126 protein-coding genes and 1 tRNA gene are annotated in these 108902 nt (G+C 53.6%); 51 read left to right on the forward strand and 76 right to left on the reverse strand.

Annotated features, from left to right (window positions below; all coding sequences use genetic code 11):
- The 34 genes from ACTIDN_RS00005 to ACTIDN_RS00170 all read right to left on the reverse strand — a co-directional run.
- A partial coding sequence (locus ACTIDN_RS00005; RefSeq protein WP_441375526.1) for a hypothetical protein occupies window positions 1-352 on the reverse strand: 352 nt, incomplete at its 3' end.
- Window positions 349-600: a hypothetical protein gene (locus ACTIDN_RS00010; RefSeq protein WP_441375527.1), complete on the reverse strand. Its 252-nt coding sequence runs from the start codon at window positions 598-600 to the stop codon at window positions 349-351. The genes ACTIDN_RS00010 and ACTIDN_RS00005, both read right to left, overlap by 4 nt.
- A 136-nt stretch (window positions 601-736) precedes the next feature.
- Entirely contained in the window at window positions 737-2683 is a 1947-nt protein-coding gene (locus ACTIDN_RS00015; RefSeq protein ID WP_441375528.1) for a glycoside hydrolase family 66 protein, read from the reverse strand.
- The gene (locus ACTIDN_RS00020) at window positions 2674-3387 is read right to left on the reverse strand and encodes a hypothetical protein (RefSeq protein ID WP_441375529.1); all 714 of its coding nucleotides are present in this window, start codon (window positions 3385-3387) and stop codon (window positions 2674-2676) included. Before ACTIDN_RS00020 ends, ACTIDN_RS00015 begins: the two co-directional genes overlap by 10 nt.
- Window positions 3384-4541 (reverse strand): tail fiber domain-containing protein, encoded by a 1158-nt coding sequence (locus tag ACTIDN_RS00025; protein WP_441375530.1) that lies wholly within the window; start codon window positions 4539-4541, stop codon window positions 3384-3386. Before ACTIDN_RS00025 ends, ACTIDN_RS00020 begins: the two co-directional genes overlap by 4 nt.
- 44 nt (window positions 4542-4585) lie before the next feature.
- Entirely contained in the window at window positions 4586-5239 is a 654-nt protein-coding gene (locus ACTIDN_RS00030; protein WP_441375531.1) for a YmfQ family protein, read from the reverse strand.
- Window positions 5236-6348: a baseplate J/gp47 family protein gene (locus ACTIDN_RS00035; RefSeq protein WP_441375532.1), complete on the reverse strand. Its 1113-nt coding sequence runs from the start codon at window positions 6346-6348 to the stop codon at window positions 5236-5238. Before ACTIDN_RS00035 ends, ACTIDN_RS00030 begins: the two co-directional genes overlap by 4 nt.
- Entirely contained in the window at window positions 6320-6796 is a 477-nt protein-coding gene (locus ACTIDN_RS00040; protein WP_441375533.1) for a phage GP46 family protein, read from the reverse strand. The genes ACTIDN_RS00035 and ACTIDN_RS00040 overlap by 29 nt, the downstream gene beginning before the upstream one ends.
- 3 nt (window positions 6797-6799) lie before the next feature.
- Window positions 6800-7276: a phage baseplate assembly protein domain-containing protein gene (locus ACTIDN_RS00045; protein WP_441375534.1), complete on the reverse strand. Its 477-nt coding sequence runs from the start codon at window positions 7274-7276 to the stop codon at window positions 6800-6802.
- Complete coding sequence (locus ACTIDN_RS00050) at window positions 7273-8418, reverse strand: phage baseplate assembly protein (protein ID WP_441375535.1); 1146 nt, start codon at window positions 8416-8418, stop codon at window positions 7273-7275. Before ACTIDN_RS00050 ends, ACTIDN_RS00045 begins: the two co-directional genes overlap by 4 nt.
- Window positions 8415-9719, reverse strand: a complete 1305-nt coding sequence (locus ACTIDN_RS00055) for a DNA circularization protein (RefSeq protein WP_441375536.1) — start codon at window positions 9717-9719, stop codon at window positions 8415-8417. Before ACTIDN_RS00055 ends, ACTIDN_RS00050 begins: the two co-directional genes overlap by 4 nt.
- Before the next feature lie 8 nt (window positions 9720-9727).
- Window positions 9728-11614: a transglycosylase SLT domain-containing protein gene (locus ACTIDN_RS00060; protein WP_441375537.1), complete on the reverse strand. Its 1887-nt coding sequence runs from the start codon at window positions 11612-11614 to the stop codon at window positions 9728-9730.
- Between the two features lie 117 nt (window positions 11615-11731).
- Window positions 11732-12058, reverse strand: a complete 327-nt coding sequence (locus tag ACTIDN_RS00065) for a phage tail assembly protein (protein ID WP_441375538.1) — start codon at window positions 12056-12058, stop codon at window positions 11732-11734.
- Window positions 12055-12420 carry a phage tail tube protein gene (locus tag ACTIDN_RS00070; RefSeq protein WP_441375539.1) on the reverse strand — a complete coding sequence of 122 codons (366 nt, stop codon included), beginning with the start codon at window positions 12418-12420 and terminating at the stop codon, window positions 12055-12057. The genes ACTIDN_RS00065 and ACTIDN_RS00070 overlap by 4 nt, the downstream gene beginning before the upstream one ends.
- Before the next feature lie 10 nt (window positions 12421-12430).
- Entirely contained in the window at window positions 12431-13906 is a 1476-nt protein-coding gene (locus ACTIDN_RS00075; protein WP_441375540.1) for a phage tail sheath subtilisin-like domain-containing protein, read from the reverse strand.
- Window positions 13903-14133 carry a DUF2635 domain-containing protein gene (locus ACTIDN_RS00080; RefSeq protein ID WP_441375541.1) on the reverse strand — a complete coding sequence of 77 codons (231 nt, stop codon included), beginning with the start codon at window positions 14131-14133 and terminating at the stop codon, window positions 13903-13905. Before ACTIDN_RS00080 ends, ACTIDN_RS00075 begins: the two co-directional genes overlap by 4 nt.
- The gene (locus tag ACTIDN_RS00085) at window positions 14096-14695 is read right to left on the reverse strand and encodes a phage tail terminator protein (protein ID WP_441375542.1); all 600 of its coding nucleotides are present in this window, start codon (window positions 14693-14695) and stop codon (window positions 14096-14098) included. The genes ACTIDN_RS00080 and ACTIDN_RS00085 overlap by 38 nt, the downstream gene beginning before the upstream one ends.
- Window positions 14692-15231 carry an HK97 gp10 family phage protein gene (locus ACTIDN_RS00090; protein ID WP_441375543.1) on the reverse strand — a complete coding sequence of 180 codons (540 nt, stop codon included), beginning with the start codon at window positions 15229-15231 and terminating at the stop codon, window positions 14692-14694. Before ACTIDN_RS00090 ends, ACTIDN_RS00085 begins: the two co-directional genes overlap by 4 nt.
- A complete protein-coding gene (locus ACTIDN_RS00095) occupies window positions 15221-15619 on the reverse strand; it encodes a phage head completion protein (protein ID WP_441375544.1) in 399 nt (132 codons plus the stop codon). The genes ACTIDN_RS00090 and ACTIDN_RS00095 overlap by 11 nt, the downstream gene beginning before the upstream one ends.
- Window positions 15612-16256 (reverse strand): head-tail connector protein, encoded by a 645-nt coding sequence (locus tag ACTIDN_RS00100; RefSeq protein WP_441375545.1) that lies wholly within the window; start codon window positions 16254-16256, stop codon window positions 15612-15614. Before ACTIDN_RS00100 ends, ACTIDN_RS00095 begins: the two co-directional genes overlap by 8 nt.
- A complete protein-coding gene (locus tag ACTIDN_RS00105; protein WP_441375546.1) occupies window positions 16256-16564 on the reverse strand; it encodes a hypothetical protein in 309 nt (102 codons plus the stop codon). The genes ACTIDN_RS00100 and ACTIDN_RS00105 overlap by 1 nt, the downstream gene beginning before the upstream one ends.
- A 49-nt stretch (window positions 16565-16613) precedes the next feature.
- Window positions 16614-18164: a phage major capsid protein gene (locus tag ACTIDN_RS00110; RefSeq protein ID WP_441375547.1), complete on the reverse strand. Its 1551-nt coding sequence runs from the start codon at window positions 18162-18164 to the stop codon at window positions 16614-16616.
- 41 nt (window positions 18165-18205) lie between these two features.
- On the reverse strand, window positions 18206-18904 hold the full coding sequence (locus ACTIDN_RS00115) for an HK97 family phage prohead protease (RefSeq protein ID WP_441375548.1): 699 nt from the start codon (window positions 18902-18904) through the stop codon (window positions 18206-18208).
- A gap of 3 nt (window positions 18905-18907) precedes the next feature.
- Window positions 18908-20233 carry a phage portal protein gene (locus ACTIDN_RS00120; protein ID WP_441375549.1) on the reverse strand — a complete coding sequence of 442 codons (1326 nt, stop codon included), beginning with the start codon at window positions 20231-20233 and terminating at the stop codon, window positions 18908-18910.
- Between the two features lie 5 nt (window positions 20234-20238).
- Window positions 20239-21876 carry a terminase large subunit gene (locus ACTIDN_RS00125; RefSeq protein ID WP_441375550.1) on the reverse strand — a complete coding sequence of 546 codons (1638 nt, stop codon included), beginning with the start codon at window positions 21874-21876 and terminating at the stop codon, window positions 20239-20241.
- Window positions 21876-22451, reverse strand: a complete 576-nt coding sequence (locus ACTIDN_RS00130) for a phage terminase small subunit P27 family (protein ID WP_441375551.1) — start codon at window positions 22449-22451, stop codon at window positions 21876-21878. Before ACTIDN_RS00130 ends, ACTIDN_RS00125 begins: the two co-directional genes overlap by 1 nt.
- Window positions 22452-22474: 23 nt before the next feature.
- Entirely contained in the window at window positions 22475-23113 is a 639-nt protein-coding gene (locus ACTIDN_RS00135) for a hypothetical protein (protein WP_441375552.1), read from the reverse strand.
- Window positions 23113-23415, reverse strand: a complete 303-nt coding sequence (locus tag ACTIDN_RS00140) for an HNH endonuclease (RefSeq protein WP_441375553.1) — start codon at window positions 23413-23415, stop codon at window positions 23113-23115. Before ACTIDN_RS00140 ends, ACTIDN_RS00135 begins: the two co-directional genes overlap by 1 nt.
- Window positions 23416-23692: 277 nt before the next feature.
- The gene (locus ACTIDN_RS00145) at window positions 23693-25567 is read right to left on the reverse strand and encodes an ATP-binding protein (RefSeq protein WP_441375554.1); all 1875 of its coding nucleotides are present in this window, start codon (window positions 25565-25567) and stop codon (window positions 23693-23695) included.
- Window positions 25551-26573, reverse strand: coding sequence for a DUF7146 domain-containing protein (locus ACTIDN_RS00150; RefSeq protein WP_441375555.1), 1023 nt, complete (start codon window positions 26571-26573; stop codon window positions 25551-25553). Before ACTIDN_RS00150 ends, ACTIDN_RS00145 begins: the two co-directional genes overlap by 17 nt.
- Window positions 26574-26575: 2 nt before the next feature.
- Window positions 26576-26794, reverse strand: coding sequence for a hypothetical protein (locus ACTIDN_RS00155; protein WP_441375556.1), 219 nt, complete (start codon window positions 26792-26794; stop codon window positions 26576-26578).
- On the reverse strand, window positions 26791-27081 hold the full coding sequence (locus tag ACTIDN_RS00160; protein WP_441375557.1) for a hypothetical protein: 291 nt from the start codon (window positions 27079-27081) through the stop codon (window positions 26791-26793). Before ACTIDN_RS00160 ends, ACTIDN_RS00155 begins: the two co-directional genes overlap by 4 nt.
- 542 nt (window positions 27082-27623) lie before the next feature.
- A complete protein-coding gene (locus ACTIDN_RS00165) occupies window positions 27624-28043 on the reverse strand; it encodes a hypothetical protein (RefSeq protein ID WP_441375558.1) in 420 nt (139 codons plus the stop codon).
- Window positions 28040-28462: a hypothetical protein gene (locus ACTIDN_RS00170; RefSeq protein ID WP_441375559.1), complete on the reverse strand. Its 423-nt coding sequence runs from the start codon at window positions 28460-28462 to the stop codon at window positions 28040-28042. Before ACTIDN_RS00170 ends, ACTIDN_RS00165 begins: the two co-directional genes overlap by 4 nt.
- A 44-nt stretch (window positions 28463-28506) precedes the next feature.
- On the opposite strand from ACTIDN_RS00170, the gene ACTIDN_RS00175 reads away from it, so the two are divergent.
- Window positions 28507-28647 (forward strand): hypothetical protein, encoded by a 141-nt coding sequence (locus ACTIDN_RS00175; protein ID WP_441375560.1) that lies wholly within the window; start codon window positions 28507-28509, stop codon window positions 28645-28647.
- Window positions 28648-28655: 8 nt separating this feature from the next.
- On the opposite strand, the gene ACTIDN_RS00180 is transcribed toward ACTIDN_RS00175, so the two are convergent.
- A complete protein-coding gene (locus tag ACTIDN_RS00180; protein WP_441375561.1) occupies window positions 28656-28835 on the reverse strand; it encodes a hypothetical protein in 180 nt (59 codons plus the stop codon).
- 48 nt (window positions 28836-28883) lie between these two features.
- Between ACTIDN_RS00180 and ACTIDN_RS00185 the strand changes: the two genes are divergently transcribed.
- The 5 genes from ACTIDN_RS00185 to ACTIDN_RS00205 all read left to right on the forward strand — a co-directional run bounded on the left by ACTIDN_RS00185 (window position 28884) and on the right by ACTIDN_RS00205 (window position 31437).
- Window positions 28884-29255, forward strand: coding sequence for a hypothetical protein (locus ACTIDN_RS00185; protein ID WP_441375562.1), 372 nt, complete (start codon window positions 28884-28886; stop codon window positions 29253-29255).
- A 261-nt stretch (window positions 29256-29516) separates the two neighbouring features.
- Window positions 29517-30023 (forward strand): helix-turn-helix domain-containing protein, encoded by a 507-nt coding sequence (locus ACTIDN_RS00190; protein ID WP_441375563.1) that lies wholly within the window; start codon window positions 29517-29519, stop codon window positions 30021-30023.
- Entirely contained in the window at window positions 30020-30466 is a 447-nt protein-coding gene (locus tag ACTIDN_RS00195) for a hypothetical protein (RefSeq protein WP_441375564.1), read from the forward strand. Before ACTIDN_RS00190 ends, ACTIDN_RS00195 begins: the two co-directional genes overlap by 4 nt.
- 114 nt (window positions 30467-30580) lie before the next feature.
- On the forward strand, window positions 30581-30847 hold the full coding sequence (locus ACTIDN_RS00200; RefSeq protein ID WP_441375565.1) for a hypothetical protein: 267 nt from the start codon (window positions 30581-30583) through the stop codon (window positions 30845-30847).
- Window positions 30844-31437: a hypothetical protein gene (locus ACTIDN_RS00205; protein ID WP_441375566.1), complete on the forward strand. Its 594-nt coding sequence runs from the start codon at window positions 30844-30846 to the stop codon at window positions 31435-31437. Before ACTIDN_RS00200 ends, ACTIDN_RS00205 begins: the two co-directional genes overlap by 4 nt.
- On the opposite strand, the gene ACTIDN_RS00210 is transcribed toward ACTIDN_RS00205, so the two are convergent.
- Window positions 31385-31672, reverse strand: a complete 288-nt coding sequence (locus ACTIDN_RS00210; protein ID WP_441375567.1) for a hypothetical protein — start codon at window positions 31670-31672, stop codon at window positions 31385-31387. The genes ACTIDN_RS00205 and ACTIDN_RS00210 overlap by 53 nt on opposite strands.
- A gap of 99 nt (window positions 31673-31771) precedes the next feature.
- Complete coding sequence (locus ACTIDN_RS00215; protein WP_441375568.1) at window positions 31772-31984, reverse strand: hypothetical protein; 213 nt, start codon at window positions 31982-31984, stop codon at window positions 31772-31774.
- Between the two features lie 89 nt (window positions 31985-32073).
- On the opposite strand from ACTIDN_RS00215, the gene ACTIDN_RS00220 reads away from it, so the two are divergent.
- The 5 genes from ACTIDN_RS00220 (at window position 32074) to ACTIDN_RS00240 (ending at window position 36047) form a co-directional block, all read left to right on the forward strand.
- Window positions 32074-32340 (forward strand): hypothetical protein, encoded by a 267-nt coding sequence (locus ACTIDN_RS00220; protein WP_441375569.1) that lies wholly within the window; start codon window positions 32074-32076, stop codon window positions 32338-32340.
- Window positions 32321-32575, forward strand: coding sequence for a hypothetical protein (locus ACTIDN_RS00225; protein ID WP_441375570.1), 255 nt, complete (start codon window positions 32321-32323; stop codon window positions 32573-32575). Before ACTIDN_RS00220 ends, ACTIDN_RS00225 begins: the two co-directional genes overlap by 20 nt.
- The gene (locus tag ACTIDN_RS00230; protein ID WP_441375571.1) at window positions 32569-34230 is read left to right on the forward strand and encodes a ParB N-terminal domain-containing protein; all 1662 of its coding nucleotides are present in this window, start codon (window positions 32569-32571) and stop codon (window positions 34228-34230) included. Before ACTIDN_RS00225 ends, ACTIDN_RS00230 begins: the two co-directional genes overlap by 7 nt.
- A gap of 469 nt (window positions 34231-34699) precedes the next feature.
- On the forward strand, window positions 34700-34951 hold the full coding sequence (locus ACTIDN_RS00235; protein ID WP_441375572.1) for a helix-turn-helix transcriptional regulator: 252 nt from the start codon (window positions 34700-34702) through the stop codon (window positions 34949-34951).
- Window positions 34908-36047, forward strand: coding sequence for a tyrosine-type recombinase/integrase (locus tag ACTIDN_RS00240; protein WP_441375573.1), 1140 nt, complete (start codon window positions 34908-34910; stop codon window positions 36045-36047). Before ACTIDN_RS00235 ends, ACTIDN_RS00240 begins: the two co-directional genes overlap by 44 nt.
- A 69-nt stretch (window positions 36048-36116) precedes the next feature.
- Here ACTIDN_RS00240 and ACTIDN_RS00245 read toward each other — a convergent pair.
- Window positions 36117-36191 (reverse strand) — tRNA-Met (locus ACTIDN_RS00245).
- A 104-nt stretch (window positions 36192-36295) separates the two neighbouring features.
- Window positions 36296-36754, reverse strand: coding sequence for an MlaD family protein (locus ACTIDN_RS00250; RefSeq protein WP_441375574.1), 459 nt, complete (start codon window positions 36752-36754; stop codon window positions 36296-36298).
- Between the two features lie 121 nt (window positions 36755-36875).
- Here ACTIDN_RS00250 and ACTIDN_RS00255 point away from each other — a divergent pair, with 121 nt between their 5' ends.
- Complete coding sequence (locus tag ACTIDN_RS00255) at window positions 36876-37724, forward strand: undecaprenyl-diphosphate phosphatase (protein ID WP_415507432.1); 849 nt, start codon at window positions 36876-36878, stop codon at window positions 37722-37724.
- Between the two features lie 115 nt (window positions 37725-37839).
- The gene (locus tag ACTIDN_RS00260; RefSeq protein ID WP_441375575.1) at window positions 37840-39381 is read left to right on the forward strand and encodes an amino acid permease; all 1542 of its coding nucleotides are present in this window, start codon (window positions 37840-37842) and stop codon (window positions 39379-39381) included.
- Window positions 39382-39394: 13 nt separating this feature from the next.
- Here the strand turns inward: ACTIDN_RS00260 and ACTIDN_RS00265 are convergent, their stop codons facing one another.
- Together ACTIDN_RS00265 and ACTIDN_RS00270 are read right to left on the reverse strand one after the other, a co-directional pair.
- On the reverse strand, window positions 39395-40483 hold the full coding sequence (locus ACTIDN_RS00265) for a D-alanine--D-alanine ligase (RefSeq protein ID WP_441375576.1): 1089 nt from the start codon (window positions 40481-40483) through the stop codon (window positions 39395-39397).
- Between the two features lie 2 nt (window positions 40484-40485).
- Window positions 40486-41055, reverse strand: coding sequence for a DedA family protein (locus ACTIDN_RS00270; RefSeq protein ID WP_441375577.1), 570 nt, complete (start codon window positions 41053-41055; stop codon window positions 40486-40488).
- A gap of 218 nt (window positions 41056-41273) precedes the next feature.
- Between ACTIDN_RS00270 and ACTIDN_RS00275 the strand changes: the two genes are divergently transcribed.
- The 8 genes from ACTIDN_RS00275 to ACTIDN_RS00310 are packed head-to-tail and all read left to right on the forward strand — an operon-like array spanning window position 41274 to window position 49138.
- Window positions 41274-42284, forward strand: coding sequence for a lytic murein transglycosylase (locus ACTIDN_RS00275; RefSeq protein WP_441375578.1), 1011 nt, complete (start codon window positions 41274-41276; stop codon window positions 42282-42284).
- Window positions 42281-43165, forward strand: a complete 885-nt coding sequence (locus ACTIDN_RS00280) for a septal ring lytic transglycosylase RlpA family protein (protein ID WP_441375579.1) — start codon at window positions 42281-42283, stop codon at window positions 43163-43165. The genes ACTIDN_RS00275 and ACTIDN_RS00280 overlap by 4 nt, the downstream gene beginning before the upstream one ends.
- Window positions 43166-43173: 8 nt before the next feature.
- Entirely contained in the window at window positions 43174-44394 is a 1221-nt protein-coding gene (locus ACTIDN_RS00285; RefSeq protein WP_441375580.1) for a D-alanyl-D-alanine carboxypeptidase family protein, read from the forward strand.
- A gap of 3 nt (window positions 44395-44397) precedes the next feature.
- Window positions 44398-45036, forward strand: a complete 639-nt coding sequence (gene tmk, locus ACTIDN_RS00290) for a dTMP kinase (protein WP_441375581.1) — start codon at window positions 44398-44400, stop codon at window positions 45034-45036.
- Window positions 45037-45039: 3 nt separating this feature from the next.
- Window positions 45040-45987, forward strand: coding sequence for a DNA polymerase III subunit delta' (locus tag ACTIDN_RS00295; RefSeq protein WP_441375582.1), 948 nt, complete (start codon window positions 45040-45042; stop codon window positions 45985-45987).
- Window positions 45984-47522, forward strand: a complete 1539-nt coding sequence (metG, locus tag ACTIDN_RS00300) for a methionine--tRNA ligase (RefSeq protein WP_441375583.1) — start codon at window positions 45984-45986, stop codon at window positions 47520-47522. Before ACTIDN_RS00295 ends, metG begins: the two co-directional genes overlap by 4 nt.
- Window positions 47523-47539: 17 nt before the next feature.
- Entirely contained in the window at window positions 47540-48331 is a 792-nt protein-coding gene (locus ACTIDN_RS00305; protein WP_441375683.1) for a TatD family hydrolase, read from the forward strand.
- Window positions 48332-48349: 18 nt separating this feature from the next.
- Window positions 48350-49138, forward strand: coding sequence for an MBL fold metallo-hydrolase (locus ACTIDN_RS00310; RefSeq protein WP_441375584.1), 789 nt, complete (start codon window positions 48350-48352; stop codon window positions 49136-49138).
- Window positions 49139-49191: 53 nt separating this feature from the next.
- On the opposite strand, the gene ACTIDN_RS00315 is transcribed toward ACTIDN_RS00310, so the two are convergent.
- Together ACTIDN_RS00315 and pdxH are read right to left on the reverse strand one after the other, a co-directional pair.
- Window positions 49192-50070, reverse strand: a complete 879-nt coding sequence (locus tag ACTIDN_RS00315; RefSeq protein ID WP_415507421.1) for a universal stress protein — start codon at window positions 50068-50070, stop codon at window positions 49192-49194.
- A 43-nt stretch (window positions 50071-50113) separates the two neighbouring features.
- Window positions 50114-50752: a pyridoxamine 5'-phosphate oxidase gene (pdxH, locus tag ACTIDN_RS00320; protein WP_441375585.1), complete on the reverse strand. Its 639-nt coding sequence runs from the start codon at window positions 50750-50752 to the stop codon at window positions 50114-50116.
- Window positions 50753-51035: 283 nt separating this feature from the next.
- Between pdxH and fabI the strand changes: the two genes are divergently transcribed.
- Both fabI and aroC read left to right on the forward strand, forming a co-directional pair.
- Window positions 51036-51875: an enoyl-ACP reductase FabI gene (fabI, locus tag ACTIDN_RS00325; RefSeq protein WP_441375586.1), complete on the forward strand. Its 840-nt coding sequence runs from the start codon at window positions 51036-51038 to the stop codon at window positions 51873-51875.
- A 10-nt stretch (window positions 51876-51885) separates the two neighbouring features.
- Complete coding sequence (gene aroC, locus ACTIDN_RS00330; RefSeq protein ID WP_441375587.1) at window positions 51886-52956, forward strand: chorismate synthase; 1071 nt, start codon at window positions 51886-51888, stop codon at window positions 52954-52956.
- Between the two features lies 1 nt (window position 52957).
- Here aroC and ACTIDN_RS00335 read toward each other — a convergent pair whose 3' ends face one another.
- Window positions 52958-53389 (reverse strand): OsmC family protein, encoded by a 432-nt coding sequence (locus ACTIDN_RS00335; RefSeq protein WP_415507417.1) that lies wholly within the window; start codon window positions 53387-53389, stop codon window positions 52958-52960.
- A gap of 261 nt (window positions 53390-53650) precedes the next feature.
- On the opposite strand from ACTIDN_RS00335, the gene ACTIDN_RS00340 reads away from it, so the two are divergent.
- Window positions 53651-55150 (forward strand): malate:quinone oxidoreductase, encoded by a 1500-nt coding sequence (locus ACTIDN_RS00340; protein ID WP_441375588.1) that lies wholly within the window; start codon window positions 53651-53653, stop codon window positions 55148-55150.
- Window positions 55151-55205: 55 nt separating this feature from the next.
- Here ACTIDN_RS00340 and ACTIDN_RS00345 read toward each other — a convergent pair whose 3' ends face one another.
- The 4 genes from ACTIDN_RS00345 to bioB are packed head-to-tail and all read right to left on the reverse strand — an operon-like array spanning window position 55206 to window position 58147.
- Complete coding sequence (locus tag ACTIDN_RS00345; protein WP_441375589.1) at window positions 55206-55739, reverse strand: 6-pyruvoyl trahydropterin synthase family protein; 534 nt, start codon at window positions 55737-55739, stop codon at window positions 55206-55208.
- The gene (queC, locus tag ACTIDN_RS00350) at window positions 55732-56469 is read right to left on the reverse strand and encodes a 7-cyano-7-deazaguanine synthase QueC (RefSeq protein ID WP_441375590.1); all 738 of its coding nucleotides are present in this window, start codon (window positions 56467-56469) and stop codon (window positions 55732-55734) included. Before queC ends, ACTIDN_RS00345 begins: the two co-directional genes overlap by 8 nt.
- A gap of 3 nt (window positions 56470-56472) precedes the next feature.
- Window positions 56473-57108: a 7-carboxy-7-deazaguanine synthase gene (queE, locus tag ACTIDN_RS00355; protein ID WP_441375591.1), complete on the reverse strand. Its 636-nt coding sequence runs from the start codon at window positions 57106-57108 to the stop codon at window positions 56473-56475.
- Between the two features lie 28 nt (window positions 57109-57136).
- Complete coding sequence (gene bioB / locus ACTIDN_RS00360) at window positions 57137-58147, reverse strand: biotin synthase BioB (RefSeq protein WP_441375684.1); 1011 nt, start codon at window positions 58145-58147, stop codon at window positions 57137-57139.
- A 294-nt stretch (window positions 58148-58441) separates the two neighbouring features.
- Here bioB and ACTIDN_RS00365 point away from each other — a divergent pair, with 294 nt between their 5' ends.
- The 15 genes from ACTIDN_RS00365 to ACTIDN_RS00435 all read left to right on the forward strand — a co-directional run bounded on the left by ACTIDN_RS00365 (window position 58442) and on the right by ACTIDN_RS00435 (window position 73859).
- Window positions 58442-58606: a putative hemolysin gene (locus ACTIDN_RS00365; RefSeq protein WP_441375685.1), complete on the forward strand. Its 165-nt coding sequence runs from the start codon at window positions 58442-58444 to the stop codon at window positions 58604-58606.
- A gap of 532 nt (window positions 58607-59138) precedes the next feature.
- Window positions 59139-59825 (forward strand): phosphoadenylyl-sulfate reductase, encoded by a 687-nt coding sequence (locus ACTIDN_RS00370; protein WP_441375592.1) that lies wholly within the window; start codon window positions 59139-59141, stop codon window positions 59823-59825.
- 49 nt (window positions 59826-59874) lie between these two features.
- Window positions 59875-60669, forward strand: coding sequence for a sulfate adenylyltransferase subunit CysD (cysD, locus tag ACTIDN_RS00375; RefSeq protein ID WP_415507410.1), 795 nt, complete (start codon window positions 59875-59877; stop codon window positions 60667-60669).
- Window positions 60670-60694: 25 nt separating this feature from the next.
- Window positions 60695-62575, forward strand: coding sequence for an adenylyl-sulfate kinase (cysC, locus tag ACTIDN_RS00380; RefSeq protein WP_441375593.1), 1881 nt, complete (start codon window positions 60695-60697; stop codon window positions 62573-62575).
- 101 nt (window positions 62576-62676) lie between these two features.
- Complete coding sequence (gene cysT / locus ACTIDN_RS00385; RefSeq protein WP_441375594.1) at window positions 62677-63528, forward strand: sulfate ABC transporter permease subunit CysT; 852 nt, start codon at window positions 62677-62679, stop codon at window positions 63526-63528.
- Window positions 63528-64328: a sulfate ABC transporter permease gene (locus ACTIDN_RS00390; RefSeq protein ID WP_441375686.1), complete on the forward strand. Its 801-nt coding sequence runs from the start codon at window positions 63528-63530 to the stop codon at window positions 64326-64328. The genes cysT and ACTIDN_RS00390 overlap by 1 nt, the downstream gene beginning before the upstream one ends.
- The gene (locus ACTIDN_RS00395) at window positions 64325-65377 is read left to right on the forward strand and encodes a sulfate/molybdate ABC transporter ATP-binding protein (RefSeq protein ID WP_441375595.1); all 1053 of its coding nucleotides are present in this window, start codon (window positions 64325-64327) and stop codon (window positions 65375-65377) included. Before ACTIDN_RS00390 ends, ACTIDN_RS00395 begins: the two co-directional genes overlap by 4 nt.
- A 128-nt stretch (window positions 65378-65505) precedes the next feature.
- The gene (locus ACTIDN_RS00400; RefSeq protein ID WP_441375596.1) at window positions 65506-65850 is read left to right on the forward strand and encodes a DUF2849 domain-containing protein; all 345 of its coding nucleotides are present in this window, start codon (window positions 65506-65508) and stop codon (window positions 65848-65850) included.
- A gap of 24 nt (window positions 65851-65874) precedes the next feature.
- Entirely contained in the window at window positions 65875-67569 is a 1695-nt protein-coding gene (locus ACTIDN_RS00405; protein WP_441375597.1) for a nitrite/sulfite reductase, read from the forward strand.
- Window positions 67556-68047 (forward strand): DUF934 domain-containing protein, encoded by a 492-nt coding sequence (locus ACTIDN_RS00410; RefSeq protein WP_441375598.1) that lies wholly within the window; start codon window positions 67556-67558, stop codon window positions 68045-68047. Before ACTIDN_RS00405 ends, ACTIDN_RS00410 begins: the two co-directional genes overlap by 14 nt.
- A gap of 18 nt (window positions 68048-68065) precedes the next feature.
- On the forward strand, window positions 68066-70078 hold the full coding sequence (locus ACTIDN_RS00415) for a glycosyltransferase N-terminal domain-containing protein (RefSeq protein WP_441375599.1): 2013 nt from the start codon (window positions 68066-68068) through the stop codon (window positions 70076-70078).
- A gap of 2 nt (window positions 70079-70080) precedes the next feature.
- The gene (gene lpxK / locus ACTIDN_RS00420; protein ID WP_441375687.1) at window positions 70081-71070 is read left to right on the forward strand and encodes a tetraacyldisaccharide 4'-kinase; all 990 of its coding nucleotides are present in this window, start codon (window positions 70081-70083) and stop codon (window positions 71068-71070) included.
- Complete coding sequence (locus ACTIDN_RS00425) at window positions 71067-71987, forward strand: lysophospholipid acyltransferase family protein (RefSeq protein ID WP_441375600.1); 921 nt, start codon at window positions 71067-71069, stop codon at window positions 71985-71987. Before lpxK ends, ACTIDN_RS00425 begins: the two co-directional genes overlap by 4 nt.
- A gap of 127 nt (window positions 71988-72114) precedes the next feature.
- On the forward strand, window positions 72115-72912 hold the full coding sequence (locus ACTIDN_RS00430) for an inositol monophosphatase family protein (protein ID WP_441375601.1): 798 nt from the start codon (window positions 72115-72117) through the stop codon (window positions 72910-72912).
- A 95-nt stretch (window positions 72913-73007) separates the two neighbouring features.
- Window positions 73008-73859, forward strand: coding sequence for a lipid-binding SYLF domain-containing protein (locus ACTIDN_RS00435; protein WP_415507399.1), 852 nt, complete (start codon window positions 73008-73010; stop codon window positions 73857-73859).
- 40 nt (window positions 73860-73899) lie between these two features.
- On the opposite strand, the gene mltG is transcribed toward ACTIDN_RS00435, so the two are convergent.
- From mltG to ACTIDN_RS00485, 10 genes are all read right to left on the reverse strand, one after another.
- Window positions 73900-74883 (reverse strand): endolytic transglycosylase MltG, encoded by a 984-nt coding sequence (gene mltG, locus ACTIDN_RS00440; RefSeq protein WP_441375602.1) that lies wholly within the window; start codon window positions 74881-74883, stop codon window positions 73900-73902.
- Between the two features lie 42 nt (window positions 74884-74925).
- Window positions 74926-76212, reverse strand: coding sequence for a beta-ketoacyl-ACP synthase II (gene fabF, locus ACTIDN_RS00445; protein WP_415507397.1), 1287 nt, complete (start codon window positions 76210-76212; stop codon window positions 74926-74928).
- A gap of 86 nt (window positions 76213-76298) precedes the next feature.
- Window positions 76299-76538, reverse strand: coding sequence for an acyl carrier protein (locus ACTIDN_RS00450; protein ID WP_006557907.1), 240 nt, complete (start codon window positions 76536-76538; stop codon window positions 76299-76301).
- 271 nt (window positions 76539-76809) lie between these two features.
- Entirely contained in the window at window positions 76810-77553 is a 744-nt protein-coding gene (gene fabG / locus ACTIDN_RS00455; RefSeq protein WP_441375603.1) for a 3-oxoacyl-[acyl-carrier-protein] reductase, read from the reverse strand.
- 20 nt (window positions 77554-77573) lie between these two features.
- A complete protein-coding gene (fabD, locus tag ACTIDN_RS00460; protein ID WP_048839271.1) occupies window positions 77574-78518 on the reverse strand; it encodes an ACP S-malonyltransferase in 945 nt (314 codons plus the stop codon).
- 205 nt (window positions 78519-78723) lie between these two features.
- Window positions 78724-79251: a YdcF family protein gene (locus ACTIDN_RS00465; protein ID WP_441375688.1), complete on the reverse strand. Its 528-nt coding sequence runs from the start codon at window positions 79249-79251 to the stop codon at window positions 78724-78726.
- Window positions 79252-79266: 15 nt separating this feature from the next.
- Window positions 79267-80526 (reverse strand): class I SAM-dependent methyltransferase, encoded by a 1260-nt coding sequence (locus tag ACTIDN_RS00470; protein WP_441375604.1) that lies wholly within the window; start codon window positions 80524-80526, stop codon window positions 79267-79269.
- Window positions 80527-80551: 25 nt separating this feature from the next.
- On the reverse strand, window positions 80552-81301 hold the full coding sequence (locus tag ACTIDN_RS00475; protein WP_441375605.1) for a glycine betaine ABC transporter substrate-binding protein: 750 nt from the start codon (window positions 81299-81301) through the stop codon (window positions 80552-80554).
- 207 nt (window positions 81302-81508) lie between these two features.
- Window positions 81509-81865, reverse strand: a complete 357-nt coding sequence (locus ACTIDN_RS00480) for a hypothetical protein (protein ID WP_441375606.1) — start codon at window positions 81863-81865, stop codon at window positions 81509-81511.
- Window positions 81866-82076: 211 nt separating this feature from the next.
- A complete protein-coding gene (locus ACTIDN_RS00485) occupies window positions 82077-83138 on the reverse strand; it encodes a lipid A deacylase LpxR family protein (protein ID WP_441375607.1) in 1062 nt (353 codons plus the stop codon).
- Between the two features lie 375 nt (window positions 83139-83513).
- On the opposite strand from ACTIDN_RS00485, the gene ACTIDN_RS00490 reads away from it, so the two are divergent.
- Window positions 83514-84230, forward strand: coding sequence for a cold-shock protein (locus ACTIDN_RS00490; protein WP_052944825.1), 717 nt, complete (start codon window positions 83514-83516; stop codon window positions 84228-84230).
- Window positions 84231-84342: 112 nt separating this feature from the next.
- On the opposite strand, the gene smpB is transcribed toward ACTIDN_RS00490, so the two are convergent.
- From smpB to ACTIDN_RS00510, 4 genes are read right to left on the reverse strand one after another with little or no spacing between them, the layout of a single operon-like run.
- Entirely contained in the window at window positions 84343-84840 is a 498-nt protein-coding gene (gene smpB / locus ACTIDN_RS00495) for an SsrA-binding protein SmpB (RefSeq protein WP_441375608.1), read from the reverse strand.
- The gene (gene dapA, locus ACTIDN_RS00500; RefSeq protein ID WP_441375609.1) at window positions 84840-85730 is read right to left on the reverse strand and encodes a 4-hydroxy-tetrahydrodipicolinate synthase; all 891 of its coding nucleotides are present in this window, start codon (window positions 85728-85730) and stop codon (window positions 84840-84842) included. The genes smpB and dapA overlap by 1 nt, the downstream gene beginning before the upstream one ends.
- 10 nt (window positions 85731-85740) lie before the next feature.
- Window positions 85741-86637: a prephenate dehydratase gene (locus ACTIDN_RS00505; protein ID WP_441375610.1), complete on the reverse strand. Its 897-nt coding sequence runs from the start codon at window positions 86635-86637 to the stop codon at window positions 85741-85743.
- Window positions 86634-87377 (reverse strand): 3-deoxy-manno-octulosonate cytidylyltransferase, encoded by a 744-nt coding sequence (locus tag ACTIDN_RS00510; RefSeq protein WP_441375611.1) that lies wholly within the window; start codon window positions 87375-87377, stop codon window positions 86634-86636. The genes ACTIDN_RS00505 and ACTIDN_RS00510 overlap by 4 nt, the downstream gene beginning before the upstream one ends.
- 149 nt (window positions 87378-87526) lie before the next feature.
- Here ACTIDN_RS00510 and ACTIDN_RS00515 point away from each other — a divergent pair, with 149 nt between their 5' ends.
- The 4 genes from ACTIDN_RS00515 to ACTIDN_RS00530 all read left to right on the forward strand — a co-directional run bounded on the left by ACTIDN_RS00515 (window position 87527) and on the right by ACTIDN_RS00530 (window position 91713).
- The gene (locus tag ACTIDN_RS00515; protein WP_441375612.1) at window positions 87527-88039 is read left to right on the forward strand and encodes a c-type cytochrome; all 513 of its coding nucleotides are present in this window, start codon (window positions 87527-87529) and stop codon (window positions 88037-88039) included.
- On the forward strand, window positions 88036-88842 hold the full coding sequence (locus tag ACTIDN_RS00520; protein WP_441375613.1) for an inositol monophosphatase family protein: 807 nt from the start codon (window positions 88036-88038) through the stop codon (window positions 88840-88842). Before ACTIDN_RS00515 ends, ACTIDN_RS00520 begins: the two co-directional genes overlap by 4 nt.
- Before the next feature lie 87 nt (window positions 88843-88929).
- Window positions 88930-90183 carry a phosphoglycerate dehydrogenase gene (gene serA, locus ACTIDN_RS00525; RefSeq protein WP_441375614.1) on the forward strand — a complete coding sequence of 418 codons (1254 nt, stop codon included), beginning with the start codon at window positions 88930-88932 and terminating at the stop codon, window positions 90181-90183.
- 27 nt (window positions 90184-90210) lie between these two features.
- Window positions 90211-91713 carry a YifB family Mg chelatase-like AAA ATPase gene (locus ACTIDN_RS00530; protein ID WP_441375615.1) on the forward strand — a complete coding sequence of 501 codons (1503 nt, stop codon included), beginning with the start codon at window positions 90211-90213 and terminating at the stop codon, window positions 91711-91713.
- 16 nt (window positions 91714-91729) lie between these two features.
- Here the strand turns inward: ACTIDN_RS00530 and metC are convergent, their stop codons facing one another.
- From metC to ACTIDN_RS00545, 3 genes are read right to left on the reverse strand one after another with little or no spacing between them, the layout of a single operon-like run.
- Window positions 91730-92944, reverse strand: a complete 1215-nt coding sequence (gene metC / locus ACTIDN_RS00535) for a cystathionine beta-lyase (protein ID WP_441375616.1) — start codon at window positions 92942-92944, stop codon at window positions 91730-91732.
- 7 nt (window positions 92945-92951) lie between these two features.
- Entirely contained in the window at window positions 92952-93323 is a 372-nt protein-coding gene (locus ACTIDN_RS00540) for a sulfurtransferase (RefSeq protein ID WP_441375617.1), read from the reverse strand.
- A 37-nt stretch (window positions 93324-93360) separates the two neighbouring features.
- The gene (locus ACTIDN_RS00545) at window positions 93361-93798 is read right to left on the reverse strand and encodes a sulfurtransferase (protein ID WP_441375618.1); all 438 of its coding nucleotides are present in this window, start codon (window positions 93796-93798) and stop codon (window positions 93361-93363) included.
- Between the two features lie 227 nt (window positions 93799-94025).
- Here ACTIDN_RS00545 and ACTIDN_RS00550 point away from each other — a divergent pair, with 227 nt between their 5' ends.
- Together ACTIDN_RS00550 and ACTIDN_RS00555 are read left to right on the forward strand one after the other, a co-directional pair.
- Window positions 94026-95117, forward strand: a complete 1092-nt coding sequence (locus ACTIDN_RS00550; RefSeq protein WP_441375619.1) for an AI-2E family transporter — start codon at window positions 94026-94028, stop codon at window positions 95115-95117.
- Entirely contained in the window at window positions 95114-95818 is a 705-nt protein-coding gene (locus ACTIDN_RS00555) for an endonuclease/exonuclease/phosphatase family protein (RefSeq protein WP_441375620.1), read from the forward strand. The genes ACTIDN_RS00550 and ACTIDN_RS00555 overlap by 4 nt, the downstream gene beginning before the upstream one ends.
- On the opposite strand, the gene cls is transcribed toward ACTIDN_RS00555, so the two are convergent.
- A complete protein-coding gene (gene cls, locus ACTIDN_RS00560; protein WP_441375621.1) occupies window positions 95809-97233 on the reverse strand; it encodes a cardiolipin synthase in 1425 nt (474 codons plus the stop codon). The genes ACTIDN_RS00555 and cls overlap by 10 nt on opposite strands.
- A gap of 33 nt (window positions 97234-97266) precedes the next feature.
- Here cls and ACTIDN_RS00565 point away from each other — a divergent pair, with 33 nt between their 5' ends.
- The gene (locus ACTIDN_RS00565) at window positions 97267-97683 is read left to right on the forward strand and encodes a YraN family protein (protein ID WP_441375622.1); all 417 of its coding nucleotides are present in this window, start codon (window positions 97267-97269) and stop codon (window positions 97681-97683) included.
- A gap of 99 nt (window positions 97684-97782) precedes the next feature.
- Here ACTIDN_RS00565 and ACTIDN_RS00570 read toward each other — a convergent pair whose 3' ends face one another.
- The 9 genes from ACTIDN_RS00570 to purB form a co-directional block, all read right to left on the reverse strand.
- A complete protein-coding gene (locus ACTIDN_RS00570; protein ID WP_441375623.1) occupies window positions 97783-98091 on the reverse strand; it encodes a hypothetical protein in 309 nt (102 codons plus the stop codon).
- Between the two features lie 71 nt (window positions 98092-98162).
- Window positions 98163-98501 carry a Grx4 family monothiol glutaredoxin gene (gene grxD / locus ACTIDN_RS00575; protein WP_048839251.1) on the reverse strand — a complete coding sequence of 113 codons (339 nt, stop codon included), beginning with the start codon at window positions 98499-98501 and terminating at the stop codon, window positions 98163-98165.
- Between the two features lie 26 nt (window positions 98502-98527).
- On the reverse strand, window positions 98528-98758 hold the full coding sequence (locus tag ACTIDN_RS00580; protein ID WP_048839250.1) for a BolA/IbaG family iron-sulfur metabolism protein: 231 nt from the start codon (window positions 98756-98758) through the stop codon (window positions 98528-98530).
- A 24-nt stretch (window positions 98759-98782) separates the two neighbouring features.
- On the reverse strand, window positions 98783-100981 hold the full coding sequence (purL, locus tag ACTIDN_RS00585; protein WP_441375624.1) for a phosphoribosylformylglycinamidine synthase subunit PurL: 2199 nt from the start codon (window positions 100979-100981) through the stop codon (window positions 98783-98785).
- Window positions 100978-101679, reverse strand: a complete 702-nt coding sequence (purQ, locus tag ACTIDN_RS00590; RefSeq protein ID WP_441375625.1) for a phosphoribosylformylglycinamidine synthase subunit PurQ — start codon at window positions 101677-101679, stop codon at window positions 100978-100980. The genes purL and purQ overlap by 4 nt, the downstream gene beginning before the upstream one ends.
- Window positions 101676-102050 (reverse strand): Rap1a/Tai family immunity protein, encoded by a 375-nt coding sequence (locus ACTIDN_RS00595; protein WP_415507769.1) that lies wholly within the window; start codon window positions 102048-102050, stop codon window positions 101676-101678. The genes purQ and ACTIDN_RS00595 overlap by 4 nt, the downstream gene beginning before the upstream one ends.
- Window positions 102047-102289, reverse strand: a complete 243-nt coding sequence (gene purS / locus ACTIDN_RS00600) for a phosphoribosylformylglycinamidine synthase subunit PurS (RefSeq protein WP_048839246.1) — start codon at window positions 102287-102289, stop codon at window positions 102047-102049. The genes ACTIDN_RS00595 and purS overlap by 4 nt, the downstream gene beginning before the upstream one ends.
- A 35-nt stretch (window positions 102290-102324) precedes the next feature.
- Complete coding sequence (gene purC, locus ACTIDN_RS00605) at window positions 102325-103092, reverse strand: phosphoribosylaminoimidazolesuccinocarboxamide synthase (protein WP_415507768.1); 768 nt, start codon at window positions 103090-103092, stop codon at window positions 102325-102327.
- Between the two features lie 127 nt (window positions 103093-103219).
- Window positions 103220-104569: an adenylosuccinate lyase gene (gene purB, locus ACTIDN_RS00610; RefSeq protein WP_086650256.1), complete on the reverse strand. Its 1350-nt coding sequence runs from the start codon at window positions 104567-104569 to the stop codon at window positions 103220-103222.
- A gap of 159 nt (window positions 104570-104728) precedes the next feature.
- Here purB and ACTIDN_RS00615 point away from each other — a divergent pair, with 159 nt between their 5' ends.
- The 4 genes from ACTIDN_RS00615 to ACTIDN_RS00630 all read left to right on the forward strand — a co-directional run bounded on the left by ACTIDN_RS00615 (window position 104729) and on the right by ACTIDN_RS00630 (window position 108441).
- Window positions 104729-105340, forward strand: coding sequence for a YjbE family putative metal transport protein (locus ACTIDN_RS00615; protein WP_441375626.1), 612 nt, complete (start codon window positions 104729-104731; stop codon window positions 105338-105340).
- 81 nt (window positions 105341-105421) lie between these two features.
- On the forward strand, window positions 105422-107416 hold the full coding sequence (locus ACTIDN_RS00620) for a transglycosylase SLT domain-containing protein (protein WP_441375627.1): 1995 nt from the start codon (window positions 105422-105424) through the stop codon (window positions 107414-107416).
- Complete coding sequence (locus ACTIDN_RS00625; RefSeq protein ID WP_441375628.1) at window positions 107413-107868, forward strand: phosphatidylglycerophosphatase A family protein; 456 nt, start codon at window positions 107413-107415, stop codon at window positions 107866-107868. Before ACTIDN_RS00620 ends, ACTIDN_RS00625 begins: the two co-directional genes overlap by 4 nt.
- 36 nt (window positions 107869-107904) lie before the next feature.
- Entirely contained in the window at window positions 107905-108441 is a 537-nt protein-coding gene (locus ACTIDN_RS00630; protein WP_441375629.1) for a CinA family protein, read from the forward strand.
- A 43-nt stretch (window positions 108442-108484) separates the two neighbouring features.
- Here ACTIDN_RS00630 and ACTIDN_RS00635 read toward each other — a convergent pair whose 3' ends face one another.
- A complete protein-coding gene (locus ACTIDN_RS00635; protein ID WP_415507763.1) occupies window positions 108485-108850 on the reverse strand; it encodes a hypothetical protein in 366 nt (121 codons plus the stop codon).
- Between the last annotated feature and the right edge of the window lie 52 nt (window positions 108851-108902).

Consider the following 108902-nt stretch of genomic DNA (forward strand, 5'->3'; position numbering starts at 1 on the left):
GTGAGCGGTAGACATGGAGCGCGGCCATCAAGGCGGCGTAATCCATCCGCGTGGTTAGCAGTCGTGCGTCTGGCGTGGCACCAGCAAGAAGCCGGAGCGCAGCACTTTGTAATTCCGGCCGGTAGCGGATGAAGTTGCGCCACATATCATCGTGGGTATTCGGCTCCATCTGCCACGGACCTCGTGCAGGGCCACCGCCAATCTGCCGCAAAAAGCGGTACTGGGTCTCTTTGTTGCCGATGCCCAAAACAAGCTGGGCGCGGGCTGGCGTGTTGAGAGACGCGGGCAGAAATGCAAGTGCGGGCTCAATCCATTCGCGCAAGACATCGTTCAGGTCCATGCCGCTGCTCATTGGCTGAGCCAGTGCAGGAAATATGCCAGACCGGCCACGACACTGCCGCCCATTGCAGAGCCGCCCGCAATAAACATTGACCGAAGAGACTGACCCTTTCTTACTTCCGCAAGAATTTCCGCAAGTGTCGTTTTCTGCCCCTGCTGCTCATGTTCAACAATGGCCAACCGCTCGTTTGTGATCTGCTGTGCACGGCGGATTTCCATACCCTCGCTGCGGGTCATATATTCCGGAGAGGACTCGGTCATTAACCTGCCCGCCATGAGAAGAAAGGTGCTTTTGTCATTGGTGGAGATCTGCCCCGCATGAATTGCTCATGCAGAGGAGACATCAGATAGAGGCCGCATGTACACACAGACAGAGGCGGCCTGAAGGTTTTAAAGCCTACGGCGTTCCATAATCGCTCCCTGCAACACCATTCTCAAGCCAGACCATGTCCCAGTATTTCAGGGATGGGAGTGTGAATGTGATGAAGCCGCCGGATGCATCAGAGCCCGTTGCATAAGTCAGCTTCACCGGAGCCCCATGGTTCACGTCCGGGCTGGCTGTGTAGAGGTCACCAAGCGTTCCGCCTGACGTGTAGTACATCTTGACCTGAAGCGCGCCGGTGGCTGTCGGTGCGGCTGCATTGGCCGCGTTGTCATTCACGTCTGAAAACGAGGCCGCGCTCATCTGCTGGTAATTGAGCAGATGCAGGATATCGAAACCACTCCGATGGTTCTGGAAGAGCCAGACCTTGCCGGCTGCCGCAGTCGTGCTGCCCGTAGCACCTGACGTGATGGATGGAACTGCTGCGGCCGAGGCGCTGATGTTCAGCCGCAGCAGTTTCTCATAGGCCACGCCAAAAGTCTGGTAGTCATACTCACCCTGCACCATGTCGGGGTTTGGACTGAGCTGGTTTCCGACAGGGAAATCATCATTACTGATGAAGCGCGCCCCATCACCGGGGTTCTGTTGCCCATCCACAATCCAAGCGTGATGCGCGCCAGTCGCAAGCATTGCCGCTTCCTGATACAGGACACCGGGCGTGTTGAAAGTGCACGCTGTAGTGCCACCATTGATGGTGCATGACTTTGACGCACCGAGCGTCTTGTTCAAGCCCATATCCCAGTCGAGACCAATATTGTTCGGAGTTCTGTTCGCCCACCCCCAGACCTGCCGCGCCTTGGTCAGGAAGCCGCCAAAGTGGCCGATGTCGGACGGGTTATTCCAACGCTCCACAAGATGAAAAGCCTCTCGCCCTGACTGAACGAGATCCTGCTCATTGTATGAACCTGCCGGATTCAGGACCATCGGCATATTGGTTCGGTTCGTGACGTTAGTAATGAACGACGAGTAGGCCTTATCCATAATGATCCGGTTGCCATACCAATCCCACAGCGCCCTATTGATCATGCCGTATGTGTCCCCAAACAGGCCATCAAAACCCAGCGCCTGCTGCCAGTTGGCCACCTGCTGCGCCCAATAGGCCTGCCAGTCTGTATTGTTGGGGTTCATGATGGCTATTGCTGGAAAACCGCCGTTCCACGCATCGGCCACGGTGCAGCCGGAGCCGCAGGCGCTGGTAAACGCAGCCCATTTCAGGGACACGCCGGAGCCATCCCGTGTAAAATCTGGGGCCAGCCCACGGTTGGCGGAGTAAATCGGCATGTACATCAGTGTGCCCATGCGTTGTGATTTTGCCGCAGCAATATACTGCCTGATCAGTGAAACGCTGATGTTCTGGCCATCACCGTTTATGTAATTTTCTGCGCCTGACAACGGTTGGTGCCAGCGATACAGGACGTTATAGATCTGTAAATTGTTGCATTTATAAGCGTTCAGACCCTTTACGTCCGCAGCCGGATTAGAAAACAGCGTTGGCGTCCAGCCACCCCAGTCCGTATACGCCCCCACAACCCAGCACATGCGCGGATACGTCCACCAGTCGGGGCTTTCATCAATCGCGGTTGTCTGCTGGTCAATCTGAGCACCCCCGCTGTTTTGTGCCGTGATATTCACGAAATACCCCTGCCAGCGTACAGACTGACTGACAGGAATACGCAGCACGACATCTGTCGATGCGCCAACGGCCAGAGATGCAACAGACGCGGTGACCGGCTCACCAACTGTTACGCCGCGTCCGGAGACAGTCGCGGTCACAGACCCGGTAAATGGCGTACTGGTTGCGTTGGTCAGCGTGACATCCACCAGAGCCGTCTCATTCACGTTATACGTGGCGCGATCAGTATTGATCGACCGGATCAGCGGACCAGTCAGGTTTGGCGCTGCCTGAGCAACCGCAGGCAGACAAACAGACAGGGCGATGAGTGCCGCACGGATTATTTGCATGCGCTATCACTCCTATAGAGATCACCGGCATCGTCCACGCACACAAAATGCGCGCCGGATGATGGCGGCGCGGTTGGCATGGCGCTATTTCTGATGGCGCTCAGGATACGTACCACACCAGCGCCGGCACTGATATTGAGTGTATAGCCCGGTGTTATGAGCCACCCCTCACCAGCAGCCGTCTGAAATATCTGCATCGCCCCACCGGTACCGCCACCATACAGATTGATGATGGCACCCTGATCAGTGCCGCCAATATTAAATGTATGGGTGAACAGATTAAATGTGCCGCCCACAGGGTCATTAACGCTCATATTGCCCGCGCCATCGGGACTCATCCAGATATCGAGCGGGTATGGATGCAGGAACGAGAGCAGGTGGATGATTGGGGCGTTGCCCTGGACGGTTACGGAACCTGGCACCACCTGATTAGGGGCAAGATAAGTCTGCGCCCCTATCCCCAGATTGGACCCTGACTGCGGCGTATTGAACGAACCGGCTGGGGTCTGAAGCCTTTGCGTGACCGTTAAGCCTGTTGCAGTCCCGTTGACGGCGTCCAGTTTGGCCGCCTGCAACGCTCTGAGCTGATCTGCTGTCAGCACGGCACCACGGGCAAACCGAACGGACTGAGACTGCGCATGCGCAACGCCCCCGCAGACCAATAACACCAGCGCAGCGCATAGCGATTTTATGGCTAGGTTCATGGATGCGGCACCATGGCTTCGAGGGCACCAATCCGGCGCAGAGCCCCCTGCAACGCAGCAACCAGATCCGGCACCAGCCGGGTAAGATCGACGGCCTGAAGTACGGGCTTTCCGTCTTCGTCCACTGCATCTTTGCTTCCTGTTACGGCATAGGGGGCCTCTGCCTGTAATTCATGGGCAATGAAACCGTGCGTGCGGGGCAGATCCGGCGTATTTTTCCATGCGTGGGAGACGGGGCGCAGAGCGCAGATGCGGGCCATCGCATCCTCTGTATCCAGCGCCGCAATATCAGTTTTGGCCCGATAATCAGAGGTTGTATTGTACGCTACAGACGATCCGCTGTTTGCGATGCTGCCAATAAAACTGGCCCCGTTATAAAAATTAATCAGATTGGTTGACGACCCCGTCCCGATATACACCGGCGTTTGACTACCGTATACAAACAGGGAGTGGCCATCAAAATACGCGCCGTCCTTTTTGCCGCCAATTGGGTTGCTGGCGTCACCCTGATTGCCTGCAAACTGGGTGCCGTCATTGGTAACAGACAGGGAGGCAGAACAAGTCAGGTGATTTTTTACGGTGATAGCTGAGCCAGAAATACCACTCAGGACATTTGTGAGGATACCACCGTCTGCCTGAGCGACGCTGTCGAACTCTACTGGGGCAGCAAAGGATGTTTTGCCAGACCCGCCATCCGTAATTGTATCAACGTGCAGCCATTTGTCATTGGTCAGTGTCATATCACCGGCAAAACGAGCCGGAGAGTTGAATGTAATGGCGTCAGCAGATGACACCATGATCCCGTCAACGTGCAACCACTTTCCGTTGCCTAGAGCCAGGTCTCCGTTAACTGTCCCGCCCGTATCTGTTGACAAATAATGGCCAAGACTGGCTTGCAGAGCTGCCTCGGCCTTCTGCGCTCGTGAGACTTCGTCTGTCAAAGCTGTTGACGAGGCAAAAAGTATTTTCAGCGCAGCGAGGACCTGACCGTTATTTTTCTTGTCTAGGTCAAGTTTCGCAGTTTCAACAATCGTACAGAGCTCTTCCTGATGCGTATTAAACGTATCAGGATCAATGGTGCTAGGTGAGGTCTGACCAACGATACCAGAGGTCGCATAGCCGGGCTCGCCGATCTCCGGAGCAGGGGAAGGCAAGTTTGGGACCTGTGTTCCGTTCGATAACCGATGCATTGTTATTCCTAAACCAGTGTATTTGCGTCCAGAATGAAAGAACCCAGAAACGATGTGTTCCCGTCGCCTTCCCAGTTGAACAAAACCTTTGTGTGTTCGGGACAGCGACTATTGATTTCGCAAATCAGCACTTGCCCTCCCCATGTTCTGTACGGGTCCCCAAACCGAGCACCGCCGTACTGCGCCGACGTGACAGGGATGGAGGAGCAATTGACTTGCCAGACAAATGCCCAGTCGCGCCCATAATACGGCGTCCCAAACTTTGCCTGCCCAAATCTGGCGGGAGCAAACTGAGTAATTGTGATTTCAAAACCAAGGCTTTTGGCAAACTCTATAAAGTAATTTACAGAGCATCCGCCGCTATCGGTCAGCCGCGCCATAACTTGTGCACGGCGCTGCGATAGTGTCGGACTTTCACCCGCACATGGATCCGGCAACCCGAGAGTTGATTCCCAGTCCTCCAGTGAATACGAAGCTGTTGCTGGGAAGGAATTGGCCACAAGAGTGCTGGCGTCATCAATCAGGCGCTCGGCCGTCGGCATAAAAGCTGCCAGAATACCATCCATGACAGTGCCAGCGTCACGCGGCCACGCCCGACCGTAAGGAAGTGTTTTTTTAAACTGTTCTAGAATTTGCCTTGAAGACCAGACCTGAACGCTCATTTTCCACCCATCGCCCCCGTAACAGGCAAATAACCCAGAGGGACGGAGATGGGGCCGGATGGGGAAATAAGCGTAAAAGAAGCACCGGTTGAAAGGAGTGCCTCCTCGATTGCACTTTGAGATATGACCGACCCCAATGGGCTGCCGTTGCGCACGTACAGATCTCCAAGAGCGGACTGCATTGCAGAGAGCTGACCTGACGTGCTCGGAGCAAGATCGGAAAGAATCACATCAATTGGGAACGGCAATGGAGCGCAGACGACAACAAGAGCTGTGACAGGCTGACTAACCCGAATAGCATTGGCGACGGTCAACTGGTCGCCTGTCGCTGTGACGTAACGCGGATCAGCAGAAGCCACGCCGTTTCCTCCCTGAGGAAACCCGGCATGAGCCGCCTGAGCATCGTCAAGCATAAAGTAAAGCACAACTGAGCCAATTCCGGCACCGTTCGGGTTACACCAGGCGCGCGTAACCCCGGCAACGGCAGTAGCCCATTCAACATAATCATCCTGTCGACCGCCCCCATCACGCGAGGCGTAGGCCTTGAGCATTCTGGTGCGGAAGTCTGCCTCCTGCTCGATATCCGCACCGCCGGTAATCGGGCCGGAAGATACGCCAGAGCTTGGCATACCATCGACAGCGGTAAGCAGCACAAAAGCAATTCCGCCGTCACAGTTGCCGCTTGCCCCGTTTGTATCGCACACGACAGGGGCGAAAAGCGGACCACCCCCCCCCGCTATGGCGAGATCAGACGTTGTGTAAGAAACGCCATCCGCCCGCATGATAGCGGTGCCGGCTGCAAGCTCTGTGCCGGGCGCACACCCCGTAAAAAGAACGAGACCAGACGCTGCCATGGCGTCTTTCTTATAGATACCCCGCAGCGCTGCCCATGCGTCCAGGTTTTCAGCTTCAGCAGTCCATGGCACAGATTGCCGGAAGCACCAGGCGATATAATCGTCATTGCTCCATGCCAGATTTGCGAATGCCCAGGACAGGGGGCGCAGAACAGAGCGAGAGAGCAGGGAAAGCCCCCGAACGACATTGCTTGACACAATATCGTTCCAGACCGAAGCCTGTAAGCTAGAAAGGGTTTTTCGAGGGTATGGCACGCGCAGGATCCTTCCATGCCCACGCATACCGGAAAGATATATCTGCCCCATCGGGCTTAATCAGCCGAATGCCAATATTCAAGGCTCCGGCGTTCAGCCACGTTGTCTGCACGGTAATGCTGCCCACAACGCCGTCATCTATCAGCCATTGAAGCGCCTGCTCACAAATTGTGCGGGCATGCGTTAGCAGGCTATTGCCCACCTTCTTTGCACCCTCAATCGTCCAGAGTAGGGAGCCCATGGAATACCCCTCCATACCGTCTATCCAGCAGCCGCCAAGGTCTGTTGACCCATTGGGGGGCTTGGTGCCATCTGGTGCACGCGCATTCGTAAAAAGGGAGAGCAGGACGGCTGTTTCTATGTCTGCATCGGTATCAAGGTCACCGTCTGTTATGACCCAGTCGCAGTGCATTTTGGTGTTGTCGTAAACCAAGCGGATATCGGTCATCGCTTACCCCTGCGGGCCAGATGTTGTGTCTGACCCGGCTTTCACGCCACCATGCGTGTGGTCTGATAATTTGACGCCTGTCTCTGTAATGAAGTCTTTTGCTGTAACGGTGCCCTGCACGACAACTTTGCCCGAGCCGGGAGTAATGAGCACATCTCCGTTTGCCTGGAGCAGGATAGTGCTGCCCGCAACGCCGTTGTGCAGCCCTGCCTCCCCAGACTGTGCGCCACGGTAGCGGTATTTCTTGTGATTATGCGCAACAACAATACTGTCAGACCGATCACCCGATCCGCAGACAAGCAACATATCTGCGCCGGGTGGCGGAGCGCTGATGAGGCCGTAAGCAATGAGAACTTCCCGTGCATCAAGCAACTCACGGCTGCTTAAACGCACTTGCACAGTTTGAACTGGACCGTCATCCCGCACTGGTAGAGTTGAGCGGCCCAGGCCAAAAAGCCATTTATATACGCGGCCGATCATACCCATTCAGTCCCGTTAGCGAGATTGTCATGCACCTGCTGGTCGTATGGAAGCATGGGGGCGGGCTCGACCGTCATAGACTCTGGCGGCATGAGATCCAGCTCCGCCCGCGTTCCCATGCGGTCATCCTTGTAAAAAGTTACCCCTGTTATGAGCCACTTTTTGTTGGGTAGCTTGAGCGATGGGAGGTGAAGGGGAGCCAGGGTGTTAGCAGCCCATAACTGACCAGCGCTATCGTGCCAGGAATCGCAGACGACACGAACCATTTGAGAGCGCCCACGGCGGCGTTGCATTTCCCAAAGCGCACGGCGCTCTGCCAGGGGGCCGCTATAGTCTGACTGCTCAGTGATTACGAAAAATGGCCGATACCGGGGCACACCCTTGTCGTAAACCGAGGGGAAGTCGTTGCCTTTGTTTGGGTCTGGAAAATCATTAAGCGTCTGGACGCTGAACATATGGGGGGAATATTCGCTGTACCGTTCGTCCATGCGGAACGACACGTTGGCCTCCATGACATTAACCCCTTCAGCAAAGCCGCTTGCGTGTGCCGATGTGCCGACAGACGCCAAGACAAGGTTGCCGTCTGCATTGTCATAAACAAGAAGCGCCATATAGCGAGCACAGGTCTCAATGAGATTATAAGGTGTCTCACCCAAATTGACGTTGAAGAACTGAATAATGCGGTCCTTGGGGTCTGGGGGCAGAGTGACGTTTTGCGTGATGACTTTGACGCCAAATGGCTTGCACAGTTCTGTTGCGAGCCTAACAATATCGCAGTTGCCGAGCTGGCCGTTCGGCACGACGGCGTGGCAATCGACTATGTCTGAACAGCGCGAGCGGCCGGCGATACGGACGCTGTGCTCATCTGCCCCCAGACTGGCGGCGTACACGTCAACATAGCCGTTGATAACGGGCACGTCACCGATTGACAGAGTGCAGGCCATACCGGGCTGGATATCGATTTTGCCGGGGTCGAGATATTTCTCGGTTACCGAAATATCGAAATCGGCTGGCATACGCTCACACCCGCGCGAGATGCGGATATCTTGCCAGCCAGCCCACTTCACGTTGCCGGTTGTCAGACTGATGTCTGTATTGATATCGGGCAGGCTACCGCCAACCAGAGTGGAGAGCATGCTCATTGATCTAACGCCTGAAATTGTAGGGGCATAAAGAGCGGGTGAGGGGTGTTTGCGCGTGCGACAAGATCCCGCGTGCGGGACACGTCTTGATAGAGGCGATATGCCAGCGCCACAGCCGGCAGGCGGGATGAAAAGGAATAAGAAATCAGGTTGGCCAGCTGTGCACCGCGTGCGCTGAGGTCTGCCACAACGGCCGTGCGGAGTGCGCGCAGCATGTCATACGCCCCGCTTTCTGCGTTGTCTGCCGCCACGATAATTTCAGCATCGATCAGCTGCACGAAGGTTGTGAGAATTTGCTGCGCCTGTTGCGTAGTGTCCGGGCTGGCAGCCTCTATTGCTTCAGCCAAACCAATGAGCGCTTGCCTGCGCAGTGCTGCGCCAACGGCACTCCGTACTGTTGCGAGGTCTGCTCCTATAGGGGCGGTGGTAGCCGCACTATACGGCTGGTACGCCGCCAGCCCCGAGAAGAGCCGGATACGGTCTGCTGGGCTTATGGTGGCCGATGCAATGGCCTCTATGACAGAGCGGGACGCTGAAACAAACGCATCTGGCTGTGCAACAACTGTGGGGGAGGCTGCAACAAGGGCGGCAACAGCGCTATCGAGCGCCGTGCGTGATGCGATAACAGCTGCACGCTGGCTTTCTATGGTGGCAGAAGCAGGGGCGGATACAGCCAGCATGCCGCGGTCATATCGGCCAGATTGCCCCGGCAGGCCCGAAGCCTCGCTGGCGATTGCGCCGGGGTCACGCGAGACGGCGGCGGCGGACGCGCCCCACGCGCTGGCAACGTTATGAGCCCCCACCCCAAGCACGGGAGACGCACTGCTTACCCCTGAAAGCTCAGATGTGAGAATTCGGGCAAGAGCAAGAACGGCGGCCGCAGCGGCTACCAAAATAGCGTTTTGTGTGTTGAGCAGCAGATTAGGGAATAACCGGGGTCCCGCCTGCATGAGCACAAGCTCAAACTGTACTTCCCGCTGGGCGTCACCCCGGTCTCTGAACATGACCGGCTCTACAAGACTGCACTGCACGGGGCCAAGTGTCGGATGGATGAGCAGGCCCGGTCCCTCCAGCTCACACGCGGCGGCGAGTGCTGCCCGTTGCAAATAAACGTCATCCCCCACCAAGCGGCCAGAAAACGTCATGACGCGGGGCGCACGCCCCATGTCTTCGGGCCATGGGTCATCTTTATAGGGGTACGTGTGAACGGCATTACGGCGGCCCACGGTCAGGCCGCTGTCCCGTACCAGAAACGGCACACCCCGCCAGATAGCGGGGATATAAAGCTCAATTAAGGACATAAACTGCCTTATTGGTTGGGCATGGGGGCTACAACACGCGGGGAAACACCGCCTTGCGTTTTGACATCACGCACGCGCACAGAGGTGTTGCCGCCATTCTTGTCGTGCACCTCAAGCTGAATGGTCATTTTTGAGGGTACGCCGGAGTCTGCGGCGCGCCGCTGCTGGCGGGCGGCCACAGCTGTTTCAGTGTCAATTGACCGCACATAGTCTTGCGTTTCAGCAGGTAGGGCGGAGAAGTCCCCCGTTTGCTCAAACTTGGCCACACCCTTGCTGTTGGGGCCTGCATTGTAACGGGCTTCAGCTACGCTGTAGTTTCCCTGAGACTTATCTACCATCTGCCGAAGATAACGGGCGGCTCCATCAATATTACTCTGCCAGGTGTAGTTAGGGTCATCGACAGAGGTCGCCACACCCAGATCCCGCGCTGTATCGGGCATAAGCTGACCAGGACCAAAGGCCCCGGCAGAGGAGACGTTTTCTTTACCGCCACCTTCCGTGCGCAGCAGGGAGAGGAAACGGTTGGGATCCAACCCATAGCGCGCGGCCGCCGCCCGGCCTTCCTTTGCGATTTCATCAGGCAGCGCTTGCCCGCGCATTATGGTGTCGTTTTTGCCCAACGGAGTTTTACCAGCAGTCATACCCAAATAAATGCCGCCCAGAACACCACCAGCACCCGCGATACGAAGGCCGGTGCGCCCAAGAAGCTTCAGGATGCCCGAAAGAAAGCCGCCCTTGCCGCCACCGCCAGCTACAGCAGCGACAATAGCCATTTCTCTGAGGGCCTTGGTGATCTGAATAACCTTGAGCAGTGTGGCACCGAAGCCGAGTAGCAGGCGCGCCACGAGCACCTCCATGACGACATTGCCGACATCTTTTGCGACCTCCTTCCAGCCGCCCATTTCCTTTGCCGTGCTCTGGACATTCTGGAAGATGGTATTGATTTCATCACCCACCCCCTGCCAGTCTACGGTCATGATCCAGCCCGCGAAGGCCTGAATTGCGGCACCCACACGGGCGGCAATGAGCTCCCGATTTTTGGAGATGATGTTTGTGAACCAGCCAAAGAGGGCTTGAAGGCCGGGCGCTGCCTGCTCTGCTATGGAATAGGCCAGACCGCGCGTTGCCCAGTCCAGCCGGGTTTGCGCCATGCGTAAGTTATTAGCCGCATCGACCCCAGCGCGGTTAGTCAGCCCATAGCGCTGCATTTCAGCCTGATATTGCTGAATACCTTTCGCGCCCATGCGCAGGAACGGCAGCAAGTCTTCACCGGCAGCACCGAGGGTTGCTGTTGCAACACGCGCTTGAAGTGTGGGGTCTTTGAGAGCGGCAATTTTATCTGCAAGCTGCGGGAGCACTTCCGTTACGCTGCGAGCGCCCTGCCGCATGGTGCCGATATTGATACCGAGCTGCCGGAAATAGAGCAGGGCCTCGTTATTACGGCCGCCAATAGCGTTGACCATATTGTCGTGCAGGCCGCGCAGGCCGGAGGAAAGAGAGCCTGCGGAAGAGCCTGCCAGTTCAGCAGCGCCCTGAAGGGCCTGCAATTTATCCGGCATGATGCCAATGCGGCGGGCGTCCAACCCTAATTGTGTTCCGAAACGTGCCCAGCTTGTTGTGAGCTGGTAGAGGCCAGCAAGGCTTGCAGCACTGGTGAGAATGCCCATTGGCTCAACAATTCTGAGCAAAGAAGAGGCAGCAGACAGCCCGGAGCGGGCAAGCCCACGCATGGCGCCAGCCGCACGGGTTATGCCGGCGGCATCCATAAACTTACCGAAAGACGCCTTGAAGCGCCGGATTGGGGCGTTCATGGTGTTAATGCGCTTGGTGATGTTTTCCATCACCTTGCTAGCCTTATCGACGGCTGTGATGGTTATTGCAAAGCCACTAGCCATCTGTCTCTCTGCTTTTATCTAATTGTGAAAGTTTCTCGGCCCACCACAGGATTTCTGAGCCTGTGAGGGCCATGGTGTCTTGTGCTGACCAGTGCAGACGATCTGCCAGCCCGACGGCTAGATGCCGCCAGTGCTCTGGCCAGCTTCGATAAAACGCTGGAGATAGTTGGCTGCTTCATTCAGCTTGCTGATGGGGCAGTAGTCCCGCAGAACATTCATGGGCACACCGCTGTTCTGAGATACCAGCGTGAGCGCATACATCCGCAGTTCTGCTGCCCCGAAATTTCCCTTCAGGTGCTTTTCAGCATTCAGAACCTGCCCGCTAGCAGGCTCACACAGGGACAGCTCCGAATAAGTGGCACCCCCATGTACTTCGATGGGTGGGTCCAGATCTATGGTGAGTGTCGGGGGTAGGTCTGCTGCCCCGGCATTATCTTGGCTCATGATGCAAGAGTTTCCGTAACAGAGATGCCCTCAAACGTGACTTCCATGGTTGCTTCTACTGTGTTGACCTCCACAGCTTCCGTGCACCACATGCCGGCACCACCAACGGATTTTCCGTTAGCGAGCGCCAGCTGGACTTCTACGTCTGACATGTCACTGAAATCGGCCACGGTCATGCCGCCGGCATCGCGGATGGACATGACGATGCGGCCCTGCTGGGGCATTTCAGAAAAACCATGGATGCCGTTCTGCCCCTTAAGGGTTTCCCGAACGACTTTTGAGGGGCTGTAGCGGGTTTCAATGATGTCATACGGCACACCATTGATGAAACCGGATGCAACGCCAGCGAGGCGCATAGACATTGTTTATTCCTTAGCTTTTGCGGAATTGAATAAGCATTGCGATGTTGCGCACCTGGTTTGCGACATCGATGGGCAGGGATTCCTGCAAGCGTCCACCGCCTACGTTTTTGACCACAATGCCAGCGGCAAAATTGGCGCTGTTCTGGACGTATCCGGAAGCTTCCAGCTGGCGGTACCGGCTTATGAGGGCCTGCTTGACTACCGCCGCGTTGATAGCGCTGGAGCCTGCCGGAATGGCGGTATTGTCTGAAACCAGCTTTTTGGTGAGGTAGCGCGACTGGAATGCGCGTAGATCCCGGATGGCGTAAGCCAGCTGATTCATGGTCTCAGCATCGAGATAGGAATCATCTGCAAAGCCGGAGGCATTGGTCTGGTATGTTGTGATAAGCCGCAGGATTGCGACTGTTCCATCATCCGCCACGCTGAAAGTTGAAAGCCCGTCGTAGAGCAGGGTATTTTGCTCCGACAGGCTCAGCCGGTTAGCCATGCTGGGCGGGCTAACTGTGAGGGCCATCTGCGTGATGGGCAGGCCGGGGTCTATGCGGCATTTAACCGCAACGCCGGCGGTAATTTCAGCCAGCCAGCGCACCGGGCTGTGCGGGCTGTCAAATATGGGCATAACTGTAAGATGCTCATTATTGACCTGAGCCCCGAAGGCCGCATTCTGACCAAGCGTACCACGCCGGGCGCTGAACACATGGCCAAAGAGCTCTTGCCCCCATGACCAGCGGCCTACCGTGTCATTCCAAAACGTGGCGAGCACCGGGAGGCTGGAAGCGTCGAGATAGGGGCAGCCCACGAAGTCGAAGGTGCGGGTGCCAAGGCTGGCCAGCGCAGCGGGGAGAGCCGCGAACGGATTAATGGTGCCGCCAGTGAACTGGGTGAGAGTGATTGTGAGGCCATCAGCCGCGTAGTCTGACGATGCATCAGACACAGCGAGCAGAATGTCATTGCCACATTCGCCAGCGTTTAGCGCTGTCAGCGGCAACGCCCCAGATGCAACAGAACCCGCAGAGACCGGGATATCCGCCACGGTAGCCATAGCCGTGGGGATACGAGCCAGAATGTCTGCCGGGGCATCAGACGGGCTATAGCTGACTGTGACAAGCTCACCGTCGATCTGGAAAACGATGGAGCCAGAGCTGGTTGGTGTGCCCGCGATACCAATGGAGCCTTTTGCAGCAATAGCCTCGGCGTCATTATCCAGCGGGAGGACCCACAACTCACCGAACGTATCGATATTACGGTAATGCTTAACCGCAATAGCCGCCTGAGAGCCTGCGCCAAACAGTGTGCGAGCCGCAGAAACGCTGGGTACGATAACAGCCTGGCCAGCCGGTGCAGTGCCACTTTTTAAACGCTGGCACACGAGCAACGCACGCAAATTGGCTGTAGCAGTGCTGGCGAGGGTGGGGTCTAGGTCTGCAAAAATGCCGGGTACGCGGTTAGAGGCGGGGTAATTAGGGAAAGTAATCGTGCCGCTCATGCCGCACCGCCAGGCGCTGCTGGCTGCGCAGCTTGCGCTGGGGCAGCATCATCAGATGAAGGGCTGGCGGGGGCGGGCGCTTCAGGAGGCGTTTTTGTCACGTCTCCATCTGATAAGCGGCGGAGCCAGAACGGGTCATAGTCGGAAACAGTTCTGCCCGCTGAGGGTACGGGCTCAAACGTTAGGGGGTCACGAGCTATTCGGCCCTCTACCGGGTAGATTTTCATGCGCTTGCTCCTGGGCGGAGATCACAAACCCCAGCGGTGTTTCTGCGCCGGTCTGCGGATCTGTCAGAGTTCCGCTTATTTCTGTGATCTGTTCCGCCGGGGGCTGCCAGCCATCTTCGTCTGTAATGAAAATTTTCAAGGAGAAGCGGAACTGCCAGTGTACCCGCTCACGATCCATCTGCACCAAATTGCCACCAGCATAAGAAAAACCTTGGTTGCCATTTGACCATTCAGGCCGCCAGTTTAGCAGGCAGCGGAAGAGGTCCTTGCGGGCGTCAGCCACAAGAGCGGAGGAGGCCTGACCCCGCTGGTCTGCAATGTTGGGCAGGTCAAGCACGATGGAAATGGTCTCCGTGACATACTGGTCAAGACCGTTCTGAGAAATGTTCGGATCTGCATCATCCTCAACAGGCAGCACATAAGCCGCAGGCCGTTTTAGCCAGGCTTTATCGACAATCTGGGCGAGTTCAGCCGCGCCAGCACAGCAGCGTTCTCCGTTTGTCGATTGTGCCAGGAATGTGGAGTTTTCCCGGATCTGGCGGATGACATCGCTTATGTTCATTTTTTAACACGCTCCATAACGACGCCCTGAATTGCCGCATCTGCCAGACGACGGCGGATATCTGGGGCGCATTCTTCCAATGCTGCCGAAAGGAATTTTCTGGGCTTCAGCACACGCCCACCAGAGACGTAGGTCTTGCCACGTGACCGCTGGTTTCGTTGGCCCGGAGAGCCACCCTGAGCGCCAGTTTCCAGAAACTTGGCGTAGAAGGCCGCATCCTTGACGGTTTCAATATCTGTCACTTTATCACGGTGCAGCTTGGCTTTTATGGAGCGGGCCAGTGTTCCTGTAACACTGACAGGAGCCTGCCCAGGAGCAGAGGCACGATAGGGGCCAGGGTTTGCATTGCCGCGATACCCGATGGATCCGCCCGGCCCATAATAGAGACGACCGCTGCCAACCGAGTTACGGATATTGCGCCGTGCTGCTGCGGCCACTTCCCGGCCTGCAATCTGGAGGTTTTTGCGGAGAATTGTGCGGTCATACTCAAGAACGTATGACGGCATCCGAATGTCTATGCTGGCATCATCTGCCATCGGGGGCTGCTCCAGTATCTGACTGTTCCAGCTCACACTCCAGGCAGACGAACCGTTTGCGGCCACCGAGCTCTTTCCAGCGGCGCACACGGAAACGCTCCCACCGCAGGGTGCCATCCGGACGCTTGCTGGTGCGAAACACAACAGACGTGTTGTCCAGGCTGTCCCGCCAGCGCATGAAAATGCGGTGCGTGACGCCGGGGCTGTCTGTTTGCATGGTGCCCCAATAGGTCATGGCACCAACGGGCTGCACGTCTGCCCGCGTACTGATCAGCGAGGGGAAGCTCTCGACAATGCCCACGCCAGCAAGCTCCGGCTCCTGGTCACGGGTGGCAAGCAGCACAGGCCAGCGGAGGCGGCCTACTCTGACACGTTCATCTTCAGGCACCGAACCACACCATGCGATAATTAAAGAGGAGAGAGGCAGCTGCATCCGGCATGGCGTCCATGCTCATATCGCCCCGGTTTTCGTAAAAATAGGCGACCAGAATGCACAAGGCCAGTTGGATATCGAACGGAATGGAGGTGCTATCCTCACCATAGCCAGCAGTAAATGTAACCAGAAGATGCCGCCCGCGCAGCAGGCCAAAGCTGCCCGTCAAACGGAAATTGGCAGGCTCTGAGGCTGCATCGACCCGGTATTCTGTCGGAGAGAGGGTTTCCTGCGTGCCGTCCGGGTCAATAACATCAATGCCACCAAATCTCAGGAAAGGTGCACGTAGCAGACGCATGGGCTGGGGCTGCATTGGGGGCCATGAATATGCCAGTGGCAAGACCAGCAGAGGCGAGGGGGTCATAGGCCACGCATTGGCAATGGGCTGATCCCCCACGGCCATGGTGTATTCAGTGTTGATAAGGGCTCGCCCTGTGTATTTCTCCACCCACGAAGACGCGGCTTTTATGTACAGGCCGAGCAAAGCGTCATCTTCGTCATGATCGATGCGCAGATGTTGCTTGGCCAGCACCAGATCAAGCGCCGGGTTTTTCGGGGGCGTTTTGATACGCAGGACGAGCGTTGTGGGCATTAGCGCCGAGCGCTTGTCCGTGGGGTTGCAGTCGCAATCGCCTGGCTGGCCATGGCAGCGCTGCGCATCATCCTGTCCTGCTCAAGACCATCTTCCTGAATCTGGACGCGCAACGCATCGTCACGCGCTTCTTCCGCACTGGGGCGATAAGGCTGAGCCCAGCCTTTTGCCTTGAGTTGTGTGGCGATTTCTACAGGAAAGCGGGCGACCTGCCCCCGTTGATACCCACGCCACCAGCGGGTGAGGCGGACAGCTTCCGTCTGGACCTGAGAGGCGGGAGATTGCGCGGTTGCTCTTCTGAATTGCATGGAACTGTTATCCTAGTAAGGGCGGCGTAAGCCGCCCGCAGGGTGGGAGTTATTTACCAGTTGTGCCGCCCGTAGCACTGGAAGTTCCGCCAGACGTTGTGCCGCCAGCGGCGGGCTTGGTCGGGTTTGCACTCTGGGCTGCGGATCCGGACGTATTGAGTGGCTGGGTGGTAAACGGCGCGCCACTGGACATGCCGGCCCAGCCACCCGGTATCCACGCGTCTACGTCGGCAATGGCAATGGACTGGATATGACGGGCCTGAATGTCGTGCTCACGGATGATACGGAACAGGGTCTGGTCACGCTGGAACGCGCTGACCATTTCACCGTCTTCTCCCTTGTAAGCACCCTCGTAAGAAACTTCGATATCCGCTGTGTAGGCATCTCCGATGAGGATATCGGCCATATCGACGAAGAAAATATACGTCCCTTTGCCATCAGCCTGAAGGTTGGTGGGCAATTGGGTTGTGGTGAAGAAGGGATAGCCATTCAACTTGCCAGCATCCATTTCCTCACGGAAGAAGTAGTGGCCAACCTGATCGGTCAGGCTTTTAAGGAACATCTCAACTGCCGGATGGAAAATCCAGCAGGGGTCAATCATGCGGCTGTTGCCATTTTTGAGTGTAAGCTCAAGGGCATTCAGTGTCCCGCTGGCTCCCTGCAACGTGGCAGCTCCGCCGGCAACGACAGCCCCACCCATGTTGAGCAGCCCGATAGGGTCTTTGACGCTACCGGCTCCGAGCAGAAACGCCAGATCTTCGCGCCGGGATGCTGATTCAATCAGGTCATCACGCACGATGCCATCGACCGACATGGCGGCACGGCGGATAAGGTCATTGGAAACAGGGACAAGTGTTGTCAGCTTTTTGGCGTTAAACTGGACATCGTCAAACTGTTCCTGACTAACACCGATGTCATCCAGCTCGTTACCGTAGCCAGACGTAGCGCCGCCAGCGAGGCGCGGAATGGTCAGGTTACCCGTGGCCATATCGATGGTACGCACCCCAGCACGGCGGACGACTGTTGCGGCGCGCAGAAGTTCAATCAGGTCAGCAACAAACTGCTGGGGCACCAAAGCGCCGCCAGTTGTCTGGCCACCGGCCGCCAGAGCTTTGACCACGTCATTATTGCCCAGACTTTTCTGGGCATAGCTCAGGGCGCTTTCAAAACCGAACTTCTTGGCGTGGCCAACCGTCAGCATATAGTGAATGAACTGGTCACCAGCCTTGAGCGTGCGCTTGAAAACGGGGCCAGTGACTGAACGCGTTGTTGCACCGCGTGCGCCCATTTCCTGCTGATTGTCCGGTTCAGGATCTCCACCTCCTGCCTCTGAGGCGTCCAGATTGAGGACCTCCTCTACCCGACTGATACGGGCATCGAGGTCAGAAATGGCAGACTGGCAGCTTTCCAGCGTTGCGAGATCGTCCTTGTCTTCTTGAGTAGCGACATCAGGAGGGACAGGGTTACCGTCTTCTGCGGCTTTGACGCGCTTTGCAGCGCGCTCTTCAAGCCGGGCAACGCCGGAGCGGTAATCATCAGCGAATTTCTTGCGCTGGCGGCGGAGTTCTTTGAGGGATTCGAGATTAACGGGGCGTAGCATGGTGCTTCCTTTAGCAAGCGCCCTGCCACAATGCTGGAAAGTTAGGGCAGGGGCACAAAACCTCTCGCCCGCGTAGCATGGAGATGCGCCCGTGCTTGCGACAGTGCGGCTGCTTTCCCGGCATTTGGAGGATTATCAAGGTTTTGCGGCGGGGAGGCGATGATATCGGGCAAAAGCAGGGCTTCAGGGTTGGCGGGGACGCTCACGATGGAGAACTCAGTCAATTCCTGCCGCTTAAAGTCTATGCCGGGAAACCAATCATCTGCCCCACGGTCATCGTCGTCTGTGAATTCCCATTCTTTGGGGTAAAAGCCAACGCTTGTGGCGCGCACGAAGCCAGATAGGCCGGAGCGGTAGGCATAATCTGCCCATGGCCCCACAATAGGCATGTTAGACGGCTGGAATTCTACGGTGGCGCTAAGCCCGTTGCTTTCCCGCACGACGCTTACAGCCTTTCCGATGACCAGGTCATGGTTATGGCCCCAAAGCACCACGGGATTTTGCAGGTATGAGGTTAGATCCCAGCCATCGGGGGCAATTTTATCCTGCATACGGTCGATGGCATCTGTGGTGATGACGTAACGGAGCTGTCTGGACGCTTCCCCTGAGCCATCAAGGGCCACAGGCTCTTTTGAAATGAAGGTCTGCTTGACGATGACATCATCAAGACGGGATGAGGCCCCGCGCTTGCGGACATCCCACGCCATCTTGGCAAAGCGAGCGGGAGAGACGATACGCATGGCTCAGTTATCCTCTGGTGCGGGGGCTGTTTCTGGCGTGACTTCCGGAGCGGTATTACCGGGTGCGCCGGTAGCTGGCGGGGGAGGTGGCGTAATGTCGCCCGTGTTGAGCGGGAAGCGGTGGATATCGCCTCCTTCAATCGGAGCAAGGCCTTCTTTGGCGCGGACTTCGTTGACAGAGAGAATGCCAGTCTGGGTGCCGATACTGTAGCCTTCATACCGGGCCTTCATGTTGCCGCGCAGCAGGCTGGCAAAATCGAAATAGAGCTGGAGGCCTGCATCTATGTCATCTTGAAACAGGAGCCGGTCTGTGCCGACTTGCTCCGCTTCTGTGGCGATGGGCTGGAGTGTATCGTTGATATAGGCCTGCTCTTCGCTCTCGATATCAGAGAATGTGCCGCCTACCGGGTGTTGTGCCTTGTGTGGGGGAACGCGGAAAATACGGCAGATTTCCTCGACGGAGAATTTGCGCGACTCCAGAAACTGCGCTTCTTCAGACGTTAAAGTCATGCGCTCGTATTTCATGCCGCTACCGAGCACCATTGGCTTGGAAGAGTTTTCGACGCCCTGATAGTGTTTCGCCACTTCGTTGGCGATCTGCACCGCAGCCTCAGGCCCGAGAGGTTTGTCTGTTGAAAGCACACCACCAGACTGGTTGCCCTGCCGGAAAAGAATGGCGGCGTGGCGCTGGGCAGCAATGGCGACGCCCATGACATCCTGAGCATAAGCGATGGGGGACAGGCCGATATAGCCGCCATCGACCATCGTATCGCGCAGGTGCAGGATATTTTCCTGATACCAGAGTTGGCCCTGCCCGATAGCCGGGTGCGAAAAGCGGTAATAGACGCGGCCTGTATCACTGACGACCGGCGTGGTGATGTCTGGCGACAAAGGGATAAGGGCTACCGGATCCCCACCCCAGTTGCGCAAAATGGCCGCATACGCATTCCCCCGCAGCTTGAGCGAGGTAATCATGTAGCGCCAGAACTGGTTGGAGGTCTGCCAGTTGTTGGGCTTACGCAGCAGCTTGAGCAACGGGTGATCATGCACACCGACATAGCCCCGTCCACCGGGCAGCTTGCGCCGCAGGGTGAGTTCCAGCTTGCCGATATCTTGGGAAATACAATTGACGCAGGCGTAAACGGCAGACGCCTGCAACGCTGTGAAGGGCGTTACAGGCGTACCAGTGCTGGCAGGGTATCCCCCGAAAGCGGCGAACATACCGAGCGAGGGGAGCGTGGTGGTACCAATGTCTTTTTGCTGGGCAGCAGCAGGCTGACGGGCAGGGAATGAGAGCGTGGGTTCACGCCGAAGATGGGCTGGGGGCATGCTGATCACCCGATTATGAGGATACCATTGACGTTCTGGACACCAACCGGTCTTTCCGGTGGTTTGAGGGTTGCGCCACCGTAGGCCATGATGGCTGCCACAATGCCGTCGATCTTGCCCGAGGCACCAGTTTCCGCCGATTTATCAGGTTTTATGTTTCCGGCCGGGTCTGTTGTGACGGAAATATTGCGGGCCATCCAGGAGGCGACAGGGTGATTGCCGTGCTGCATCTTGTGGCCAAGCACAAGGCGCTCGAACCCCTTGCTGGCTGGCGACATGGAGAGGTAGCCCTGCCGGAAAAACTCTATGGGTAAGCCGTCTGTGTCACGCATGCGGTTGGGCATATCGCCCATATTAAAGGGATCAATGCCGATCCACTCGGGATTATAAATCTCAGCATCGGCGTTGACCTGAGCACGGATATATTCGTTATCGACTATATTACCCGGCATAAGCGTGAGAGCGCCGGCATCGACATAGGATTGGTACCGAGCGCGGCGGCCCGCTGGCTCATTGAAAAGTGACTGATCAGGAAGCCAGAAGCGCCATGTGAAGATATATTCACCCTCTGGCTGGTCGTCAGGCGGCGGGAAGCACCAACACAGGGCGCTCCAGTCCCGCGCTTGCGAGAGATCGATCCCCCCAAAACAGCGCCGACCTGCGACATAAGCGGGGAGGTCTTTCCAACTGATGGAGCCAGCTGATGCTTTCCAATCTGCAACGGGGATCCAGCGGGTAATCTGTTCCGTCCACTGGTTGAGGTGGAAGCGCCGGAAGTCGTTTTCTGCGCGGGGCGAGCGGGCGGCTTTTTCCGCCTCTTCACGCATGTAATCTGGTTTGACTGAAATGCCATAGTTTGGGTTGGCCTTGCGCCAGGTCTCTTCCTTCGTCCAGTCGTCATTTTCGTTCGCTGCAAAAATCACGACCAGAATAGTGGGGTCTATGACATCACCGGCAAGGATTTCGAGCGCCAGATCATGCTGCTCGGCAGCGTAGCCCACACCCTTGATACCAGCCGTTGTGATGTAAATCTCAAGGGGCTGTCTGCGAGCTGCTGTCCCCTTGTGAACAACATCCGCCAGTTCACCATCGCGCCATTCATGCACCTCATCGCCTATGGCGAAAGTTGGGCTCAGGCCGTGCTTTCCTTGAGGGCCAGCCGATAGCGGCTTGAATGATGCATTGAGCGCAGGGCAGTAGATTGCCCCCTTGAGCAGTTCCAGACGGTTGGAAAGCCCTGGGTTCATGGCTGCCATGGTGGCTGCTTTGTTGAAGACAATTTTTGCCTGATCTTTATCGACCGCCATGGAGTAGCCTTGGCCACCCATTTCTCGGTCAATAAACATCAAGAGAAGGGATATCCCGGCTGCAATTTCCGTCTTGCCGTTTTTACGGGGGATTTCTATCCAGGCGCGCCGGAAGAGGCGGGTACCGTCTGCTCGCTTCCAGCCGAAGAGAGGGCGGATGAGTTCATCCCGCTGCCAGTCCATGAGATGGAAGGGCTTTCCAGCCCACTCTCCCTCTGTGTGCCGCAGCATGGCAGGGAAGAATGCGCAGGCACGTAGAGCCGCATCCTCATCAAACCATGCACCGAATTTCTCAGCGCCGGCCGGCATGGCTGGAATGGGAAGGGACTCCGCCATCAGTGCCGGGTATCAGCCGCTGGAGCAAAGAAATCCAGAGGGTCAGAAGAAAGCGGAGGAGTGCCAGGGGCAGCCACAGCATCAGCTGAGGTATCGTCATTATTGGGCTGCGTGAGCGCGAGGGTTGGCTGGGCGTTGTTCGCGGCCATACGCAGCAGGATCTGTTGCCGTGACGCGGGGTTCAGCCCGAGGCGGTCTTCCATATCCTGCAATCGCTTCACCAAGCGTTCCTGCACAAGAAAGAACGGGCTGATGCGCTGCATTTTTCCATGTGCGCTTTCCGTCCAATATACGTGCCCCTGCTTACCTAGAGAGCCCGTGACCTTCACATAGTCGGCCAGCGTCTCACAGTAGCGCGCCAGCATATTCCGATCAGACACTCGGACGATCCGGCTATCAGTAATATACCCCGCAACATCAGCCCAATATTTCCGAGCATTCGCGCGCATGTGTTTGGGGGCATCAATGCCAGCGATGGGAGAGAGATCCAGAACGCGCTCTTTTTTTGGCCGTTTTCCGGGGTTACCTCTGGCCTCGTTTAATTCAGGCGAGTTGGGAGTACGTCCACGGACCATGATTTTATCTCCAAAAAAAAGTTTCAGGAATTTCGCGGCGATGCGCGGAAAGGGATGGGGCGGTCTACACTTGAAGCCCCCACAGATTTTACCCCCCCTATCCCTACGGTCGAGGATGTGGGGGAGGGGAGGTCATCCGGTCCGGCAAGATCAGAGGCAAAGCTAGGAACAGGCAGACCCGCTTCGCGCATCCGACGGCGAGCGCGCGCCTCTGAAGACCGGGCGCGGCGCAGGCTGGCACGAGCTCTCTCATAGGCAAGACTGGCCTCGGCTTGGTGAGAGCGAGCGAGGTGCAGGTTTGCCACTGCCTTCTCGGTAGCGAGGTGCAAGTCCTCCAGCTCATTTACTGCCTGACTGATGCTTTCATCACGCCGGGCCAGCGCCGCAGCGGCATCTGATGGGTTCATGTCTGTGGATGTCATGAGATGCTTCTCCGCTAGATCAGGGCGCAAACGCTCCGGGGTTGTGCCGAGCAGGGCGGCTACAGCACGGACGTGCCGCTCGGGGACACGCTTCCACTGGCTGACAGCCTGCGTTGTGACACCACAGGCACCAGCAATGCGTGAGCAATCGCCCCAGCGGGTGATGAAACGCTGGCCCACAGGACGCCGCCAGACAGCAAAGGGGCCACGCTCATGGCCAACATGAGAGACGCTGGCCATCAGTAGACCTTTCTGCCTTCACTGACTGTTTTGCGGCTGTGGCATTCCTTGGTGAGAGCCTGCCAGTTCGCCTCACTCCAGAACAGGTCATAGTCGCCACGATGGGGCTGGATGTGATCGACCTCAGTAGCAGGACGCTGGCAGGCAGGGTCACCGCACTGGCAGATTGGGTTCTCCAGCAGGAACTGCCTGCGAGCCTTCTGCCAGCGCCGCCCATAGCCACGGGACGCCGCAGAACCACGCCGGGGCTTGGCCGCAGCAGGAGTACCGGCAAAAGGCTGGAATGTTGGAACTGAGGACATGGCAAGCTCGCTAGTGACTGAGATTTACTCGGTTACAAGCGGTTACAAACTGAGTTACATAAAATAACTATATATATCAATATCTTATATAGTTAAGTAACTTAGTAACCAATGTAACCGCTGTTTTGGGTGCAATAAGACGCAGGAGACCACATTTTCTCTATAGAGAGAAAAACGCGGTTACAGTGGTTACATGGTTACAACGTTGATTTTGCTACATTCTCTAGTTACACGCCGGTTACATGAGGTTACAAAGGCGGAGAAATTGCAGACGTTGTCAGGCATTCTTAGCATCATCATCATCCTCTTCAAAGCCTAGTTCTTCTGCTGAGACCCAAATACATTTCGCTGGAGGCGTTTGCCCCACACGTATGGCCTTGGCGTTGCGCCTCGCACTCTCCAGCCGCATCATTTCAAATACCCATCGATTGCCCTCAAAGGGCGTTCCGGCGAACAGGTCCTTAAGCATGGTGTTGTTAGGTGCGAACCACATACCATTGCCATCGGCAGCACGCGGCGCTTCACGCCCCCTCTTGTCCTTTGGTTCATCTTTTCGGATTACGCGAATACCGTGCTGTGACAGCACCTCTTGAGCAGCATTGCGGCCGATTTCAGGGTCAAAATCTGGTTCATGGGAGGTCACGGCAGCATTATTAGTGAGCACGCGCTTAATCAGCTCACCAATGCTCTTGCGGTTAGTAGAGCGCTGCACCTGAACTGTAATGGAGAGCAGGTGGCTCACCATCTGCATTGGGGCGTCCTGAGAGATCACATCCTCACGGTCCCGGATGAAGTCCTTTACGGCCTCGACGCCATTCTTTGCTTGATGGTCGTTCGGCACACCGTCTGCTGTGAGAACATGCCAGCCTGCCAGTAATGCGCCGAGCTGGTCCATTTCACGCGGGGCACACCCCATTGCCGAGAGGGCCTTACGAAATACCGCTACGGCTTCCCGGTAGCGGGCCATGCTGGACAGTGCCCGGCCCCACAGTGCGGATCCGTTATCATGCGCCCACTGCTTCAGGTCTTTATGCTCAGTGCTGTAATCCGCTCCTTCATCAGCGCGCATCAGGTCAATAATTGTAAAGCGGCCGAGATGCTGCGCCTTCATGTCTGGCGGGGAGATAGAAGACATGATGATTGACCCGGTCACCTCAATCTTGCGGGCCTTGCCATCGGCACCACCACGGCTACCACGCGTCCCCTCGCCACCAGATGCGGAAAGCACAAGGTCTAGCAGGGCACGGGCACCGCGCTGGTCTTCCCGGTCTGATGCCTCATCAATAAATGATGCCATGGCGCGGCCATCGATTGATTGCTCAAGCCCGGCTTTGGATGTGTCATTGGTATAATAATGCATAGGTGATGCCGCCTTGAGCACATTGAGCAAAGAGGTCTTACCAGACCCTGCTCCACCAATGAGAAACCCGGCCGGACGCCACGAAATTGCGGCCCCGTAATAGCCGCAGCACAACAGGCCTATGGCCATGATAGCGCCACCGGGCAGGCGGTAATTCCAGTATTCCTGCAATTGGGTCTGCAACAACTGCCCAACGTCTGGTCCGCAGGGTGCGCCCGGCCGCGCAGATGGTGGAGCCGCAGCCCAAACCTGATTGCCTGTGCGTGTCCCGGCTGGCACCAGCCTGTCACCTATCAGCACCTGGTCACCGCAGTGCACAACCGGCAAGCCTTCACGCTCTGCCCAGATGCCGGGGCGACGGATCATGATATGATCCCCAAACAATCCGGCTTGTGTGCACTCCGCCTGCAAGAATGCGGCTACGGAATTGATGCGGAAGTCAACTACGCGCTCTTCCGTAGTATCCTGCCCGTCTGGCCCCTTTATTTTGCACTGCGCCTTTTTGGGGAAATTGTCTTTCAGCCAGACATCGCTTCCGCCAAACAGCCCGACAAGGTCATGGCGGTTTCCAATTTGCCGGGCAGTCAATGCACGGAGCTGGCCTACGCTATCCAGCACATAATATGTTCCGTCCAGATGCCCCAGGGCAGATACAGGGCAAGGCGCATCGGACATATTACTTTCAGGCGGTTCACCACCGCCACCCTTGCCGCCATCAATCACCTGGAACTGTCGGTCCGGGTTAAGAACAGCGGCGCGGACGTCCTGCACAACATCATGCGTAGGCATCATTAAAATCCTTACCTTTGGGAGACCGGGCCACGCCTACCGCGCGCCCAGCGGCCATGTGCGCATCAACCGCCCGGCGCAAACCACGCTGTGCCTGGGGGTTGGTATCGTTATCAGCCAGCAGCGTTATGCTCTGCGCTTGCGCGGGTAACTGCACGCTGGCCATGTTGCCGAGGCTGGCTGCCGCCAGCACCCGTATTTCCGGGCAGGCGAGGGCAACGGAAAGGCACGTCTCAATGCCTTCACCTATCGCTATCACTTCACCGGCCGGAGAATCTTTTAAGGTTTTTCCAGAAGCGCCGCGCTGGAGGCGGATAGCGCCCCCAAGAAAAGAACCACGGATCTTCTTTGGCGCTTGCAATGGCGCTTTACGCCACACGCCGCCATCACACGCCAGCCATGTCTGGTGGGTGGCAATATGCACCCCATCGAGCGATGTAATAGCCGCCAGCATGGCAGGCAGCCGGCGCTTGACCTCGTGGCAGTAATGCTCCGGCGCAAAGCGCAAAGCGCGGGGCACAGCAGCAAGAGCAGAGAGATTAATACCACGGGCCGCAAGGTATGCCTCTACCGGGGTGCCCCTGACATCAGGCTGCGCCCCCAGCCACATGCCAAGGGCTGCTTTTTGCCGTTTTTCATCACTTTCCGCTGGCTCAGCCTGCTGCTTTTGCACAACTTCGGCACGGCGGGTCGCAACGGCGCCCATATTGCGCAGCCCCAGATAATTGACAGCCCAGCGGTACGCTTCCGATGCATTGCCACGCGTGAGAACGGCGGCGACCAGATCCAGCGCATCCCCCGTCTCACCAGTAGCAAAATCACCCCAGCGGCCAGCCTTTGCACCATGCAGATGAACTGCCATAGAGCCGCCGGGCTCACCGACGACAGAACCACACACCCACTCAGCACCATTGCGGCGGCCACCCGGCAGCAACTGGGCAGCCAGAGCCTCCATGTTACATGCCAACATGCGGGAGACCTCACGGGCATCTGGCAGGTTTGCAGCCATGCTCACAGCCCCTCCATCCAGCGGGCTACCTTTGCCTGCCTGCGGGCGTTACGGGCCATAATGCGCCGTACACGCCGGTTATCAGCGGCAATACGCACTTGCATAACGCGCACCAACAACACGCGGCATTCAAACCGTGCACGGGCAGAAACGAGAAGAATAACACCGCCCACACCAGCACTACCGCTTATGCAGACAGACACGATGCAAAAGCTGCTCATTGGGTAAGCCCCTCAGCATCCAGTGCTGCGGCCAGCACTGCCATTTCACGCTCCAGCTGCTCATGCCGCTGCACAAGCAAGGCACGCCGCCGTGCGCGTACAGCCTCAAATTCATCAGCAGAAACACGCCGTATTTCATGGTGCCAGCAGGCCCGCACACGGCGCTCGGTTAAGCCAAATAGACGGGCAACCTCAGAGAAAGCGGCCTTTAAGCCCCGCGCACGGCGGGCTTCAACCTCTGCCGAAATTGCATTCTGGAACTGGTCAGAGAGAGTGCTACCCGACATGCGGCAAGCCCTTTTCTCTTCCTTGGGTAAAATACCCGCGTTCTTGGGTGAAATACCCAACATCTTGGGCGTCCTTTCTGCCAGTGTCACACCTGTTGGAACAGTTGAGGTTTTGGGCAGAAGGAGGAACAACAGTAGGGACAAAAGCGGAGGCAGGGCAGCTGGGGCAGGCTGCCCATGCCTCCAGCAGGTCCATAAAGACCACTGGCAGCACGACGCTGATATGGCGCATGCCGCCACGCATTACATAACCACCGTGCAGGCCGGGGTATTGCTACCCCGGCCCACTACACCCACCATGCGGCTACCACACACAACCATGGAGGATTCTTGTGACCGTAGAAGAAAGACTAAAGCGGCTGGAGGCCGACACGCGCGAACTGCGAACCGATGTGAGCGGGATAACGCAGGTTGCCTACGCGCTAGCCGCGGCCGCGAAGGCGCACTTGCAGCCAGAGGCCAAGGCTGTCCTGATAAAAACCCTGGACGGCATATACCATAACGATGACCGCGCGGGGGTGAAGGCAAATGCAGGGGCGGAGTCATTCGCCACGGAACTCCTTGAGTTCCTGCGTAGTGACAGGCCCAGCGATTGCTGACACAGGCGGCGAAGGCTTTGGGTAGCCCATCATCCTCCGGCCATGGGTGATGAGCTTAACTTCCTCGCTATGTGCCAGCCGAAACCGCAAACCTTCACCCAAAGGCTTGAGCTCACCAACTGGGGCTTTCGCCAGAATATCGGCATCAGCTGGGCTGAGCTTACGAATGGCAGACAAAAGCTCCTGCTCTGTAGCCGCAGCAGCAGCAACAACCTGCTCGCATTCTGCCAATTCATCTGCTGCGACGGCCAAGATGGCCCGTGATCGCAGCGCCGTATCGCGCACGGACCGCAGGGCAATAGCTAATTGTGCCACAGCTATATCCTGCGGCTCATATGGAGGGAGGACGTCAGAAAGCTTCATGATTTTGACACCTGATCAGGCAGAGAAACTGGCAGGCACTCTGTTAATGGGGCGGAAAACAGCGGCTGATATAGCTCATCAGCTATCCACCCAGAGTCGCCCGAACTGATATCTTGAGGGAGGATTTCGCCCAGCATGAACTTCTGCATGGCAGGCGTGGGTTTGAGCGGCTGGTAGTTTTGACGCCGCGCACGAGCCGCGGGGGTGTCTACCGTGATGAAACGAATAAATGGAGCCGCCTTGCCGACCACAAGACCGTCTATATCGTTGCGCCAAGGCGCATCAGGGTTAGTCAGCAGCACAGTGTCTGCACCGACCGTTGCTGTGACAAGCCCGGCCAGAACCCACGCACGTGCAATGGCCTCCGCCTTGAAAACAGGCAGCGCAACAAGGGCGGCCTGAATGCAGAGTTCGCTCACGCGGCCTCTCCTTCACACATGTAAAAATTCAGAAAGGATGACCTATGACCACAAGCGAGATGGCAGACCTTCAAGCCCAGGTGACGGCACTTAAGGAGGAACTGCGCACCGCGAATAAGGAGATCACAGAGCTGAAAGCCAAGCTTGCGCGTGCAAAACGGGACAAGAAGCACGTCGGTGGGTGAATGGCGCGTCATGGCTTTGACGGTGCCAGAGGAAAACGCTGAATGACGTCCTGCATGGCAGTCTCCAGCATGTGAGCAATGCCAAGGACAAGCTCGGCAGAAATGTTCTCCCGGCCAACAACCATAGTGGTCTGGTCGATACACCACGCCCGCAAGTAAACAGGATCACGCAGTTCTTCGGGGCTCACGCGGCCTCTCCTTTATTTAGTGAAGTATTAAGAAAGGACTTCTCGGATATGACTGAACATTCAGAGTTCAGACTACGCATGCTCGATGACAACACGGTCAGAATTGATGTCGGGGCAGAGCACGCACAGCTGACTGCACATGACGTAACCCGGCTCATAGCCGGGCTAATTGCCGCACGGGACCTCATGGAACCTGAGACCCTGCCCGCTGACCCCCAAGCAGAAGCTGTGACGATTTCGAGCACAAAAGGCCTGCGTCTGAACCTGTGGCCTGAAGTGTCAGATCAAGGAGGGGTTTCGGTCGGCGTAGGCGTAAGCGGCCTAGGGTGGATACGAGGGCACGTTTCCATAGAGGACGCACGCGCCTTCCAGCAGAAACTTGCCGTTGCAATTCACGATCCAGATCAGACAAAGCAGTAGCTGGCAAAGGCTGCAAGGTAATGGAGCAAAGACGGGGGTGCTCCATTACAACGGGAGCAATGCATACACTGATGCTGGAGTCAGCATCAGCAAACCATTGTTCAGATACTCTTGTGGGGGAAATGCTCACGCAGCCTCTCCTTCTTTTTGGGTAGGGGCAGGGAAAACGTCAGGCCTGATTTGGTGGGGGAGAAGGCCAGCCATTTCTGCAACGCCAACAGTGTGCCGCGGCGGCACGCGCTTCCACCCACAGACAGTGGAATGGTTGAGACCAAGCGTCTTGGCGATTTTTACGACGCCGCCCGCTTTCTGAATGATGGCTTTCGTTTCCATACACTTATGTTGCAAAAAACAACATTGAGGGTCAAGCGATATGTTGCAAAAACCATCCCCGCTTTTTTTGAGAAGTCCAGAATGCTTCTTATGAGCGACCCACAAACCATCGGCACACGAATAAGAACATTGCGCGAACAGTCGCGGTTAGATCAAGCTGTACTGGCGGAAGCAGTTGGAACAGCTCGAACGCACCTGACTAATATAGAGCGCGGACGAGCTAAGCCAGGAAGGGATCTACTGTTGGCTATAGCACGTTATTTCAATGTGTCGGTTGATTGGCTTGCCAATGGCGTCGGCGAGCGGTGCTTGGTCGAGCCGATGACACCGAAAGAATCTCTATTGCTTCAAGCATTTAGAGAGCTTCCGGAACATGAAGCAGATTTGCATTTACAGCTAATAATGACACGAACTTCGCCTAAGAGGGATTCATGAAAATCATAACCAAGGGCGCCGCGGTGCTCTTTTTTTTGACCTATTCTAATTTGGTTTATGCAAAAGCACTTCCACAAGAATATATGAATATATCTGTAAGTGGTAAAAATAATCCAATAATAGATATAGATACAAATCTACCTGAAGGAATGCAAATTTCGGTAGATGTTCAGCCTGTTCAAGGCGGGTTTTCCGATGGTGGATTTTTTATAGTTAAAAATCATCATGTTCACGCTGGCCCATTTTCTGCTCCTGACGGTGAAATGCCGCCCAACGATTATCTATATTTAATAACATCTCCCGCTGCCCAATTTCAGGAAAACAAGGCAGTCCAAAGGCAACTGGGCGAAAATGGCGAAAACCTTGCGGGTCCAGACGTTAAAGAATCCGAACTCGGAATTGGCCGAGTAATTGATAAAAAAGGAACTTTCCGTATCCCGTAAGACCTATCTGATAGGTTTTCACTTCGAGAGCATGTTGCTTATTGCAACATTTTCTCTTGACGCTTCATGTTGCAATAAGCAACATCCCTCCATCACCAATGATGGAGGGCCGTCATGGCCGACATTAACATTGATTATCAGGCAGCGGTCACTGAATGCGTGCGTGCGCTGGCAGATGTGCTGGCACCCGACATTAGTGTATTAGACAAGCGCGTTCGTGCTGCGCGATTAGTCGATAAAGCCACAGATCTGCACGCTTCTACTATCAAGCTTCACAGAGAAGACGAGGTGGCCAAAGCGGTCAGACTCTTGCAAGAGAACGGCTTTGGTCAAGTTGCCCTGCTTCTGCAGCAAGATCAGCCCAACGCAGGTGGCCAATGAGCCGCCCAAATACACCGGCCCTGCCGCACCGCCAGCCCGTGCAGATCGCGCTTGATTCTGACAATGGCAGCCTTGTAACCCTCTGCAATGACGGCACCATCTGGACCATCATCATGGGCCTGCCCGAAGACGGGTGGGAGCAATTGCCAGCCATACCGCAGCCAGATATGCCTGCCACCCCAACGGAAGAGCAAACCTATCCGGAGCCAGACCAGACGACATGCCCGGTGCGGTGCTTGGGCACGGTGGAATGTGCAGAAACCGGCAAGATAGAAGGCTATTCGTTCAGGGATGCAGCAGGTAACGAGCGCACCTTAACAAGCCGAGACATCGAAAACAGGCATACTTTACTGAGCCTATTCGGCGGCAACGACACATGGCTCAGGCAGAGCTTTCCCAAGCAAGCCACCATCACAAAATCAGTATCCGGCATACGTTACCCCGAAGAGGTAACTGTGGATTTCTGCGTTGACGCAGCAGCAGCTCATTTAAAAGAGCGGTGCGAGATAGTGGAAAGCATAGTGGGGTCGCTTAATACTATAAGCGAGGCTCAGGGGTCTTCGGGTAAGCCGAAAGACGGGGGGCCTTGAGATGCTCCCTATATTCTTCCCGCACTTCGACCAGAGCATTGCGGAATACGGACACGACATTCTGCAAGGGGTCAGCACGGTCTGCCGTCTGGTCAATAATGGGCAGCCCATGCGGGCCAGCCATATTCGACTTGGCGCGCAGGTTGCGCTCTGCAAGGCCACTGGCCTCTACCGCCAGCGCAGCCGCAGCCTGAATAAGAGCGGCCTCAATAACGGGGTCAAATTTCTCTGTCATGCAAAGGCTTCCATCGAGTCTGCTATGGGCAGCATGATGGAAGAGAGCAGGGGCGCACGCAATGGCGCTCCTGCCAGCAGGTTACTAATCTCAGAAAAATCAGCCGTCGTTGTGCCGACGAATGTGATTATCAAAGCGCGTCTCAACCTGCTCCAACATGCGGGCAAATTGATTTCCGAGATCGGCCTCAGTAGGGGCACTGTCGAAAACGGATTCTTTCAAGGGTTTCTTAGCTGCATAATAAGAGGCGGTCAGCGTAGCAGCGGCCTGAATAATGGCCGCATGAATAATCGGGTCGTGCTTTTTGCTCATGGTGCTTTCCTTGTATTAACAAAGCCTAACCGAAAGATGAGGCTGCCTACATCTTTCGTCAAGGCTCATGGCCCCATGAGCGCTACCCCATGAAACGCCAGCTACCCCGCTGTCACCGCACCCCAGCGCAACTGCTCCTGCGTGTGCCCCGGTTTTCATCTGATGCCCTGCTGATAGCAGCCGATGCCTACCGGGAATTGGCAGACCACCACAACGCAAACGGCGCGCCAGACCTTGCCCAACAGGCCATGGGCATAGCCCGCGCACTTATTAACGAAGCCCCAAAACGTGCCCTGGCTGTGCCGCTGCACTTCCCGCACAACAAAGGGACCCCCAATGTTACCAACGCACATTGAAACGCTTTACGCCAAGCTGCCAGAAAAGCAGAAGCTTGTAGCCGTAGCCCTGCACGGTCAGGCCGCAGCCCTTGAACGATGCGCCGTACAGCAAAGCCGCGCAGGCAACATGCACGGCGCACGGCGCTGCACGCACGATGCTGAGGCTATCCGGGAGCGGTTGGAAGAAGTGCTGCTTTCCGTGTGGCAACCAGCCCCGCCAGCGCATGCCAGTGACTGGGTGCGCCCATGCTGATATCCCTGTCAGACATCCATGAAAACGGCAACATGCGCCATGCTGGCCCGCAGGACGATGCTGATAGCGCACTTGCGGCCAGCATTCAGGCATTGGGTGTGCTGCAACCCGTGCTGGTAAGGCCCGCACCAGCAGGCGGCTATATTTTAATTGCAGGATACAGGCGGCTGGCAGCGGCGCGGCTGGCAGGCCTGCAAGAAATACCCGCTGAGGTAACGCTGATGGGCGAGCTTGAGAGCGAACTTGCCCAGGCGGCCGAAAACGTGGTGCGCAAACCAGTAGACCCCGTTGACCTGTGGCAGCACATCGCCAGCCTGATAGAGGGCGGCTATTCGCTACAGTCTGCTGGTGCTGCCCTGGGCATGACGGATCGGCATATTGAGCAAATGCATATCCTCAGCCGTATTGCGCCTGATCTGCTGGAGGCCATGCGCGGCAAAGCCATGCCAAAATGGCGCACGCTTGGCACTATAGCCGCCGCCCCGCCCGAGCAGCAGGTCACGGCCTTTGAGCGCCACCAATACGCGGGGGACTCTATCTCATGGGCATCCATTGCCGCTGAGTGCACGGCACACCGCATACCGCAGGAACGTGCGTGGTTTGATGTCGCTACCGCTGGCGTGGTATTTGAAGAAGACCTGTTTGCAGAGCCGGGCTCGCCTGAGCAGTTTACCACAGCAGACATTGCAGGCTTCATGAAAGCGCAGGCCGTTGCGGTGCAGGACGCCATTCAGGCTGCAAACGAGCCAGCAATCATGCTGGACTACAGCCGCACCGCCCAACTGCCCAAACTGCCTACCGGCTGGATCTATGTTGAGCGCAAAGAAGCCCTCTCACCACGCGGCAAGTTCAAGCGGGCCTATGCTATTGCCCCCGCCAATGACTGGAATGACGCAGGCCGGGTGGTAACGGTTGTTATCAAACCAGTTGCCTCAACACAAAAAAAGACTGCCGGCGCAACAAATGCACCCATCCATGCAACAGATGACATGATGGAAAGTGAGGAAGCCACAGCGCCAGAACTCCCGGAAAGCCTGCCTGAAGACGCCTGCCAGATTACCAAGGCAGGGCAGGATATGCTGGCAGAAGCCCGCAACACGGCATTGCATGCAGCATTACGCAGCCCGCTGCGCCTGACGCCGGAAAAGGCTACGCTTGCGCTTCTTATTGCGTACACCGCAGGCAGCCACACAAATAAGGACATTCTGGCAGCCATAGTCGCACCAGACGGCACCATAATAGCGCCTGAACCTGAAACTCTGGCACAGATGATAGGTGAGGCACTTGCCCGCAGCCTCTCAATCACGCCGGCACACCGCCAGAACAGCACCCACCTTTCCGCCGAGCATTACAACCGGCCGGAATGGATAGGCGCGCTCATAAAAGCAGATGACCTGATGCCAGAACTGGATACTCCAGAGTTTCTGGCCTGCGTAGGCGGCCGCACACTGCAAACCGTGGCGCAAAATAACGTGGCCATAGAAGACCTGCAAGACATGCCCAGCAAAGTGGCTGACCTGCGCCGGTGGTTATGCGGCCGCCTACCACACTGGACGCCAACCCACTCAGGCGCACCCGGCCCCAGCACACAGCCGTGGGCACCGAAATCAGAGGGGAAGACTATATGGCCGAAAAGGCCGGGAATGAATTCCTGACCTAATTTCCGGCTATTCCGGCCATTTCGCCTTGACGCACAAAAAATCGCAGATTTCCGCCAAAAAATAAGAAGGTCAGTTTGGTCAGTAATTGATGACTGACCAAACTGACCAACACTGACCAAACCGCATAAAATGGGGAGAAACAGAAAATGGCTAGAGGCCTACCGCCGCCGCGACCGACATATGTACCAGCCCCCGAGCCCGAAGGTCTGTCATGGAATTACAAAACTGAGGAACTTCCGCCGAGTAAAAAGAGACAAGAAGCAGCTGAAGCCCTTACCCGAGACTGGATGGAGGCATTATGCATCAAGGAATCCCTCCCTGAAGATCAGCTAGAGAGTGCGGCATGCACGATTGAGTATCTCGCGGCACTTTGCCGCAAGGAAGCGCGAGCCCGAAAAGCAGGAAACACAAAGAGGTTCCTTGCTGACCTTGTCAGAAAAATAAGCACTACAGGAGGCGCGCCATGACAGAAGCATGGATCCCACGCGGGCTAAAGGAAGAGCAGGCCGCCCATTATGTAGGGCTGTCAGTTGGGTCATTCCGCACCCATGTCATGCCGGATGTGCCACCGGTGAAGATCACACCAGGCAGACAGATCTGGCTCCGTGAGCATCTGGATGCATGGCTCAACGCACGGGCCGGAATTCTGCCAGCTGCTCTGGCTAATAAGTATGACCCGTATGAAGAAATCATGGGGCGAAATGGCACGCATTGATCTGCCCTATGTTGATTCCACAACAGCCAAGGGAAAGACCTACTATTATTACAGGCGGGAAGGGGTAAGGCAGCGCATTAAAGGCACACCCGGAGACGCGCAGTTTCTCGCTGAGTATACCCGCCTTCACAACGCGGCCGAGAAGGCAGAGATAAAAGACAAGGAGCGACCCAGCATTGCGCCAGGCTCCCTTGCTGCCCTGATTATAGCCTATCGCTCATCGCCCGAATATTCAGGGACAGCACCCGCAACGAAGGTCGATTATCACAAAGCGCTGGATCCGCTTGCCTCGGAATACGGTCATCTGTCTGTGTCTGACATGCCCCGCAAATTTGTGTTCTGGCTACGCGACCACTACGCCACCAAGCCAGCAGAAAAAGAGGGTGATGCCCCAATAAAAACCCCGCGCAGGGCCAACCGGATGATCACCGTGCTCTCCATTTTGCTGAGCTGGGCGGTCAATCGTGAATGGCGGCCGGACAATCCAGCGCTTCGTGTGCCGAAGTTAAAAACAGACGGCGGTTATCGAGCATGGACCGACACGGAGCTTGATCAGATGCTCAACGCCGCCACGACAACAGAAGATGTGAAGGCGGCCGTAATTCTGGCCCTAGCCACCGGGCAGCGTGGACAAGACCTGATAAAGATGACCTGGGCTGATTATGATGGCGAGGGCATATATATCACTCAGAGCAAGACAAAAGCCCGCGTCTGGGTACCGCTCCATGCCAGAGCGCGTCAACTGCTAGACACAATGCCCCGCACGCTTGCACCCACAATACTGACAAGGACAGACGGCCAGCCGTGGAAGATCGATCATTTCCGGCATGAGATGGGGGATCAAATACGGGCGGCCGGATTAGTGGGACTTGTCACACACGGACTGAGAACCACAGCAGCAAAATGGCTGGCTGAAGCAGGCTACTCAGAGCGTGAAATTATGTCAATCACTGGCCACACAAGCTCAGCAATGGTGAGCCGATACGTGCGTGAAGCGAGCCAGAAAACACGAGCCAGAAGCGCGGCTGACAAGATGGCTCGCTACCGGGAAAAAGAGGAGAATGCCAAACCGGGGAAAAACCGGGTGCCAAACTGACCCTGATATAACTTTGTGGAGAGTGTGGAAAAGACCGAACTTCTTTAATGATATCAACATTAAAGATGATGGTAGCGGCGGACGGATTTGAACCGCCGACCAAGGGATTATGATTCCCCTGCTCTACCGCTGAGCTACGCCGCCATCGTTCGGTGGGGCTGATCTACCCCGACCGGGACAGGGCGTCAAGGCGCTACGCACATTTTTTGTTACAAAAATAGAGATGCAGTAGAAAATGCTAGCTTTTCCTACTGCTCCAAAGTTCCACCGCCAAAAATATAATTGCTGACCTGCTGCTCTAGGCTGGAGGGCTCTATTGTGTGCGTAATGAGTGTGCCCGCTGCCAGATGTTTTTTGGACGTGCCGGGTTCAATTTGTAGGGCATTGTCTGCTGACAGGGTGCTGCTGCCAATGGTCAACACGCTGTCTTCCGGAAGGGTAAGGTCTGCATTTACGCTGAACTTGACAATGGCCATTTGTGAAACCGGATCAAGCGTGGTGGATGCTACTCTGCCAACAGTTACGCCGGCCAAATTCACATCGGCACCGCGTGCAAGACCATTGGCTGAGACAAAGCGTGCGGCAAGGTCATATTGGGCACGACCTGGAGCAGAGAGTGTTGTTTTTGCATACAGGCCAAACGCGCATGTTCCTGCCAGAACGGCACAGCTAAAGAGAATGGCGCCTGCGCGGCCTCGGGTTATCATAACTGCGTCTTCTCCGTATTCAGGCGGTGTGTTGTGCCTTAAGTGTGGATGAATGCTTGCAGCATACCGGCTCTTGGTGCAAGGACAGGCTTGGTCTGGCCAGATCTTGGGTATGGTGAGTATGTCTTTTTTTCAGGCGATTTTTATAGCTGTTTTACAGGGTGCGACGGAGTTGTTTCCCGTCAGCAGTTTAGGGCACGCTGTTTTGGTGCCAGCTTTGCTGCATTGGTCTTACGACCTGCATAGCCTCTCGTTTCTACCTTTTCTGGTCATGTTGCACCTGGGCACATCCGTCGCCCTGTTGGTCTTCTTCTGGAAAGACTGGCTAGCCCTCTTTAAAGGTGCCGTTGGGGTGTTGGGGCCGCGTATTCAGGCGGAAAGTCTGTATATTCTTTTTCTGCTTGTTGTTGCCACCATTCCGGCTGTTCTCATTGGCCTTCTGTTCGAGCACATGATTCGTGACTTCTTCGGGTCTGCAACGCCAGTCGCGATTTTCCTGTTCCTGAATGGCCTGATGCTTCTGCTTGTTGAAAAGCTGCGCGCTACCAGTCCACGGAGAGGGGTGGCCACAGTAGCTGATATGACGATAGCAGACGCTCTTATTATCGGCGCTTTCCAGTGTGTTGCGTTTTTCCCCGGTTTGTCCCGATCTGGTGCGACTATATGCGCTGGTCTGCTGCGTGGCTTACAAAGCGAAACGGCTGCTCGGTTCTCTTTTCTTATGGCCGAGCCTGTTATTCTGGCCGCAACGGTGAAATCAGCCTACAAAATGCGCACTGTGCCGATGGCACCCGGAGAACTACACTTGGCAATAGTAGGTGCAGTCGTGTCCGGTGTTGTTGCGCTGGCCAGCACGGCCTTTCTCATGCGGTATTTCCGGAACCACGATAAATGGGCACTGTCACCCTTTGCGTATTATTGCATGGGTGCGGGGGTTGTATCGCTTATCCTACTTCATTTCGCACTCTAAATTCGAAGTATTTTCGTACCGTCATGGGTTATGTGGCGGCTTATCTGCTTGAAGTTATATGAGCCGGTATCGTAATAATTACGCTGGCATCAGCTTGGAGGTTACACATACTCTCATGGGGATTTCATCCTGCCCGGAGAAGGGGCGGTCTCGTCGTAAATCACTTGAGAGAATCGAGCAGGAAAATGGTGCTCAGCGTCTTTCTCGCTCGCTTGGCCCTCTTCAACTGACAATGCTTGGTGTTGGCTCCACGATTGGAGCAGGTATCTACGTCATGACCGGTACGGCCGCGGCCAATTACGCCGGACCGTCTATTCTGCTTTCGTTTGTTGTAGCTGGCTTGGCTTGCCTGTTTACGGCTCTATCTTATGGGGAGCTGGCATCCGCAATGCCTGTGTCCGGCTCAGCTTACACTTATGCGTATGTCTCCATGGGAGAGGCTTGGGCGTGGGGTGTTGGTTGGCTTCTGTTGTTGGAATACGGCATTTCCTGTGCCGGGGTTGCCGCTGGTTTTTCTGGTTATGCCGTCAGCTTCTTGCAGGACTTTGGTGTTCATATCCCGCATGCACTTAGCACTACAGCTATGCAGGTCGTATTTGATGGTGCGCATAGGCATGTCAGTATGAGTTGGCAGGGGGATGCTATTGGGGCTTTCTCCATTCTTGTTGTGACCGGGCTTCTTATCCTTGGTGTTAAAGAGTCTTTGCGTATCAACACGGCCATTGTGTTTCTAAAAGTTGGTGTGCTTGTTGTTTTTGTTGCACTGGGATTATGGGCTATCCACCCCTCTTACTGGACACCGTTTATCCCAAAATATGAGGGTGGTTTCCGGTATGGGCTGCCGGGCATTTTTCGTGCAGCCTCCATTATATTCTTTGCTTATGTCGGGTTTGAAGCCGTTTCCACAGCATCTTCAGAAGCACGTAACCCACGCAGGGATGTACCCATAGGCATTGTTGTATCTCTGCTCATTTGCACATTGGTCTATATTATTGTTGCTGCCGTATTGATTGGCGTTGTGCCATGGAAAACGCTTGACGTAGCTGATCCTCTTGCAATTGCTGTTAATGCAATGAAGCAACCTTGGTTGGCAGTTTTTGTAAAAATTGGGGCGGTTGTTGGCCTCTGTTCAGTGCTATTTGGTCTTTTATACGCACAAAGCCGCATTTTCTTTGCGATGGCAGAAGATGGTTTGCTTATGCCTATTTTCTGTAATTTGCATCCCAAGTTCAAAACGCCATGGATAGGGACCATTCTGCTGGGGGGCGTCGTGGCGTTTGCGACAGCTTTGCTCCCTATTGATATTATTGGCGATTTGGTCAGCTTAGGTACAGCAACGGCCTTCGGTATTGTCTGTTTTACCGTGATATGGATCCGCAATATTGCGCCAGAGAGCCCTCGTGCCTTTGCTGTGCCGGGTGGGGGCTTCTACATTAAAGGGTTTTGGGTTGGGTATGTGCCGCTGCTCGGTATGATCTTTTGTCTGATAATGGCTGCACCGCTCTTTATAGATATGGCCTTGGCACTCTTTGCCGGAGACCCAGTGCCCGCACTTCTGTTGGCGACATACATTGTTTGCGGATGGGCCTGCTACCGTTTTTACGGTCGCAAGCATTCCCGTTTGGGGCAAGAGTTTAAAGGTGGGGATGTGGCTTAGAGAACGCGGTGTGTCAGTCGTTCATGGGGTAGGATGCCAAAAGGCGCTTTTGCTGGCGCCATAGTCTCACCCCATGCCATAACCCGCTTGTTTTCCATCCGGCCTGACGTTTCTTTGCGCCGATGCGAAAAGTTTCTCCATAATGGAAAAACTGAGTTTTGTAGGCTTCCTTAAGAGTGGTGCGAGAATCCCAGATATGGATTGCCTCTGATCCCACTCCATTAATTTCTATAATCTCAAATTTTTCACCGTTCCTGAGTTCTGCAACGGATTCAAATTTCACATCCACCCTGCCAAAATGAAAATCAGGTATATCCTGCATAATCTCATCAATGCGCTTGGTCAGGGCTGGCGTGATATCTGCTGCGCCATTCCGGAATATGGCGCCTTTGCAATGATTTCCCGTAAAAACCAAGTCAAGGGTTTGCCCTTGTTCAAGAATGTCATGCAGTCGGTGCTGAAGGCGTGGCGTGTACAGGGGAAGGAGTAGGCTGGTCCGCGGGTCCTGTTTTAACAGATCCAGCACGGAGCTGTGTCCATCCCCCGTTAAGGCAGGAATATCTTTGAAGGTGAGGGAGGAAATGATGCCCATGGGGCGATCTGGATGCCGGATGTAGAAAATGCCCGCTTCGTGCCGGTAGGGAATGAGCCTTTGCAGCATGAGCATGGTATTGCGTGGGAAAGCATCCATAATGGCGCAAAGATCATCGTCAGTGTGGGCAAGTTTTACGCCCGTGCCATTACAGCCAACATCCGGTTTTACGACAATAGGGAGGCTCAAGCTCTTTTGAAGCAAGGCCTGCTTTGCGCGCGCATAATCATTCGTGCCGGTTTTAAGGAGAGCGTACGGAGCGATCCACTGCTTCGCAACCGGGCCAGCCATGTCCAGAATACTGCTTTTGCTTTCACCACATAAGCCGCCTGTTTCAATACGCGGGTTGGCGGCGGTTGGCAGGCTGAAATCTCGGTATCGGAGGCCTTGCAGAACCCAGTAAATGACAATTGGGGTGTAGAAAATCCACCCCGGCCAGAACTCGAAGCTTGAGAGAGGCGAGTTGTGTTTGGTGTGCGTGGAAGCGGGTGTGGTGGGTAGTTTGTTCATTGTCACTGTTTCTGCATGCGGGCCGCCAGCCGGCCCATGAGAATAATAACCACCACAAAACCGAGAATGCCAGCCCAGCGCCATGCACCCAAGTGTGACAGGATAAAACTTCCAACCTTCAGTGAAAGCACAAAAAGAGCTGTTGTCCAGATAAGCGTGGCGGCAAGCGTGGCTAACGTAAAGGTGCGCAAACCTGCGTTGAAGAAGCCGCACGCAGTGTAGAGCGGTAGCCGCGTGCCGGGAATAAACCGACTGATGAACACAACCTTGAACAGCTTACCGGTTAGCCATTGACGCTGTGCGTCCCGCTCTGGTGTTTGCACCCAGCGTCTCGCCGGTGGCCATCGGGCAGCCAGAAACCCCAGCCCGTATAATCCGACATCGCCCAGCACGATGCCGATATAAAGAGCGAGTAAGGCCTGTGGCGTGTTTAGAGTATGAAGCTTTACTTGAATGGCGGTCAGGACTGTTGCTGCGTCTTCGAGGATGAATGTTGCAAGAATGACAATGAGCATCTGAGCGAGGGGTGATGATGTGGTGGATGTGAGAAACTGCTCAAGAGAATGCATCATAAGCGTAAAAAACAATCCTTAAGCTTTGTGGAGGAAGCGGGTGTGCAAGCATACACGGTAAGGCTTACGCCTGAGTGACGTAGGACACAACACGCCTGTCGGAGGGCTAATTCAGGCCAGAGTAAGTATGACGGAACAAGAAAATAGGTAGAGCGTCTTTTATAAAAGACGCCTATACAAAAAGAAATGAACCCAAAAACCAACGTAACTGGTCCGTGATGCTTAGAAGAAGAATGCTCGTTTGTGGTGCGGTATCCAGCATGGCTTTGCCAGCGGTTTCCGAAAAAGCTGTTGCAAAGGCTCTTCAAAAAACGCCAGCACCGGCGGCAACACAAAGCTACGAAACTTTTCTGGCTGGTGTGCGGCGTGAGGCCATACAGCAGGGGATGAATGCATCCATAGTGGATGATGCGTTGTCTTTGACCAGGCAGCCGAACGCATCCGTCATTAAAGCGGACCGGCATCAGCCTGAATTCACCATGACATGGGCCAACTACAAAGATCGCGTTATTACCAACAAAAAAATAACGGATGGTCGGGCGGCTGTGGCGAAAAGGCGCTCCATTCTGCGCGCCATCAGCGCAGAGTATGGAGTAGATGAAGCCGCTATTGCAGGAATATGGGGGCTGGAATCTGCTTATGGTGTGAAAACCGGCACATATCATGTGATCGATTCTCTTGCGACGCTGGCTTATGATGGGCGTCGCTCTGCGTTTTTCCGGTCCGAGTTGTTCAAAGCACTCCATATCCTGAATCAGGGGGATATTACGCCAGCAGGTATGTTGGGCAGCTATGCTGGCGCAATGGGGCAGCCGCAGTTTATGCCCAGTGCTTATGAGCGATACGCTGCGAGTTACCCCGCTGGCGGCCGCCGAGATATCTGGACAGACGAGCCCGATGTTTTTGCCTCTATAGCCAATTATCTAGCAAAATGTGGGTGGCATGCAGGAGAGCCATGGGGGGAAGCCGTCCGGGTTCCTGCTTCTTTAACAGTCGGGCAGATAGGGCGCGCAGCGGTAAAGCCTGTGTCTTATTGGGCCGGGGTTGGTGTTCAACCTGTTCTTGGTGGGCAGTTCTCCCACGCCAGTATGAACGGAGCAGTGATATGCCCCGATGGCATGGATGGTGAGGCCTATCTTGTTTACCACAATTTCAACGTGATCCGTCGCTACAATCCCTCCGATTTCTACGCGTTGGGTGTGGGTCTTCTGGGAAGTGCCATAGTGTGAAAAAGGCTGTTCTTTTTTGTTGCTTGGGGGTTGCTGCGTGCTCCCCCCCTGCGCCCAATAAAGTTAAGCCTGCACCGCATTATGTCGTGGGGCAGGCGTGGCAACAGAGCGACGGCGTCTGGGTCTATCCTCGTGAGGATTTTTCTTATCAGGCAACTGGTCTGGCGGTCAGCCAGCCGCAGATGAAGAAGGCAACGCCTCTCACTACTGATGGAGAGGTGCGTAGTGCTGTCAGTATGACGGCAAGCCATCCTACACTTCAACTGCCTGCCATTGTCACAGTGACCAACCTTGAAAACGGCCGGGAGGTCAGGCTACGCATCAATGACCGTGGCCCGGCCCAGTCTGGTCGCATTCTTGGCGTTACGCCAAAGGTGGCGGGTTTGTTGGGGATGGGAGCAGGGCCGGTACGTGTAAGTATCGTCGTGGATGAGCGTGCGAGCCGACATCTGGCGGAGGTGCTTCCCGGTGGTCCGGTGCTGCAAATTAATACAGCGCCTCTGGAAAAAGTTCAGCAGACCCAGTTGACCGGACCCCAGTCACAAACGCCTGTAGGGCAAGGCGCTGCCTTAACGACAGCACAGGATACATCCGGGGCTACGGCGGATGTCTCCCAGTTGCTTGCTGATCTACCTGCAACGTGGCGGCAGGGTATGCCTAAGCCGACACAATTATGGGTTGAGACGACAGATTTTACCTCACGCTATACAGCCGCAAGAGAAGCTGCGCGTGAGGGAGCTACGGTTGTGGCAGCTTTTGTTGGTCAAGAAAAAAAGTGGGCTGTGCGGCATGGCCCTTTTGCGACTATAAGCGAGGCGGATGCGGCCCTGAAGCGTTCTCTTGCTGCTGGTTTGACCGGATCTCATATCGTCGTTGAATAGGAAAGAACGTGCACACTCGCCGGTTTCTTCTTGCAGGGGGCGCTGCCCTTGTTTCCAGTGGTTCTGCTCTCACAGCTTACGCCCGCAAAGGGCATAAAGCCTCGGCGCATCCTGTAGCTGCGGCTGCTGCCCCCCCTGCGGCAGCGTCCACAGTGGCAGAGGCCCCGGCATCTACGCCGGTTGGTCCGGTTGATACTGTTGCGCGCTGGGCTTGTATCCTGGATTATAACAGCGGTGCCACATTGCTGGAAAAAGCAGCAGATGAACGTATGCCACCATCGTCTTTAACAAAGATGATGACAGCGTATGTAACCTTCTCCATGTTGCGTGCTGGCCGCCTGAAGCTGGATCAGGCTTTGCCGGTCAGTGAAAAAGCGTGGCGTATGCAAGGGTCGCGTATGTTTGTGCCCTTGGGGCAGAGCGTGCCGGTTCAGGACCTTATTCAGGGTACGGTTATCCAGTCTGGGAATGATGCCTGCATTGTTCTGGCAGAAGGTATTTCAGGGTCTGAAGAGCAGTTTGTTGCTGTCATGAATGACACGGCAGCAAAGCTTGGTCTGCACAATACACACTTCATGAATGCAACAGGCTGGCCTGCTGATAATCATTACATGAGTGCGCGGGACGTTGCTTATCTGGCGCTTCGCCTGGTTCATGACTTTCCAGAATATTACCATTATTTCTCTGAAAAAGAGTTTTTCTTTAACAAAATCCGTCAGGAAAACCGGAACTCTCTGGTTGTTAAAGGTCTGGCTGACGGTCTCAAGACTGGTCATACAGATGCGGGCGGGTTTGGCCTGTGTGCCTCTGCCCTGCGTGATGGGCGGCGTATTGTTATGGCGTTGAACGGCATGCCCTCTGACCACGTCCGTGCGCGTGAAAGCGAGCGCCTGCTTGGGTGGTCATTTGCCAATTTTGAATCAGCGAAAATTCTCAATAAAGGCGATGTTATAGAGCAGGCTCCCGTGTGGATGGGGCAAAGCCAGACAGTGCCTCTGGTAGTGTCACAGGACCTGACGATGCTGCTGCCGCATGGCTGGCGTAATGGCACACATGTTGCTCTCGATTATCAGGGACCACTGGCGGCTCCGCTCAAGGCAGGCCAATCCGTGGGGCAGGTGACGGTGACATTGCCCGGAGGGCGGCAGGCGTCTCTGCCTGTTGTTGTGGGGCAGGATGTTCCAGCACTCGGCCTGCTTGGTCGGGCTGCGCGCCGGTTGCACCTCTAGATCATGCAGAAAAGTTTATTCGTTACGCTGGAAGGAGGAGAGGGGGTTGGAAAGTCTACTCAACTCAAGCTCCTTCAGTCAGCATTGCAGTCTTTGGGTGTCACTGTTCTGACAACGCGGGAGCCGGGGGGATCCCCCGGCGCTGAAGACCTGCGGCAAGTTTTGCTGTTTGGCAAACATCCGCTCTCACAGCGGTCTGAAATCCTGACACACTTTGCGGCACGGTATGATCACGTTGATCAGGTCATTAACCCCGCGCTGGAAGCAGGCACGGTTGTTGTCTGTGATCGCTTCACAGATTCGACTATGGCTTACCAAGGCTACGGGCGTGCCAATGGGCACGCGGAGACACTGGACCTAATTAACGACTTGCAGGCTCATCTCGGGCGCGACCCAGATCTGACCTTTCTGCTTGAAGCCCCACGAGACGTTGCCCGGCTGCGGTTGGCTGCACGCGGCGCACCGACAGACCGCTATGAGCAGTCAGATGAGGCGTTTCATGCACGCGTGCTGCATGGGTTTCAGACAATAGCCGAACAGAATCCGCGCCGTGTGAAGCGAATTAAGGCGCACGGAGTGTCTCCAGAAGAGATAAATAGCATTATCGTAAAAGAGATTCGCCAGCGTCTTCAGTCGGGTTAGGTCATGCAGCAAGACTCAAGGATTGCTTCTCTTGCCCTTCGGGGGCATCAGGCCGCATCAGGTGTCTTCCGTGCCGCTTTGGCATCAGGGCGCTTGCCACATGCGTGGCTGATTACAGGTGCTCCCGGAATAGGCAAGGCAACATTTGCCTTTCGTCTTGCACGGGCAGTTTTGGGGGGAGAAGACCCTTCAAGCCCGGAAGGACGCCGCATTTCTGCTGCAACGCATGCTGACCTGCTGGTGGTTCAGCGCAGTTACGATGAAAAAAGACAGCGCTACAGAGGCGAGATTGTGGCCGACGATGTCCGGCCTATCACAGCATTCCTGCACCGGACTGCAGCAGAAGGCGGCTGGCGCGTTGTCATAATTGATGGTGCAGAATGGCTCAACCGAAGTGCCGCCAATGCACTGTTGAAAATTCTGGAAGAGCCGCCGCCAAAAGCCGTCTTATTGCTAACATCTTCCGCACCGGGCCGGCTTCTGCCAACGATCAGAAGCCGCTGCCGCCGTTTGGAGCTCGCCCCCCTGAGCACGGAAGATGTTCGGCATATTGTAAGGCAGTTAGCGCCTGATATCGCGGAAGATGAGTTGCAACGGAGTGTGGCCGGAGCACATGGTGCGGTCGGGAGAGCTTTGGCCTTGCTGGCGGACGAAGGGGGCCGGATGGCCGCACTGGTCGAGAAAATTCTTTCCGGGGTTTCTGTCGGCCAGTCTTACGATATTGCTGAAACCGTTTTGCGTAAGGAAGACGGTTTTAATTTATTTTTCAGCCTGTTATCAGACACACTTCAAGAGTGTGCCCGCACAGCGGCCCGAAAGGGAGCAGCTGAAGCTGCCCGTTTTGCTCAGGCTTGGGAGGCCATTATGCGCCTTCAGAGCGAGACGGAACGCTTTAATCTCGATAAACAGGAAACTCTTCTCGAAGCCATGACCATCGCGAGTAAAGCATGACCGCCCATTTTTATGTTACGACCCCCATCTATTATGTGAATGGTGCGCCCCATATCGGGCATGCTTACACGTCTGTCGCCGCGGATGTTCTGGCGCGTTTCCATCGCCTGTCGGGGCATGATGTTTTTTTTCTGACAGGTACTGATGAACACGGTCAGAAAGTAGAACAGGCTGCCCAGACAGCAGGTGTTGAGCCAAAAGCTTTTGTTGACACCATCTCTGCCAATTTTCGGGATATGGCAGACAGCATGGCCATATCCTACGATGACTTCATTCGTACGACCGAGCCCCGGCATATTAAATCAGCTCAAGCCCTGTGGGAAAAAGTTGCAGAAAGCGGTGCAATTTATCTTGGGGCCTATGAAGGTTGGTATGCGCTACGGGATGAGTGTTTCTATGGTGAGGATGAACTTGTTTCTGATGCACAGGGCAATAAGGTGGCACCTACAGGTGCGCCTGTAGAGTGGGTGAAGGAGCCTTCCTACTTCTTTAAGCTATCTGACTATCAGGATAAGCTGCTTGCTCTCTACGAGGCACACCCAGAATTTCTAGGTCCGACAGGAGCTCGACGGGAAATCATCAGTTTCGTCAAGCAGGGGCTGCGGGACCTTTCAGTCAGCCGCACCAGCTTCAAATGGGGCATCCCCGTTCCGGGTGACGAAGCACATGTGATGTATGTATGGTTCGATGCTCTGGCAAACTATCTGAGTGCGCTGGACTATCCGAATACAGACGCACCCAAAGCTGCTTTTTGGCCAGCGAGCCTGCATTTGGTTGGTAAAGATATTGCGCGCTTCCATGCCGTGTATTGGCCAGCTTTCCTGATGGCTGCTGGCATTGACGTGCCTAAGAAGATTTTTGCGAATGGCTGGTGGACCGTAGAGGGCCAGAAAATGAGCAAATCTTTGGGGAATGTCGTTGACCCGCGCGATCTTGTTAAAGAATTCGGACTGGATGCCGTACGCTTCTTTCTGTTGCGTGAAGTGCCGTTTGGTGGGGATAGTGACCTGTCACGCAAGTCCCTGATCATGCGGAACAACGTTGAGTTGGCCAATGACCTTGGCAATCTTTGTCAGCGCACCCTGTCTTTGGTCGCACGTAACTGCGGCGGTGTTGTCCCAGAACGCCGCACTCTGACGGACGAAGACAGCCAGATACTCGGTCAGGCTGCCCTTCTGCCGTCTCTTATGGCAACGCAAATGGAACGTTGTGCTCTGACAGACGCGCTGGAAGATGTCTGGAAGGTTATTCGTGCCGGTAATGCGTATATTGACCATCAGGCTCCCTGGGCTCTTAAGAAGACCGACCCAGAGCGGATGAGCGATGTGCTGCGTGTATTGCTGGATGTTCTGCGGGGTGTGGCAATCGTCTTGCAGCCGTTCATGCCGCATAGCATGGAGCGCATGTTAACTCAGCTTGGTGTGACAGACAGTGAACGCAGTTTTGCCGCTCTGGAAACGCTCTTGCCCGCCGGGCGTGAACTCCCTGCGCCGCAAGGTATTTTCCCACGCTATGTTGAAGAACAGACTGCCTGAGGCTTAAGAACGTGATTATGCAAAAGGGTCTGATCGACTCACATTGCCATCTTGATCATTTCACGGATGAAGAAATCCCTGCTCTGCTGGCAGCCGCCAAGGCTGCCGGGGTGGCAGGAATGGTGACGATCGGTACCCGTCTGGCCCGTGCCCATCAGCAAAAAGCCTTAACGCGCCATTCAAGCCCTGATGTGCGTGTGTGGTGTACAGTTGGCACCCATCCAGACCATGTGGAAGAAGAGCCTCTCCCGTCAGTCGAAACTATCGTCGAGATAGCGCAAGCGCCTGAAGTGGTTGGGATAGGTGAGAGCGGTCTGGATTATTTTCATGGTATGGAAGCTGTTCGTCCGCTTCAGCAGGAAAGCTTTCGCAGGCATATTGGGGCTGCGCGAGAGTTGAATGTCCCCATTATTATTCATGCCCGGCAAGCAGATGAAGATGTCGCGCGTATCTTGCAGGAAGAAATGGCAAAGGGGCCTTTCCCTATTCTGCTTCATTGTTTTGCATCAAGTGCTGCTTTGGCGCAAAGCGTGGTTGAGTTGGGTGGTTATGTCAGTTTTTCCGGCATTGCGACATTTCCCAAATGTGGTGAGTTTCGGGACGTCGCGCGTGAATTGCCGTTAGAGCGTATTCTGGTGGAAACAGACTCGCCTTATCTTGCTCCGGTTCCAAAGCGGGGCAAGCGTAACGAGCCAGCTTATGTGGCTTATACGGCGTCCTGTCTTGCGCAGGAGCGGGGACAAAGCTTGGAAGATTTCACGCAAGCGACAACGGATAATTTCTTCAGGTTATTCAGAAAGGCTGCCTGATAGCAGCACGGAGTGCTTATGAGAGTCACCATTCTTGGGTGCGGTGGGTCTGCTGGTGTGCCCATGCTTGGGGGCGAAGATGGCCACGGTATGTGGGGCAATTGCGACCCGTCTGAACCAAGAAACCGTAGAAGCCGGGCCTCTATTTTTTTGGAAATGCCAAATGGGGAGAATATTCTGGTTGATACCGGGCCGGATATTCGTGCGCAGTTGTTGGCAAACGGTATAACTCAGTTCCGTTCTATTTTTTACACGCATGCACATGCGGACCATATTGCAGGTCTTGATGAAGTAAGGGGTATCAATCGGATTATAAAAGGTCCGATCACCGCGTATGGTTGCCCAGATGTTCTTGCGGAAATACAGACCCGATTTGATTATGTGTTCAAGCCATGGACCGGGCCGAGCTTTTTTAGAGCTATAGTGGAAACATGTCCGTTACCACTGGCCGGGCAATGCGAAATGGCGGGCCACACGTTCACCATATTCCAGCAAGGCCACGGACGTATCATGTCAAGCGGACTGCGCTACGGTGGTTTTGCCTACAGCACAGATGCGGTTGAGTTGGATGATGCAGCCTTGGCCGCTCTGACAGGTGTAGAAACCTGGGTAGTTGACTGTTTTCAGAGAGAGCCACATTGCGCCCATGCTTGGCTGGGGCGTGTGCTTGAATGGCAGCAGATACTACAACCCAAGCGTATTATTCTGACTCATATGGGTACGGATATGGATTGGCAGTGGATGCTCGACAACTTGCCAGACGGTATTGAGCCCGCATGGGACGGGATGACGTTTGCGGTAACCTGAATGCAGCGCGTAGGAAGAGATGGCCGTAGGAGACCTACGGCCACTCTGTAATATCAACGGCTCATCAGGACCGTTAGGTCAGCATGTTCAAGCACATGGCGGGTAACGCCGCCTAAAATGAGCTGACGTAGGCGAGAATGGGAGTAAGCGCCCATTGCCAGCATGTCCGCATCAAAGTCTTTACACGCAGCAATCAGGCCTTTGCCCACATCGCGGTCAACTGGGCTGAACGCAACAGCATCGGCCTTGATACCGTGCAGGGCAAGATAATCCACAACATCGCGCGCTTTTGGCCCACGGCGCTGATAGTCCTCACAATGCAGAACACGGACTGCTTCCGCAGTGAGCGCCCAAGCAAGCGCCCCACGGAGGGCGGAAGAGGATTCTGCTGTGCCGTTCCATCCGATACACACGCGCTTGATGAGCCCCTTAGGCGGGGTCTGAGGGGCAATGACGACAGGGCGGCCACTGTCAAACAAGACGGCATGTAAAGTTTCGGAAGAAGATACATCCTCACCTGAGTCTGGGTGAGGCACTAGGGTAAAGTCAGATAAACGTGCGTGAGAGGGAATAATCTCACTTTCTGCACCAGAAAGAATGTTAAAGCTCATGCTTGGCGTGTCCCACGGGAAAGGGGCACGCGGCGGTACAACTTCTATGTCTGTATGCGTCGCGGCAAAGCGTTCAAACAGCTTGCGTACCTCATGCGCGTGATGCGCGCTTTCATGTTCTGCGGAGCGCATAAGGTCTTCAACCATGGCGCCAGACAGGCCTTCGCCAGCCATGGGGGCAATGTCCCGACCATCGGGGCGCACGTGCAGCACAGCAAGATGCGCACCAAAGCGCTTTGCGAAATTATATCCCCGTGTCAGGGCTGCTTCAGCATTTGAAACGCTCGGCAAGGGAAGCAGAATTTTTCTTACGTCTTTCATTGTATTTTCCCCTTAATCAATAACGATACGCTGAGATAAACTTTTACGGATACAGGCGCGTTGCCGACCATGATGCCTGATCGGCCGTCCATCGTGCACGATCATGCAGGCGGTAGGGCCGCTCCTGCCAGAACTCAAAAGCAGTAGGGGTAACGCGGTATCCAGACCAATTGGCCGGACGCGGGATCTCTCCTTGAGGGTAACGTGCTTCCGCCTCCTTAACGCGGGCTTCAAATATCGCTCGGTCAGGCAAAGGGCGTGACTGTTCTGACGCTATGGCGCCCAAGCGCGATATGCGGCTACGACTCGCAAAATAAGCGTCAGCTTCTTCTGTCGTCACCGGGCTGACCGTACCTTCAATACGAATTTGCCTGCGAAGGCTCTTCCAGTGGAACAGAAGGGAAACATGCGGGTTTTCAGCCAGCTCTTCTCCCTTGCGGCTCTGCTGGTTTGTGTAGAAAACAAACCCTCTGCGGTCAGCGCCCTTCAAAAGTACAATCCGTGCTGAAGGGTGACCGTCAGGCGTGCTGGTTGCCAGCGTCATGGCGTTTGGGTCGGAGGGCTCGGTTTTTTCTGCTTCACCCATCCATCTGGAGAACAGAACAAAAGGATCAGCTGCCAGATCAATCAGGGTCTTGTTATGATCCATCTCGTGCAGGTGGGAAGGGGAATGCTCAGTCATACCTCAGGTCTTTCCAACGTCCGAGCTGCCGTTAAGAAGCAGCCCTTTGCCTACGCAGCATATCCCTAACACCTGACAAAGGGGAGTGGTTGCCTAAGCAAGGGTTCACAAATTGTGGGAGGCGCAACTCTATCATGCCTGCACTGCGGCTATAAATGGCGTAAATCTGTCAGTTTTCCGGGGTAAAAGGGGTAGGGGTCTTGTCTCAATCGCTGTGGTATGCGACCAACCCCTGAAGTTCTTTATATTCATGTTTCATGTCAGATCAGCGCGAGGTTCGCACATGTCGTCTCAGGACACCACATTACCAGTCCGTGGAACACTCATGCAGGGCAAACGAGGCTTGGTGATGGGTGTTGCCAATGACCGTTCTATTGCTTGGGGTATTGCAAGTGCCGTTGCTGCTCAGGGTGGTGAGTTAGCGTTTACTTATCAGGGGGAGGCCTTGGGTAAACGGGTACAGCCTTTGGCAGAAAGCGTTGGGTCGTCTCTCGTCCTTCCCTGTGACGTATCCAACGATGCTGAAATTGACGCAGTGTTCGAGCGCCTTGAGCAGGAATGGGGTGAAATAGATTTTGTTGTTCACGCTATTGGGTGGGCAGACAAAAAATATCTGCGTGGACGGTATGTTGACACCCCACGTGATGCCTTTCTGACAGCGCTTGATATTTCCTGTTATTCTTTCACTGCCGTAGCGCAGCGTGCTGCAAAGCTGATGAAAAAAGGTGGCTCACTCCTGACCTTGAGCTATCTTGGCGCGGAACGTGTTATGCCGCATTACAATGTGATGGGTGTAGCAAAGGCCGCTCTGGAGGCTTCAGTGCGCTATATGGCTGCTGACCTTGGTAAAGATGCTATCCGTGTGAATGCTATTTCAGCCGGGCCTATTAAAACCCTTGCCGCAAGCGGTATTGGGGATTTCCGGTATATTCTGAAATGGAACCAGTATAACGCGCCTCTGGAACGCAATGTGGCGTTGGAAGAAGTGGGCGGTGCCGGGCTGTACATGCTGTCTGACCTCTCGGCCGGTGTAACGGGTGAGGTGCACCATGTTGATAGCGGGTACCATACAGTTGGTATGAAAAACCCGACAGCGCCTGATATTTCCGTCGTCGGGGAATAAGGGAACTACCGTGTCTTACAACAGCTTCGGTCACCTGTTTCGTGTAACCACATGGGGAGAAAGCCACGGGCCTGCTATCGGCTGTGTAGTTGATGGCTGTCCGCCGCGCCTCCCCCTGACCGAAGCTGACATTCAACCGTTCCTTGACCGTCGCAGGCCCGGACAGTCTGCTTTTACCACGCAGCGGAGGGAACCGGACGCAGTACGTATTCTCTCCGGTGTGTTTGAAGGGCAAACAACGGGTACTCCTATTTCCCTTGTTATCGAGAATACGGATCAGAGATCCCGCGATTACGGGGACATAGCCCAGACTTACAGACCCGGTCATGCTGACCTGACGTATGACCTGAAATACGGTATTCGTGATTACCGGGGTGGAGGGCGTTCTTCTGCACGGGAGACAGCTTGCCGGGTAGCAGCTGGAGCTGTTGCGCGCAAAATACTGGGTGACGGTATCCGTATTCGTGGTGCGCTGGTTCAGCTTGGCCCCCATAAAATTGATCGTGCGCAGTGGGACTGGGATGAGGTGGAGCGTAACCCCTTTTTCTGCCCAGATGCCAAAAGCGTGCCTATGTGGGAGGACTATCTTGCCGGTATTCGGAAAGACGGTCTTTCTATCGGCGCAGTCATAGAACTGGTTGCTGAAAATGTGCCAGCTGGGCTGGGGGCACCTATTTATGGCAAGCTGGATTCAGACCTCGCCGCGGCTCTTATGAGTATCAATGCTGTCAAAGGTGTTGAAATTGGTGATGGTTTTGCTTCAGCAGAACTGACTGGCGTGCAAAATGCAGACCCGCTTTTTATGCGGGATGGTCACGTGGGTTTTGGCGCTAATCATGCAGGCGGTATCTTAGGTGGTATTTCCAGTGGGCAGCCAGTTGTGGCCCGCTTTGCCGTCAAACCGACCAGTTCAATGTTGACACCCGTGCCTTCCATCACCAGTGCCGGTGAGGAAAGGGACGTTATTACCAAAGGTCGGCATGATCCATGCGTAGGGATACGCGCCGTGCCTGTTGGGGAAGCAATGATGGCCTGCGTATTGGCAGACCATCTTTTGCGCCATAGAGGGCAGGTGGGCTAGTTCAGCCCACAAGCTGTGCATCAAGCGTTATTGTTGCCTTGAACAGTTTGGAAACAGGGCAGCCCGTTTTAGCTTTGTTTGCCAGTTCAAGAAACTGCTCCTGAGTTGCCCCGGGTACGTTGGCTTTTAGTGTCAGGGCAACTGCACTTATTTCAAAACCACCATCAGTTTTATCAAGGCTGACCACGGCTTTGGTATCTATGGACTGCGCTGTTAGCTTGGCCTCTCCCAAGATGAGGGACAGAGCCATGGAGAAGCAGGCAGCATGTGCTGCGCCAAGTAGCTCCTCGGGGTTGGTGCCCGGCTTCCCTTCAAAACGCGTGTTGAAGCCGTAGGGTTGATTGTCCAGTGCATGGCTTTCTGTTGAAACTGTGCCTTTACCCTCTTTTATGCTGCCTTCCCAATGTGCCGTTCCAAATTTATGAATGGTCATGACTTCTTCCTCTCTATCGTTCGTTAAGTTGGACTGTGCAAAATAACGCTGCTTTTCGATAAGAGTTCAGTGCATTGCAGATGCGCTCTCGGAGAGATGAGGAGAGTGTGCGCGCAAAGCTGTGTCATAAAGGGGGCTTCTACAGGCAGTTCTCCCATTTTGGCAGCTTGCATGTATGTGTGAAGCGGGGCATGGCTCCTGTCAGCCATGCACAGTCTTTGCCTGAGCAACGGGGCGGAATTGAATATTCGGAGACCAAGAATGAGTTCCATCACTACCGGTACCGCTTCTTCTGCTGATGTCGTTCTAATTGGCGGCGGCGTTATGAGTGCCACGTTGGGCGCTTTTCTGCGGCAGCTTCAGCCGGACTGGAGCATCAGCATTTTTGAGCGTCTTGATAACGTAGCGGAAGAAAGTTCGGATGCGTGGAACAATGCTGGAACAGGCCATTCCGCCTTATGTGAGCTGAATTATACACCACAACAAGCCGATGGTCATGTTGATATCAGCAAGGCCGTTGTTGTTAATGAAGCCTTTCAGGTCTCCCGCCAGTTCTGGAGTTATCTTGCTGAAACGGGGATTGTTGCGAACCCTCGTGATTTCATTACCCCCGTCCCGCATATGAGCTTTGTATGGGGGGAAGCGAATACTGAGTTCCTGCGTAAACGCTATGAAGCGTTAAGCCAGCATCCGCTGTTCGAAGGGATGGAGTATTCGGAAGATCCTGCTCAACTGGCGCAATGGATGCCTCTGGTTATGAAGGCGCGTAAACCCGGCCAAAAACTTGCTGTGACGCGCAGTCTTAACGGAACAGATGTCAACTTCGGGGCTTTGACGCGCTTGCTGTTTGGATATTTGGCAAGCACACCCGCCTGTACACTCCATACACGTCACGAAGTGCTGGACCTTAAAAAAGAGCCGGACGGTTTATGGCACGTTAAAGTGCAGGATCTGCGCCAGAATACACAACGTACCGTGAAAGCAAAATTTGTTTTCGTTGGTGGTGGCGGTGGCGCTCTTCCTCTTTTACAGAAAAGCGGTATTCCCGAAGCGCGGGGTGTTGGTGGTTTTCCCGTAAGCGGCCAGTTTCTGCGGTGTAAAAACCCGGACATTATTTCTCAACACCATGCCAAAGTGTACGGTAAAGCCTCTGTCGGTGCGCCGCCCATGTCCGTTCCTCATTTGGATACGCGCGTTATCAATGGTCAACGGGCTCTGCTCTTCGGGCCGTATGCGGGGTTCTCGACGCGTTTCCTAAAACAGGGGTCATTGATGGATCTGCCCAAATCTATCAATGGAGGAAATCTGGGGGCAATGCTGGCTGTTGCAAAAGACAACTGGCCGCTCACGCGCTATCTCATCCAACAGGTAATGCAGTCCAATGATGAGCGGATGAATGCTCTGCGAGATTTTGTACCAGATGCCAAACCGGAAGACTGGGAACTGGTAACAGCCGGGCAACGTGTTCAGGTTATCAAGAAAGACGCAAAAAAGGGTGGCGTCCTACAATTTGGAACTGAAGTGGTCGCCAGCAAAGATGGCTCTATTGCTGCATTGCTGGGAGCGTCCCCAGGCGCCTCCACCGCTGCCCCAATTATGCTAACCGTTTTAGAGAAATGTTTTGGCAGTAAATTGGCCGAATGGGAGCCCAAGCTGAAAGCTATGGTCCCTTCATATGGCCAAAAACTATCCGATAATCTGGATTTGTGCAAAACACTGCGCGACAAAACGACGCAAACTCTAAAGCTGCAAGACTTGTAAGCAGTCTGATAAAAGGCACTGTGCGGCGGATAAAACGCCGCACAAAAATTAAATATTATCCTGTAAAATCAGAGATGGACATGTCAGGGCGATACCACCAGCACAGTTCAGGTGGCCGTGGGCAAGGTAGAAAGTCCTGAGGGTTTCCGCTAAAAGTCACAGTATTTGTTGGAGTTTCCTGTAAAGAAACTTCAACGCATTTTAGTAAGTTTTCGTCTGCTATCAAAAAGGCGTTTATTTTCGCCATTAGCAAGCACACCATGAGTTCAGTTGTGGGGTCACCAGGTGTCACAACAATGCGGCGTGCGCGCTCAGGCTCATGCTGTTTGAACCACTCCAGCAGAGGATCATCTTCTGCGAGCTGCAGGGCATGATCCAGTTTTTCGTCTACAAAACGGTGCCATGTAGATTTTGCCCGCTGGAAAGATACTGGCATATTGCCGCGTCCATCTAACCGACCGGGGTTCGTGGCGGACAGTTTAACGGTTACAAATTCATTGTGGCCGTGGGGCAAGGCACAGGTCTCGCTCGCGCCGTGAATTAAGCGGTGTCCCATAGAAAAGCGTCGGGTAAAAACCAGATCAGGCATGCTGGGTAGCCTTCTTGGTGCAATAGTCTTCCCAGCCAGCCCGACGCAGGTCACAGGCAGGGCAGTGGCCGCACCCATGGCCCCACGGGTGAACCGGCGTTGTGCGGTCTCCAAGGTAACAGGTGTGGCTTTCCCGGTTAATTAGTGTCACCAGGTCATCCCCGCCCAATTCTTCGGCTAACGCCCATGTTTCAGCCTTGTTTATCCACATAAGAGGAGTGTGCAGGACAAACCGTGTGTCCATGCCAAGGTTAAGAGCGACCTGTACCGCTTTTATTGTGTCATCCCGGCAATCAGGGTAGCCGGAATAATCTGTCTCACAAACACCCGTAACGATGTGTCGAATACCCCGCCTGGCAGCCAGTGCAGCGGCAAAGGTAAGAAAAATAATGTTGCGGCCGGGCACGAACGTATTGGGTAGCCCTCCGTCCGCCATGGCAATTTCCGCATCACGGGTCAGCGCTGTTTCAGAAACTTGCCCCAGAGCATCAAGAGCCAAGGTGTGGTCCATGCCCAGCTTTTCGGCCCATAGTGCATTCTGGGTTTTCAAACCCTCCCGTAGTGTTTCCCGGCAGCTCAACTCGATGCCGTGCCGTTGCCCATAATCAAAACCCAAGGTCTCAACCCGACCAAACCGAGCAAGCGCCCAGGCAAGACATGTTGCGGAATCCTGCCCACCTGAGAAGAGAACGAGAGCTGATTCCGTTTGTGCGTGTTCGGGAAAGGCCATAACTTAGGGAATACCAGTGAGTTTATGTGTCTGAAGCGAGAGGCCCCATTGAGGGTGCTTTAAGCAGTAGCGAATAGCGGCTTGTAGATTATCTGCCTGATTGGGACCATCCATAGGCTGTAGCCAGAACTGCTGAAAATCCAGAGATTCGAGTGAGGCAGGGTCTATGCCGCTTTGAGGATAGACAAGTTTAAGCTCCGTACCCTGAGTCTGAATAAGCTCTCCACCAGCTTTGGGGCTGATACAAAGCCAGTCGATACCTTCGGGAGCCTGAACGGTACCGTTGCTTTCAACTGCGATTTTGAAACCGACCTGATGCATGGCGTGGATAAGAGTATCGTCAAGCTGGAGCAGGGGCTCACCACCCGTAAAAACAACCAATTTATGGTGTGTGTCTGACTGCGGCCATAACGCATTGATATGAGCAGCCAAGCTATCAGCCGTCGGAAACTTACCGCCGCCGTCACCATCAGTACCTATAAAATCAGTGTCGCAGAACTGGCAGATGGCGCTAGCACGATCTTCCTCACGGCCAGACCAGAGGTTACACCCCGTAAAACGGCAGAATATTGCAGCGCGACCAGCTTGGCCACCTTCACCCTGAAGCGTGAGGAAAACTTCTTTAACAGAATATGTCATGTGTCAGACTGTTATTTGCAGGAACGTCTCAGGCCTGAACAGCGTCCAGCCCGATACCTGTTGTGTGCATTCCCAAACGATCCAGTAAATTGCGGTCCCGCTGTGCTTGTGGATTAGGAGTGGTTAGCAGGCGTTCGCCGTAGAAAATGGAGTTTGCTCCAGCCAAGAAGCAAAGGGTCTGAGTTTCGTCACTCATATTTTCGCGCCCGGCAGCCAGACGAACTCGGCTTTTTGGCATGGTAATGCGTGCAACTGCGATCATACGCACAAAATCTAGCGGATCAATTTCTTCAGCATCGCCCAAAGGTGTGCCTTTTACGCGCACCAGAAGATTTATGGGAACGCTTTCCGGATGAGTAGGCAGCGTAGCCAATGCGGCGATCAAGCCTGCGCGGTCTGTTTCGTTCTCACCCATGCCAACGATACCGCCACAGCAGACATTAATGCCTGCATCCCGCACATTGGAGAGGGTATCCAGTCGGTCCTGGTACGTACGTGTGGTAATAATCTCGCCGTAATATTCAGGGGACGTATCAAGGTTGTGATTATAGTAATCTAGCCCCGCACTTTTCAGGCGGTCTGCTTGCCCGGCATCCAGCATGCCTAGCGTGACACAGGTTTCCAGCCCCAGACCCTTTACGCCCTCTACCATGGCACAGACAGTTTCCAGGTCATGATCCTTCGGAGAGCGCCAAGCGGCTCCCATGCAAAAACGGCTTGCTCCTGCATCACGAGCTTTTTTTGCTTCCGTAAGAACTTTCTCCACCGCCATCAGGCGGTCAGCTTTGACGCTATCTTCGTGGCGCGCACTTTGCGGGCAATATGCGCAGTCTTCCGGGCATCCACCAGTTTTAATGGAAAGGAGGGTGGATATTTGAATATCTGTTGGGTCAAAAGACAAACGATGGAGAGATTGCGCCCGGAACATCAATTCAGGGAAGGGCAGGTCAAGAAGCGCCTGAATTTCAGGAACGGTCCAGTCATTACGGACTTCGACATTAGAAGAGGGGCGAGCGACAGGAGATGAACCATCAGGCATGGGGAGGGACCGAACTTTTGATGAAAACAGGAATATAATGAGCATACGTCTTTTGCACCATAAATGCCAGACAGTATGCATCGTCTGCGCCTGCTATAGGACAAGATGACATTGAACGTAAAATAAGATTACACTGAGCACAGAAAAATAGGCTGAAATTGAGGAGTAAACCTAATGGCGAAAACCGTAACTCGATTTGCTCAGGGGGCTATGATGCTCACTTTGCTCGGGACAGTGGTTGCGTGTACGCACACGCATGAAGATCGCTCCACACAGCGCGTACGACCGATCAGGATGCCCAATCCGGCGACATTATATTGTGTCAAAAAGGGCGGCAAAATAGAGACACATTACGAGGATAAAAAGGGGCAGGTAAATTTCTGCCGCTTGCCTGATGGCTCCGTTAACGAAGAATGGGCGCTTTTCCGGAGAGATAATCCCAAACCGTCAAACGGATAAAATAGCAGAGCAGAATGTGGGGAGCTCTAGAGTTCCCTACACTGGCTGAAACATAAATCCCATAAGATATATTATGCCAACTAAATACTGAGGCAATGGAATTAGTGTATGGTTGAGTTTCTGGAGATTCGTCTGGAATTTTTGTCGGTACGCTGCTGATATTGTCAAACAATGCATTCTTGAGCGCGGTGGCTGATGAGGACTTAGGCTGAGTGATTTGCTTACTAGATGCCTAGATGAATTGAAGCACTTGGCTGAGATGCTGACCACTAGAGGCATCGTGCACGTGCGTAAGCGTGAGCCAGAAGTTTATAGCTGCCCTGCACTCCACGACATACATGTGTAATTTTTGATATAATTGCGCAAAAATATCGTAGAAAATATTCATATATGGCACTCTTTCTTTTCGTGCTGTTTGGTGCATTGCGACCGAAATAACGCTATTTGTGATATTTAGTGATCTTGAAATAATTATATCACGCTTATATGTGTGCCTTAGAAGATTTCTATTTTTCACGTTCGTGGGTCGTAAATGTTTACTAACACTAAAATTATGGTGCAGTTACGGTCTGTAGAACATGACCCTGTGCGCCTTCTGGAGGCGGCCTCTAGACTGTTGCCTGATGATGTTGCTGTTCTTTCTTCCTTTGGTGCTGAATCAGCGCTGTTGCTGGCATTCGTTGCAGAAGCCGACGCTGATCTTCCGGTGTTGTTTTTGGAAACTGGAAAGCATTTTCCGGAAACATTGTTGTATCGCGCTGAATTGGCCCGTTTTCTTGGGTTGCGGCACGTCATTGATGTAACCCCTGACTCCTCACAAATTGCAGACCGGGACCCAACGGGTGAACTGTGGGCGTTTGATCCAGACGCATGCTGTGCTCTGCGCAAGGTGGAACCCCTGAAGTCTGCAACGCAGCCTTTTTCGACCCTTGTTACAGGCCGCAAGCGTGTGCAGGCAGCAACCCGGACAACGCTGCAAGTTGTGGAAGAAAAATCCGACAGGCAACTCCGTTTGAATCCCCTTGCTCATTGGACGGCTGACCAGATCACGGCTGAAATGGAACGTAGAGGCCTGCCGCCGCACCCCTTGGTAGAGCATGGCTATCCTTCCATCGGCTGCGCGGTGTGCACTCGGCCAGTGGACAATGGTCAGGATGCCCGTTCAGGCCGCTGGACGGGTTTATCCAAAACAGAATGTGGCATTCATACCGCAGGCTGACCTTGCATAACGACTATCACTGATTACCAACACAGGTTTGAAACATACTATGGACCATCTTGATCAGCTTGAAGCGCAAAGTATTTTTATTCTGCGTGAGGCCTATCGCAAGCTCCGCCCGCTGGCCATGCTGTGGTCATTGGGGAAAGATTCAAACGTGATGGTCTGGTTAGCTAAAAAAGCATTTCTTGGCCGCGTACCCTTCCCCGTCATGCATGTGGATACCGGCAAAAAATTTCCGGAAATGTACCAGTTCCGTGACGAGTACACCAAGAAATGGGGCTTGGAGTTGTTGCTTGGTGATTGCCCACCTGTAGAGGAAATGGACCCTTCTTTGCCGCCTGCGGCACGGTCTGCGGCGCGTAAGACGGCCGGTCTTGCCGCTATGATTGAGAAGCATCGTTTGCAAGGTGTTATCGCCGGCATTCGGCGGGATGAGCAAGGCACGCGCGCGAAAGAGCGTGTTTTTAGCCCTCGTGGAGCCAGCCACAAATGGGATATCCGCAATCAGCCGCCTGAATTTTGGGACCAGTACGCAACGCCTCATGAAGAAGGCATGCATATTCGTGTGCACCCACTCCTTTCATGGCGTGAAATCGATATCTGGCGCTATATAGAGCGCGAGGGTATTCCGCTGGTTGACCTGTATTTTGCTAAAAATGGCAAGCGCTACCGCTCTTTGGGTGATCAGGATATTACAAACCCTGTTGAGAGTAATGCCGCAACACTCGCTGAGGTTATTGCGGAACTTGAAACCACACGCACATCTGAGCGGTCTGGTCGGGCCATGGACCATGAATCAGAAGATGCGTTCGAACGCTTGCGCGTTGCTGGTTACCTCTGAGATTTGCGGACTGGAAATAAAGACAATGACACAAAGTTCTTCAAAATCTCATGAGGCCGCCACTCCTATCGTAATTGTAGGGCATGTGGACCATGGTAAGTCGACTCTCATAGGGCGTCTGCTGCACGATACGGACAACCTTCAGGACGGCAAAGTTGCCCAAATTATTGAGTCCTCCAAAAAACGCGGGCTGAAAATAGAGTGGAGCTTCTTGCTCGATTCATTGCAGATTGAGCGAGATCAGGGCGTGACAGTTGATTCAACCCGTATTCCTTTCCGGCTTGGTCAGCGTGAGTTTGTTATTGTAGATGCTCCCGGCCATCGGCAGTTTTTACGGAATATGATTACCGGTGCCGCAGATGCGGAAGCCGCCGTTTTGGTTGTTGATGCTGCTGAGGGTGCGCGTGAGCAGACACGACGTCACGCCATGCTGCTGCATTTGATTGGTATTCGGCACGTTATTGTCCTGCTCAATAAGGTGGACCTTCTAGACTTTGACCAGCAGAAGATTGAGGCCGTGCAAGAGTCTGTCGGAGAGCTTCTGGCAAAGCTTGACCTTAAGGCGGCTGTATTTGTCCCAGCCTCTGCACGGGATGGCGATAATATTGCAACGCGCTCTGAGCGGACACCGTGGTATAGTGGGCCTACCTTAACGGAAGTTCTGGCAGAAGTACCCTCACCTGAATCTCGCACAGAACTGCCACTCCGCCTGCCAGTGCAGGACGTCTATCGCTTTGGTGACAAGCGCTATGTTGCTGGGCGTATAGAGCGTGGGCGTGTCCGCGTTGGAGACACAATTGTTATCGGCACACAGAAAACCCGTGCCCGTATTGCATCCGTCGAAAGCTGGCACACAGCACCGCAGATTTCGGCTATTGCGGGACAGTCTGTTGCGATCACTTTGGAGCCAGACGTAATTCCTGACCGGGGGGACATTTTGTATCTTCCGGACAACGCACCTGTTGAAGCTGCTCGGGTTAAAACACGGTTGTTCTGGTTGCGTCAGGAGCCTTTGCGCGTTGGGGAGACATTCAAGCTCCGCCTAGCAACAGCTGAGCACACGGTTACCGTTGCCTCCATTGATACGGTGTTGGACCTTGAAAACCTGACAGCCCACCATGGAGACGAAGTGGCGGCTGAAGGCTTTGCTGAAATTACGCTCGCTGCTTCTGAGACCATTCAATTTGATGCTTTTGCACCAGGAACTGCGGATGGTCGGGGGGTACTTGTTGACCGGCACCAGCGGATTGTAGGTGGCGCGCCGCTTATTGGTGCGGCTCTAACGCAGGCGGGAGAGACTGTTATCCACCCCGCAGGCAGCCATGTCAGTGCAGTAGACCGCACGCGCGCTCATGGGCACAAAGGGGCTGTCTTCTGGCTTACAGGTTTGTCAGGTGCAGGCAAAAGCACGGTGGCACGGCACACTGAGTCTCAGCTTTTTGCGCAAGGGCTGAATGTGAGTGTTCTGGACGGAGACACGCTGCGCGCAGGTCTCTGTAAGGATCTTGGTTTTAGCGAAGCAGACCGCACGGAAAATGTCCGCCGTGCCGCAGAAGTCGCCCGGATCCTACAAGATGCAGGACAGGTTGTGTTGGTTGCACTGATTTCTCCCCTACAGTCAGATCGTTTGCTTGCAAAACAGATTATAGGCGAAGGCTTTCAGGAGGTGTTTGTAGATGCTGACCTTTCTGTGTGTGAGCAACGCGACCCGAAAGGGCTTTACGCTGCGGCACGGCAGGGAAAGATTGCGAACTTTACAGGAATTGATGCTCCTTACGAGGCACCGCATGCTCCTGCCCTGCACCTGAAAACCAGCGCGAATAATGTTGATTCTGCAACGAGTAGTCTGGCAGATTTTATTAAGGGCTTTGTCCGATTTGCTCGTCCGGCTCGGCTACAGTCTTAAGCTGCATTTTCGGGGATAGTCATATGCTGCCTGTGTGCGAGCTTTAAAAGGTTCAGCCGGGCTGTATTTGGCGTTCTGCATTCTAGTGGTTGATGGGTAGCATGAAGCGAGCTTTTACACTGTTCTGGCGTGGCGGATATTCTGCCTTGCCCGGCTACCGTTTTTCACTCTTGTTTACAGTATTCTGGACAGGTTTTTTTATTATTCTGCCGCTCTGTGCTCTCGTCATCCGCCCTTGGCAGGATGGTGTTGGCCCTGTAGTGGCAGAACTGCATGATGCCCGCATGTTTGCAGCACTCTGGACCAGTTTTTCCAGTGCTGCTGTCGCGGCACTTCTCAATGTTCCACTCGGGCTTTTCCTTGCTTGGATGCTGGTACGTGGCGACCTTCCCGGTCGGCATATTGCCAATGCCCTCATAGATATCCCTTTAGCGCTCCCCACGGCGGTTTCTGGCATTACGCTTGCCACATTATACAGTCCTCAGGGGTGGCTGGGCTTTCCACTCTCCAAGTTGGGTCTATCAGTGGCTTATACGCGCTTTGGTATCATTCTGGCTCTTATGTTTGTGGGTCTCCCATTTATGGTCAGAACGGTAGAACCGGTCTTGAGGAGCTTACCGCAGGAACTGGAGGAAGCTGCCAAACTTTTGGGAGCACGACCATGGCAAATTATAACCCGTGTTATTATCGCGCCACTGCGCCCTGCTCTTCTTACGGGTTTTGGTTTGGCCTTTGCACGCGGAGTTGGGGAATATGGGTCTGTTATTTTTATTGCTGGTAACCAGCCCTTTAAAAGTGAAATTGCCCCTTTGCTGATTGTTGTAAGATTACAGGAGTTTGATTACCCGGGAGCGACAGCCATAGCCCTGATTTTGCTTCTGGCTTCTTTGTCCGTTCTGGTGTGTCTGGGTGTTTTACGAAGAAGAGTTTCGGCATGGAGTGTCGGGGCATGATGAAGCGTGGCCTTTGGGTGGCCGCATGGGCGCTCATTATTCTCGTGCTTATTATGCCGCTTGCTGTGGTTTTGGCAGAGGCCCTGAAAAATGGTTTGGGGCCCGCTCTCGAGACTCTCAAGGACACGGATGGCATTGCGGCAATCTGGCTCACAGTTGAAGTGACCAGCATTGCCGTTGTTGCCAACACGTTATTTGGCATTGCGGCGGCTTGGTTGCTGACAAAATACCGCTTTCCGGGCCGCACGTCTCTGCTGGTTCTAGTTGAGTTGCCGCTCAGTATTTCTCCAGTTGTGTCTGGTCTGGTCTGGCTTCTTCTGTTTGGTGCTCAGGGGTGGTGGGGGCCAGCGTTGGAACAGGCAGGCATTCATATAGCCTTCGCTATTCCTAGTATCATCTTAGCAACGGTGTTTGTCACCCTGCCCTACGTTGTGCGTACTCTAGTGCCCCTCATGGAGCAGCAAGGGCGGGACACAGAAGAAGCTGCGGCACTGGCAGGCGCCGGGTTCTGGCAAATACTCTGGCGAGTTACGTTGCCGGGAGCCCGTGTAGCCCTGATATCTGGCATTTTGCTGACAACAGCTCGTGCTATGGGGGAATTTGGCGCAGTGTCCGTTGTTTCCGGACATATTCCTGGCCTGACCGAAACCATGCCGTTGCATATAGAAAGCCTCTATAACGGTTACCAGACTGTAGCGGCTTTCTCTATGGCTGCTCTTCTGGCCTGCATGGCTTTGGCCACAGTTTTATTACGTTATGCGCCAGCTCTTTTATGGCGTAGTCGGGAAGTGCCTAAATGAGCGTGCATGTTGAAAATCTGACCCGTTATGCCCCGGCAACTCATCGGAAATTGCTGGATGATATTAACCTTACTTTTCCAACTGGTGCTTTTGTGGCGTTGGTTGGTCCTTCCGGAGCTGGAAAAACCACGCTTTTGCGAGCGATTGCAGGGTTGGATCAGTGTGAAGAAGGCGTCCTGACGCTAAACGGTAACACCCTTACAACGTTGCAGGATAGAGCCGGGAAAATAGGGTTTGTATTTCAAAATTATGCGCTATTTCCACACATGACTGTGGCGCGAAATATCAGTTTTGGTTTGGATGTTCTCCCACGGGGGAAACGTCCTCCCCCTACAGAGATTGCCAGTCGCATTGAAGAATTGTTGGAGTTAATGCAAATACCCGCCTTGGCCGACGCATATCCTGCCCGCCTGTCTGGCGGACAACGGCAAAGGGTGGCTTTGGCACGCGCCTTGGCAACGGGCCCGACACTACTTCTACTGGATGAGCCTTTTGGCGCACTGGACCCCATTGTACGGCGTACAATTCGGACATGGTTACGGACGCTACACGATCAATTGGGCCTGACGACTATTCTGGTCACCCATGATCAGGAAGAAGCTTTGGAAGTCGCTGACCGCATTGTGGTGATGCAGAATGGTCGTGTGGTGCAGGATGCGTCTCCCTCTGATTTGGATGAAAAACCTCAGACGTCTTTTGTCATGGAATTTTTAGGAGAAGCTGTAACATTCAAGGGACAGGTAAAAAGCGGATATTTTATGCCGGATGAGATCCATGTCGGTTCTTTTCCAACCCAAATATCAGCAGGCCCTGCAGAAGCGATGATCCGTCCTTTTGAAATTATATTGCATGAAGAGGGACAAGCGGCGGTCCCTCTTATTACCCACGGTAAAAGTAACGGTTTTAGGCATTATTCGGCCGCTTTGTCCGACCGCATTGTTCCCGTTTTTGTTCCCGAGACTTCTGGTCGACCTCATGCCAAAACAGGTTGTGCTCTCTTAAATATCCAGAATGCCCGTATTTTCAGAAACGGTAATCTAGCAAATTAAACGAAAAATATTAGTGAAATTTCAGTGAATATCAAGCGTGGCGATTGAATTTTGATGAGCTTATGTTGATTGTAGCGTAATTTTGTGAGAAAATACGCTAAGTAAATGTGCTTTGCGAGGTAGGAAGTATGGACCGCAGAAATAGCCGTCGGGACACAGAAGGACACAGCGTTCTGACGGCAAACCGTCTGCTGGATGGTCGTATTGTCTGGCTGGCGGCTGATAATACATGGCAGATACTCCTCAGCCATGCACAAGTTTTTCCTAATACAGAAATAGAGGAGAAACTTGCTGCATATTCTGTCAAAGCACAGCAGGAGGGATTGGTCGGCGTTTACGGCGTGCAGGTGCACATAAATTCTGGCAGCATCACACCCGTAACCAGCCGGGAACAAATTCGTGCGCAAGGACCGAGCATACACCCTGAATTTGTTCCGACATGGCAGAAGTCTGGCCAGACGGTCACAGCTTAAATTTTACTCAAGGTCGCTCCCCCCATGCCTCACACTTCTCAGCATATATTGCCTGTCGGGCGTTACGCGTATGATGCCGTGGACAAAACTTTCCTCAAGCAACGCGTGGCACAATTTAAAGATCAGGTTGAGCGCCGAATTTCTGGGGCCCTGACTGAGGAGGAGTTCAAGCCGTTACGGCTGATGAACGGGCTTTATCTCCAATTGCACGCCTATATGTTGCGTGTTGCTATCCCTTACGGAATAGTAAGTGCCAGCCAGATGCGCACCTTGGCGTTAATTGCTGAACGTTATGACCGTCGGTATGGGCATTTCACGACCCGCCAGAACATACAGTTTAATTGGATCAAGCTGGAGGACACTCCTGATATTCTTGATCTTCTGGCCGAAGCGGAGATGCATGCTATTCAGACAAGCGGCAACTGTATCCGGAACGTGACGGCAGATCAGTTTGCCGGAGCAGCGGCGGATGAAGTGCTTGATCCGCGTGTGTATGCGGAAATCTTGCGTCAATGGTCTACCCTGCATCCTGAATTCACGTTTCTTCCACGGAAATTCAAGATTGCAATTTCAGGTAGCCCCAAGGACCGCGTAGCAGCACGTTTTCACGATATCGGCCTTATGGCGCGCATGGGCCCTCACGGGCGTCCGGTGTTTGAGGTGTATGTTGGAGGGGGATTAGGCCGCACTCCGGTTGTCGGAACCAGCATACAGAAAGATCTGCCTGAATCTGATCTTATAGCGTATCTGGAAGCTATCTTGCGCGTCTATAATGCGTATGGGCGGCGGGACAATATTTATAAAGCGCGTATCAAGATTCTGGTTCAGGCTTTGGGAATTGAGAGTTTCCGGCAGCAAGTGGATGCAGAATTTGCCGCCATGGACCGGGCCAAATATCAGCTACCACAGCATATAGTGGAAGAAATTAGAGCACGCTTCGGGCAACCTGATTTCCTGCCTGCGGATGGTGCACCAGAAAAGCTCGCGCAACAGCGGCTGGCGGACCCGGCTTTCAATTACTGGGTACAAACCAATACACATGCGCACAAACAGGCGGGCTATTTATCCGTCACCATCTCCTGCAAGCCTGTGGGAGGCATACCGGGGGATGTAACCGCAGAGCAGATGCGTGTTCTGGCGGACCTGGCTGAACAATATAGCTTTGGTGAGCTGCGGGTTACGCACCTGCAAAATGTTGTTTTGGGTCATGTTAGGCAGGATGTCTTGTATGATGTCTGGCAGGTTCTGGAGCGTCATGATCTGGCCACAGCAAATGTGGGTTTTATTACAGATATTATTGCCTGCCCTGGATTGGATTATTGTGCATTGGCCAATGCACGTTCCCTGCCTATTGCGCAAAAACTAAGTGAGCGTTTTGGTAGTGCTGACTTACAGCGGGAAATTGGTCCCCTGCGTCTGAATATCTCAGGCTGCATCAATGCCTGTGGCCATCATCATGCAGGCCATATTGGTATTCTGGGCGTGGACAAGCGCGGAGAAGAAGCTTTTCAGATTACGCTTGGTGGTGCATCTGACCAAGATACAGTATCTGTGGGTCAAATTCTTGGCTCAGCGCTTTCGGAGAACGAGACTGTTGATGCTGTTGCTCGTATTATTGATACCTATCTTGCAAGACGGGATCAGGGCGAGCATTTTATACAGACCTGTCGCCGGATAGGCACAACACCCTTCAAGGAAGCCGCATATGCCACTGCTTGAGAACGGCCAGATTAAGGACGATACATGGCTGCTCGTGCAAGACGGAGATGCCGTGCCTGCTGGGGATGTTCTGTTGCCGCTTTCCCGGCTGGCTGAAGGCTTTGCCCGTAATACTGAGGGCCGGGTTGGTGTCGTTCTGGCACCGGACGAGGCGGTAGATGCCCTGAGCGATGTGCTGGACAGACTACATGCCGTGCAACTGACCCTTCCTATTTTTCGGGATGGACGTGCTTTCACACAAGCCCGGGCCTTGCGTGAACATCTGAAATTTGACGGTATCATACGTGTCGGTGGCCATGTTTTGCCAGACCAGTATGAGTTTTTGCTGAGGTGTGGCGTAACAGATATTCTTGTTCCCGAAGGCACAGATGTGTCTGTCTGGGAGCGGGCGCACAAGGCTTTTACTGTTGCTTATCAGCCTTCTGTCCAGAATGAAGCCCCGGAAGGATTTGCGTTAAGGCGTCGCTTATTCTCGTAAGTTAGGCATTATTGCCTCATGGCACGTTTTGGTCTGTCTCCCCACTCATCTCTGCACCGGGCTTGTGTCGGTTTAGTGCGGTCTTATTTACACTTTGCGCTGCGTACGACACGCTGGACATTCTATATAACCCCAGAGGCGTTCCCCCTTCTTATAGGCCGAAATGGCACAAATGGGATTATGGCGTTCTGGCATGAAATTTTGCCAGCCACACCTGTGCTTTGTTTGTGGGCTAAGGCTGTCTCTCCCGGTTTACGTGTGAAAGTTCTGATAAGCCGCAACCGGGATGGGCGGATGATTGCCGATATCATTGCGCCATGGGGCATTGGTACCATTGCGGGATCTTCGGATACACGTGGTAAAAATAAAGGCGGCGCTGCGGCTTTCCGTCAAATGCGCAAAGCCTTGCTGGCTGGGGAGCAGGTTGTCATTACGCCTGACGGTCCACGCGGGCCTAGACGTGTGGCGCAGCCAGGAATGGCAGCCCTTGCTGGTGCCGTGCGCAAACCTGTTGTCCCTGTTGGTGCTTATTACTCAGGTTTACAGTTAAATTCATGGGACAAGATGGTCATTCCGCTTCCCTTCGGTAAGGGGCGATTTGTATGCGGAAACCCGATTGATATTGAAAAAAATACTCCGGACGGCACAGCACTTTTGGCAGAAACGCTGACAAAGCAAATGCAGGCTGCGGCCGAGAGTCCTGATACGACGAGTGGTGCCAATCACGTATTCAAGTGGGGAATGCCGGCACAAAGCCCTGCCCCTTCAAAAGTTTGGGCATGCGTGGCCACTCTTATAGCACCATCCCTACCCTTTTTATTGCGTTCCCGCCAACGTCAGGGGAAGGAGATACCCGAGAGAGTTCGTGAAAAAATGGGGTTCGCGTCATGTAAGCGGCCTCAGGGCAAACTCGTCTGGTTTCATGCTGCCAGTGTTGGTGAGGTTCTGTCCATTTTGCCACTTATTGCAGGTTGGTTAGAAAAAGACGCAGGCAGTACTGCGCTGGTGACGACAGGGTCTGTGACTGGCGCGCGCATTGTGGCCCAGCATCAAGTTAATCACGATGTGAATACGCGCATAATTCATCAGTTTGTGCCGCTTGATGTTCCCCGTTGGGGTAAACGGTTTCTGGAATACTGGTGTCCTCACGCCGCTGTTTTTACGGAAAGCGAACTCTGGCCTAATCTTATTGGCCAGTGTCGTGCAAACCAAATTCCTGTTGCCTTGGTGAATGGTAGAATGTCGGCCTCCTCTTTCAAGGCGTGGCAGAAAGCACCCGGTATAGCAAAGCGGCTCATGGCGTCTTTCAGTTGGATCGCGCCCCGTTCTGAAGCTGATGCGGGCCATTTCAAAGCCTTGGGCTGCAATAGTTTGGAGCCCACAGGGGATATCAAGGCATATGCGCAGCCTTTGCCTGTCGATGAGCAAAGTTTAAAAACGCTACAGAGGCATATTGGTCAGCGGCCGGTTTTTCTGGCAGCCTCCACGCATGTGGGGGAAGACGAAACCATAATACAGGCGGCAGCTCTGGCGCGTAAAAAAGTACCTGACTTGCTCACACTCATCGTGCCACGGCACCCAGAGCGCGGTGCTGAGATTTCTGAGCTTGCGTCAGGTGCTCCAAGGCGCTCTTTGGATAAGTTACCAGAGTATTCAGAACCGGTATGGGTTTGTGACACATTGGGAGAACTAGGGCTGTTTTATACGCTCGCCAATTGTACTTTTATAGGGAACAGCTTGCCGTCAGCGCAGAATGGTGGCGGTGGACACAATCCTTTTGAACCAATCAGGCTGGGGTGTGTTGCCTCCACCGGACCATGTACACACAATTTTTCCGAAATTTTCGACAAGTTGGAAAGCGTAGTGTCGGTTCTCACTACAAAAAATGACATTGCAGAGTGGGTTGTATCTCAGGTGGCAGAGCCTGACAGAAGCGCAGCGCAGGTTAAACATGCACAGGACATTATCCAACAACACTCCAATCACTTGGATAGTCTGGCAAACAAAATCATGATGCTTGGCGCGCCATGAGTATGCCTCCCCGTTTTTGGCTTCGGCCAGAGGCGCGTTTTCTTCCCGTGTTGTTAAGCCCTCTTGCTAAAGTGGTTGCCGGCTGCGCTGCCAGACGTCAGAAAGCTCTGGGATGGTTAGCGCCTGTTCCAGTACTGTGTTGCGGCAACCTGACAACCGGCGGGACTGGCAAGACCACAGTTGTGTTGGATCTTATGGCAAGGCTTCAGGCGCAAGGCATCAAAGTGCATGCTCTGACACGTGGCTACAAAGGTACCTTGAAGGGGCCAGTCAGAGTGACATCCGACCATACTGCTCAGGATGTGGGAGATGAAGCACTCCTTCTGGCTCATCAGGGCCCAACATGGGTAGGCGGAGACCGCGCAGCAACCGCCCAAGCGGCAGTTAAGTCAGGCGCTCAATGCCTGATTATGGATGACGGTTTTCAGAATTCCACGTTACGCAAAACGCTTTCATTGCTTGTTGTGGATGGCGCTGTCGGACTGGGCAATGGATATGTCATGCCTGCTGGGCCTTTGCGCGAGGAGATAACCGCCGGATTGAAGCGTGCCTCAGCAGTGCTGGTCATTGGTGAAGATCAGACAGATTTTCTGGAACGTTATGCAGAATATCTGCCCCCCAAGGCTGTTTACACTGCGCGTCTTGAAACTACGGTAACAGACTTGCTCCCTAATAAAGCTGGTCCTTATATTGCGTTTGCTGGTCTGGGGCGGCCGAGTAAGTTCTTTGATGGCTTGAGGGGGGGCGGGATTCAGCTTTTAAGGGCGATAGCGTTTCCGGACCACTATCGTTATCAGTCAAAGGATATGAAATCCCTACTTTCTTTCGCTGAAATTCAGAATGCGGAGTTGGTGACAACCCCAAAGGATGCTGTTCGCCTGCCAAGCTGGTTCAGGCAACGCGTGAAGGTCGTTAATGTGGCTTTGCAATGGGATGATCCGTCTGCGCCAGAAAAATTGCTTCACACTCTTATGAGCAAAGCCAGAACATGACACAGTCCATTATAAAATGGCCCATGCGTGTTGAGGCGTTTGCCGCCCGAGCGTTACTTGGTTTTTTCAAGCGCTTAGGCCCTGTTAAAGCGTCAAATCTCGGTGGACGCTTCTGCAGTATGGTAGGCCCTCTCTTACCGGTCTCCAACACGGCTGATCGTAACCTGCAAATAGCCCTTCCTCACCTGACACGCGTCGAGCGCCGATCTATTGTGAAGGGAGTATGGGAAAACCTTGGGCGTACGGTAGGCGAATTGCCGCATCTGGCGGATTTACAGGAAAACACGCCAAACGGTCCGGGTTTTGAAGTGCATGGCGCCAAGCATCTGCGCGATCAGGTGGAGCGGGGCGGTCCAGTTCTTTTCCTTTCCGGGCATATAGGCAATTGGGAAATGCTTCCCCCCGCTGTTGCCCGTCATGGTGCCCCGTTTGCGTCTTTCTATCGGGCTGCGGCTAATCCGTTGATTGATGCCATGATTAGACATCTGCGGGATGATGCCATGGCACCAACGCCAATGCCGCTTTTTGCGAAGGGAGCAAGGGGCGCACGGGAGGCCTTATCTTATGTGGCCAAAGGTGGCCGATTAGGTATGCTTGTTGACCAGAAAATGAATGACGGTGTGGAAGCGAGGTTTTTTGGCCTCCCCGCCATGACAGCCCCTGCCCTTGCTGCTATGGCACTAAAATATCGGTGTGCGGTTATCCCCGGGCATGTTGAGCGTTTGGGGCCAGCTCGTTTGCGTATTATAGTGGAGCCGCCTCTTATTTTGCCACAAACGGGGAACAAGCAGCAGGACATGGGACAGCTTGTTCAGATGGTAAATGACCAACTGGAACTGTGGATCAGACAAAAACCAGAAAGCTGGTTGTGGCTCCATAAAAGATGGCCCAAGTCTTTCTATAAAAGCGATAAGTAACACTGTACTCCACTGAAGTTCATGCAGAACGGTTTGCGCCTTTATAAACGCTGAGTGTCGCCTTTGGGCCGCCTTGTGACTATGGTAGCGACATTCTGAATGTGATCTGAGTATTGGAGCAAGCCGCATGTCATCTCACAGTTCTGCTATCGCCTATCGTCTGGAAGCAGCACGGTCTGTAGTGCGGGATGCCGGACAACTTGCCATGGCCATGCGTCCGGCTCCCGGCGGCCCGGCAGGCACACAAAAATCTGCACAGGATTGGCTGACAGAAACTGACGGTGCTGTTGAAGCTTTCATAGCAGACCGTATGAAAACGCTTTTTCCTGAAGATGGTTTTCAGGGGGAAGAAGGCGGCGTAGCGCGGGATGGTCAGCTACGTTGGGTTGTTGACCCCATTGATGGAACATCCAATTACGCTCGTGGCCGAAACAGGTGGTGTGTGTCTCTTGGTCTTTTGGATGGAGACAGGCCTGTTGCAGGCGTCATAGAAGCTCCTGCGCTCGGTGAAGTTTATACCGCTCATGTTGGTCATGGGGCTTTTCTTAATGGCAAACGTATTCAGGTATCCCCCGTTAAAGAGCCAGCCAGCGCCATGATTGAAATGGGGTGGAGCAACAGAGTGCCCCGTGAAGTCTTTATGGAAAAAATGGATGCCATTATGCGGCTTGGTGCCATGCCACGCTCTGGTGGGTCTGGTGCATTGGCTCTCGCGGATGTTGCCTGTGGTCGGCTGGATGGCTACATCGAAATTGTTATTAACCTCTGGGATGTGGCTGCAGCCCTCCCCTTGCTTGCAGAGGTAGGGGCGAGTGTATCGCCTTTTCTGGCAAATGGCGGACTGACGGGGCCAGCAACTATTCTGGCAGCGAACCCACATATTGCAGAGGCGCTTTCTGCAGCGGTATCCATTCCGTTGAAGTAAACGTTTTTTCCGGGGCAACTGATCGTTGCCATTCTCTCATCATAAAGTTCTGTTTTGTTCTTACTTTGCCGCTCGGCTTATAGGGAGACCCAACCATGCGGTCGATTTACCGCTTTACTTCGTGTTCTCTTGCTCTAGGGGTGGCTGCAACCCTTTTGTGCACACCACAAAGTGCCAAGGCTGCTGACAGCGGGCAGACGCTTGTTGATAAAGCAGCGCTCACCGTACAGGACATGTTTGTGGGGGCAACCGCGACAAGCAATGTCGCCGTTAATCTAGCCAAGGCGCGGGCGGTCATGGTGTGTCCATCTATCTTTCGGATGTCCATAGTGTTTGGTGGCGCTGGTGGTGGGTGTGTATTATTGGCCCGTGATGCACGTGGTTCATGGTCAGACCCTGCGTTTTATACGCTGAGCACGGCGTCCTTTGGTATCCAGTTGGGTGTGGAAAGCTCATCTGCCATGTTCTTTGTTATGACAGATCGTGGTTTGCAGGCCCTGTTGGATAGTCAGTTCCAGTTTGGGGCTAATGCAGGTGTATCTTTTGCAACCTTGAGCAGCAGTGTGGAACGTGGAAATGCCGGAGCTAGGAACACGGACATTCTGGTTGCACAGAAAGCGCAGGGCTTGTTTGCCGGTGCCGCATTGGGTGGCACGAAGCTGACGGTTAATAGCGATATTAACCGCAAATATTATTCGCAGACTGTTGGCCCGGAAGAAATTGTAGTGACAATGCGGGTTAATAATCCGGGGGCTGACCCGCTCAGAAGCGTACTCATGCGTTACAGTAAGTTATCCGGTTCAACGGCCACCCCATCGCGTTCTAGCACGACAAGTGCGTCCATTCCGGCGGCTGATACGGTGCCTGATTATCAAGGCACAGCAACGACCAATGCTGTGCAGCATGAAAGCCTGGCACCCCTAACACCCTCCACGGGGAAACGGTAATCTGTAGAAAAGGAAGAGCATTCCTGCTCTTCCTTTTGACTTACTTCTCGCTAGAATTTTGTTGAGCTTTGCGAAAATCTGAAACGTTTTTATTATGGTCGCCCAACGTTTTAGAGAATTTGTGACCACCCTTCCCGTCTGCAACAAAGTACAGAACATCGCCTTCTGCTGGATGTGCGGCCGCCGTGAGAGCACTGAGGCTTGGTGCGCATATAGGTCCTGGAGGTAAGCCCGCATACATATATGTGTTGTACGGGTTTGGGGTGTGTAAGTCTGAATGCGTTAAGGGACGATCTAACGGGGCTCCCCCGTTTGTCAGAGCATAGATAACGGTCGGGTCCGTTTGTAGCTTCATCCCGCTCTGAAGGCGGTTAAGAAACACACGCGCAACGAGTGGCCGCTCATCAGGGAGTGCTGTTTCTTTTTCTATTAATGAGGCCAAGGTAACGAGTGCGTGCGAGTCAGGAATTTCAGGTGACGCTGCTCTTTCTTGCCAAATTTTTGCGACAGCCTGCTGCATGGCTGATTGCGTACGTGTAAGAAAGTCGGCACGCGATGTATTACGTACATAGCTGTAGGTTTCCGGCATAACACTTCCCTCAGGAATGTGAGGGAGCGCACCGGTGAGCAGATCGTCCTCGTTTATGAGAGCTTCAATCTGTGCAGCAGACAACCCTTCAGGAATTGTCAGCTTATGCATGACCGGCTTGCCGTGGCGCAGCACAGCGAGAGCTTGTTTGATAGAAACATGAGCTGGGAAATGAAGTTCTGCTGCATGGAGTTGACCATCTTTTCTGGTCAGACCAATGGCAAGCAACGCAAAGCGTTCTGCGTAATACCCTTTTGGAAGGACGTTGGCGTCCTGCAAAGTGTGAATCGTACTGAGATAGTTTCCGTGAGGTACAACTACGTCAGCAGGGGCCGAAAGTGGACCGGCTTTTGTATAGTCGGTCCACAATTTCAAGCTTGCGCTCCCTGCCCCCAGAAAGAGGACAAGAAGCATAAAAAAGAGTGTCTTGCGCATAGCCTCTATTTATTCCTTCATAAGAAGGAATAAAAGATTTTATCAGATGCCGCGCACAAGAAGGCTGGCGTTTGTACCACCAAACCCAAAGCTGTTGGAAAGTGCGACATTGATTTTACGCTGCTGGGCTGTATGCGCCACGCGATCAATCACACTTTCACGAGATGGGTTGTCAAGGTTCAATGTAGGTGGTGCTACGTTGTCCCGAATGGCGAGCATGCAGAACATGGCTTCAACAGCACCGGCAGCGCCGAGCAGATGCCCGGTAGCAGATTTTGTAGAAGACATGGCCAGTTTCTTGGCATCATCTGCAAAGAGACGTTCCACAGCTTCCAATTCAAGGTCATCAGCCATGGTGGATGTGCCATGTGCGTTGACATAGTCAATCTCGGCAGGCGTCAGCCCCGCACTTTTCAGTGCAGCACCCATAGCGCGATACGCACCATAATGGCCTTCTGCGGGTGCTGTGATGTGGTAGGCATCACCGGACATACCGTAGCCGACAATTTCAGCATAAATTTTGGCACCGCGGGCTTTTGCGTGTTCGTACTCTTCCAGCACGACCACGCCAGCACCTTCACCCATAACAAAGCCGTCACGGTCTTTGTCCCACGGGCGGGAGGCTTTACCGGGTGTCTCATTAAAGCCGGTAGAGAGCGCACGCGCTGAGCAGAAGCCGGCAATACCCAATGGGCACACTGTTGCTTCTGCGCCGCCAGCAACCATTACGTCTGCATCGCCAAACATAATCAGGCGGGCAGCATCACCAATGGCATGCACGCCGGTAGCGCAGGCGGTTACCACAGAGTGATTGGGTCCCTGAAAGCCATATTTGATTGATACATGCCCGGAGACAAGATTAATCAGGGCAGACGGGATAAAGAACGGCGAGAGACGCTTGGCCCGGCCTTCATGTACGGTAATGGAGGCATCATAAATGGTCTGAAGACCACCAATGCCTGAGCCGATCATGACGCCTGTTGCGCATTTATCCTCTTCAGTTTGGGGCTTCCAACCGGAATCCTCAACTGCTTCGGTTGCGGCAACCAGCCCCATGTGGATGAAGCGGTCCATCTTGCGTTGATCTTTGACCGGCACCCAGTCAGAAAGCGTGAGCTTTCCTTCAGTCTTTGGGCCTTCTGGAACCTGTCCTGCTACCTGAGCAGGCAGATCACTCGGATCAAAGTGTGTAATTCGGCCAATCCCGCTTTCACCAGCGATCAGACGTGACCATACGTTTTCGACACCGAGGCCAAGCGGCCCCACCATGCCCATACCGGTGACGACAACGCGTCTCCGGCCCGAATTTGCTCCGGCCGACTGCAACAAACCAGCCCGCTCCCCGCTCTATGAGTCTGTTTGGTCCCTCAGGAACGAGGGACCCGATAAAACTAACCTACAGGCATAAAGCCTGATTAGGCAGCTTTCTGCTTTTCGATGTAGTCGATCGCGTCTTTGACGGTTGCGATTTTTTCGGCTGCATCTTCCGGAATTTCTACGTTGAAAGCTTCTTCAAAAGCCATCACGAGTTCCACGGTGTCGAGGCTGTCTGCGCCCAGATCGTCGATGAACGACGCTTCCGGTGTGACTTTGCTTTCTTCAACGCCGAGATGCTCGACGACAATTTTCTTAACCTTATCAGCGATTTCGCTCATCTGTCTCTGCTTCCTGTATGCCCGGTAAAAAGAGGGGCAAGTTATCTAGGCGCTCCATTCGCCAGCGTTCTTGGTGCAGGCATGAAATGAGCTATCAGCTCTTGTACATGCAACAAGACTGTGGGCGCATAGCACGTTTTTTTAGTCCAAGCCAACACCAGCCGCCCATGGATATGTCATACGCGGCCGGATCGAGGCTTGTGATGCAGTTTATCTGCCACATCTGCAAGTATTTTGCACGACCTGTTGTGCTTTATCGGACCGTAACCGGTCAGATCATAGCCATACCGCCATTAACGTGTAGTGTTGAACCGGTCACCCATCCCGCTTCATCAGAGCAGAGATACAGGACAGCGGCGGCAATATCTTCTGGCTTGCCAAGGCGACCCAGAGGAATTTGGCTTTGCAGCTTTTCTTTCTGGGCGTCGGGGAGCACGTCTGTCATGGGTGTGACAATAAAGCCCGGTGCAACAACATTTACCGTCACGCCGCGTGAGCCTGCTTCCTGAGCCAGAGACTTGCTCATACCAACCATGCCAGCCTTGGCTGCTGAATAGTTAGCCTGCCCAGCGTTGCCCGTAGCACCAACAACGGAGGCAATATTAACGATACGGCCAGCACGACGACGCAGCATACCTTTTAGCGCTGCGCGGCAGAGCCTGAACGGGGATGAGAGGTCAACATTCAAAACCTGATCCCAGTCTTCGTCCTTCATGCGCAGAGCAAGCATGTCGCGTGTCAGGCCAGCGTTATTGACAAGAATATCAACCGGGGTACCGGCTTTTTCTTCTGCTTTTGCAATAAGAGCATCAGCTTCTGCCGGGTTGGAGAGGTTGGCGACAACGTAATCGACGCGTTCTCCGCCTAGAGCCTTTACTTGCTCCTGAAGTGCGTTTTCACGCGTACCTGAGAGAACGACATGAGCGCCCTGAGCGTGCAGGGTTGCTGCAATTGCTCCGCCAATACCGCCTGAAGCTCCGGTAACTAGAGCGACCTTACCATCAAGTTTGAACATAATGATGAATCCAGATGATTTTATAGAGTTTTCAGAAAGGCTTCGATATCTGCCGGAGTGTTGATGGAAAGCGTTGCCACTTCACCGTCAATCCGTTTGACAAGGCCGGATAGTACTTTCCCTGCGCCTATTTCAACGAAGGTATCCACGCCCATGCCAGACATGGCCTGCACACTTTCGCGCCAGCGTACGCGACCAGTGATCTGGCGTGTCAGGTTTAACCGAATCGCATCGGCGTCCGTTTCTTTCTCGGCGGTTACGTTCGCAATAACGGGCACGATGGGTGCTGCAATATCTGCCTTTTCCAGCGCCTCAGCCATGATATCCTCGGCCGGACGCATCAGAGAGCAGTGGAACGGTGCAGATACCGGAAGCTTGAGCGCCCGTTTGATCTTCATCTCTTTTGCAAGCGCAATGGCTTGATCAATTGCGTCCATCTTGCCTGAAATGACGATCTGGCCGCCGCCATTATCATTGGCTATCTCTAGCACGCTTCCTTTGCCTGCCGTGGCACAGATTTCTTCAACCTGAGCAAGGGTGCCGCCAATTATGGCGGCCATACCACCTTCGCCAGCTGGCACGGCTTTCTGCATAGCCTGCCCGCGTAAGCGTAGCAGCCGCGCAGCTTCTGTAATGCCGAAGGAGCGACCGGCAGCAAGGGCTGCATATTCACCAAGGGAATGGCCAGCAAGCAGTGTTGCCTTTGCGCCTAGATCAAGGCCTCCATCCGTTTCGAGTACACGCAGCACTGCCATGGAAACGGCCATCAGGGCTGGCTGAGCGTTCTCTGTGCTGGTTAATGTATCAAGTGGTCCTTCAAAAATAATTTTTGAAAGATGCTCGCCAAGAGCGTCGTCAACTTCTTGAAACACAGCACGGGCTGCCGGGAATGCCTGAGCGAGGTCTGCTCCCATACCAACGGACTGACTGCCTTGTCCGGGGAAAACAAAAGCGTAAACTGCCATTTTACCTACTGTTTCTAAAAGTTTTAGCACGAGGTTACGCCCGTACTATCAAAAACTGCTGGAATTAAAGTGTTAAGCAGACACATGTCCGGTGGGAGCTGTCAGAGTGTCTGAAGCGCTTGGCGAGTGCATGTGTCACAGTGTTCACCCGCATAAGAGCGGAATAAATTCCAGCAAGGAGGCGCAAAAGATACGCTGCCCTGCTCTAGCGCACAATACGCCAGATAAGCACGAGCAGCCCATCCCATAGGCTGGCGATGGCTTCGTGACCTACAATAAGCACGTTGCAGAAAATGTTCCGCGAAGGAAATGTGGAAAAAGGATAGGGAATTTTTTCAGGCACCCACCCTGCAAGTCGTAACAGCAAGGCACAACGCGGAATATGGTAGGTGCTGGTGCAAAAATAAATGGGCGAGTTCTTGTCGTGTCCGATTTGCCGCAGGACAACGAAGCAAGCTTTAATAGATGCGACTGTATCTGACGCGGTAGGCTCCAGAAGAATATTTTTGCTTTCCACTCCGGCTTGATGGAGGAGGTCGGCCATAACAGAGGCTTCTGTCTGGCCATTTTTTGGCACACCACCCGTAACAAGATAGATGGGCTGAGCAAAATTCTGGCCGAAAGACACAGCAGCGTTTACCCGATTACGTAACGAAGGGCTGGGTGTTCCGTTCGCTTTAAGTGCCGCACCAAAAATAAGAATGATACTGGAATTTTCCGTCTGACGCTGAATGGCCCCCTCCCCGTTTTACGCTGGAGATTGTAGGAGGACGCGGTTCAGTTGTTCTAGGGTAGAAAAAGTTTCTTTCCAGATACCCCAGAATTTGTCCTTTGGAACGCCCCTGCTGCACAGAATATCAGCCAGTTCTCCTACCGTACGACTCCCATCTATAAGAGGCAAAAGGCCTCGGGCCTGCGCTGGTAGCGGAATGGGCACAACCAAAGTACCAAAGGAAAACGGTAGTGTGTGGTTGGGCAGCATTTGTTTGGCCAACTCTATACCCGGTATCTCGCGCATTACGGGAATTGCGGCTTCGTCCATGAAGTCTGGTGGTGTTTGAGCCTCACCTTTTCTGACCACGTAAGCGACATGTGTGGCCATATTGCCCGTTAAGGACTCTGCAATTGCTGCTTTTTCCTTCCAGTCCAATACATCCAGTCGTGCGCGGAGTTTGGGGTCTGGGAGAAAAAGAGATGGATTGTAGCGTGCTGGTTCCATTAGGCACGACGCCTCCAGTCCAGCAGCATCCAGCAGTTCCAAAAAGTCAGCTACAGTGTAGGCGCGATCTCGTGGATTGAGGAGTAGGTCGTAAAGGCCTGCGTCCCCGCCACTTAGATGATCACCAAAATTACCATTCATGCGGAGCCAGGCTGTGGCAGGGAGTGTCCGCATGACACGTTTTGCAATATCCAGCCGCGAGGTTGGAGAGTCTTCCAGCGGTGCTAAATGCTGAAGAGCTTCCTGCACCATATAAACACCAGTTCGTCCGTATGGGGCGTAGACCATGAGGCCCATGCCGCCACCAAGCGCAAGGTGTTTTGCAAGATCACGCAACGTTGCCAAGGGATCTGGCAAGTGGTGCAGCACACCGCAACAATCAATATAGTCAAATGAGCCAAGGTTAAGCGCTGCCAGATTATTCAGTGAGCCCTCAACATACTGAATATTTGTCAGATTACGGACCTCTGCCCGCTCTTTCACAATGGAAAGAGCCTTTGACGAGCGATCAAGGCAGATGACCTCGCCTGCGCGTTCTGATCGGGCCATATGCGTGGCCAGCATAATCGCGCCATCACCCGTACCGCATCCAGCAATAAGAACCCGTAAAGGCAAATGTCTTGGCCGTTTGGCTTTAAACACCCAGTAGTCTATCTCACGCAAATGGCTTGGGCTGCCTATCAGCAGCCGTTTGCTTTCGTCCTGAGGGGTGCGTTCAGGATACGGGAAAGTTTCGTACTGGGCTGCAAGGCCAGCATCGTGCTGGTCAAGCTCAGATGATGGAGACATGCTGGGAGCCTTACTCAGATGCGTGTCAACGAGGGAGTAGTTTGCCGCGCTGCCAGGACTCAGCAGCATCGTCTGCACTTAGTCCTTCTGCGCGCATGGCATAGTCCATAGCGCTAATCACTTTAGTGCTGAGCATGAGTTCATCCAACTCATCATACAAGTCCCGATCCATCTCATCTGCTAGACCGGGTCGGAGGAGGATGTGTGCAGTCATTTCCTGCCCCAGTGCTTCCTTCGGGTCTTGCAAGATGCGGAATCCTCCCTGATGAAAAAGGTAGCAAGGTTGTGCCAGCACAGTCAGAACGAGCTGCTCTTTTGCAAGTGATGCACTAAAAGTCGCTAAAGCTTCCTCGTCAGGAAGGGCGCGTAGAGTGAAACCTGCGTCTTTTAGAGCGTAAGCAGAAAACATTGCTTCTGCATGGTGAAGCAGAGATTCCGGTACTACAACGTCACGTGATAGTTCTGAGCCAGCCTGCGCTAAGCTAGATAGAGATGTCAGGGTAGCATTGTGTTCTTGGGAAAGGCAGCAGCTTACACTGGGGTTAAACAGAACACCGAGTGATGTAACGCCAGACGCAAGAAAAGCTGCGTCTTCTGGTAGCCATGCAGAAACGTAAAGATCAACTTCTCCGCCGCTTAGCATGTCACGTAGAGTGTTTTTGGGGCCAATCGTGATTTCTGGCTCAACGTCATTCGCTTCAAGAACGCGTATAATTGCCGCAGCGGTTGCCTCGTGAATGGTAGTATCTGGATGGGCAATTGTAAGTGTCGTCATCTTTTCTTCCTAACCGGCAAGGCTGCGCAATATGAAGCCCTTGCAGCAGGAGATAGACGAAGATGCAATCCCAGAAATGCATAATAGCTGCGCAGAGGAGGCAGCTATTAGGGGAAAACACAGCCTGCTGGGAAAGGCATTTAGGCTGTGAAGCAATGCTATAAGGCTGCGTTGGCCCCGGCGTGTCCTGTTTGGTGAAGTGATATGTTAAGCGGCCACAATTTTACCGGGAAGTGGCAGCACCGGGCGCACCATGTTCAGCGCGTCAGCAAAAGAGGCGAAGAGACCGAGCTGATTTTCGCGGATAGCATCCATAACCACCCACTTATTGCCGCGGGAATAAATTTTATATGCGGGATCTGCCGTTTCGCGCACCCAGATCACAACATATTCGGAAGACAAGCCAGATTGACGCTCTGGAGTTGAAAAAACGTCTGCATCGCACACTCCCATGGGGTGCCCGGCTTCAACCCAACGAGACAGATATTCCCGGTGGCGAGACAGGAGTTCCATCTGGAACGGAATGATCTTGCAGGTCGGCAGTGCTTCGTTCAGGTGGGGCATCGGGTCTTCCATTCCCTTCAGACATCAGAGGGGCTCTCTGGTGTTGACTGTAAAATGGTCATTTCCCGTATGCCAAGACGCAATGGTCGTTTTAAGCCTCAGAAAGAGGCACAAACTTTACCAAGTTGCTAAAAAAACACAAAAACAGGCTTTTGTGTGAAAATATATGCCTGTTTTTTGTGCAATTGAATAATTTTTGGACTGTTCAACCTTAGAACTTTGCTGAAACCATGAGCGACCCGTAATTGAAGAGGCCAGATTTTGCGCCTTTGAATTGCTGAGTCTGCCAAACCTGACTGTAGGAAACGCGTAGACCGTAGAACATAATGGCAAGGCCTGCATGGATTTCACCTACGTCCCACCGCTTATCAACGTGCAGGGAGTTGGTCCGCATTGTGTTGCCTTGCAGGGTGGCATCGTAGCCGACGGCCTGACCAGTCACACCACCAAACAGATACCAGGCGAATGGGCGGGTTGCTTTATAAGCGTCCGTGCCATCTGTGCCTGCTGCGTTAATGGTGGGGGTGCCGAAATCACTGTTCAGTCCCTGCCCTATGCGGATCATGTCGCCGATGCGGCCATAAATCTGGTAGTCACCAGCTGCTGCGGCAACAGATGGCAGCATGTCCATTTCAATACCGGCTACGTTGACCAGTGGCAGACGCCATGTGCGGCCACCCTGGACCTGAAAGATGGGCTGGTTCTGCAACTGGTGGCTCCAGCCCAGATTCTTGGTGTCACCAATAGCGCCGTGGAAGCCGTTTTGAAGTTGCCGCCCCAGTGCTGCTGGGCCCATAACACCAACCTGAATGCCCAGAACACTGCGTGACAGGTCTGTATCGTTAATCAAGTTGATCGTGCCGAGCAGTACGCCGGCATAGGGACGGTCACGCAAAAGGCTCGATTTCTGAGGGCCTGGCCCCCATGGGCTGGCTGACTGTGTATCCCTCGGGGTGAAAATCATCTGCTGCAAGCCCATGCTTATGCGCTGTACGCCTTCGCCCCATATGGCTTTATTAATGGCAGCAATAGGCGTTGGCAGGGTGTCTGTTCCAGATGTCCAGTTCAGGCGCAGGCCGCTTGTATAGTATTGATCTGAGGTGCTTTTTAAGGTTGAGACCGCGTCATTTTCGCCTTGAAGGGTCCATGTGCCCTGCTTGTCTTGCAGTGGGGTTGCGTGCGCAGTTGAAAGTGCCACACAGAATCCTCCCGTCACGAGAAGAGCTCTGGCAGTCTTGTGCCGAACGCGTGGTGAGGTAACGACAGCAGACATATTTATCCTCTCATTCTGCAACGGGCAGGTTCGGGCTTTTCTTTACTGGAACAGGGCCTGACAAGAAAGCTTCATTTGGCGCAGGCGCTATAGGCGCTATAGGCGCTAAGCGAATACCAGTGCGACTTATTTATACGTTTATCACAAAATAGTTATTGAGATGAAAAAAGATGAAAAGCGCTCAGGTTTCGTGCTTTTCTATAGCGACACTACACCCGGTGTGCTACTGAAAACACATGGGCGTGGTTGCAGCTCTAGAGAAGGTGGCAGGATTTTGTTTCATAAGAAGCGAAAAGACCTGCTGGCTTCGCAATCTGCCCATTTTTTAATATCTGGAGAAGGCATAACCTTCTCCATGCTTCAGGATCAAGACCGTTGAGAAGTAACAGGACCGACCGCAGCTCTCGTTCTCCGCGCCGCGGCGGATTTGACGACGATTTTATGTCAACGCCCTCTTATGGCGAACGTCCCTCTTTTGGTGACCGTGGCGGTTTTGCACCGCGTAGACCTGCTGGTGGTGCTCCCGCTGGTGGGCCGCAGGTTATTGCTTCCGGTCCGGAAATCGGGGCGACAGTCAAATGGTTCAACGGTGAAAAAGGCTACGGCTTTGTTGAACTCGCTGATGGGTCCGGTGACGTATTCCTGCATGCCAACGCTCTCTCCCAGATCGGTCAGGATGGCGTAAGCCCCGGCGCGACACTGGTTGTGCGCATTGGTCAGGGCCCTAAAGGCCGTCAGGTTGCAGAAGTCATCTCCGTAGACGAAAGCACTGCTCAGCCAGAACGTCCTCGTTCTTCTGGCGGGTTTAATTCTGCTCCACGTGGTGGCGCTGGTGGCTTTGGTGGCGGTCGCGCCCCTCGTCCGGCTCCTGATATGTCTGGCGCTGAAGAAATTCGCGGCACTGTCAAATGGTACAATGCAACCAAAGGCTTTGGTTTCATTACGCCAGATGGTGGCGGGAAAGACATTTTCGTTCACGCATCAGCTCTGGAACGTTCCGGTCTGTCCAGCCTCAACGAAGGTCAGTCAACCAACGTGAAAGTTGTTCAGGGCCAGAAAGGTCCGGAAGCAGCTCAGGTTGACCCTGCCTGATTAAGTTATTGCCACGGCAGTAACGAAAAACCCCGCCTTATAAAGGCGGGGTTTTTTTTATGGCGTCTGTTGGAAAAACAAAAAGTAACTGCGACGCATAAAGTTGGAACGTTTAATAGTCGCCTCGCCCTTTCTCTCGCATGAGACGTGCTTTGTCTCTTTGCCAGTCGCGTTCTGCAATGGCGTGTCGTTTATCGACGTTTCTCTTTCCTTCGCCCAGACCTAACGTAATTTTGGCGACACCCCGAGGGTTGAAGTGAATATCTAGGGGCACAAGGGTTGCGCCTTCTTTAGCGATGGCGCCCAGATATTTTTCTATCTGTTTACGATGCATGAGAAGTTTACGCGGTGCGCGGGAGTCAAAGCGAGACAGAACACCGCCCTGATATTCTGGAATGTAGCTGTTAAAAAGCCACAGCTCTCCATCCCTTTCACCAGCATAGGCTTCAGTAATCATTGCACGGCCAAGACGCAGACTTTTTACCTCAGCGCCTTTCAAAACAATCCCAGCTTCAACTGTTTCTTTGATGCTGTAATTAAACCGGCCTTTACGATTTTGTGCAGCAATACCATAAGAAATCATGGTGGTTTTGCGTGGTTTTTGAGCCATTAATTTAACAATCCAGAATCAACGAGTGCCTGACGTACCTTTGCGCGGGATATATCTGACAAGGGCGCAAGAGGAAGGCGTGTTGTCTCGCCCGCCAAGCCTAACAAGCTTGCTGCATATTTGACTGGCGCAGGGTTGCTCTCGCAAAAGAGGGCGTCATGCAATGGCAACAGTCTGTCCTGTAGTGCAATGGCTTCAGAGGCTTGGCCATTTTGCCACGCAGTTTGTACCGCTGCACACAGAGCTGGTGCAACATTAGCAGTCACACTAATGCAACCATCGCCACCAGCGGCGAGAAAAGCAACTGCGGTGCCGTCTTCGCCCGAAAGCTGGTTAAATCTTTTGCTGACTGCTCGTCTTACCTGAAGGGGGCGCAAAAGGTTTGCAGTGGCATCTTTTACGCCAATAATATTGCCTTGCTTGGCCAGGCGCGCGGTGGTCTCCACACTAATATCGACTACGGAGCGTCCTGGTATGTTGTAAAGTATAACAGGAATAGTAATAGCATCCGCAATGGCCATAAAGTGCCGGTAAAGCCCTTCCTGTGTGGGCTTGTTGTAGTAAGGCGTGACAACAAGAGCTGCGGACGCCCCAGCGCTTTCTGCATGTTTGGCAAGGTCAATGGCTTCAGATGTACTGTTTGAGCCTGCGCCAGCTATCACTGGCACACGACCAGCAGAGACTTTAATGGCTCGTTCAACGACAGCATGGTGCTCTGTATGAGACAAGGTCGGGCTTTCACCGGTTGTGCCCATAGCGCAGAGCGCGGATGTCCCCTCCTCTATCTGCCAGCCGACCAGCTTTTCAAAAGACTTAAAATCCAGACTGCCGTCATGGTTCATGGGGGTAATGAGGGCCGTGATGGAACCGGTAAAACGTGTATCAGGCATGAGCTGTCGTCTATCCTGCAAGGGCATCTGTAGGGGCTGAAGGAAGAGCTTCAGCGCATGAGCCGGTCATTTGCCGCCGGAAAGGCGACTGTTTGTAAACACCAAGAATAGTGGCGTCTTCGGAAAAAAATTCAAGTTCCGCAAGTGCCTTACCCAGTTGCGTATTCTCTGGGTGTCCTTCAACATCCATAAGAAAGCGCGTGGCAGCAAAACCACCACCCGTCATATAGCTTTCAAGGCGTGTCATGTTAACGCCGTTAGTCGCAAAGCCGCCAAGCACTTTGTAGAGTGCACCTGGGCTGTTTTTGACGCTGAAAATAACCGTTGTCATGACGTCGGGTGTATCACGGTCAGGGCGTTCAGCCGTTTGGGAGGCAATATAGAAGCGCGTTGTATTATGCTTCGCGTCTTCCACATTCCGTTTAAGTATGGTGAGGCCGTTTAATTCTGCGGCAAGTTCGGAGGCAACGGCTGCCTCTTCATGGCTTTTCCATAGCGCCACCAACTCGGCCGCTCCAGCCGTATCGAACTCAACGACTGGCGCAAAATTGTAGGTCGCCAACAGTGTACTGATCTGCCCCATGGCAACAGGATGGGTATGAACACGCTTGATCTGCTCTATACGTGTGCCGGGGGCAGCAAGAAGACAATGCTCCACACGCTGGAAATGCTCGCCCACAATATGCAAACCGGCATTTGGTAGAAGTGTGTGGATATCCGGTACGCGGCCCGCCAAACTATTTTCGCAGGCCAGCATGGCTTGGTCTGCTTTGCCTTGATGAACAGCTTCAATGGCTCCAGCAAAAGTTTTGCATGGCAATGTCTGCCAGTCAGGCCGGGCTGTCCTACAAGCGAGATCAGAATAGGCCCCGGGCATTCCCTGAAAGGCTATGATTTTCTGGCTCACGATAATGCCTTCCCGACTACGTGGCGAGCACGTTCTAGGTCTTCCGGTGTATCCACGCCGAAGGGCGCAATTTTAATATGAGCGCAGCCAATCCGTAATCCTGCTTCAAGGGCACGAAGCTGCTCAAGCTTTTCGCGCTGCTCAAGCCCAGACTCGGGAAGGTTGACGAATTTTCTGAGCGCGTCCCGTCTCCAACCATATACACCAACATGATGCCAAGTGACGCCCTCCCCCCACGGAATAACGGATCTGGAAAAATATAGGGCAGCGGCGGTCGAGGCATTTCCATAAAAATGACACGCGACTTTCACAACTGAATCCGCCTGTTTTTCCGCCTCCGTTGTGACGGGCGCAACAAGGGTGCCTATGTCGAAGGACGTGTCTTCCATCGTCTGCATAAGAGTATGCAGGTATTCCGGCGGGAAAGTCGGGAGGTCTCCCTGTAAGTTGATCAGCACATCATGTTTTTCTGTCGGGTCAAGATGCTGAGCGGCCTGCCAAACCCTGTCCGAGCCTGATGCCAGAGTAGGGTCGGTCAATACGGCCTCTCCGCCAGCATTCCGGACCGCATCGCAAATTTCCTGATCAGCGGCGGCGACAACTACCCTACCTATCTTAGCGGCTTGTGCGGCATGAAGCACATGCACGATCATGGATTTCCCCGCGATGTCAGCAAGGGGCTTGCCTGGCAGGCGGGTAGAAGCCAGTCTGGCGGGGATAATGACTAAGGGGGCAGTCATCGACTTGCTCGGCAATCAGGCACGGAATATAGCCTTGGAAACGCAGTGGATACAAAAACCGATGTGTGGCGGTCGTCTGCTTCAGGGGAAGCGGCGTGCAGTCTAGGAAAGCTGTAACTTAAACGCAACAGGAGGAACAGGCTGGTAGTATGAATAGCGTGTTTCTTAATAAAGCAGCCTTGGCAATTGTCATGAGCGTAGGTGTTGCGTGGCTCAGTTATGTGGTGAGTGACGGTGTGGTGCCACATACCGCACCTGCAAAACCTGCTTTTTCTTTGCCCGGTTTGGAGAATGTACCAATAAAGCCTTATCTCGCCCAAGCGAGTGTGAGCCGTGGTGCTGAGTTGGCGCGGCAAATTTGTGCCAGTTGCCATGCTTTCAAACAGGGAGCGTTAGACGGGGTTGGTCCAAATCTTGCAGGTGTTGCGGGCCGGAGTATCGCATCAGTCGCCCCATATTCTTATTCTGAAGCGCTTAAGAGTTTGAAAGAACACTCTTGGACAGATCAGAATTTATCTGACTGGCTGACAGCGCCGACACATTTCGCACCAGGCACACGCATGTCCCTTATGGGCATACCCGTTGTGACGCAGAGAGCAGATATTATAGCATATCTTCACACTCTTACCGCCTCTTTACCCGCAGGAAAAAACTCCGAATGAATGAAGAAGACCTGAACCTGTGTCTGAGCGTTGCAACCATGATGGCGGACGCTGCGCGATGTGTCATCAGGCCTTGGTTTAGGGCTCCTTTGACCGTGGTGGATAAAGAGGACAAAAGCCCCGTGACGTTGGCAGACAGAACGGCAGAACGTGTTATGCGGGCTATTCTGGCAGAGCGTTTGCCTCAGCATGGTATTTTTGGAGAAGAGTTTGGTGTCCAGAACGAAGAGTCCCGCTATCGCTGGCTGCTGGATCCGGTAGACGGAACCCGCGCCTTCGTAACTGGTCGTCCCACATTCGGGACGCTGATCGCCTTGCTTGAAGATGGTGTTCCTGTACTGGGAATTATTGATCAGGCCGTTACTCAGGAAAGATGGGTTGGCGTGGCTGGTCGTCTAACAACTTTCACCTCTCCTTTAGGTGGTGAGGCAAAAACGCGAGCCTGCCCGGTTTTGGCTCAGGCAGAACTTTCCTGCACTTCTCCCGAAATGCTCGAAATGGCTCCTCATGACGGTTGGAAGGCGCTTAAAAAGCATACCAAACGTATGACGTGGGGTGGAGACTGCTATGCGTATGGTCTGCTCGCGGCAGGCCAGATAGATATTATTGCCGAATGTGACATGAACCCATGGGACTGGGCTGCTCTTGTCCCTATTATTGAGGGCGCTGGAGGCATAATAACAGCCTGGGATGGCAGTTCTTTACATGCAGACGGCGACCGTACTGTACTTGCTGTGGGTGACGCTGCGCTGCATGCTGAGGCCGTTGCAATCTTGCAAGCAGGCAGGACTCAGACCCTCTAAAACCGAGATTATTGTGCGCAAGATCTAGGAATTTTCTGTTTTTTGCGATAGGCCTGCGCTTCGGCACAACAGGTATGGTCATCCGATATGAGCACGCAACTGTCTCTCCCCAAGGACAAGATCCGCATTCTGCTGCTGGAGGGCATTCACGACAGTGCCGTCGCACTGCTCAAAGCCAGCGGTTACGAAAACGTCGTGCGCCACAAGGGAGCGCTGGAAGGCGATGCCCTTAAAAAGGCGCTTGAGGGTGTTCATATCGTAGGTATTCGGTCTCGTACTCAATTGACCAAAGAGGTTATTGAGGCCGCAGATCGCCTGGTTGCTATTGGCTGCTTCTGCATTGGTACGAACCAGGTAGACCTTGAAGCCGCCCGCATGAACGGCATTCCGGTATTCAACGCACCTTACAGCAACACACGGTCGGTTGCTGAGCTTGTGATGGGCGAAATTGTGATGCTGATGCGTCGTATTTTCCCCCGCTCTGTTGCATGCCATGCTGGGGAGTGGAACAAATCCGCAACCAATAGTTGGGAAGTGCGCGGTAAAACGCTTGGTATTGTCGGTTACGGCTCAATCGGTTCTCAGCTTTCTGTGTTGGCAGAAGCGTTTGGGATGCGCGTGGTTTATTTCGACGTGGTCGATAAGCTGGGCCACGGTAATGCCGGGTCAATTGATACGCTTGAAGAACTGCTTGCCGAAAGTGACGTCGTAAGCCTTCATGTACCGCAGCTCCCAACGACCGAAAATTTGATGGGTCCTGCACAGATCAAGGCAATGAAAAAAGGATCCTTCCTGATCAATAACGCCCGTGGCAACGTGGTGGATCTGGATGCATTGGCTGAAGCATTGAAGGAAGGCCACCTTCTCGGTGCAGCCATTGACGTGTTCCCTAAGGAACCCAAAGGCGCGGCAGATAAGCTTGAAACGCCTCTGAAAGGTTTGGATAACGTTATTCTGACCCCCCATATTGGTGGTTCCACAGCAGAAGCTCAGGAACGTATTGGCGTTGAAGTCGCACGGAAACTGGTTGAGTATTCAGATGTTGGTTCAACATTTGGGTCTGTAAATTTCCCAGGTGTGCAGTTACCGCAAAGCCCACGCGGTACGCGCTTTATGCATGTGCATCATAACGTGCCGGGCATGATGATGCGCCTGAACGAGATTTTCCTTCAGGAAACCTGCAACGTGACGGCTCAGTTTCTCCAGACTGATGGTGAAATTGGGTACGTGGTTGTGGAAGCCGATACAGGGCATAATGTTGAGGCGGATGACCGTATCCTTGCAGCTTTGCGTAATCTTGAAGGTACCGTTCGTGCCCGTCTGATTTACAAAGGTAAATAAGACGGACTGGTTTAGGATACGAGATAAATGATTAACGCTCGTATCCGCAGTTTTGCCTTTGCGGGGATTGAGGCGCGCCCTGTATGGGTTGAGGTTCAGATCTCTTCTGGCCTGCCAGCGTTTCTTATTGTTGGGTTGCCGGATAAGGCGGTGGGAGAAGCCCGTGAGCGTGTAAGGGCGTCTTTTACGTCCATTGGGCTTGCTCTTCCGGCCAAGAGAATAGTCGTCAACCTAGTTCCTGCCGATATTCCCAAGGAAGGTTCTCATTTTGACCTTCCCATAGCGCTCGCTCTTCTGGCCGCTATGACGGTAATTCCGTTTGAGGCGGTGGCGCCCTTTGCAGCGGTAGGTGAGCTCTCGCTGGACGGTCGTCTTAATCCGGTCGCAGGTGTGCTCTCATGCGCTATTGAAGCAGCTACCATGAGAATGGGCCTTGTCTGCCCTCAAGTGCAGGGAGAAGAAGCCCTGTGTGGTGGTGACATTGCCATTTTAGCAAGCCCCGATTTGCTCTCACTTATTAATCATTTCAACGGTGTGCAAATTTTAACACCGCCTGACTTTTCAGTCACGGATACGAGCTCAGCTCCAGTTGCTGTGCTCCCTGATCTTGCTGATATCAAAGGCATGGAAACAGGACGCCGAGCCCTAGAGCTGGCCGCAGCAGGAGGACATTCTCTCCTGCTGTCCGGGCCTCCTGGTACCGGCAAATCCATGCTTGCTGCACGCCTTCCCGGTCTTTTGCCTGACCTTACGCACCGTGAAAGCCTAGAAGTGTCGCGCATTTATAGTGCAGCGGGTTTGCTTACAGATGGAAAACCACTCCGGCGACCGCCTTACCGTGAGCCTCATCATTCAGCCAGTCAGGCTGCCTTGATAGGCGGTGGTGCTAAGGCACGGCCGGGCGAGATTAGCCTGGCAGACCATGGGGTTTTGTTTCTGGATGAATTGCCTGAATTTTCGAAGGCAGCGTTGGAAGCTTTGCGGCAGCCTTTGGAAACCGGGCAAGTTAGTATAGCTCGCGCTATGGCGCGAGTGACCTACCCTGCCCGCTTCCAATTTGTGGCAGCCATGAATCCCTGTCGATGTGGGTATTTGGGTGATGCCACAAAAGAATGTAAGAAAGCACCTCGATGTGGAGAGGACTATGCAGCACGGCTATCTGGCCCGCTGCTGGATAGAATAGATATCAGCCTCGCCATGCAGCCTTTTACGCCTTTGAGTTATATGACCGAGGCTGGAGGAGAGCCAAGCGCACCTGTCGCACATCGTGTGCAAGAAGCACGAAACCGACAATATGCCCGCCAAAATGGCATTAGAAATGCTGAGGCATCGTTAGACGTTTTGCTAATATCGCAGTCCGCGGAAGAAATGGCTCAGAAAATAGCCACACGTTTTCGTTTTTCTGCCCGAGGCTACACGCGCTTGCTGCGCGTTGCACGCACGATTGCAGATCTTGCCGGAAGTGAGGATATTGCCTCAGTTCATGTAGCGGAGGCAGCAACTTACCGCCTCCGCGCGGGACAGGCCTAAAGTACAGACCTCTGTTTTACAGTTTTAAAGATAGATGCTGAAAAGCCTGCTCTAAGTCGGCTTGTAGATCTTCCAGATTTTCAAGACCAATCTGCAAACGGAATGACGGCCCAGCTCCATCTGTCGGTGCCACATGGTTGCGTGTCAAGCTACCTGATGTTGGTAAAATCAGGCTTTCATATCCGCCCCAAGAGGCACCGATGCCAAAAAACTGAAGCGCATCAATCATTGTCTCCATGCTTCTCTGAGTATATCCGGTTTTGAGCACTACCCCAAACAGGCTGCCAGCTCCCGTAAAATCACGCTTCCAGAGTTCATGGCCCGGACATGTAGGGAGCGCTGGATGTAAAACCGTTTCTACTTCTGGCCGGGTTTGCAGCCATTCAGCCAGTTGGAGCGCTGCTTGGGATTGATGTGCTAACCGTACACCCATTGTACGAAGGCCTCGTAAAGTAAGCCAGCAGTCATCTGGACCGGCTAACTGGCCAAGCTCTATCGCTGCATCTCTTAGTGTATGCCAATGTTCGATCGTGTTCACGGTAATGGCCCCCGCAATCACATCCGAATGGCCGGAAGCATATTTTGTCAGTGCCTGAATGGACACATCAACCCCATGCTCAAATGGGGCGAAAATGCCAAATCCCCATGTGTTGTCGAGCATCAATAAGGCATCATTTTGATGTGCCAGATGCGCTAGCATGGGAATGTCCTGTACCTCAAAAGTATGGCTACCAGGACTTTCGGTAAACAGGACGCGGGTGGTGGGTTTAAACAACGCCTGAAGAGTTTGGCTGTCAGCTTGCGGAGGATAATACGTTGTTTCAACGCCAAAACGCTTTAAGGTGTTTTCTGCAAAACGGCGCGTAGGGCTATAAACACTATCTGGTAACAGAAGGTGGTCCCCTGCTTTCATGAAAGCCAGTAGCGGAACGGTGCACGCCGCCAAACCGGAACTAACTACCTGGCAGTCTTTTCCCCCTTCAAGCGTTGCTATGGCTTTTTCAAGCTCATGCTGGGTCGGGGTGCCCATAGCGCCATAAATATATTCATGGTCATAGCGTTCTCTCCCCTTATGGCGAAAATCTTCCAAGTTGGGGAAAACTACGGTCGAGCCACGGGTCAGTGGGGGATTGATGGAAGTTCCGCCTTTTTGGCCAGCAGGCCGGGCCTGACTAACAAGAGTGGAAGCCAGTTTTTGCCAGCCGCGGGCGACCTGATTGCCTGATGTCATAATAGTTTTAGTCTTCCTTCGTAACAGGAGTATTGGCTTGGGCACCCCATTCTGCCCATGATCCGTCATACAACGCACCTTCCGGGAAGCCGGCAAGGCAAAGCCCGACATTCAGAACACTTGCGGTCATACCTGAGCCGCATGTGGTAATGGCAGGCCTTGCTGATGTAATTCCATGACTTTCAAAAATCTGTTTTACAGCGTCTGCGCCCAGAAAACGCCCAGAAGGGTCTAACAGACGTTTGAACGGAATATTGATGGCACCCGGCATATGTCCAGATGCAAGGCCTGGGCGCGGTTCGGGTACACGTCCATAAAACCTGTCTGCTGAGCGGGCATCAATAATCGGGTTTGAAGCATTTTCAACGCAGGCAAGCATATCTCCCAAGCCTTTGAGCCGGGCATAATATGGTTGGCTAATATAAGGACGCGGCTGGAGCGCTGACACTCTCTCCCTGTTCCAGCCTGCCCCCTTGGCGTAGCCATTCTGGCAATCCTCCATCCAGAACACAAACATTTTCGTGGCCAAACAGACGCGCGAGCCACCAACCACGGCACGATGAAGCAATATTTCCCTGATCGTAAAATACGACAATGTTCTCATTAGAAATACCAAGTGCACCAAATAGGCGCTCAAAGCGTGTTGGTGTGGGTGCAGTATGTGGTTTGCTACTTTCTGGATCGGAGAACGCATCAATATCAAAATATGCGCTATCGGGAATATGGCCTTGCTGGAAGCCGAGCTTGGGGTCGGTATTCTCGCCCGGAAGAAGAGCTGTTGCATCCAGAATACGCACAGTGTTCGTCTGTGACAGAAGCTTGGTGAGGGCTGGAACGGAGAGCAAGGGAGACATAGGCAAACTTCCCCAATACGAGACAAACAGGAGCAATATTCTAAGTCAGATTAAGATGACGCGACATCCAGAGCCAACAAGAAAAAATATTTGATGCCGATAATGTATTAGCATCAGCAAGGGCGGCGCATTCAAAACCGAGAGTTAAGACACCGAATAAAAAAGTCGGTGCGTGAAAAGTCTTACAATGGCCAGACAAAACAAAAAAATCGTGTTTAAGTGCCTGTATGAAAAACCAGAGCGGTGTCACGACTGAGCGTATTCTGCTGGGCCTCCTGCTGTGTGGCATAGCCTATGGGTGTGTTGTTGTTCTGGCTCCATTTTACTCAGCTCTGATGTGGGCTGCCGTGGTGACTTATACGACCTGGCCTCTTTTCCTGCATCTACGCAGGCGTATGCGGGCCGTTACCGCCAGCATGATCATGACTATGCTATGTGCTGTGGGATTTGTGATCCCTCTGGCGTTTCTTGCTTCCGCAACTGTGTCTGCTGGGCCGCGCTGGGCTGTACGACTAAATGCGCTTTTCAGCATGCCGCACGACCTGCCAGCCCCTCCCCACTGGCTTGTTAATTTACCAATGTTTGGCCAGGAACTCGCCTTAAAATGGGACCATGTGCTCCATAACGTTGATCACATCGGAACAGAGATACGGCCCTATGCAGGTGATATTGCACAATCCCTTCTTGTCCTGGTGATGCAGATAGCCAATGGCGCGCTTCACCTTGTTATGGCGCTGTTTATTGCCTTTTTCTTCTGGTTAAGTGGGTCTTCCTTGGTGGATACACTTACGGCCGTGATCACACGCATAGCCGGTCCGCATGCCGGGCGGCATCTGCATCTGATTGGTGGAACTGTTCGCGGCACGGTCTATGGCATTTTGGGAACTGCAATTATCCAAGGGCTGTTAACAGGCTTGGGTTTCTGGTTTGCTCACCTTTCTGAACCAGTTCTTTTTGGGGTTCTCGCATCCTTTCTTGCAGTTTTGCCTGTGGGAGCCCCCCTTGTTTGGGTTCCGGCAGCATTATGGTTGCTGATTGATCATCAGATCTGGCGTGGAATAGCTTTGCTGCTGTACGGCGTTATTTTTATTTCAGGGGCTGACCACATCATCAGACCTTTATTTATTGCGCGTGGCAGTAAGCTTCCATATTTACTTACCGTACTCGGCGTTATTGGCGGTGTATTGGCTTTTGGGGGGCTAGGTATTTTCCTTGGTCCTATTTTGCTTGCAGTTGGTTTTACATTGACTGTCGAATATGCAGGGCGCGGGCAATCTGACCTTCTGCAAACAGAGAACAATAGAAGTATATCCTCATGAAACGTCAGGTTTTGCGCATTTTTAACGAGGCGGTAGCCAGAAAGAAAAAGCCTGTTCTTGTTCGTGACGTTGAGAGTACAAAGATTATCAGCTGGAACCTCCTCCGCAGGACGGGGGCCACGGTGCATGATGTGGTTGCCCTCATGGAAGCAGAGCAACCGGATATTCTTTTGATGCAGGAAGCAACAGAAGAAATAGATTTATTGCCGGAACTGATGGGAGGATATTACGCACGTGCCCCTCTTCCAGGCCGTATTCACGGGGTTGCGTGTTGGAGCCGTTACGAATTTGCTCGACCGCCCCGTGCATGCACTATTCCTTCAGGTGCTGTCGTAAAGCGGCATGTGCAGATTATTGAGAGTGGAACATTTTCACTCGCCAATGTGCATTTGTCACATGGTCAAATGCTGAACAGACGGCAGTTGCGGCGTATTGCTGCGCTCATCCCTACTCCCTGCGCGATTCTGGGCGATTTCAATCTTGTCGGACCAGCGTTTGTACCGGGCTTTCAGGATGTTGGACCTAAAGGGACAACGCATAAAATGGTAGATGTTCTGCCTATCCGTCTTGATCGTTGCCTTGTGCGGGGTATGCGCTGCGTAGAAGCCCGTGTCCTGCCCATTTTTGCCTCAGATCATCGTCCTATTCTGGTCCGTCTTATTCCTGATCTGACGGCCATAGGGTCAAAACGTCACAGATAAGGCATGCATAGGCGGGCGGCCGCATCCCTGATTTTTATAAGTAGGTTACGTTTATCAAGGTCATGATGTGTAAGACGACTGTTGCGTTTTTCACCCATGAAATCATCAAGTCTGCCCGCAAATGTAGTATCGTACGCTTCCAGATTAATTTCGAAATTCAGGCGTAAGCTACGAATATCAAGATTTGAACTACCAACGAAAGACCATGCCCTATCAACAACCATGAGCTTGGAGTGGTTAAATGGCGGGGCAACCAACCAGACCCGTACTCCAGCATCTAGTAACGGAGAGATGTTAGCAGCGCAGGCCCAGTCGAGTGGTGGGTGATTGCTTTTTTGGGGGATAATCAGATCTACCTGAACGCCCCGCAAAGCGGCCAGAGCTAGCTCTGACATAACGCGAGACCCCGGTATAAAATAAGGCGTCATAATACGAATTTGTTTGCGCGCCAGAGTAATGGCTTGCAGCATGGTGAATTCTATTTTCTCCAGATCTGTGTCGGGACCAGCGGTTACAATGCGTGCAACAGAGTTACCTGCCGAATCATGTTCCTGAAAATACTCAGGACCAGCCAAAAGCTCCCGTGTTGCAAAGTACCAATCCCATGCCATTGCTTCAGCGAGCTGGCGGACAACAGGACCTTGCAGCTTAAAATGGGTGTCTGACACAGGGTGGGGTGGATGCTGGGAGACAAGATTTTCGTCTGCAATATTTAGCCCTCCCATGAATCCTGTGATGCCATCAATCACAAGGATTTTCTTGTGATTACGGAGGTTTATAAACGGCATACGCCAAGGAAGCATGGAGTGCATGAAACGCGCGCAAGGTACCCCTGCCCGTTTAAGTTGGCGGTGTACGCCGGAAACGAAATAACCGCTTCCAATACCGTCGATCAAGACATGTACTTTTACGCCCCTCTTGTGGGCCGCAATTAAAGCTCTAATGAAATCTCTACCAATTTCATCGTTTCTGAAAATATAGGAGCATAATAAAATCGTCTTTTCAGCATGTCTGATGGCGTCCAACATCAAGGGATACGCTCCATCCCCATCATGCAGGCAGGTCAGTTCATTGCCACCTACTAATGGTCGGCTGGTCAGTTTGCTAACCATTAAAGCAAGAGGGGCAAACTGCCCTTCCAACTCACGGTTCCAAGACGAATCATGAGTTGCTGGTCTGTGAGGTGACCTTCCGTTAACAAGGCGCTTTGCCAGACGCCTTACTCGATTAATGCCAAACATCAGATACAAAACGGTACCCAGAGCAGGCATAAGGAAACAAGCGCCGATCCAGCCAATAGCTGAGGCCGTATTCCTTTTCGTAAGCAGGATATGCAAAGAAACTGTTGTGACTAGAATAAAGCGGATAACCGTTACTGTCAGAACAGGTAGATGCGGCAAAATATCAAACGGCATGATTTGCCTTTATCCGGGAGAGGAATAAAGATCTTGTATACGCTACCGGACAAAAATACCAAGCAACGAGAGAGAAGTCAGCGGATACGTGAAGTTAGAGGAGTCCATGCTTATCAGGCAGGTGTGAACGCTGAGATACTTGTAAAGAACATGCTCTTAGAAAATGGTTGGCAAATTTTATTGGAAAGGGCCCGCACTAAGCGCGGAGAAATAGATTTAGTTGCATCTAAAGCGTCAATTTTATGCTTTATCGAGGTCAAAAGCAGGCAAACAACATCTGATGCGCTGTTTGCATTAAGGCCAGCGCAGCAGAAACGCCTTTATAAAGCAGCGGAGTGCCTTCTGGCTGAGCATGCTACTTGGGTCTATGACGAAATGCGCTTTGACTTAGTAACCATTGATGCAGAGGGGAGAATTACATGGCTCAAAGATATCTTGAGGCAAATGTAAAATTTATAAAACGTCTAGAATCTCAAAAGTTTTTAAGACATTCTGCCGTATAAGCATCAAAAGTCTTAAAAACTCCTGCTGTGTATATACTCGCACAGATTAAGTGCGGTGCCGTTTCACTGCATGTGGCAGTGCGCTATGTTTACTTGGGTAAGAAACGAGATGCACCATACCGTGAGTTGGCTTCATTTTTGCGCTGGCAATTTGGCGATGCATAGATGTGATGTGTGCTACGTGGTGGACATGCACAATAGGAGGAGGTGCCGCAGTCAAAGAGGCAAAAGTCAGCTTGCTTGCTTCAAGGTCAGAAATAATACGTTCTGCGTGAGCAGAAGCACCAGTGGTCATAACACCAGCACTCATACCAACGAGAGCAAAAGCGCAACGCATGAACGGAAGCCGCATCATTTAAAGTCCTTGCCGCATTTCAACACTCAGGCAGACTACACAGCCCACCTGAGTATTGACAACCTAAAAAATCAGGATTCAGCAGTTGTTGGAATATTTTTTTCTTTCAGGAGATTTTGCAACTCCCCTGACTGGAACATTTCCATCACGATATCGCAGCCGCCAATAAATTCACCTTTGACGTAAAGCTGCGGAATGGTTGGCCAGTTGGAAAAATCCTTGATGCCCTGACGGATATTGGCATCTGCCAGCACATTGATGGCTTTGAAGGGCACGCCAATGTGGGAGAGGATTTGTACAACGCGGGCAGAGAAACCGCACTGAGGGAAATCGGCATCACCCTTCATGAACAAAACGACAGCGTTATTGTCAATTTCGGCCTGAATGTGCTGTTTGATTGTATCAGACATTGAGTTGGTCCTTTAAAAACTGAAGTTCAGGGAGCGGAAGTCTGGAGGGCTAAGGCATGAAGCTTACCCCCCATATGACCCTGCAACGCCTGATAGACAAGTTGGTGCTGCTTGACCCGAGAAAGGCCCCGAAAGGCCTCACTCGTTATGGCGCAGGAGTAATGGTCACCGTCTCCGGCCAGATCAGTGATGTTGATCTGAGCATCAGGAAACGCTTCCCGCAGGTAGGTTTCAAGCTCAGAAACAGACATGGCCATGTAGTAGAACTCCGGTTTGGTTTTTCAGTTTGCCATCAGGCTGGGGAAGAAAGCTTCGTTCGTAGTGACGAGGCGCGCTGTAGATATGGTAACGCCGCTTGGCAAAATCAAATCACGCCCACCTGAACGCCCCAATATTCTGGCTGGTACGCCTGATTGCTCAGCGCGGGCACAGAAGTCTGCACCGTTGGGCACGCAAACAACGTAACGGGCCTGATCTTCCCCAAACCAAAATGCTTCCGGACGAATGCCAGAGGTCGGGCTTTCAAGCTCACAGCCGATGCGGCTCGCCATGACCATTTCTGCCACAGCAACAAGAATACCGCCATCAGCCACGTCATGGCAGGCTTTGATCGAGCCAGTCTGAATTTCGTTACGCACAAAATCACCGTTACGTTTCTCAACGTTCAGATCAACGCGCGGTGGAGCACCCTCTTCCCGGCCAAGAATTTCACGTAGCCAGATAGACTGCCCAAGCTCGCCTTTGGTCTCGCCAATCAGTACGACGTCGGTATTATCAACCATATTCAGGCCGACAGCTTTTGACACATCGTCCAGAACACCAAGGGCACCAATGGCGGGTGTTGGCAGAATAGCCATGGTGGTTCCATCGGGCTGGCGTGTTTCATTATACAGAGACACATTGCCACTCACGACCGGGAAGTCCAGGACGCGGCAGGCTTCGCCCATGCCCTCAATGGCGGCAACAAACTGTCCCATGATTTCCGGTTTTTCCGGATTGCCAAAATTGAGGTTGTCCGTCACGGCGAGTGGACGTGCGCCCGTTGCCGTGATGTTGCGCCATGCTTCTGCAACGGCCTGTGCCCCACCTGTTCTTGGGTCAGCCTGACAGTACCGTGGCGTGCAGTCGGTCGTGAGGGCAAGCCCAAGAGTAGTATCTTCAATTTTTACAATCGCGGCATCGGCGGCACCCGGCCGGCGTACGGTCTGCCCACCAACCGTGCTGTCATACTGGTTCCAGACCCATGCACGGGAGGCAAGGTCAGGTGAGCCAACTAGTTTAAGCAGCATGGCATCGAGAGAAAGCGGTGCATGCACATTTTCAAGCGCTGGTGGCACGACTGGCGTGCTGGCAGGACGATCATAGATCGGAGCCTGTTCTGCCAATGGGTCGAGCGGAATATCGGCTTCCACCTGACCTTTGTGCTTCACAACGATATGCCCGGTCTCGGTCAAGTGCCCGATGATTGCAAAATCGAGTTCCCACTTCTCAAAAATGGCACGAGCCACTTCCGTCCGTTCAGGCTTCAGCACCATGAGCATGCGCTCCTGGCTTTCAGACAGCATCATTTCATACGCTGTCATGCCGGGTTCGCGCTGAGGAACTGCATCCAGGTCCAGTTCGATTCCAACGCCACCTTTGCCCGCCATTTCAACGGAAGATGACGTCAGACCAGCAGCCCCCATGTCCTGAATGGCAACAATGGCATCCGTCGCCATCAGTTCAAGGCAAGCTTCAATTAGAAGCTTTTCGATGAAGGGGTCGCCAACTTGTACTGTAGGGCGTTTGGCGAGAGCATTCTCGTCAAACTCAGCGGATGACATTGTCGCCCCGTGAATGCCGTCACGCCCCGTGCGGGAGCCAACATAGACAACCGGATTACCAATACCTGCGGCTGCGGACAGGAAAATACGGTCTTTGCGGGCGATACCTACGGTCATGGCGTTGACAAGCGGATTGCCATCATAGGCTGGGTGGAAGTTGATTTCCCCCCCAACCGTGGGAACGCCAACACAGTTGCCATATCCGCCAATACCACGGACAACACCGTCAATAATCTGACGGGTTCTCGGTGTTTCAGGGCTACCAAAGCGCAGGGCGTTCAGGTTGGCAACGGGACGAGCACCCATGGTGAATACGTCACGCAGAATACCGCCAACGCCTGTAGCAGCGCCCTGATACGGCTCGATGAAAGATGGGTGGTTGTGGCTTTCCATCTTGAAGATGGCGGCATAGCCCTCACCAACGTCCACAACGCCGGCATTTTCACCGGGGCCGTGAATAACCCAAGGTGCCTTTGTTGGTAGGGTTCTGAGCCATTTGCGGGACGATTTGTAAGAGCAGTGCTCCGACCACATAACGGAGAAAACACCAAGTTCTGTCAGGCTGGGCGTGCGGCCCATAATGCTGAGAACGCGGGCGTATTCTTCAGATGTCAGGCCAAACTCGCGGGCCAGTGCTTCATCTACGGTTTTTTTCACCGGACTATTGCCTCCACAAGGCCTTCAAACAGCGGCAGCCCGTCTTCTCCACCCATAAGTGGATCGACCAAGTCTTCCGGATGAGGCATCATACCGCAGATACGGGCGTTCTCGCTCAGGATACCAGCAATGCTGTTCACGCTGCCGTTTGGGTTTGTTGCAAAATCATCGTTCTGCACTTTCCCGTCCGGGGATGCATACCGGAACGCCACACGCCCCTCACCTTCCAAGCGCGCCAATGTCTCTGCATCCGCAGTATAGTTGCCATCGCCATGCGCTAATGGTGTGCGGAACACATCACCCTTTTTCCATTTATGGGTATAAGGGGTGTCATCACGCTCAACACGCAAAGTGCAGTCCTGAGACAGGAAGCGCAGGTTAGCATTCCGGAGCAGAGCGCCGGGTAGCATTCCCGTTTCTGTCAAAATCTGGAAACCGTTGCAGACCCCCAGAATATGACCACCTTTCTGTGCGAAAGCACGAATTTCCGCCATGATGGGGGAATGGGCTGCCATAGCCCCACAGCGCAGATAATCGCCGTAGCTAAAGCCGCCGGGAAGAACAATCAGGTCAACATCGGGGAGTTGCGTGTCCCGATGCCAGACCATGGTGGGAGCTTTTCCGGTAACACGCTTGAGCGCAATAGCCATATCACGCTCACGATTGGTACCCGGAAAAACGACAATCGCTGATTTCATTTGCTGGCACTACACGGGTAAGAGTCATGTAAGGCCCGGAAGACGCTCTCGCCAACCGGCTTGGACAGGCTGTCTGAGTGGCCTTTCAGCCACGCAAGAACTTTGCCACGCATGGAGGCTGCGTTTTCCGCTGTCGGAATACAGAATCCCGCCGGCGCAGACGCATCGCCTTCATTTTTATCATTGATTTTGGCAAGAGCGCCCGCATCAGCCATGCCGGTGATATAGGCATCACACACGCTGATTCCTGCTGGACGACTGCAAATGCGCGCGAAATTTCCCGTCTGGAGGGATGAGACGCGCTGCGCATGGGCTAAACCTGCTGGGGCTAGAATGGCTGCGCCAAGCACGAGGCAGGCAACGCGTTTCATGCCACAACCTCAACGCTAAAGTCTTCAATAACCAGATTGGCCAGAAGATCCCGCGCCATGGCTTCAGCCTGTTTTTCAACGGCAGCGCGGTCTGTTCCGTCCACGTCCAGTTCAATGATCTTGCCGACACGAACATCCCCAACGCCGGGGAAGTTCAGGGTCTGCAAAGCGTGGCCGATGGCTTTACCCTGCGGGTCAAGCACACCTTCTTTTAACATGACGGTTACGCGCACCTTCATCGGATTACATTCCTGTTTTGCGTGTGGGCAGATAATTACTGAGCAGCCTCTGGCCCCTTGAGGTCAGAACCATTGCCTTCTTCCGGCAGAATACCAAGGCGGCGGGCAACTTCCTGATAGGCTTCCTTCACGCTTCCCATGTCACGACGGAAGCGGTCCTTGTCCAGTTTTTCACTGGTGTGGGTATCCCACAGGCGGCAGTTATCAGGCGATATTTCGTCAGCCAGTACAATATGGCTGTCATCACCATCCCACTGACGTCCAAATTCAAGCTTGAAGTCGACAAGCTGGATGCCAATGCCGGCGAAGAGACCACACAGGAAGTCGTTAACCCGCATGGCATGGCCGGTCATTTCTTCAAGGTCATGGGGGCAGGCCCAGCCAAAGGCGATAATGTGATCTTCAGAAACCAGAGGGTCACCTAGCGCATCGTTTTTGTAGTAAAATTCTACAATGGCACGTGGTAGGCGGGTGCCTTCCTCAATATTGAACCGTTTGGCAATGCTGCCAGCAGCAATATTGCGGACAACCACTTCAAGGGGGATAATTTCCACTTCCTTGACCAACTGCTCACGCATGTTGATGCGGCGTATAAAATGCGTGGGGATCCCGATTTCCTGCAACCGGAGCATCAAGTGCTCACTGATACGGTTGTTCAGAACGCCTTTCCCAGTGATCACACCACTTTTGGCGCCGTTACCTGCGGTAGCGTCATCCTTGAAATACTGGACAATGGTGCCCGGTTCGGGACCTTCAAAAAGGATTTTAGCCTTACCTTCGTAAAGCTGGCGACGACGGGCCATGGTCATCCTTACCTGTCTTGCTGGAAGCCTACTACTACGTTCGGCCTGATGAAGAAGGGTTGATATAGCCCTTCCCACCAAAATGCCGTCATAGCAGGGTTAAGAAATTGAAGAAATAGCTACCCACTTACTGAGCAGGGCCAGCTTCTCCGAATACTTTTTCGTACAGTGCGTCAATTGCCTTAAGGTGCTGGCGGCTATCCATGGCAGCATCCAGCACGTCAGCAGGGATGCGGCCGGAAATTTCCGGGTCAATAGCCAAGTTTTCTCGGAAGGTTTTCCCTTCAGGCGTCCCTAGTTTTGTCCATGTGGCCATCGCATTTTTCTGCACAATCCGGTACGCGTCTTCACGGGACATGCCGGCACGCGCAAGCGCCAGAAGTACCTCACCAGAATGCACAACCCCACCAAGACTTTCGATATTGGCAGCCATCCGCTCGGGGTAGACAACAAGCTTGCTGATCATGCCTGAGAGGCGCGCTAGGGCAAAGTCCAGCCCGATAGTGGCATCCGGGCAGATATTCCGTTCCACAGAGGAGTGGCTGATATCGCGCTCATGCCACAGCGCCACGTTCTCAAGAGCAGGAATGGCGGCAGAGCGCACAAGACGTGCCAGACCCGTCAGGTTTTCGGTCAGTACGGGGTTGCGTTTATGCGGCATGGCAGATGACCCCTTCTGTCCGGGGTGGAAGAACTCTTCTGCTTCACGCACTTCAGAGCGCTGAAGGTGGCGGACTTCAATGGCCAGACGCTCAATGCCGCTGGCAATAACAGCTAGTGTGCAGAAATAAGCTGCATGACGGTCACGGGGAATAACTTGCGTGGACACAGGCTCAGGCTTCAGGCCAAGGCGCTCTGCCACAAAACTCTCAACCCGGATATCCAAGTGAGCGTAGGTGCCTACTGCGCCTGAGATGGCACAGGTTGCAATTTCAGCGCGCGCGGCTTCCAGGCGTGCTTTATTCCGCGCAAATTCGGCATAATGCCCGGCCAGCTTGAGACCGAAAGATGTTGGCTCAGCATGGATAGCGTGGCTGCGGCCAATGGTCAGCGTATGTTTATGCTCGAAGGCACGCGCACGCAGCGCGGTCAGAACATCGTCCAGATCTTTCAACAGCAGGTCTGTGGCCTGAACAAGCTGAACAGCAAGGCAGGTGTCCAGAATGTCTGAAGACGTCATGCCCAGATGGACAAAACGGCTTTCCGGCCCGACTTTTTCCGCAAGCCATGTCAGGAACGCAATGACATCGTGCCGCGTTTCGGCTTCAATTTCATCAATGCGTGCAAGGTCTGCATCGGAAAATGCTGCAAGGGCAGCATCGCCTTTTTCACGCACAATTTTGGCGGCTTCTTTTGGAACATCGCCATACTCGGCCATGGCTTCACAGGCTAAGGCCTCGATCTCAAACCAGATACGATAGCGGTTTTCAGGGGACCAGATAGCGGCCATAACGGGACGAGTATAGCGCGGCACCATAACGCGGCATTCCTCCAGAAAGCGGGATAATGCGGGCTTCTCTACCTGATTTCCGGGGCGGCGTCTGCCCGTGAACGAATAAAACTTTGACTAGGCCCCTACTTTGGGGAAGTTCGGTCTAAGTCCCTTTCATTTTCAGACAGTCGAATCGGAGTTTTTGTGAACGGTTTGCTTGACGGTTTTAGTGTGCAGGCGGTTATTGCGTTTTTGCAGGTCGTTCTGATTGACGTAACTTTGGCGGGCGATAATGCCGTTGTCATTGGGCTCGTCGTCAAATCGCTTTCTCCCCAAGATCGTAAGAAGGCTATTTTTACCGGCATCGGTATTGCTGCCGTTCTGCGTATTTTGCTGGCGCTGGTGGCCGTTAAACTGCTGGCGATCGTGGGGCTGACACTGGCTGGAGGCCTGTTGCTGTTATGGGTTTGCTGGCGCATGTACCGCGAAATGCGGGATGAGCACGATGCTCCTGAAGGTGCTCAGGCTATACCGGGCAGCTTTGGTAAAGCCGTTGTGCGTATTCTGCTGGCCGATATCTCCATGAGCCTTGATAACGTGCTTGCTGTGGCTGGTGCTGCGTCAGAGCACCCCGGCATTCTCGTTATGGGGTTAGTCTTATCCGTTTTACTCATGGGTATAGCCGCATCGTTTATTGCGCGTTTGCTTGAGCGATATAAGTGGATTTCATGGGTAGGGTTACTGATCGTTCTGGCTGTCGCCATTGAATTGATTGTTAAAGGCGGCGGAGAAATCTGGGGGCACCTGCCGCATTAAGTGCCGGAAGGTAACGACAGTATTTTCTTGACGGCATAAGACGGCTTGTCAGGCGATGACGGATGGCTAAAGCTTAATTCTATGGCTAAGCATTCCTCCTTGTCCGCGGGCCGCTTGAACGGTGCCGTACTGTTTTCCGTACTCTTTTTGAGTGCCTGCTCATCCCCGCCGGATGCCTCACAATCCTCCACGGGCTCCCCTGCACAGACTGTTGCGGGAAGCCTGCCTGAGGAAGCAACCAGACCTGTGTCACAAGTCGCCGGGTCAGTTCAGGACCGACTGACTATATGGCTGAAGCTGGTTGGAACAAGCCATGCTCCGGTGCAGGATTATGCTGATTTTCTTAATACTCGTCCGGTGTGGCCGCGGTGGCAGCTTATAAAGCTGCGCATGCAACAGGCTTTGGCTCAGGAGAATGATCCAGCCGTATTGAAGCAGTTTTGTGCCGAGCAGGCCCTCACTTACGGTCCGGCTTTAGCACACTGCTCTACACAGGTGGGTAATGCTGTTGCAGGCCTCCCTGCCCGGTTAAGTGCACAAGCCCGTCAAGCTTGGATGAATGGAAACGATACTGCTCAGGCAGCAACGGCGCTCACAAGTAATTTTTCTCAAGCCCTTACGCCTGAAGCCTCATGGTTGCGTTTCAATCGGCAGGAAAAAAGCGGTTTGCTGGCTGCTGCACGGCAGACTGTGCTCTATTTGAGTGGTAATCGTCAGAAGGTTGCTCTTGCACGACTGGCATTTCGTGCGGGTGATGCATCCGCCGGATCACAAATCTCTGGCCTTTCCGGCTCTGATTTGGCCGATCCTCTTCTGGTACTGGATCATGCTCGGTGGCTTCGCTCACAGAAGCGCTATGATGACGCTCTTGCATTATGGAAGAGCGACGCTGCAAAAGCTGAGGTGACAACCTCCCTCGCCGCTTTCTGGCATGAGCGTGATGCTCTGGCACGTGAGTTGCTGGAGATCAACCGGGATGCGGATGCATTTTCCGTGGCGCACGATACTAGCCTGATCGGTGCAAATAAGCTGGACGCGGCATTTTTGTGCGGGTGGATCGCGCTGGAAAAACAGAAAAATCCAACCGTTGCAGAGCCCTTTTTTAGAGAACTTGCTGACTCCCCCGCATTGATAACTCGTAGCCGGGGATATTATTGGCTGGGTCGTGCCCATGCTCTTTCCCAGAACAGTGAAAGTGCCAGAGCGGATTATCTGAGAGCAGCAAGTGATGCAGGAACGTTCTATGGGCAAATGGCAGCCGCTGAACTTGATGGTCAGCGTCCTACCCTCTCTTCCCAGCAAGAGGTACCCACTATAACGATACGGGCGTTAAAAGCAGCAAGCTCTCTGCATACGGCTTCAGCCACAGGTGCTCGGCTATCACAAAGTGACCTGGTGCAGGCTGCGCAGATTTTAGTCTCACAGGGTGATTACGCGCATGCCCGAGACTTTCTGAACCTATTAGCTCTGCAGGTTGTAACCATGTCGGACAAACTGGCGCTTGTCAGTCTGTCCACGCAGCTACAGATACCAGATGTTGGTGTGGCGCTGTCTCGGCAGCTAGGGAAAAATGGTATTTTTCTTCTGCATGAAGGTTGGCCTGCCCCATATTCCCTGCCTGCTAACACTCTGCCATCCGGGCTGGTCTTAGGGCTTATGCGGCAGGAAAGTAGCTTTAACCCTGATGCGGTAAGCTCTTCCAACGCTATTGGGCTAATGCAGCTTAAGCCTTCAACCGCTGGCGATATGCTCCGTAAGGCAGGCTTGCCAGCATCAGCAGCAACAGCATCCGGTCTTCATAATCCGGATAATAACATCAGGTTCGGCATCGCTTATCTTGAGCATATGCAGGAGCGTTTTGGCCCTGTCGTGCCCTATATTGCAGCAGCTTATAATGGTGGCCCAGGTCGACTTGGGCGATGGCTGGCTTCCTCTGGTAATCCCGTAGCAAATAATGCATCTCAGTTTGAAATGATCGACTGGATTGAAAGCATTCCTTACAGCGAAACACGAAATTATGTGCAACGTGTCTGGGAAAATATGACAATTTACAGAGTGATGGAGCAATCGAAGTGACACTGGCACGATTTATAGCAACGTTTGGTGGGTGTGGCCTTGCTCCTAAAGCCCCAGGTACTGTTGGTTCACTGGCTGCTTTGGCGGTAGGGCTTCCTCTCCTTAAAAGACCCAAAAGCTTACTTGTGAGTGCGGTGGCGGCGTCAGTTATTGGTGTTTGGGCTTCTAAACAAGCTGGAGATGGAGAAGATCACAGCTGGATTGTGATCGATGAAGTGGCTGGAATGTGGATTAGCCTTCTAGCGTGTTTGCCCACCCAGAAAGATGCAAAGCCTTCTTTTGTCTGGCCGCTTATTGCTTTTGGATTGTTTCGGCTGTTCGATATCAAAAAGCCGGGACCCGTTGGAATGCTAGACCGTAGGCATGATGCTGTTGGTATTATGGGAGATGATGTTGTGGCCGGTCTTATGGCTGCTGGTTGCGTCACATTGCTCAGAAAATTGAAGCGCTAAAACCTGTTGGGAAAATAATAAGGGAGAGTAAGCATTATGGCCTTTGATACACCGACTTTACTCGACGGCTCTATGGAAACCTCTCTTCTTTCTCAATCGGCAGAAATTTTAGGGCTTTTGCGTAGTTATCATGTGAAGCTGGTCACTGCAGAAAGCTGCACTGGTGGGCTTTTGGCGGCTCTTCTGACACATCATGCTGGATCTTCAGACGTCACAGAGGGTGGTTTAGTTACCTATTCTAATGGATTGAAGATGTCGGTTTTGGGGGTCAGAGCTGTAACACTTTCTGATTATGGGGCAGTCAGTGCTGAGACTGTAAAGGAGATGTCGGCAGGGGCGCTGGGAGTTGCTCTGGAGGCATCTATTGCAATTTCCATTTCAGGGATTGCTGGCCCATCTGGCGGATCTGCAGAAAAACCAGTCGGCCTTGTATGGTTTGGGATTATGAAGCGCGGAAAACCTGCCCAAGCGTACCATAAAATATTTTCAGGAGATCGGACCGCTATTCGGTCTCAAGCTGCCGCTTATGCTTTTACGTTAATAAGTGCCTGTCTCACCTCTGGAGCACCCTGACCGATCTGTCTCTAACGGTCAGGGTTCCTGAGTAAGCTAAAGCTTACTGCCCAGAGTTCGGTGCGTTTTGAACATCTGTTGCGGATGGAATTTTAGGAGTATCTGGAAGGGCTGGTGCAGTTACGCCAGTTCCGGGAGCCACCACGGCAGGAGCATGGGATGGAACAGACGGTGCGCTGTTGATCAGGCCTCGTTCAGGTACTGTTTCATGAAGGCCTGGCGGAGCCGCAACAGGGGTTTGCGCCGCTGCCAAGCTTTTGTTGTTGAGATCATCTGTTGAAGGACTTGCTTTATCAACAGAACTGGCATGAGGCTTATGATGCACACTATGGTGTGTTGCTGCGAACACGGGCGTACTGCTCAACACGGCAAGAGCTGAGGCGACGATAAGGCTGGAAGCTTTTTTCATAATAATCTCCTTCAAACCTGAATGGTGTTGACGGTAAAAGCCAACACCGTAA

This window comes from Acetobacter sp., assembly GCF_052102375.1.
GTDB lineage: Bacteria > Pseudomonadota > Alphaproteobacteria > Acetobacterales > Acetobacteraceae > Acetobacter.

Excerpts from the sequence above, each read along its gene's own strand:
- ACTIDN_RS00010 (WP_441375527.1), bottom strand. The coding sequence starts at position 600 with ATGACCGAGTCCTCTCCGGAATATATGACCCGCAGCGAGGGTATGGAA.
- ACTIDN_RS00015 (WP_441375528.1), bottom strand. The coding sequence starts at position 2,683 with ATGCAAATAATCCGTGCGGCACTCATCGCCCTGTCTGTTTGTCTGCCT.
- ACTIDN_RS00020 (WP_441375529.1), bottom strand. The coding sequence starts at position 3,387 with ATGAACCTAGCCATAAAATCGCTATGCGCTGCGCTGGTGTTATTGGTC.
- ACTIDN_RS00030 (WP_441375531.1), bottom strand. The coding sequence starts at position 5,239 with ATGAGCGTTCAGGTCTGGTCTTCAAGGCAAATTCTAGAACAGTTTAAA.
- ACTIDN_RS00040 (WP_441375533.1), bottom strand. The coding sequence starts at position 6,796 with ATGACCGATATCCGCTTGGTTTACGACAACACCAAAATGCACTGCGAC.
- ACTIDN_RS00045 (WP_441375534.1), bottom strand. The coding sequence starts at position 7,276 with ATGATCGGCCGCGTATATAAATGGCTTTTTGGCCTGGGCCGCTCAACT.
- ACTIDN_RS00050 (WP_441375535.1), bottom strand. The coding sequence starts at position 8,418 with ATGAGCATGCTCTCCACTCTGGTTGGCGGTAGCCTGCCCGATATCAAT.
- ACTIDN_RS00055 (WP_441375536.1), bottom strand. The coding sequence starts at position 9,719 with ATGTCCTTAATTGAGCTTTATATCCCCGCTATCTGGCGGGGTGTGCCG.
- ACTIDN_RS00060 (WP_441375537.1), bottom strand. The coding sequence starts at position 11,614 with ATGGCTAGTGGCTTTGCAATAACCATCACAGCCGTCGATAAGGCTAGC.
- ACTIDN_RS00065 (WP_441375538.1), bottom strand. The coding sequence starts at position 12,058 with ATGAGCCAAGATAATGCCGGGGCAGCAGACCTACCCCCGACACTCACC.
- ACTIDN_RS00070 (WP_441375539.1), bottom strand. The coding sequence starts at position 12,420 with ATGTCTATGCGCCTCGCTGGCGTTGCATCCGGTTTCATCAATGGTGTG.
- ACTIDN_RS00075 (WP_441375540.1), bottom strand. The coding sequence starts at position 13,906 with ATGAGCGGCACGATTACTTTCCCTAATTACCCCGCCTCTAACCGCGTA.
- ACTIDN_RS00080 (WP_441375541.1), bottom strand. The coding sequence starts at position 14,133 with ATGAAAATCTACCCGGTAGAGGGCCGAATAGCTCGTGACCCCCTAACG.
- ACTIDN_RS00085 (WP_441375542.1), bottom strand. The coding sequence starts at position 14,695 with ATGAACATAAGCGATGTCATCCGCCAGATCCGGGAAAACTCCACATTC.
- ACTIDN_RS00090 (WP_441375543.1), bottom strand. The coding sequence starts at position 15,231 with ATGGCAGATGATGCCAGCATAGACATTCGGATGCCGTCATACGTTCTT.
- ACTIDN_RS00100 (WP_441375545.1), bottom strand. The coding sequence starts at position 16,256 with ATGCCCACAACGCTCGTCCTGCGTATCAAAACGCCCCCGAAAAACCCG.
- ACTIDN_RS00105 (WP_441375546.1), bottom strand. The coding sequence starts at position 16,564 with ATGCAATTCAGAAGAGCAACCGCGCAATCTCCCGCCTCTCAGGTCCAG.
- ACTIDN_RS00110 (WP_441375547.1), bottom strand. The coding sequence starts at position 18,164 with ATGCTACGCCCCGTTAATCTCGAATCCCTCAAAGAACTCCGCCGCCAG.
- ACTIDN_RS00115 (WP_441375548.1), bottom strand. The coding sequence starts at position 18,904 with ATGCGTATCGTCTCTCCCGCTCGCTTTGCCAAGATGGCGTGGGATGTC.
- ACTIDN_RS00120 (WP_441375549.1), bottom strand. The coding sequence starts at position 20,233 with ATGCCCCCAGCCCATCTTCGGCGTGAACCCACGCTCTCATTCCCTGCC.
- ACTIDN_RS00125 (WP_441375550.1), bottom strand. The coding sequence starts at position 21,876 with ATGGCGGAGTCCCTTCCCATTCCAGCCATGCCGGCCGGCGCTGAGAAA.
- ACTIDN_RS00130 (WP_441375551.1), bottom strand. The coding sequence starts at position 22,451 with ATGGTCCGTGGACGTACTCCCAACTCGCCTGAATTAAACGAGGCCAGA.
- ACTIDN_RS00135 (WP_441375552.1), bottom strand. The coding sequence starts at position 23,113 with ATGGCCAGCGTCTCTCATGTTGGCCATGAGCGTGGCCCCTTTGCTGTC.
- ACTIDN_RS00140 (WP_441375553.1), bottom strand. The coding sequence starts at position 23,415 with ATGTCCTCAGTTCCAACATTCCAGCCTTTTGCCGGTACTCCTGCTGCG.
- ACTIDN_RS00145 (WP_441375554.1), bottom strand. The coding sequence starts at position 25,567 with ATGATGCCTACGCATGATGTTGTGCAGGACGTCCGCGCCGCTGTTCTT.
- ACTIDN_RS00150 (WP_441375555.1), bottom strand. The coding sequence starts at position 26,573 with ATGGCTGCAAACCTGCCAGATGCCCGTGAGGTCTCCCGCATGTTGGCA.
- ACTIDN_RS00155 (WP_441375556.1), bottom strand. The coding sequence starts at position 26,794 with ATGAGCAGCTTTTGCATCGTGTCTGTCTGCATAAGCGGTAGTGCTGGT.
- ACTIDN_RS00160 (WP_441375557.1), bottom strand. The coding sequence starts at position 27,081 with ATGTCGGGTAGCACTCTCTCTGACCAGTTCCAGAATGCAATTTCGGCA.
- ACTIDN_RS00165 (WP_441375558.1), bottom strand. The coding sequence starts at position 28,043 with ATGAAGCTTTCTGACGTCCTCCCTCCATATGAGCCGCAGGATATAGCT.
- ACTIDN_RS00175 (WP_441375560.1), top strand. The coding sequence starts at position 28,507 with ATGACCACAAGCGAGATGGCAGACCTTCAAGCCCAGGTGACGGCACTT.
- ACTIDN_RS00185 (WP_441375562.1), top strand. The coding sequence starts at position 28,884 with ATGACTGAACATTCAGAGTTCAGACTACGCATGCTCGATGACAACACG.
- ACTIDN_RS00190 (WP_441375563.1), top strand. The coding sequence starts at position 29,517 with ATGGTTGAGACCAAGCGTCTTGGCGATTTTTACGACGCCGCCCGCTTT.
- ACTIDN_RS00195 (WP_441375564.1), top strand. The coding sequence starts at position 30,020 with ATGAAAATCATAACCAAGGGCGCCGCGGTGCTCTTTTTTTTGACCTAT.
- ACTIDN_RS00200 (WP_441375565.1), top strand. The coding sequence starts at position 30,581 with ATGGCCGACATTAACATTGATTATCAGGCAGCGGTCACTGAATGCGTG.
- ACTIDN_RS00205 (WP_441375566.1), top strand. The coding sequence starts at position 30,844 with ATGAGCCGCCCAAATACACCGGCCCTGCCGCACCGCCAGCCCGTGCAG.
- ACTIDN_RS00210 (WP_441375567.1), bottom strand. The coding sequence starts at position 31,672 with ATGACAGAGAAATTTGACCCCGTTATTGAGGCCGCTCTTATTCAGGCT.
- ACTIDN_RS00215 (WP_441375568.1), bottom strand. The coding sequence starts at position 31,984 with ATGAGCAAAAAGCACGACCCGATTATTCATGCGGCCATTATTCAGGCC.
- ACTIDN_RS00220 (WP_441375569.1), top strand. The coding sequence starts at position 32,074 with ATGAAACGCCAGCTACCCCGCTGTCACCGCACCCCAGCGCAACTGCTC.
- ACTIDN_RS00225 (WP_441375570.1), top strand. The coding sequence starts at position 32,321 with ATGTTACCAACGCACATTGAAACGCTTTACGCCAAGCTGCCAGAAAAG.
- ACTIDN_RS00230 (WP_441375571.1), top strand. The coding sequence starts at position 32,569 with ATGCTGATATCCCTGTCAGACATCCATGAAAACGGCAACATGCGCCAT.
- ACTIDN_RS00235 (WP_441375572.1), top strand. The coding sequence starts at position 34,700 with ATGACAGAAGCATGGATCCCACGCGGGCTAAAGGAAGAGCAGGCCGCC.
- ACTIDN_RS00240 (WP_441375573.1), top strand. The coding sequence starts at position 34,908 with ATGACCCGTATGAAGAAATCATGGGGCGAAATGGCACGCATTGATCTG.
- ACTIDN_RS00250 (WP_441375574.1), bottom strand. The coding sequence starts at position 36,754 with ATGATAACCCGAGGCCGCGCAGGCGCCATTCTCTTTAGCTGTGCCGTT.
- ACTIDN_RS00255 (WP_415507432.1), top strand. The coding sequence starts at position 36,876 with ATGTCTTTTTTTCAGGCGATTTTTATAGCTGTTTTACAGGGTGCGACG.
- ACTIDN_RS00260 (WP_441375575.1), top strand. The coding sequence starts at position 37,840 with ATGGGGATTTCATCCTGCCCGGAGAAGGGGCGGTCTCGTCGTAAATCA.
- ACTIDN_RS00265 (WP_441375576.1), bottom strand. The coding sequence starts at position 40,483 with ATGAACAAACTACCCACCACACCCGCTTCCACGCACACCAAACACAAC.
- ACTIDN_RS00270 (WP_441375577.1), bottom strand. The coding sequence starts at position 41,055 with ATGATGCATTCTCTTGAGCAGTTTCTCACATCCACCACATCATCACCC.
- ACTIDN_RS00275 (WP_441375578.1), top strand. The coding sequence starts at position 41,274 with ATGCTTAGAAGAAGAATGCTCGTTTGTGGTGCGGTATCCAGCATGGCT.
- tmk (WP_441375581.1), top strand. The coding sequence starts at position 44,398 with ATGCAGAAAAGTTTATTCGTTACGCTGGAAGGAGGAGAGGGGGTTGGA.
- ACTIDN_RS00295 (WP_441375582.1), top strand. The coding sequence starts at position 45,040 with ATGCAGCAAGACTCAAGGATTGCTTCTCTTGCCCTTCGGGGGCATCAG.
- metG (WP_441375583.1), top strand. The coding sequence starts at position 45,984 with ATGACCGCCCATTTTTATGTTACGACCCCCATCTATTATGTGAATGGT.
- ACTIDN_RS00305 (WP_441375683.1), top strand. The coding sequence starts at position 47,540 with ATGCAAAAGGGTCTGATCGACTCACATTGCCATCTTGATCATTTCACG.
- ACTIDN_RS00310 (WP_441375584.1), top strand. The coding sequence starts at position 48,350 with ATGAGAGTCACCATTCTTGGGTGCGGTGGGTCTGCTGGTGTGCCCATG.
- ACTIDN_RS00315 (WP_415507421.1), bottom strand. The coding sequence starts at position 50,070 with ATGAAAGACGTAAGAAAAATTCTGCTTCCCTTGCCGAGCGTTTCAAAT.
- pdxH (WP_441375585.1), bottom strand. The coding sequence starts at position 50,752 with ATGACTGAGCATTCCCCTTCCCACCTGCACGAGATGGATCATAACAAG.
- fabI (WP_441375586.1), top strand. The coding sequence starts at position 51,036 with ATGTCGTCTCAGGACACCACATTACCAGTCCGTGGAACACTCATGCAG.
- ACTIDN_RS00335 (WP_415507417.1), bottom strand. The coding sequence starts at position 53,389 with ATGACCATTCATAAATTTGGAACGGCACATTGGGAAGGCAGCATAAAA.
- ACTIDN_RS00340 (WP_441375588.1), top strand. The coding sequence starts at position 53,651 with ATGAGTTCCATCACTACCGGTACCGCTTCTTCTGCTGATGTCGTTCTA.
- ACTIDN_RS00345 (WP_441375589.1), bottom strand. The coding sequence starts at position 55,739 with ATGCCTGATCTGGTTTTTACCCGACGCTTTTCTATGGGACACCGCTTA.
- queC (WP_441375590.1), bottom strand. The coding sequence starts at position 56,469 with ATGGCCTTTCCCGAACACGCACAAACGGAATCAGCTCTCGTTCTCTTC.
- queE (WP_441375591.1), bottom strand. The coding sequence starts at position 57,108 with ATGACATATTCTGTTAAAGAAGTTTTCCTCACGCTTCAGGGTGAAGGT.
- bioB (WP_441375684.1), bottom strand. The coding sequence starts at position 58,147 with ATGCCTGATGGTTCATCTCCTGTCGCTCGCCCCTCTTCTAATGTCGAA.
- ACTIDN_RS00365 (WP_441375685.1), top strand. The coding sequence starts at position 58,442 with ATGCCCAATCCGGCGACATTATATTGTGTCAAAAAGGGCGGCAAAATA.
- ACTIDN_RS00370 (WP_441375592.1), top strand. The coding sequence starts at position 59,139 with ATGTTTACTAACACTAAAATTATGGTGCAGTTACGGTCTGTAGAACAT.
- cysD (WP_415507410.1), top strand. The coding sequence starts at position 59,875 with ATGGACCATCTTGATCAGCTTGAAGCGCAAAGTATTTTTATTCTGCGT.
- cysC (WP_441375593.1), top strand. The coding sequence starts at position 60,695 with ATGACACAAAGTTCTTCAAAATCTCATGAGGCCGCCACTCCTATCGTA.
- cysT (WP_441375594.1), top strand. The coding sequence starts at position 62,677 with ATGAAGCGAGCTTTTACACTGTTCTGGCGTGGCGGATATTCTGCCTTG.
- ACTIDN_RS00390 (WP_441375686.1), top strand. The coding sequence starts at position 63,528 with ATGAAGCGTGGCCTTTGGGTGGCCGCATGGGCGCTCATTATTCTCGTG.
- ACTIDN_RS00395 (WP_441375595.1), top strand. The coding sequence starts at position 64,325 with ATGAGCGTGCATGTTGAAAATCTGACCCGTTATGCCCCGGCAACTCAT.
- ACTIDN_RS00400 (WP_441375596.1), top strand. The coding sequence starts at position 65,506 with ATGGACCGCAGAAATAGCCGTCGGGACACAGAAGGACACAGCGTTCTG.
- ACTIDN_RS00405 (WP_441375597.1), top strand. The coding sequence starts at position 65,875 with ATGCCTCACACTTCTCAGCATATATTGCCTGTCGGGCGTTACGCGTAT.
- ACTIDN_RS00410 (WP_441375598.1), top strand. The coding sequence starts at position 67,556 with ATGCCACTGCTTGAGAACGGCCAGATTAAGGACGATACATGGCTGCTC.
- ACTIDN_RS00415 (WP_441375599.1), top strand. The coding sequence starts at position 68,066 with ATGGCACGTTTTGGTCTGTCTCCCCACTCATCTCTGCACCGGGCTTGT.
- lpxK (WP_441375687.1), top strand. The coding sequence starts at position 70,081 with ATGCCTCCCCGTTTTTGGCTTCGGCCAGAGGCGCGTTTTCTTCCCGTG.
- ACTIDN_RS00425 (WP_441375600.1), top strand. The coding sequence starts at position 71,067 with ATGACACAGTCCATTATAAAATGGCCCATGCGTGTTGAGGCGTTTGCC.
- ACTIDN_RS00430 (WP_441375601.1), top strand. The coding sequence starts at position 72,115 with ATGTCATCTCACAGTTCTGCTATCGCCTATCGTCTGGAAGCAGCACGG.
- ACTIDN_RS00435 (WP_415507399.1), top strand. The coding sequence starts at position 73,008 with ATGCGGTCGATTTACCGCTTTACTTCGTGTTCTCTTGCTCTAGGGGTG.
- mltG (WP_441375602.1), bottom strand. The coding sequence starts at position 74,883 with ATGCGCAAGACACTCTTTTTTATGCTTCTTGTCCTCTTTCTGGGGGCA.
- ACTIDN_RS00450 (WP_006557907.1), bottom strand. The coding sequence starts at position 76,538 with ATGAGCGAAATCGCTGATAAGGTTAAGAAAATTGTCGTCGAGCATCTC.
- fabG (WP_441375603.1), bottom strand. The coding sequence starts at position 77,553 with ATGTTCAAACTTGATGGTAAGGTCGCTCTAGTTACCGGAGCTTCAGGC.
- fabD (WP_048839271.1), bottom strand. The coding sequence starts at position 78,518 with ATGGCAGTTTACGCTTTTGTTTTCCCCGGACAAGGCAGTCAGTCCGTT.
- ACTIDN_RS00470 (WP_441375604.1), bottom strand. The coding sequence starts at position 80,526 with ATGTCTCCATCATCTGAGCTTGACCAGCACGATGCTGGCCTTGCAGCC.
- ACTIDN_RS00475 (WP_441375605.1), bottom strand. The coding sequence starts at position 81,301 with ATGACGACACTTACAATTGCCCATCCAGATACTACCATTCACGAGGCA.
- ACTIDN_RS00480 (WP_441375606.1), bottom strand. The coding sequence starts at position 81,865 with ATGCCCCACCTGAACGAAGCACTGCCGACCTGCAAGATCATTCCGTTC.
- ACTIDN_RS00485 (WP_441375607.1), bottom strand. The coding sequence starts at position 83,138 with ATGTCTGCTGTCGTTACCTCACCACGCGTTCGGCACAAGACTGCCAGA.
- smpB (WP_441375608.1), bottom strand. The coding sequence starts at position 84,840 with ATGGCTCAAAAACCACGCAAAACCACCATGATTTCTTATGGTATTGCT.
- dapA (WP_441375609.1), bottom strand. The coding sequence starts at position 85,730 with ATGCCTGATACACGTTTTACCGGTTCCATCACGGCCCTCATTACCCCC.
- ACTIDN_RS00510 (WP_441375611.1), bottom strand. The coding sequence starts at position 87,377 with ATGACTGCCCCCTTAGTCATTATCCCCGCCAGACTGGCTTCTACCCGC.
- ACTIDN_RS00515 (WP_441375612.1), top strand. The coding sequence starts at position 87,527 with ATGAATAGCGTGTTTCTTAATAAAGCAGCCTTGGCAATTGTCATGAGC.
- ACTIDN_RS00520 (WP_441375613.1), top strand. The coding sequence starts at position 88,036 with ATGAATGAAGAAGACCTGAACCTGTGTCTGAGCGTTGCAACCATGATG.
- serA (WP_441375614.1), top strand. The coding sequence starts at position 88,930 with ATGAGCACGCAACTGTCTCTCCCCAAGGACAAGATCCGCATTCTGCTG.
- ACTIDN_RS00530 (WP_441375615.1), top strand. The coding sequence starts at position 90,211 with ATGATTAACGCTCGTATCCGCAGTTTTGCCTTTGCGGGGATTGAGGCG.
- metC (WP_441375616.1), bottom strand. The coding sequence starts at position 92,944 with ATGACATCAGGCAATCAGGTCGCCCGCGGCTGGCAAAAACTGGCTTCC.
- ACTIDN_RS00540 (WP_441375617.1), bottom strand. The coding sequence starts at position 93,323 with ATGCTTGCCTGCGTTGAAAATGCTTCAAACCCGATTATTGATGCCCGC.
- ACTIDN_RS00545 (WP_441375618.1), bottom strand. The coding sequence starts at position 93,798 with ATGTCTCCCTTGCTCTCCGTTCCAGCCCTCACCAAGCTTCTGTCACAG.
- ACTIDN_RS00550 (WP_441375619.1), top strand. The coding sequence starts at position 94,026 with ATGAAAAACCAGAGCGGTGTCACGACTGAGCGTATTCTGCTGGGCCTC.
- ACTIDN_RS00555 (WP_441375620.1), top strand. The coding sequence starts at position 95,114 with ATGAAACGTCAGGTTTTGCGCATTTTTAACGAGGCGGTAGCCAGAAAG.
- cls (WP_441375621.1), bottom strand. The coding sequence starts at position 97,233 with ATGCCGTTTGATATTTTGCCGCATCTACCTGTTCTGACAGTAACGGTT.
- ACTIDN_RS00570 (WP_441375623.1), bottom strand. The coding sequence starts at position 98,091 with ATGATGCGGCTTCCGTTCATGCGTTGCGCTTTTGCTCTCGTTGGTATG.
- grxD (WP_048839251.1), bottom strand. The coding sequence starts at position 98,501 with ATGTCTGATACAATCAAACAGCACATTCAGGCCGAAATTGACAATAAC.
- ACTIDN_RS00580 (WP_048839250.1), bottom strand. The coding sequence starts at position 98,758 with ATGGCCATGTCTGTTTCTGAGCTTGAAACCTACCTGCGGGAAGCGTTT.
- purQ (WP_441375625.1), bottom strand. The coding sequence starts at position 101,679 with ATGAAATCAGCGATTGTCGTTTTTCCGGGTACCAATCGTGAGCGTGAT.
- ACTIDN_RS00595 (WP_415507769.1), bottom strand. The coding sequence starts at position 102,050 with ATGAAACGCGTTGCCTGCCTCGTGCTTGGCGCAGCCATTCTAGCCCCA.
- purS (WP_048839246.1), bottom strand. The coding sequence starts at position 102,289 with ATGAAGGTGCGCGTAACCGTCATGTTAAAAGAAGGTGTGCTTGACCCG.
- purC (WP_415507768.1), bottom strand. The coding sequence starts at position 103,092 with ATGGCCCGTCGTCGCCAGCTTTACGAAGGTAAGGCTAAAATCCTTTTT.
- purB (WP_086650256.1), bottom strand. The coding sequence starts at position 104,569 with ATGGTGCCGCGCTATACTCGTCCCGTTATGGCCGCTATCTGGTCCCCT.
- ACTIDN_RS00620 (WP_441375627.1), top strand. The coding sequence starts at position 105,422 with ATGGCTAAGCATTCCTCCTTGTCCGCGGGCCGCTTGAACGGTGCCGTA.
- ACTIDN_RS00630 (WP_441375629.1), top strand. The coding sequence starts at position 107,905 with ATGGCCTTTGATACACCGACTTTACTCGACGGCTCTATGGAAACCTCT.
- ACTIDN_RS00635 (WP_415507763.1), bottom strand. The coding sequence starts at position 108,850 with ATGAAAAAAGCTTCCAGCCTTATCGTCGCCTCAGCTCTTGCCGTGTTG.